Here is an 88,331-nt window from a genome sequence, read left to right on the forward strand (position 1 = left end):
CGGCCGCCGCCACCGTTGATTGCCTGGTGGTCGGCGCGTATGCCGACCATACCCTGACCCCGGCCGCACAGGCACTGGATGCCGCCAGCGGTGGCCGCCTGGCCGCCCTGGCCCAGCGCGGCGACCTGTCCGGCAAGACCGGCGCCACCACCCTGCTGCACGACCTGCCGGGCGTGACCGCCCCGCGCGTGCTGGTGGTCGGCCTCGGCGAAGCCGCCCGCTTCGGCGTGCCGCAGTACCTGAAGGCGGTCGGCGACGCCGTGCGCGCGCTCAAGGCCGGCGCCACCCGCAGCGCGCTGTTCACCCTGTCCGAAGTGGCGGTCAAGGACCGCGACGCGGCCTGGGCGATCCGCCAGGCGGTGATCGCCGCCGATCATGCCGCCTACCGCTACACCGCCACCCTGGGCAAGAAGAAGGCCGACGATGCCGGCCTGGCCCAGCTGGCCATCGCCGGTGACGACGCGCAGGCCCTGGCCCAGGGCCAGGCCATTGCCGCCGGTGTCGAGTTCGCCCGCGAACTGGGCAACCTGCCGCCGAACTACTGCACCCCGGCCTACCTCGCCGAGGTCGGCGTGAAGTTCGCCGCCGGGCACGACGGTGCCGAAGCCGAGATCCTCGACGAGACCCAGATGGAAGCCCTCGGCATGGGCTCGCTGCTGGCCGTGGCCCGCGGTTCGGCCAACCGCCCGCGCCTGGTCGTGCTGAAGTGGACCGGCGCCGGCGACGCCAAGCCGTACGTGCTGGTCGGCAAGGGCATCACCTTCGATACCGGTGGCGTCAACCTGAAGACCCAGGGCGGCATCGAAGAGATGAAGTACGACATGTGCGGTGGCGCCAACGTCATCGGCACCTTCGTCGCCGCGGTCACCGCCAAGCTGCCGCTGAACCTGGTGGTGGTGGTGCCGGCGGTGGAGAACGCCATCGACGGCAATGCCTACCGCCCGTCCGACGTGATCACCTCGATGTCGGGCAAGACCATCGAAGTCGGCAACACCGACGCCGAAGGCCGCCTGATCCTGTGCGACGCGCTGACCTACGCGCAGCGCTTCGAGCCGGCCGCACTGGTCGACGTCGCCACCCTGACCGGTGCCTGCATGGTCGCCCTCGGCCACCAGACCGCCGGCCTGATGAGCAAGCACGACGACCTGGCCAACGAGCTGCTGGCCGCTGGCGAGCACGTGTTCGACCGCGCCTGGCGCCTGCCGCTGTGGGACGAATACCAGCCGATGCTGGATTCGACCTTCGCCGATGTCTACAACATCGGCGGCCGCTGGGCCGGCGCCATCACCGCCGGCTGCTTCCTGTCGCGCTTTGCCGAAGGCCAGCGCTGGGCCCACCTCGACATCGCCGGCGTGGCCAGCGATGAAGGCAAGCGTGGCATGGCCACCGGCCGCCCGGTCGGCCTGCTGAGCCAGTGGCTGCTGGACCAGGTCGCCCGCGCCTGATGCCGTACCCGACCCTGGCCGGCCACCGCCGGCCAGGGCCTCGCCCGGCCGCGCCGGGCCCCTGCCTGACCCGGATCCTGCCATGCCCCGTGCCGACTTCTACCTGATCGCCAAGCCCCGCTTCCTGACCGAGCCGTTGCGCCTGGTCTGCGAGCTGGCGCGCAAGGCCAACGACGCCGGGTTGTTCACCCTGGTGCTGGCCCGCGACCAGGCCCAGGCCGAGGAACTGGACGAACTGCTGTGGGCGTTCGACGACGATGCCTACATCCCGCACCAGATCGCCGGCGAGGACATGGATGAGGAAGAGGCCCTGGTGCTGATTGCGGTGCCGGGCACCGAGGCGCCGGCCCGCCCGCTGGTCATCAACCTGCGCGATGATCCCTGGCTGGGCCAGTGCGAGCGCGTGCTGGAGGTGGTCCCGGCCGATCCGGAAGCGCGCGAACCGCTGCGCGAGCGTTGGCGCCAGTACAAGGCCGCCGGCTACGACCTGAACAAGCACGACATGTAAGCGCGCCCCGGCCCTCTTGATGGGCCGCCGCCGCGCCCTGATCCTTCAACGATTACCTCCTGGTTCCCCCGCATGACCCAACTCGCCTCCAGCTACGACCCGAAGTCCTTCGAGACCGACCTCTACGAGGCCTGGGAGAAGGCCGGCCACTTCAAGCCGTCCGGCACGGGCGAGCCGTACACCATCCTGCTGCCGCCGCCGAACGTGACCGGCACCCTGCACATGGGCCATGCCTTCCAGCAGACCCTGATGGACGCCCTGGTGCGCTACCACCGCATGCGCGGCTACGACACGCTGTGGCAGGTCGGCACCGACCATGCCGGCATCGCCACCGAAATGGTGGTCAGCCGCAACCTGGCACTGGAAGGCAAGGGTGAAACCCGCGACTCGCTGGGCCGCGAAGGCTTCATCGGCAAGGTCTGGGAGTGGAAGCAGCAGTCCGGCGACACCATCGAGCGCCAGATGCGCCGCCTCGGCACGTCGGCCGATTGGTCGCGCAGCACCTTCACCATGGATCCGCAGCCGTCGGCGGCGGTCAACGAAGCCTTCGTGCGCTGGTACGAACAGGGCCTGATCTACCGCGGCCAGCGCCTGGTCAACTGGGATCCGGTGCTGAAGACCGCCATTTCCGACCTGGAAGTGGAAAGCGCCGAGGAAGACGGCTTCCTGTGGTCGATCGCCTACACGCTGGATGAAGGGCTCAGCTACGAGCACGTCGAGCGCGATGCCGATGGCGTGGAGACCCTGCGCGAAACCCGCGATTACCTGGTGGTGGCCACCACCCGCCCGGAAACCCTGCTGGGTGATACCGCGGTGATGGTGCACCCGGAAGACGAGCGCTATGCGCACCTGATCGGCAGCAGCGTGGTGCTGCCGCTGACCGGCCGCCGCGTGCCGGTGATCGCCGACGACTATGTCGACCGTGCGTTCGGCACCGGCGTGGTCAAGGTCACCCCGGCGCACGATTTCAACGACTACGAAGTCGGCGTGCGCCACAGCCTGCCGATGATCAACCTGTTCACCCCGGTGGCCGCGCTGAATGAGAACGCGCCGGAACGCTTCCAGGGCCTGGACCGCTACGAAGCCCGCAAGGCCGTGCTGGCCGAGCTGGAAGACCTCGGCATCCTGGTCGAGACCAAGGCGCACAAGCTGCAGGTGCCGCGCGGCGACCGTACCGGCCAGGTGATCGAGCCGTACCTGACCGACCAGTGGTTCGTGAAGATGGACGACCTGGCCAAGCGCGGCCTGGAACTGGTCGAGGACGGAAGCATTTCCTTCGTGCCGCCGAACTGGATCAACACCTACCGCCACTGGATGAACAACATCCAGGACTGGTGCATCAGCCGCCAGCTGTGGTGGGGCCACCGCATTCCGGCGTGGTTCGATGCCGCCACCGGCACCTGCTACGTGGGCCGCAGCGAAGACGAAGTGCGGGCCAACAACAACCTGGGCGGCGACGTGGTGCTGAACCAGGAGAGTGACGTGCTGGAGACCTGGTTCTCCTCGCAGCTGTGGCCGTTCTCGACTCTGGGCTGGCCGAACGCGCAGGCCATGGCCGAGCGTGGCTTCGACCGCTACCTGCCGTCGTCGGTGCTGATCACCGGTTTCGACATCATCTTCTTCTGGGTGGCGCGCATGATCATGGCCACCGACAACCTGGTCGGCAGCATTCCGTTCAAGGACGTCTACTTCACCGGCCTGATCCGCGACGGCCAGGGCCAGAAGATGTCCAAGAGCAAGGGCAATGTGCTCGACCCGCTCGACATCATCGACGGCATCACCATCGACGACCTGGTCGCCAAGCGCACCGGTGGCCTGATGCAGCCGAAGATGATCGAGAAGATCGAGAAGGCCACCCGCAAGGAATTCCCGGACGGCATCGCCGCGCACGGTGCCGATGCGCTGCGCTTCACCATCGCCGCGCTGGCCACCCACGGCCGCGACATCAAGTTCGACATGAACCGCGCCGAGGGCTACAAGAACTTCTGCAACAAGCTGTGGAACGCCAGCCGCTTTGCCCTGATGAACACCGAGGGCGCCGCGTTCACCGGCGTGCCGGCGCCGCGTACCGACGCCGAGCGCTGGATCCTCTCGCGCCTGGCAGCCACCACCGCCGAGGCGCAGGGCCATTTCGCCGCGTACCGCTTCGACCTGCTGGCACAGTGCCTGTACGAGTTCGCCTGGAACGAGTTCTGCGACTGGTTCCTGGAACTGAGCAAGCCGGCGCTGAACGGTGCCAATGCTGCTGACGCCGAAAGCACCCGCCACACCCTGCTGTACGTGCTGGAAGCGCTGCTGCGCCTGCTGCACCCGCTCACCCCGTTCATCACCGAGCAGCTGTGGCAGCAGCTGGCACCGCGCCTGGGCCTGGCCGAGACCACGCTGTCGCTGCGCCCGTACCCGTCCGCAGCCGAGTTCGAAGGCGATTTCGCCCAGGCCGAGGCCGACGTGGAATGGCTGAAGGCAGTGATCAGTGCAGTGCGCCGCGTGCGCAGCGAACTGAATGTTGCCCCGTCCAAGCTGGTGCCGCTGCGCCTGCAGGCCGGCCTCGAGCAGGATCGCGTGCGCATCGCGCGCTTCAGTGCCTCGCTGTCGTTCCTGCTGAAGCTGGACAGCATCCAGTGGCTGGCGGAAGGCGAAAGCGCGCCGCCGGCGGCCGCTGCGATCGTCGGCGAGCTGAAGCTGCTGGTGCCGCTGGAAGGGCTGGTCGATCTCGATGCCGAGCGCGCGCGCCTGGACAAGGAGATCAAGCGCGTGGAAGGCGAAAAGGAAAAGAGCGAGGCCAAGCTGGCCAAGTTCACCGACAAGGTGCCGCCGGCGGTGGTCGAGCAGGAGCGTGTCCGCCTGGTCGACTGGAACACCCAGCTGAGCGGCCTGCGCGAGCAGCGCGCGAAGCTGTAACCGCAGGAAAAGCGCCGGGTTCGCCCGGCGCTTTTCTGTTGCAGAGTCGAGCCATGCTCGACTCTACATTTCCCGCGCATGGCATCATGGCCGGATGCCGCTTTCCATCTTCCTGCTGGTACTCGCCGCTGCAGCACTGCATGCCAGCTGGAATGCGATCGTCAAACGCGGGCCGGACAAGTTCCTCGGCACCGTGCTGGTCACCGGCAGCGCCGCATTGCTGTCGGCCGCCGCCCTGCCTTTCCTGCCCTTCCCCGCGGCGCACAGCTGGCCGTGGCTGGGCGCGTCGGTACTGCTGCAGGTGACGTACTACGGCCTGGTCGCACGCTGCTACCAGCAGGTCGACATGAGCCTGGCCTATCCCCTGATGCGTGGCAGCGCGCCGATCCTGGTCGCGCTGGCCGGCACCCTGCTGGGCGAGCAGCTGCCGCCTGCGGCGTGGCTCGGCGTGGTGCTGGTAAGCACCGGCATCCTGTGCATGGCGCTGGGGGCCAGGGGCGGCCAGCTTCGCCTGCCCCTGCTGACCGCAGCGATGATCGCGACATACACCCTGGTCGATGCGCAGGGCGCGCGCCAGTCCGGCAGCGCGCTCAGCTACACGTTGTGGCTGTTCCTGCTGTCGGGCGTTCCACTGCCGCTGTGGGCGCTGTACAAGCGGCGCGGCGCGGTGCTGGCCTATGCACGCCAGCACTGGCCACTGGGCCTGGCCGGCGGTGCCGGCACCACCGCCTCCTATGCGATGGCCCTGTGGGCGATGACCCAGGCACCGGTGGCGATGGTCTCGGCGTTGCGCGAATCGTCGATCGTGTTCGCGCTGCTGATCTCGGTGTTCCTGCTGCGCGAGCGGATTCCGCGTGGGCGCTGGCTGGCGGCGAGCCTGATCGTGGGCGGCGTGCTGGCACTGCGGCTGGCGTAACCCGCGCATGCCTGCTACCGGTAGTAGTGCCGGCCGCTGGCCGGCAACCCATCCGCTACAGCGGCGGCATCGCCTGCAGGTCGTCGTCGACCAGCTCGATCGCCATCACCACCGCATCCTCGCGGCCCTGCGCGGCCGGGTAGTAGCGCGGGCGGCGGCCGATCTCGTTGAAGCCTTCGCTGTGATACAGGGCCAGCGCCGGTGCATTGGACGGCCGCACTTCCAGGAACACGCGCTGCGCGCCGCGATCGGCGGCCAGCTGTACCAGCGCGCGCAGCAGCTGGCGACCCAGCCCGCGCGACTGCGTCAGCGGGTCGATGCAGATGTTCAGCACATGCGCCTCGTCGGCGGCGATGCTGAGCACGCCATAGCCGATCAGCTGGCCATCGCGTTCCATCGCCAGGCCCGGATAACCGGCGCGAAGGCAGTCGACGAAGATGCCGCGGGTCCACGGAAACGGATAGCCGCGCACTTCGATGGCCATCACCGCAGTCAGGTCGGTCTCGCGCAGCGCGCGCAGGCTGACCGGGCCCGGCTGGCTGACCGCGCTCACGGCGCGCCCCGCTTGCGCAGGGCACGCAGCTGCGGCCACAGCGCGCGCTTGGCGGCCGGATCGTGCCTCAGCTGGTCCAACGGCCAGCTGTCCATCAGCGCCTGCGTGGCCGGATCATTGGGGTTGCAGCCGGAGGCCCGCAGCAACGCGATCTGCAGGCGGTCCGGGAGGCGTACCACCGGCTGCCGGGCATTGCCGCTCGGCGCCGGGCGGGCCGCCGCCGGCACGGTATCCGGAGCGCTGACCGGGGTCTCGCGGCGCGGAGGCGCCGGACGTTCCTGGCGGCTCGGCGGTGCGGTGTCGGCACGGGGTCCGCGCGCGGGTGCGGCACCCGCCCGGGTCGGCTCCGCCAGCGGTGCGGCGGCGGCCTCGGCTTCGGCCACGCTCAGCTGCAGCGCGGCATCCAGCTCCGCAGCCAGCTGGCCGTCGTGGTAGACGGTGTAGCCCATGGCCTGCAGCCAGGCCTGCTGGGCCGGTGACCACAGCACGGGCAGCTGCTCGCTCACGCGGCCTCGGGCTTCTTGCGCAGGCGCTGCACGGCCCACATCACCGGGCCGGACAGGGCGTACAGGATGCCCACCGCGAACAGCACGCGCGGCAGGTCGATGACCGCGATGGCGATCGCCACCGGCACCAGCGCCAGCACCAGGAAGGGCACGCGATCGGAACGGGTGCCCTTGGCGGCACCGCCCTTGAAGCTCCAGAAGCGGATGCGGCTGACCATCAGCAGCGCGGCCACGATCGTCACGGCCAGTGCCACATAGCGCAGCTGGTTGCCGTCCCAGCCGAGGTTGCCATCGGCGAAGGCCCAGACGAAGGACATCATCAGGCCGGCCGCCGCCGGGCTGGCCAGGCCGACGAACCAGCGCTTGTCGACCACCGCCACCTGGGTGTTGAAGCGGGCCAGGCGCAGCGCCGCGCAGGCCGCATACAGGAAGGCCACGGCCCAGCCGACACGGCCCAGCAGCGGGTCATCGAATTTCAGCCACGACAGCGACCAGTGGTACATCACCAGCGCCGGCGCCATGCCGAAGCTGACCAGGTCGGCCAGCGAGTCGTACTGCACGCCGAATTCGCTGCTGGTACCGGTCAGGCGCGCCACGCGCCCGTCCAGGCCGTCCATCACCGCGGCCACGAACACAGCGATGCTGGCATTGACGAAATCCCCGTTGGCGGCGGCGATGATCGCGTAGAAGCCGGCGAACAGGCCGGCGGTGGTGAACAGGTTGGGCAGCAGGTAAATCGTGCGCGAACGCGGCGGCGGTGTGATCGGGTCCATGGAATCCAGTTTAATCGACTTGCCAGTGCTCGGCGCCAATGCTGCAATCGGCGTTCTACGCCCATTCCGCGGAGTTTGCCATGCGTGCCCTGTCCTGCCTTGGATGCCTGCTGCTGTTGGCCAGTGCCAACGCCATCGCCGGCCCGGTCTACAAATGGAAGGACGCTCAGGGCGTGACCCAGTATTCGGAGACCCCGCCGGCGGGCAAGAAGTATGAAACCCGCGAACAGGCCCGCACCCCGCAGGCCGCGGCCAGCGCCGAGACCCCGGCCGCGGCGGTTCCCGAGCAGTGCAGCACCGCCCGCGCCAACCTGGCCCTGCTCGAGGGCAGCGGCCAGGTCATGCAGGACACCGATGGCGACGGCAAGGCCGACACGGCATTGAGCCCGGAGCAGCGCAGCGCGCAGAAGGGACTGGCTGAAGCGGCCATCAAGGCCTACTGCCCGGCCCAGTGAGGGGATCGGCAGGGCTTGCAGCCCTACACCCTGCGGTAGTGCCGGCCGCTGGCCGGCAACAACAGCAAGAGCGGCTTTCCTGTGGGATGGCGGGGCCGCCGCAAGCCCACCGTGCCCCGCCTTCGGCAGTTGGCCGGTGGCTGGTAGATCCACGCCATGCGTGGATGAAATCTGTCAGATCCCGAATGGAATCTGGGGTCAGATCCGTTTTCCGCGGGAAAACGGATCTGACCCCAGGCGTCCCCCGCAACCGGACCCACCCCGCCATCCCACGGGAAACCCGCTGTTGCTGTTGCAGTTGACGTTGCTTGAGGCGGGCGCAGGGCGCAGCCCTGCCAGTACCCCCCACCCCGGCCGGGCTGGCAGAATAGGCCCCTCTGCCGTTATCCGAAGCCGACGATGCGCCTCTCCCAGTTCCACCTGCACACCACCAAGGAAACCCCCAGCGACGCCGAGCTCACCAGCCACCGGCTGATGCTGCGCGCGGGCATGATCCGCAAGCTCGCATCCGGCCTGTACACCTGGTCCCCGCTGGGCCTGCGCGTGCTGCGCAAGGTTGAACGCATCGTCCGCGAGGAAATGGACCGTGCCGGTGCCGTGGAATTCCAGATCCCGACCATCCAGCCGAAGGAACTGTGGGAGCAGACCGGGCGCTGGCAGAAGTTCGGTCCGCAGCTGCTGAAGATCAAGGACCGCAAGGACCAGGTGTTCTGCTACAGCCCGACCGCCGAAGAAGCCGCCTGCGACTTCGCGCGCAGCGAGCTGTCGAGCTACAAGCAGCTGCCGGTGAACTTCTACCAGGTGCAGACCAAGTTCCGCGATGAGATCCGCCCGCGTTTCGGCGTGATGCGTTCGCGCGAGTTCCTGATGAAGGACGCCTACTCGTTCCACCTGCATGATGATTGCCTGGTGCGCGAGTACGAGAACATGAAGTCGGCCTACAGCCGCATCTTCACCCGCCTCGGCCTCGACTTCCGCATGGTGCAGGCCGACTCCGGCGCGATCGGTGGCGATGCCTCGCAGGAATTCCACGTGATCGCCGACTCCGGCGAGGACGCGCTGGTGTTCTCCACCGGCTCGGACTATGCGGCCAACATGGAGGCGGCGATCGCTGCCGATCCGGCGCCGCGTGCCGCGGCCGCCGAAGCCATGCGCAAGGTCGACACGCCGACCCAGAAGACCTGTGAAGAGGTCGCCGCCCTGCTCGGCATCGACCTGCAGCGCACCGTGAAGTCGGTGGCGCTGATCGCCGGCGAGGGCAAGGCGCAGCAGTTCGTGCTGGTGCTGGTACGCGGCGACCATGAAGTCAACGAGATCAAGCTGGCCAAGGTCGCCGGCCTGGACGAACAGCGCTTCGCCAGCGAAGCGGAAATCGCCGACCACCTGGGCAGCGTGCCGGGCTTCCTCGGCCCGGTCGCCCCGGCCAAGGCCATCCGCGTGGTCGCCGACCGCGAAGTGGCTGCCCTGTCCGACTTCGTGGTCGGTGCCAACCAGGCCGGTTTCCACCTGGCCGGGGTCAACTGGGGCCGCGACCTGCCGGAACCGGAAGTGGCCGACATCCGCAACGTGCGTGCCGGTGACCGTGCGCTGGACGGCGGCGAACTGAAGATCGCCCGTGGCATCGAAGTAGGCCACGTGTTCCAGCTCGGCCGCAAGTACGCCGAAGCGCTGGACGCAACCGTGCTGGACGAAAACGGCAAGGCCGCCGTGATGGCGATGGGCTGCTATGGCATCGGCATCTCGCGGGTGGTGGCTGCCGCGATCGAACAGAACCATGACGAAGCCGGCATCATCTGGCCGGACGCGATGGCGCCGTGGCAGGTGGTGGTGTGCGTGATCAATCCGAAGGGCGACGCCGCCGTGGCCGACGCCGCGGCCAACCTGCTGCAGGAGCTGCGCGAGGCGGGCCTGGACGCGGCACTCGATGACCGTGGCCTGCGCCCCGGCGCGATGTTCGCCGACATGGAACTGATCGGCATCCCGCACCGCGTGGTGGTGAGCGAGCGCGGCCTGGCCGCCGGAACCTACGAGTACCGCTCGCGCCGCGCCAGCGAAGCGGAGAGCCTGGACAAGGCCACCCTGCTGCAGCGCCTGCAGGGTTGATCAGGAAAAGACCGGGGCATGCCCCGGTCTTTTTTTGGCATCGAACCCCATCGCCCGATTTTGCGGCGGACATAATCCGGTCAAAATCGACGCAATCCAGCCGGCACGCCGCCAAGCCATGACCCGCCTGTATTTGTGCTCGGAATAATTCATCTTTATTCTGTCTTGCGACGCCATGGACTGGCTCGTCCCGTCCACATTTTAGTTTCCGGAGTAACCGTAAATGAGCATTGACCTGACCGGCCTGTCGGCACGCGAGCTGGGCGCCCTGATCCGCACCGCCAAGAAGCAGCAGACCATCGTCGCCAAGCGCCGGCCGATCACCAAGGTCCGGGCCCAGCTGACCAAGCTGGCCAAGACCGAGGGTTACACCATCGAGGAACTGTTCGGCGGCGCCCCCGCCCCGCGCACCCGCAAGGCTGCCCCCGCAGCCAAGGCACCGTCCAAGACGGCCGGTCGCAAGCTCGGCAAGGTGGCGCCGAAGTACCGCAACCCGGCCAACCCGAAGGAAACCTGGACCGGTCGTGGCAAGCAGCCGCGCTGGATGGCCGAGCTGACCGCCAAGGGCAACAAGAAGCCGGAAGATTTCCTGATCAAGAAGGCCTGAGGCCGGATCGGGATGGAATGAAAAACGCCGGCGCAAGCCGGCGTTTCTTGTTTGTAGAGCCGAGCCCACGCTCGGCTACATAGGCAAGGCCGAGCATGGGCCCGGCGCTACAGAGTCTTGCGCGCCGGCATCAGCAGGTTGCCGAACAGCAGGCCGGCGACCAGCGCCATCACCACGTTGAGCACGGTGAGAAACACGCTCTGCCCAGCGCCCACATCCTGCTGCTGGACCAGGGTCAGCACACCGCGCAGGCTGGTGCTGCCGGGCACCATCATGATGATGCCGGGCAGACGGATGATCGCGCCGGGGCGTCCTACCAGGCGGCCGAACAGGTTGCCGCCGGCGGTCAGCAGCATCGCCGACAGGAAGATGCCGGCCGGAGCGCCCCAGGCATGACCACCGAACTTGGAAATCGCATAGCCGGCCACCGAAGCGGCGATCACCCACGGGTAGTCGCGGCGGTTGGCCTTGAACAGCATCGCGAAGGCGAACGCCGCCGTCAGCAGCGAGCCCCACTCCACCCATGGCCCCTGCGGCCGCGTGGCGCGGATCACCGGGTCCAGGCCAAGCACGTCGGCCAGGGTCACCGCGATCATCGCGCCGACACTGAGCTTCATGATGGTGGTCAGTGCACCGGCAAAGCGTGCCGTACCCGACACCCAGTGCTGGCTGGCCAGCTCGTTGACCGCATTGGTCAGCGACATGCCCGGCAGCAGCACCACCAGCGAAGCGATGATGACGGTGTTGAGGTTGAGTGCACCGATGAATGACGCAACCAGCGTGGCGACCAGGCCGGCCAGCAGCGCCGCCAGTGCCTCGGCCGCTTCGCGGGTGGCCGGGCGGCGGTCGGTGACCATGCCGAGCAGGCCGATCATCAGGCCGATGACGCCGGCGGTGGCGATGTCCAGCCACGGCAGTTTCCACATTCCGGCCACGCCGGCCGCGCCAAGGGTGAACGAGAGGATGGTGCGCAGCTTGCCGCGCCGGCCCGGATCCTTGTCCAGCTGGCGCAACGCGGTGTGGCCCTGGGCGATGCTCATCCGCCCGTTGGCCACTTCCTCGGCGATATGGTCGGCAACGCTGAGCTTGTGCAGGTCGTTTTCGCCCGGCGCCAGGCGGATCACGCGGGTGATGTCGCTGGAACCGATGGCCTGCGCCGGGTCGCTGAAGCTGAGGATGATACCGGTGGGATTCGACCACGGTTCACAATCCAGATCGAGCTGGCGTGCCAGTGCCACCACCGCCGTTTCCAGGCGCTGGGCCGTGGTGCCGTAGCTGTGCAGGCGTCCGGCGATCTCGGAAACGAAGGCCACGCGCTGTGCGTAGGTGGCCTGGGGCGTGGGGATCGTGTGAGCGTCTGCGGACATGCGCCGTAGTATTACCTAGGCCGGGGCCCACCGGAGAAATTCATCCAAGTTCGACGCGATGCACAAGACAGAACGGTTATGCTGCGACCCGAATGGCCCAAGTGACCCCGAACCTCGCCCCCCAGCTCGAACAGGACGCCCATGACCCGGGCCTGATCCACCTGTCCGGCACCTGGACCTTGAAGACCGCGCTGGCCGCGGCCGAAGTCCTGCGTGGCGTTCCCGAAAAGCTGACCGGCATCGATGCCACCGGCATCGAGCAGATGGATTCGGCCGGCGTGCTGCAGGTGCTGCGCGTGGCGCACCGCGCCGATCTGGGCGAGGACGCGCTGCAGTTCCGCGCGGACCACCAGGCGCTGGTGTGCACCATCGAGGAAGTGGCCGACGACCGGCCCAAGCCGAAGCGCGATTTCGGCGTACTCGCGGCACTGGAGCGGCTGGGTGTCAGCGTCCACGCCACCGGCCACAACATCAAGGCGCTGTGCAGTTTCCTCGGCGAAAACCTGGTCAAGGCGGCCCGCCTGGTCAAGGAGCCGCGCCGCTTCCGGCTGACCGCGACCGTGCACCAGATGGAACAGGTCGGGCTGGACGCGGTGCCGCTGGTGGCGCTGCTGTCCTATCTGGTCGGTGCGGTGATCGCCTTCCTCGGCTCGACCATCCTGCGCGACTTCGGCGCCGAGATCTACGTGGTCGAACTGGTCAATATCGCCTTCCTGCGCGAGTTCGCCGTGCTGCTGACGGCGATCGTGCTGGCCGGCCGCACCGCCAGTGCGTTCACCGCGCAGATCGGCGCGATGAAGGCGCGCGAGGAAATCGATGCGATGCGCACGCTGGGCCTGGACCCGATCGATCTGCTGGTGCTGCCGCGGCTGCTGGCCCTGCTGGTTACCCTGCCGCTGCTGACCTTCATCGCGATGGTCGCCGGCCTGGCCGGCGGCATCACCGTCGGTGCGTTCGACCTCGATATTCCGCCGCAGATGTACATCGCGCGCATGCACGACACGATGGAAGTGCGGCACATGCTGGTCGGCCTGTCGAAGGCACCGGTGTTCGCCCTGGTGATCGGCCTGATCGGCTGCCTGGAGGGCCTGAAGGTCGAAGGCACCGCGCAGTCGGTCGGCGAGCGCACCACCTCCAGCGTGGTGCAGACGATCTCGCTGGTGATCATCATCGACGCCTTCGCGGCGTTGTGGTTCATGCACATGGACTGGTGACATGAGCACATCCACCCGCCCCGAAACCCTGGACATGCGCGACGACGACGGCCGCGAACTGGCCATCCGCGTACGCGGGCTGGTCAACCGCTTCGGCAGCCAGACCGTGCACGAGGACCTGGACCTGGACGTACGCCGCGGCGAGATCCTCGGCGTGGTCGGCGGCTCGGGTACCGGCAAGTCGGTGCTGATGCGCTCGATCCTCGGCCTGCGCGTGCCGGATGCCGGGCAGATCGAGGTGCTCGGCCGCGATGCGCGCGCCGACGATGCCGAAAGCCGCCTGCACATCGAACGCAATACCGGCGTGCTGTTCCAGGACGGCGCCCTGTTCTCTTCGCTGACCGTGGGCGAGAACGTGCAGGTGCCGCTGAAGGAACATCACCGCGAGCTGCCCGAGCGCTGGCACTACGAGCTGGCCCTGCTGAAGGTGAAGCTGGCCGGCCTGCCTGCCGACGCGATCAACAAGCTGCCCTCGCAGCTGTCCGGCGGCATGCGCAAGCGTGCGGGCCTGGCCCGCGCATTGGCGCTGGATCCGCCGCTGCTGTTCCTGGATGAACCCACTGCCGGCCTCGATCCGATCGGTGCGGCCGCGTTCGACCGCCTGATCAAGACCCTGCAGGAAGCGCTGGGGTTGACCGTGTTCCTGATCACCCACGACCTGGACACGCTGTATGCCATCTGCGACCGCGTCGCCGTGCTGGCCGACCGCCGGGTGGTCGCCAACGCCCCACTGCCGGAAATCGAGAAACTGGATCATCCGTGGATCCAGGAATACTTCCACGGACCCCGCGCGCGTGCCGCGCGTGGCGAACAGATCGAGAGTGCCTGAGCCATGGAAACCAAAGCCAACTACGTGCTGATCGGCGCGTTCACCCTGATCACCGGCCTGGCCCTGCTGGCCTTCGGCCTGTGGGCCGCCAAGTACTCCTCCGACCGCACCTGGCAGGAGTACCGCGTGGTGTTCCGCGAAGCGGTGACCGGCCTCTCGGTGGGCAGCCCGGTGCAGTACAACGGCATCGCGGTCGGCTCGATCGTCGAGCTGAACCTGGTGCCGGACGACCCGCGCCAGGTGGTCGCGCGCATCCGCCTGAACTCGACCACCCCGGTCAAGACCGATACCCGCGCCAAGCTGGCGATCACCAGCCTCACCGGCCCGTCGATCATCCAGCTCAGCGGTGGCACCCCGCAGTCGCCGGCGCTGACCACGGTCAACAAGGACCCGGCGCCGATCATCCCGACCACCCCGTCGGCGCTGCAGAACATCACCGATGTCGCCAACCGCATCGTCGAGCGCATGGACCAGATCCTCAGCGACCGCAACGTGGCCTCGATCAATGCGACGCTGGCCAACCTGGAAACCATCAGCGGTGGCCTGGCCGACCGCGACCAGGGCACCCAGGCGCTGCTGCTCAGCGCACGCGATGCCGCGCGCAGCCTGGACACCACCCTCAAGACCACCAACGGCACCATCGAGCGCCTGGACAAGAACCTGGTGCAGCAGCTGCCCGCCATCATCGACAAGCTCGACGGCACCCTGGCCAAGCTCGATTCGGCCGCCGGCAATGCCGATTCGATCCTTGGCGAGAACCGCGCCGCGATCAACAGCTTCGCCAACGATGGCCTCGGCCAGCTGGGCCCGACACTGACCGAACTGCGCGGGTTGATCCGTGACCTGCGCCGGGTCAGCGACCGCCTCGAGAACAACCCCGCGCGCTACCTGCTGGGCCGCGACGCACCGAAGGAGTTCGAACCCAAATGAGCCCGACCACCCTTCCGCGCCTGCTGCTGGCCGCTTCGATGGTCACCCTGCTGGGCGGCTGCTCCATCCTCGGCAGCAGCGAGAAAACCGCAGTGACGCTGTATTCGCCCGCAGTGCAGGTGAAGGCCGACCCGGCGTGGCCGCAGGCCAGCTGGCAGCTGGTGCTGGCCAAGCCCAGCGCCGCGCGCATGGTCGACAGCCCGCGCATCAACGTGCGGCCGACACCGTCGCAGATGGAGATCTACAAGGGTGCCAGCTGGGCACAGCCGGCCACCGACATGATCGAGGACACGCTGCTTCGCGGTTTCGAGGACTCCGGCCGCATCCGTGGCGTGGCCCGCAGTACCGCCGGCATCCGTGCCGACTACAAGCTGTCCACCGACGTGCGCCGCTTCGAATCGGACTACCAGGGCCAGGCCACGCCGACCGTGGTGATCGAGGTCAACGCCAAGCTGATCCACGTCGCCGACCAGCGGGTGGTGGCCGACCGCACCTTCCGCCAGGCACAGCCGGTCGGCAGCACCGACGTACCGGCGGTTGCCGCGGCCTTCGAGCGTGGCCTGCAGCAGCTGGCGCAGGACATGGTGGGCTGGACGCTGACAAGCGGCCAGAACGATGCAGGCACCAAGCGCTGATCGGCACCGCGTGGCAACGGGTCAGATCCCTTTCCGGAAGGAAAGGAACCGACCCCGTCCTTCATCCGCGCGGCGTGATCCAGCGGAAGGTGAGGTTGATGCGTTCGCCCTGCACGCGCGCCATCTTCGGTAGTGCGTGCTGGTAGAAGCGCTGGGTCTGCCCCGCCATCACCAGCAGGTCACCGTGGCCGAGCAGGTACTCGGCCTTCCGCGTCGGGTCGTCACGCCGGCGCAGCAGGAAGCGCCGCGCCGCGCCCAGGCTCAACGAAGCGATCACCGGTTGCGGGCCCAGTTCGGGTTCGTCATCGCTGTGCCAGCCCATCGAATCGGCGCCGCCCCGATAGCGGTTCAGCAGCACGCTGTTGAAGGCATGCCCGCAGAATGCCTGCAGCCGTTCACGGAGCGGCAGCAGCACCGGCTGCCACGGCTCGGGCAGGAAATCGGTACCCGAATAGCGATAGCGCGCCTCGGCATCCCCCATCCAGCAGCTCAGGCGGGGTGAATCGACGATACGGCCGAACATGCGGATGCGATGCACCTGCCAGGGGATGTGGTGCTCCAGCTGCCGCTGCATCCGGTCCGACTGGTCCGCGGCCAGCCAGCCCCGATGCCAGTGGATGTCGGCGTCGTCCAATGGGAAATGCATGCCAGCACGCTAGCACACCCCCTCCGCGGCCAGCGACTATGATGGTCGCCCGCATTCCTGCGCGCCGCCTGACGATGATGACGATGAAGCACTCCTGGTACAGCCTCAAATGGCGGATTCGCCAGGCCTCGCGCCGGCTGGCCTCGGTGGTTCACAACCTGCGCCAGGTGGGCCCGGCCGCTACGCTGCGCAAGGTCAAGGCGGTGCTTCGCCCACATCCGCCGGCCGCGGCATCGGTGCCCGATCAACCGGCGCGTTGTTCCGGCGAAGCACGCAGCACGGCCCCTGCCGGTGCCGGGTACGTGCTGGTGCTGGATGCCAGCGCGCCCGATCCGACCCGCGATTCCGGCTCGGTCCGGATGTGCAAGATCCTCCAGTCGATCCGCGAGCTGGGATGGCAACCGGTGTTCATGCCGGACAATGGTGTCATCAGTGCCGACAGTCGCGGCTTCCTCGACGCGCTGGGCGTGGACCTGATCGGCATCGCAGGCCGTCCCCGCCTCGACCAGTGGCTGCGCGTGCACGGCCAGCAGCTGCGTGCGACCCTGCTCAGCCGCCACCATGTGGCGGCAGCCCACATCGGGCTGATCCGCGATTACGCCGTGGGCAAGGTGATCTTCGACACCGTGGACCTGCACCATGTGCGTGAGCAGCGCGCTGCGGACCTGCGCCAGGACCCGGACCTGCAGCGGCAGGCCGAACGTACGCGGCAAAGCGAGTTCGCCCTGATCAACGCCAGCGACACGACGCTGGTGGTCAGCCAGACCGAGCTGGAGATGCTGCAGGCGCAACTGCCCGGCAGCGACATCCGGCTGCTCTCCAACATCCATGACGTGCAGGGCGGCACACGCCGCTTCGAGGACACCGCTGACCTGTACTTCGTGGGGGGCTATGCCCATCAGCCCAACCAGGAAGCGCTGGAATGGCTGGTCGGCGAGATCCATCCGCGCATCCGTGCGCAGCGCCCGGAGATCGTCCTGCACCTGATCGGAGAGATTCCGGAGGACGTGGCGGCGCGCTACGCCGGCAACGGTGTCATCGTCCACGGCCACGTGGCATCACTGCAGCCCTTCCTGTCGCGCTGCAGGATCGCGCTCGCCCCCCTGCTCTCCGGCGCAGGCGTGAAAGGCAAGGTCAATGAAGCGATGAGCCACGGCATCCCGGTGGTGGCCACGCCGATCGCCGCCGAAGGCATGTTCCTGATCGACGGGCAGAACGCCCTGGTCGCCTCGGGCACCGAGGCGTTCAGCGCGGCCATCCTGCGCCTGTACTCGGACCCGGCGCTGTGGTCCCGCATCTCCGAGCAGGGTTACGACAACATCCGCGAGCATTTCTCCAGCGATGCGGCGCGCAGGAGCCTGCAAGCACTCCTGCGCGACTGATCGCTGCAGCGGCAACGCCGCCTCAGGCGCGCGCGAACGCCACGCCGGTCTTTTCCTTCAGTTCGTCATCACTGACACCCGGCGCTGCTTCCACCAGCCGCAGGCCTGCATCGGTCACGTCGAACACAGCCAGGTCGGTGATGATGCGGTCGACCACGCCCACGCCGGTCAGCGGCAGCGTGCATTCGGCCAGGATCTTGTGCTCGCCGTTCCTGGCGGTGTGCTCCATCAGCACCACCACGCGCTGCACGCCGGCCACCAGGTCCATCGCGCCGCCCATGCCCTTGACCATCTTGCCGGGCACCATCCAGTTCGCCAGATCGCCCTTGTCGGTCACCTGCATGGCGCCGAGGATGGCCAGGTTGACGTGGCCGCCGCGGATCATCGCGAAGCTGTCGTGGCTGCCGAAGTAGCTGGCACCGGCACGCGCGGTGACGGTCTGCTTGCCGGCATTGATCAGGTCCGCGTCGACTTCGTCCTCGGTCGGGAACGGGCCGATGCCGAGCAGGCCGTTCTCCGACTGCAGCCACACATCCACGCCCTCGGGAATATGGTTGGCGACCAGGGTCGGCAGGCCGATGCCCAGGTTCACGTAGGCGCCATCGGTCAGTTCACGGGCGGCGCGTGCCGCCATCTCATCGCGGGTCCACGCCATGTCAGTTGCCCTCCGCGCGGATGGTGCGCTGTTCAATGCGTTTTTCAGGATGCGGGTTGTGCACGATGCGATGCACGTAGATGCCGGGCAGGTGCACCTGGTCAGGGTCGATCGCACCCACCGGTACCACTTCCTCGACCTCGGCGATGCAGAGCTTGCCGGCCATCGCACAGGCCGGATTGAAGTTGCGCGCGGTCTTGCGGAACACCAGGTTGCCGGCCTCGTCGGCCTTCCACGCCTTGACCAGCGCCACGTCGGCGCGCAGCGCGGTTTCCATTACATAGTGCTTGCCGTCGAACTCGCGGGTTTCCTTGCCCTCGGCCACCACCGTACCGTAGCCGGTTGCGGTGAAGAACGCCGGAATGCCCGCACCGCCGGCGCGCAGGCGCTCGGCCAGGGTGCCCTGCGGATTGAACTCCAGTTCCAGCTCGCCAGCCAGGAACTGCCGCTCGAACTCCTTGTTCTCGCCCACGTAGGACGAAATCATCTTGCTGATCTGGCGTGTTTCCAGCAGCTGGCCCAGACCGAAGCCATCGACCCCCGCGTTGTTGGAGATCACGGTCAGGCCCTTGGCACCGCTGTCACGCAGCGCGGCGATCAGCGCCTCGGGAATGCCGCACAGGCCGAAGCCGCCAACAGCCAGGGTCTGGCCATCGGCGACCACGCCCTCCAGCGCCTGCGCTGCGGTGGCGAAGCGCTTGCCGCGCTTGCCGGTGGAAGTCACGTGTTCCATTTCTACAGCCCCACACGGGAAGAATGAGCGCATTCTAGCGCCACACCCGCATACGGCTGGGATGCGCCGCAGCATGAAGCCACGGCACATTGCGGCTCAGCGCGTGCGCGGGATCTTCGCGGTGGCGCGATGTTCCAGTGCCAGCAGCACCGCAAACCCCAGCAGCAGTGTCACCGGCATGCGGACGCGGTCGACGCTGGTGCGCAGGTGCCAGTCCAGGTCATGCGGTGTGCCCAGGTAGACCAGGAACAGGACGGCCGCGTACGCCAGCGCCGCCAGCACCGCCGCCGATGCCGCCGGAATGCGCAGCAGCGGGCGCCAGAGCACGGCCAGTACCAGCAGCGGCACCAGCACCCAGGCATCCAGCAGCAGACGTTGGACGATCGCCAGGGTTCCGCCTTCGCGGCCAAGGCGCGCCAGCAGCTGCGCCTTCATGTCGCTTCCGGCCAGGTCATTGCCGACCCCTGCCTGCCCGATGGCCAGCTTCCATGCCAGCAGCGGCAGCAGCGCCACAACCGCGGCCAGCAGGATGCGCCAGCCCAGGCGACGCTCGCGCAGCAGGCCTTCGCCCAGGACCACGGCGGTCAACAAGGACGCGAGCACGGCACCTTCGTTCTTCAGCATCGACAGCACGGCGATCAGCAAGGTGAATGCGACCAGCTCACGGCGCTCACCCGCGTTCCCGCACACGCGGTAGCGCATGGCGGTCGCCACGGCAGCGACCGCGTAGACGGCCACCAGCGCATCCATGTAGCCGTTGATCAGCATGTCGCGGCCCAGGCGCATCAGCAGCAGCGCGAACAGCACGCCCCACCAGCGCCAGCGGAAACTCGGGGCGATCAGCAGCAGCGCCGGCAGCAGCAGCAACGGTGCCACCGCCTTCGGCAGCAGCTCGTTCCAGTGCCCGGCCAGGCCTGCGGCGGAGGCCATCAGCCAGGGCACCAGCGCGGGATAGTCGTTGTGGCTCCAGGGCGCGTAATCGTCCAGCTGCGCGTACAGCGTGCCCTCCAGGAAGATCCGCTTGGCATGGAACAACCAGATCGAACGCGGGTCCCAGCCATCGCTGGGGCTGCCCAGTGCGATCAGCACCAGCACCAGCACCATCAGCACCAGCGGTGCGGTGCGCAGGTCACGCAGCGCCGGCAGCGCAAGCAGGGCACTGAGCACGAATGCCGCGAACACCACCAGGACCGGCCAGCCGACCAGCCCGATGGCCGCCAGGCCATAGCCCAGCAGGGCAAAGACCAGCATGGCCAGCGCCGCGCGGCGCCCCCATTCAACCGCAGTTGGCAAGGACGACATCGCCACGCCTCCCCAGTACCTGGCACTGCCCCAGCAGCGGATCGTTGGACTTCAGCAGGCGGTGCGCCGCGTCGGTGTCGCTGAAGCGCACCGGATAGAGTGCCTCCCACATGCGCTGCTGGATCAGCGGATCGTCCTTCAGCCCTTGCCCCAGCGACAGCGGCGAGAGATCGCCCGGCTGCGCCCGCAGCAGGTCGCGCGCATCGACCACTTCGCGCGGTACGGCCGCGCTGAAGCCGGCATCGTCCGCCAGCGCCTGGCGCAGCAACGACGCCTGGAACTCCGATCGCTTGGCGACCGAAACGAGCATGACACCCCATAGCAGCGCAAGGATCCCGGCAATCGCCAGATCCCAGCCCGCAAGGCGTGGCAGAGAGGAGGTAGGAGTGGAGGTCATGTCTTCCATGAAACGTTCAAGGAGCGGGCAGCGGGAATCAATGCGATACAGCGATGGAGCTAGCGGCAACGGTAGTCGGACGGCATCCGGCTGTCGCGGAAGGGATCTGTGAGTGCATCGGTGTACTGCCCCATCAGCAGGCGATGGGTGGGCAGCAGGTTCTGCCGGTAGAAGCGGCCGAACGATGCCAGGCGCTCGCCGCGGGCGGTCAAGCGGACGCAGCCATCATGGATCTGCACCGTTCCGGACTGCAGCTGCTCGGTCAGGCGCACTTCCACCAGGTGATGCTCGCGCACGTACTCTTCGGTGAACACCTGGCGGAACGCATCCTCGCGTATGCCGCCGCCGCGCTGCTGCAGCTTCTCCAGGATGTAGAAGGACAGCGAGCGGTCGATGACGGTCGGGACCGAGATCGCGAACACATAGCCTCCCAGCAGCCAGATGGCAGCCAGCTGGATCAACTCGAGGCGGCTGAAATCCCTGAACCATTTCAGCGCGTACAGGCCGGCAAACACCACCACCAGCGCGATCACCGCATCGAGGATGCTGGCGTACAGCACCACGTTCACCCGGAACTGGCGCATGTGGACGTAGTAGACCAGCAGCAGCACCACGATGAAGACCAGGGTTGCCAGTGCGGCACGGAAGTACTTGTTCACTTGAACACCACCCATCGGTTGGCAATGAAGCTGATGGCCATCTGCATCCCGGTGGCGAGCACGAAGCCGATGCGGTAATCCAGGCCCAGCCGATCGGCCCAGAGGTACATCACCAGCGCGTGCAGCACAGCGATCGAGGCGTACACCAGCAGGAACAACGAGCCCTGCCGTGCCAGGCTGCCCTGGCGGCCACGGAACACGAAGTAGCGGCTGCCCAGGAACGAGGCGGTGATGCCGAACACGGCGGCCAGCGCATTGGCCGCTGCCGCCAGCGGGATATGCAGCACTTCGATGTTGAAGCGCAGCACGCCGTAGTGCACGGCAGTGGCGGCCAGGCCGTTGATCACGTAACGGACGGCCTGCCCGCCGAGCGCATCCTTAGCCATTGCGGCGGCCGGCATGCAGGACCTCGTCGACGAACTCACGGTAGCTGCCGACGCTCATCACGCCGCCACCGCGCATCATTCCCGACAGCATCAGGATGATCAGCGTCAGCGCCGCGGTCTGCAGGAACACCAGCACCAGGATGCCGAACGCCAGCGAGAACCAGCCCTGCGAGGCAAACCCCAGCATCTTCAGCCCGGTGGCGACGATGCCACCGATGATCGACAGTGCCGCCACCATGGTGCAGGCGATGCCCACGCGCACCAGCACGTCCTCGGCAAACACCATCAGGGCACGGAATCCGTGCAGGGCCAGGCCAACGAAATTCATCTTGCTGCGACCGGCGTAACGCGGGCCGCGATCCAGGGCACAGGTCTGCACGCGCAGCTTCGAACCCAGCACGCAGGCCGCGACATGGATCCACAGCTCCTGCATCGAGGCCAGGCGGCGCACCGCCGGCATCTTCGCCGCCATGAAGTTGCCGAAACTGATCTGGCGCCCGCTGAGCAGCGAGAACAGCAGCTTGTAGACGACATAGAACGACTTGAACTTCAGCGATTCGACCCGGCTGCGGCGGCTGGCCACGACCACGTCGACATCGTCCGACGCCAGCCCCGCCACCAGCTCGGTGATGCTCTCGGGCGTGTCCTCGCCATCGGAGTCCATCACCACGACGATGTCGCTGCCCTCGAAGTGCTCGGCCACATAGCCCAGGCCGATGGCGATCGCACGCTGATGGCCGACATTGCGGCGCAGGCGGATCACCACGCCCTCCAGCCCGGAGGCTTCAATGGCGCTGATCGGCAGCGGCTGGCGCACCGAACCATCGTCCACGGCCACCACATAGGTATCAGGGCCCTGGGTGCGGGCCAGCTCCACGAACAGCTTCGACGAGGCTTCCAGGTCCTCGTAGACCGGCATCACCACGATCTTGCGCATCGTTGCCACCTCAGGCCTGCAGGCGATGGCGGAAATAGGCGATGGTCTCCTTCAGGCCGTCCTCCAGGCCGACCCTGGGCTCCCAGCCCAGGTCCGCCCTGGCCAGGCTGATATCCGGCTGGCGTTGGCGCGGATCATCCGAAGGCAACGGCCGGAACTCGATTTTCGAGGTGCCGCCGACCAGGCGCAGCACGGTCTCGGCCAGCTCCAGCATGGTGTACTCGGACGGATTGCCGATGTTGATCGGGCCGGTCAGGTCGGCCGGCGAATCCATCAGCCGCAGCATGCCCTCGATCAGGTCATCGACATAGCAGAAGCTGCGCGTCTGGCTGCCGTCACCATAGATGGTGATCGGCTCGCCCTGCAGCGCCTGCACGATGAAATTGCTGACCACCCGGCCATCATTGGGGTGCATGCGCGGGCCATACGTGTTGAAGATGCGCATGACCTTGATCTCCAGCTGGTGCTGGCGCCAGTAGTCGAAGAACAGCGTCTCCGCACAGCGCTTGCCTTCGTCATAGCAGCTGCGGATGCCGATCGGATTGACCCGGCCCCAGTAGCCCTCCACCTGCGGATGGATCTCCGGATCGCCGTAGACCTCGCTGGTGCTGGCCTGCAGGATGCGCGCGCGCAGGCGCTTGGCCAGGCCAAGCATGTTGATCGCGCCATGCACGCTGGTCTTGGTGGTCTGCACCGGATCCTGCTGGTAGTGGATCGGCGACGCCGGGCAGGCCAGGTTGAAGATCCGGTCGACCTCCACGTACAGCGGGAAGGTCACGTCATGGCGCATCAGCTCGAAGCGCGGATGGCCGAGCAGCCCATCCACGTTGGCCTTGCTGCCGGTATAGAAATTGTCCACGCAGAGGACATCGTGGCCAGCCGAAATGAGTCGATCACACAGGTGCGACCCCAGGAAGCCTGCGCCGCCGGTCACCAGCACGCGCTTCTGATCGTGAGTGAATTTCAAAGCAATCCTCGAACCTTCTGGAGCAGCAGGCCAATCGGCGGTGGCCACGACAGGCCACATCCCCGGTATTCAGCGCGCAATTGTAAGCGAACTGCCGGCGGGCCATGTTCGGCCCGGCCGCGACCGCCCCATCCCGTCTGCGCCCCGCCACCGCTGGATCCGTCCGCCGGCTCACCCGCCGTTTGCGGACCCTCCCGCTATAATCGGCACTCACTTCCGGATGGACTGGTTCGATGCCCCTGCCCGCCTTCAAGGCCTACGACATCCGTGGCCGCGTGCCCGAGGAACTGAATGAAGTGCTGGCCCGCCGTATCGGCGTGGCGCTGGCCGCTCAGCTCGCTCCCGGCCCGGTGGTGCTTGGCCATGATGTGCGCCTGACCAGCCCGGGGTTGCAGGAGGCACTGGCCGCCGGCCTGCGCGGCAGCGGCCGCGAGGTGATCGACATCGGCCTGTGTGGCACCGAAGAGGTCTATTTCCAGACCGATCACCGCGGTGCCGCGGGTGGCGTGATGGTCACCGCCAGCCACAACCCGATGGACTACAACGGCATGAAGCTGGTCAAGCAGAACGCTCGGCCGATCAGCTCCGATACCGGCCTGTTCGCGATTTCCGATGCAGTCGCCGCCGACACCTCCGAGCAGGCCCCACCGCCGCGCGCGGGCCAGGTCGCCGAGCATGACAAGAGCGCCTACATCCAGCATCTGCTGGGCTATGTCGATGGCGGTCGGCTCAAGCCGCTGAAGCTGGTGGTCAATGCCGGCAACGGCGGCGCCGGTGCCATCGTCGACCTGCTGGCGCCGCACCTGCCGTTTGAATTCATCCGCATCTGCCACGAACCCGACGGCAGCTTCCCCAACGGCATTCCCAACCCGCTGCTGCCGGAAAACCGCGCCGCCACCGCCGATGCGGTGCGCGAGCATGGCGCCGACTTCGGCATCGCCTGGGATGGCGACTTCGACCGCTGCTTCTTCTTCGATCATTCCGGCCGCTTCATCGAGGGCTACTACCTGGTCGGCCTGCTGGCCAAGGCGATCCTGGCGCGCAATCCGGGCGGCAGGATCGTGCACGACCCGCGCCTGGTCTGGAACACGGTGGACATGGTCGAACAGGCCGGCGGCGTGGCGGTGCAGTGCAAGAGCGGCCATGCGTTCATCAAGGAAAAGATGCGCGCCGAGGATGCCGTGTATGGCGGCGAAATGAGCGCCCACCACTATTTCCGCGAGTTCGCCTACGCCGACTCGGGGATGATTCCGTGGCTGCTGATCGCCCAGCTGGTCTCCGAAAGTGGCCGTTCGCTGGCCGACTGGGTGGAAGACCGCATGGCGGCCTATCCCTGCAGCGGCGAGATCAATTTCAAGGTGGACGATGCCAAGGCGGCGGTCGCGCGGGTGATGGAGCACTTCGCCGCACAGTCGCCGGCACTGGACCATACCGACGGCATCAGCGCGGACTTCGGCAACTGGCGCTTCAACCTGCGCAGCTCCAACACCGAGCCGCTGTTGCGTCTGAACGTCGAATCGCGCGGTGATGCTGCACTGATGCAGGCACGCACCGACGAAATCTCCCGCCTGATCCAGCTGTAACCGAGGTCCGCATGAGCAGCATCCAGCCCGTCATCCTGTCCGGTGGATCCGGCACGCGCCTGTGGCCGCTGTCGCGCGAAGCGTATCCAAAGCAGTTCCTGCCGCTGGCCGGTGAACTGACCATGCTGCAGGCCACCTGGCAGCGCATCGCGCCGCTTGCGGCGCGGGGACCGCTGGTGATCGCCAACGAGGAACACCGTTTCGTCGCGGCCGAACAGCTGCAGCAGGTCGGCGCCGAACCGGCCGCGATCATCCTCGAGCCGGTGGGTCGCAACACCGCCCCGGCCATCGCCGTGGCCGCACTGGAAGCCACCCGTGACGGTGCCGACGCGCTGCTGCTGGTGCTGCCTTCGGACCATGTAATCACCGACGAGGCGGCGTTCCGCAGTGCGGTACAGGCCGCCGCCGGTGCCGCCGAGGCCGGCAAGCTGGTGACCTTCGGCATCGTCCCGACCGGCCCGGAAACCGGCTACGGCTACATCAAGGCGGCCGATGGGCAGGGCCTGCGCGCCGTCGAGCGCTTCGTCGAGAAGCCCGACCTGGACACGGCCACCGGCTACGTCGCCAGCGGGCAGTACTACTGGAACAGTGGCATGTTCCTGTTCAAGGCCTCGCGCTACCTGCAGGAGCTGGAGCGCTTCCAGCCGGCGATGCTGGCCGGCAGCCGCCAGGCCTGGCAGCAGGCCCGCCGCGATGCCGACTTCACCCGCCTGGACAAGGACGCCTTCACCGCGGTGCCGTCCGATTCGATCGACTACGCCGTGATGGAAAAGACCGCCGATGCGGTGGTGATCCCGCTGGACGCAGGCTGGAACGACGTCGGTTCGTGGACCGCACTGCGCGATGTCTCGCAGCAGGATGGCGATGGCAATGCCCACCAGGGCGACGTGATCGCCATCGACTGCCGCAACACCTATGCCTATGCGCAGCGCCTGGTGGCACTGGTCGGCCTGGACGACGTGATCGTGGTCGAAACCGATGACGCGGTGCTGGTCGGCAAGGCCGACCGCATGCAGGAGGTCAAGACCGTGGTGGCGCAGCTGAAGGCCGAAGGCCGCAGCGAGGCGACCTGGCATCGCAAGGTGTACCGCCCGTGGGGCGCCTACGACTCGATCGACAACGGCGAACGCTTCCAGGTCAAGCGGATCACGGTCAAGCCTGGTGGCACGCTCAGCCTGCAGATGCATCATCACCGCGCCGAGCACTGGATCGTGGTCAGCGGCACGGCTGAAGTGACCCGCGGCAACGAGGTGATCCTGCTCAGCGAGAACCAGAGCACCTATATCCCGCTGGGCGTGACCCATCGCCTGCGCAACCCGGGCAAGCTGCCGCTGGAACTGATCGAAGTGCAGTCGGGCAGCTACCTCGGCGAAGACGACATCGTGCGTTTCGAAGACACCTACGGGCGGAGCTGAGCCCCCGCGGGTGGATACCCACTGCTGCTCGGAGTGGGTGCCGGCTCCTGCTCGGAGTGGGTGCCGACTGCTGCTCGGGGTGGGTGCCGACCGTTGGTCGGCACTTCGCCTACCAGGTCATGCCATCTCGGCCATCACCCGCTGCAGGCCGTCCTGCCATGCCGGCAGCACGATGCCGAAATCCCGCTGCAGCTTGTGGTTGTCCAGTACCGACCAGGCCGGGCGGCGGGCCGGTGTCGGATACGCCGAGGCGGGAATCGCCTCGACGATCGGCGCCTTCGACAGCACGCCGGTGGCAAGCGCTTCGGCGAAGATCGCCTCGGCGAAGCCATGCCAGCTGGTCTGGCCGCTGGCAGTCAGGTGCCAGGTTCCCGACAAGCGACCGGGGTGCTGCAACGCCCGCGCAGTGACGTCGGCGATCAGTGCCGCCGGCGTGGGCGTCCCGACCTGGTCGGCCACCACCCGCAGCTGATCCCGTTCGGCGCCGACGCGCAGCATGGTGCGCAGGAAGTTCGTGCCGTGCGCGGCATACACCCACGCCGTACGGAAGATCAGGTGGCGGCCTCCCGCGGCACGCACCGCGTCCTCGCCGTCGCGCTTGCTGGTGCCGTAGACGCCCAGCGGAGCGGTCGGCGCGTCCTCACGATAGGGTGCGGTGGCCTGGCCATCGAACACGTAATCGGTGGAGTAATGCACCAACGGCACGCCGTTCGCCGCGCACCAGCGCGCGATCACGCCCGGTGCCTGCGCGTTGACGGCAAAGGCCGCGTCGCTCTCCTGTTCGGCACGGTCCACTGCCGTGTAGGCGGCGGCGTTGACCACGATCGAGGGCTGCACGCGCTCGAGCAGCGCAGCAAGGCTGCCAGGCTGGGTGAAATCAGCGGCTTCACAGGCACGGCCGTCGGGCAGAACGCCACTGCGGGTGGTTGCGACCACGCTGCCCAGCGGAGCCAGCGCGCGCAACAACTCCTGGCCGAGCTGGCCGTTGCCGCCGAACAGCAGAATGCTCATGGCAGGTAGACCGGCAGGCGGTCTTCGGCGATCTCGCCCAGGAACGGAGCATGCTCGTCCTTGGCCGACAGGGTCGGCGTGCCCAGCGGCCAGTCCACGCCGATGTCGGCATCATTCCAGCGCACGCCGGCATCGAAGTCCTTCAGGTACACCTCGGTGCACAGGTAGCTGAACACCGCGCGCTCGGACAACACGGCGAAGCCATGCGCGAAACCTTCCGGAATCCAGAACTGCCGCCGGTTCTCCGCGCTCAGCACCACCGCCTCCCAGCGCCCGAAGGTCGGCGAGCCGCGGCGGATGTCCACGGCGACGTCATATACCTCGCCCTCGAGCACGCTCACCAGCTTGCCCTGCGGACGCGGCCACTGGTAATGCAGGCCGCGCAGCACACCCTGTGTCGAGGTCGATACATTGCTCTGCACGAAGCGGTCCGGCAGGCCCTGCGCGGCGAAGCGCTCGGCATTCCAGGTCTCGAAGAAGCAGCCACGGGCATCGCCGAACACCGCCGGCTCGATCACCACGCAGCCGGGCAGATCGGTTTCAATCACTTTCACGGAACCACTCCACGCAGGGCGAGCTTGTGCAGGTACTGGCCATAGCCGTTCTTGATCAGCGGTGCCGCCAACGCTTCCAGCTGCGCGGCGTCGATCCAGCCCTTGCCGAAGGCGATTTCCTCCGGGCAGCACACCTGCAGGCCCTGCCGGGTCTGGATGGTTTCGATGAAGTTGGAGGCCTCCAGCAGTGACTGGTGGGTGCCGGTATCGAGCCAGGCATAACCGCGGCCCAGTGGCTCGAGGTGCAGCAGGCCCTGCTCCAGGTACCTGCGGTTGAGATCGGTGATCTCCAGCTCGCCGCGGGCCGAGGGCTTCAGCTCGGCGGCGTAGTCACAGGCATGCGCATCGTAGAAGTACAGGCCGGTCACCGCGTAGTTCGAGCGCGGGTTGAGCGGCTTCTCGACAAGCCCGACCACCTTGCCACTGGCGTCGAACTCGGCCACGCCATAGCGCTCGGGGTCGTTGACCCAGTAGCCAAACACCGTGGCACCCTGGTCACGTGCGTCGGCGCGGCGCAGCATTTCGCTCAGCCCATGGCCGTGGAAGATGTTGTCCCCCAGCACCAGGCAGCTCGGCTTGCCGGCAACGAAATCGCGACCGATCAGATAGGCCTGGGCCAGGCCATCGGGGCTGGGCTGCACGGCGTACTGGATGTCCATGCCCCACTGCGAACCGTCGCCCAGCAGTTGCCGGAACAGCGCCTGTTCGTGCGGGGTGTTGATGATCAACACCTCGCGGATGCCCGCCAGCATCAGCACGCTGAGCGGGTAGTAGATCATCGGCTTGTCATACACCGGCAGCAGCTGCTTGCTGACACCTTGGGTGATCGGATACAGCCGGGTGCCGGAGCCACCGGCGAGGATGATGCCCTTGCGCTGGGTCATGTCGTCTCCTGGCCTCAGGCGGCGGTGCCGATGCGCTGCAGGCGATAGCTGCCATCGAGCACGCTGTTGACCCACGCCTGGTTGTCCAGGTACCAGTCCACGGTGCGGCTGATGCCCTGCTCGAAGGTATAGGCCGGCTCCCAGCCCAGTTCGTTCTTCAGCTTGGAGGCATCGATCGCATAGCGGCGGTCATGTCCGGGGCGGTCGGCCACATGGGTGATCTGGCGGCTGCGCGGCTGGCCGTCCGCACGCGGGCGACGCTGGTCCAGCAGCGCGCAGATCGCGTGCACCACCTCGATGTTCTGCTTCTCCGAATTGCCGCCCACGTTGTAGTTTTCGCCGACCTTGCCGTTGGCCAGCACGGTGCGGATCGCTTCGCAGTGATCGGACACGAACAGCCAGTCGCGTACCTGCCTGCCATCGCCGTACACCGGCAACGGCTCGCCGGCCAGCGCCTTGGCGATCACCAGCGGGATCAGCTTCTCGGGGAAGTGGTACGGGCCGTAGTTGTTGGAGCAATGGGTGGTCAGCACCGGCAGCCCGTAGGTGTGGTGGAAGGCGCGGACCAGGTGGTCCGAAGCCGCCTTCGACGCCGAGTACGGCGAATTCGGGGCGTACTGGGTGGTTTCGCTGAACGAGCCGCTCTCACCCAGGCTGCCATACACCTCATCGGTGGACACGTGCAGGAAGCGGAACGCCGCTGCCTGCGCGGGCGGCAGCGCCTTCCAGTGGTCGCGCACCGCTTCCAGCAGGCCCAGCGTGCCGACCACGTTGGTCTGGATGAAGGCGCCCGGACCGTCGATGGAACGGTCGACATGGCTCTCCGCAGCGAAGTTCAGCACGGCGTCCGGCTGGTGCTCGGCCAGCAGCCGGGCGACCAGCGCGCGGTCACCGATATCCCCCTGCACGAACACATGGCCGGGATCACCGTCCAGGCTGGACAGGGTCTTCAGGTTGCCGGCGTAGGACAGGATATCGAGGTTGACGATCTTCACACCTCGGGCAACCGCCTCAAGGACGAAATTGCCGCCAATGAAACCGGCACCGCCGGTGACGAGCCAGGTAGGCACCATCCACTCTCCAGTTCAGGGGACGCGCGCGTCCGGACCCGGCAGCGCTCTCAGGAGGTAGAGGATACCTTTCCTGTGTCAACGGAAGGATGACCTGTCGCTGTCCGGCAGACATCCCTGTAATCGCGGTACGGTGCCGCAAGCAGCCAGAGCATTGCTGGCAGCATGGGAATCAGGTATCGACCCTGCCCCTCGAACACGGCGATCGACAGCCATCCCAGCCCCAGCATGCCAAGCGCCAACAGCGTCGCCAAAGACAGCTGCCGCAGGTGAAGCCCGGCCCTGACCGCTCCCATGGCGGCTAGCAGGACAAGCAGTACATCAAGCAACCCAACGACCCATCCGAGCCAGGCGGGAGCTCCCTCGACGTCGATGAACGGCCAGTACAGGAGGGTGGCCGGATCCATGCTGGCCTTTATCCTCATCGCGGCCAAGCGCAGGACCGATTGCGGATGCTCACTCATCCAGTCCAGAGCAATCGACCTGGCTACGCCATCGGCAGCGGGAGTCCACTGAAGGAACTTGGCATCCTCATCCCCTCCGGCGAGGAAGGCGGGGGCCAGATCAGCTTCCTGCTGGAAGCGCTTCAGGTCCTGAGCCGACAACGGCACTCGACTCAACGGCATCCAACCGCCTGTCTGGTTGTCAGCATTGTTGTTGACCAACAGGGTATAGCCGCTATTGGCACTGACAGGAATCGCATGATCAAACAGTGCTTCGTTGCGCAGCGTCCAAGGCAACAAAGCTGCGCCAAATGCGAGCAAGATCACCAGGCAACTGCGCACCCGGGGCAGATCGAACCTGCCCAGCAGCAAGCAGAAGACAACGCCAATGGGCAACGGCAGCAGTTGCGGCCGGTTCAATGCGGCCAGAGCCAGCACAACGCCCAGAATGCCGGACACAGGCATCCACATCGGCAGGCAAGCCAGGGCAAAGGCCAATACTGCAAGGAACACGGCCAGCGTTTCCGTGCCCAGCACCCCGGTATAGGCAATCAAGGCCGGATGAAAGGCGAGCAGTGCAAGACTGGCAAATTGCCAGGATCGGCGCATGCCACTTCGCGAACTGGCGAAGGCCCACAGCAGCAGCGTCGCCGATCCGAGCAGGAGATTCAGCGCCTTGCCAGCCGCCACATGGGCACCAAAAGCCGAGAACCAGGCACCCAGCAACGCCGGATAGAGCGGCGGCTGGCCAATGAAGGGAGTGCCAGCGACCTGGAGGCCCTGCCCGTTCGCCAGGTTGGTTGCCACTTCGACGTAGCGCGCAAAGTCGGAAACAGGGGGAATCGGCACCGAGGCTACGAATGCGACCCGCAGCAGGATGCCTGCGACGCAGATCAACAGCAGGCCGGTAAGCGCAGACGAACGGGGGTGCAAGGGCATCTGGGAATCGGGTCAAAGACCGCAACGTGGCAATGAAAAGGCAGGGCTGACCAGCACTCGCCGTAGCGCGATCATGCCGAATACGACACCAGCGGCTATACTTCGCTCCGGATTCAGGTAGACCTCACCAAGCCTGAAGCATACACGGAACCCGGCAGGCAACGAATGCAAGAAACTGATCACGCGCTCTGCGTAGACCTGGATGGCACCCTGCTGCGATCGGATCTGCTGTACGAATCCCTGCTGACCCTGCTGGCCAGCAACCCCCTGTACGTCTTCCTGCTGCCGCTGTGGCTGCTGCGCGGCAAGGCCGCACTGAAGCGGGAGATTGCCTCGCGGGTCACGCTGCCGGTTGAGTTCCTGCCCTACGACGAACGCGTGCTGGAGCTGCTGAAGACGACAGAACAGAGGCCCCGCGTGCTCTGCTCAGCGTCGGACAGCGGCCTGGTCAACGCCATCGCAGCCCATCTGGGCGTATTCGATGAAGTCATGGCCAGCGATGGCCAGCGCAACCTTGCCGGCCATCACAAGGCCGACGCGCTCAATGCGCGCTTCGGCGCGGGCCATTACGACTACATGGGCAATGCCAGCGTGGACCTGCAGGTCTGGAAGCATGCCGGAGGCGCCTACGTGGTCAACGCCGGCACCGGGCTCGCCGCCAGCGCAGCCCGGCAGACGGCCGTGCATGCCCATTGGCCGGCCCGTGGCGGTGGCCTGCGCACCTGGATCAAGGCGCTGCGCATCTACCAGTGGGCCAAGAACCTGCTGGTCCTGGTGCCACTGCTGACCGCCCACCGCTTCTTCGACCTGCCTGCCGTGCTGGATGCCGCCGCCGCATTCATTGCGTTCGGGCTGTGCGCGTCCGGCGTCTACCTGCTCAATGATCTGCTCGACCTGGCCCCGGACCGGCAACACGCCCGCAAGCGCAAGCGTCCATTTGCGGCCGGCAATCTTCCCCTGTTGCAGGGTCTGCTGGCGGCACCGCTGCTGACCCTGGTCGGGTTCGGCCTTGCGCTGTGGACCAGCCCGGCCTTCGCGCTGGTGCTGGTCGGCTACTACGTCATGACCCTGGCCTATTCGTTCGTACTCAAGCGCATGGTCATGATCGACGTTGTCGTGCTTGCGGCCCTGTACACGGTGCGCATCATCGGTGGTGCTGTCGCGATCGATGTGGAACTGTCGTTCTGGCTGCTCGCCTTCTCGATGTTCATCTTCCTGAGTCTGGCCCTGCTCAAGCGCTATACCGAGCTGGAGGCAGTGATATCGGCCGGCAAGACCAAGGCCAGCGGCCGTGGCTACGCCGTCGGCGATCTGCCGCTGATCCAGTCGTTCGGCGCCGCCGCCGGCTACATCGGCGTGCTGGTGTTCGCGCTGTACATCAACAGCCCGGAGAGCCTGGCCCTCTATCAGCAGCCGAAGATCCTGTGGCTGCTGTGCCCGGTCCTGCTGTACTGGATCAGCCGTGCCTGGATCATCGCCCACCGCGGAAACATGCACGACGATCCGATCGTGTTCGCTGCGCGCGACCGCGTGAGCCAGGCAATCGCCCTGCTCGCGCTGGCCATCGTCGGCTGCGCAACATTCCAGTGGTAGCCGTCGGCTACCCCCTTCCTGCCAGAGTCCCTGGAATCACATGTATACCGCCTTCATTCCGCTGATCCTGTTTTCCGTCGCGCTGAACGCCAGTGCCCAGCTGTTCCTGCGCCAGGGCATGCCCCAGGTCGCGCTGGTGACCTCGGACGGCTTCCTGCCGCTGCTCGCCAGTGGCCTTCGCGTGGTCTTCAATCCCTGGGTGTTCGCAGGCCTGTCCTGCTACGCGGTCAGCATCGTGCTGTGGATGTACGTGCTGTCCAAGGTCCAGGTGAGTTTCGCCTACCCGTTCCTGAGCGTCGGCTATGTCATCGTCGTCGCGGCCGCTTATTTCTGGTTCCGCGAACCGGTAAGCATCATGAAGCTCGCTGGCGTCGCCCTGATCTGCGTCGGTGTCGTTCTCGTCGCGAAGGGAGGTTGAGCAATGGCCCGTCATATCATCATCGGTGGCAGTGGCTTCACCGGCACCTACCTGGCGCGTTCGCTGCTGGCGCAGAACCAGCAGGTCACGATCATCGACATCGCCGCCCTTCCCACCGAGTTCGCGGGACGGGTGGACTATCACTGCATCGACATCGTGGTCCCCGGTGCGCTGCAGCAGGTGGCCCTGGCCGAGGGCGATATCGTCTATCACCTGGCGGCGCGCCAGTTCCACAACGACGTGCCGCACCACAACCAGGATGCGTGGTTCGCCGAAGTCAACGTCGGCGGTACGTCCAACGTGCTGGAATGGATGGCGCAGCTGGCTACGCCGCGGCTGGTCTACACCAGTACCGACATGGTCTACGGCCTGCCGCAGAAGCTGCCGGTTCCGCCGGACCATGCCAAGAATCCGCTGGGTCCGTATGGCCGCAGCAAGGCCGCGTCCGAGCAGCTGTGCGAACAGGCACGGGGCCGCGGGTACCGGATCACCATCCTGCGCCCGAGAATGATCGTCGGCCCGGGTCGATTCGGCATCCTGACCAAGCTGTTCAAGCTGATGGACCTGAATCTCCCCATCCCGACCATCGGCAGCGGCCGCAACCGCTACCAGATGATCGCCGTGGAAGATGTGGTCAACGCCATCCAGCTGTCGGTGGCGCACGACCTGCCCGCCGTCGCTCTGAGCCTGGGCTCCGGCCCGGCGCCGGTGGTGCGCGAGCTGCTGCGCAACACGATCCGGCGCATCGGTTCGCACTCGATGGTCATTCCGGTGCCTGCCGGTCCGCTCAAGTTGACGCTCTCGCTGCTGGAGAAGCTGGGCAAGCCGCTGCTGCACCGCGAGCAGTACCAGATTGCCGACATCAACTACGTGGTCGATATCGCACCGACCGAATCCACGCTGCAGTGGGCGCCGACCAAGAATGACGAAGACATGCTGGTGGCGGCCTACGAGCACTACAGCAAGTCCCGCTGATCCCGAAAATACTTCGGCCCCGGCCATGGATTCTTCGACATGACCTGTCTTGCCCGGTGTCGCTGACCTACTGAATCAACCCATATCCAATGCACATGGAAAGTCGTCCCTCTTCTTCCGATGCCCTCCTGCCCGACGGCCAGGCTGCGCGCAGGTTCGTCGTCTGTGCTGTTGGACTGGTTGTCCTGCTGGCCGTTTCGAAAGCGCTCGCCGCCTACAGCGGCGTAAAGGCAGCTACCTACATACTGCCCATCCTGGCGGTCCTTGTTCTTGCACCCCGCATTGGTCTGGCCTGGGCCGCCCCTGCGGTCAAGGCATTGCTGGTCCTTTCCCTGTCCGCACTGCTGTTGAACATCGTGCCGGACTCGACATGGGACGGCAACATGTACCACAAGGTCGCCATTGTCGCGCTGCACGATGGCTGGAATCCGTGGCTTTTCCCTGAGTTTTCCGACTGGGCCGCTACGCGAAGCGAGATCTACTATTCGTCCGGCGTATGGGACGGCAATCCGAACGCCATGTGGGTCAGCCACTACCCGAACCTGTCCTGGCTGTTCAGTGCAGCCTTGATGGACTACGGATTTGGATGGGAGTCCGGCAAGGCATTGAACCTGCTTCTTGCGATCGCCCTGTTCGTATATGCGCGCACTGTCTTCAAGCAGTACCTGCCGAACCGCTGGCAGGTGGAAGTGCTCGCGCTGCTTGCGGTGGCGTGCCAGCCAATCGTCGGCCAACTGCCCACAAACTATGTGGATGGCTGCACGTATTCGGTCATTGCGCTCACAACGCTTTGCATCCTTGACCGCGATCGTAGTCCTGCCGTCAACGTGATCGTCTGGTGCAGCCTGATCATTCTTGCCGGCGTGAAGTTCACCGGTGCCCTGTACGCGGCGATGCTTGCGCTTCCATTCCTGGTGGTACGCCGCCCTGGCCTGAAAGAGATTGCGACCTGGTCCCTGCTGGGAGCCATTGCCCTGTCCCACCCCTACCTCAACCATATCGCCTCGGACCTGGATATCGGCTACCCGGTTACCGGTACGGATATGGTTCTGCGCGGACAGGCCGAGGCATCGGTGCTTGAGAAGCCGCGGATCCGGACACTTGCAGAGTCACTGCTTGCCCACACGTCAAACGCCACTACGTTCCCGGGCATGAAGATTCCAGGCACCTTCGCCATGGACGAGATCAAATCATCGGGTGCACCGGATCCGCGATTCGCCGGATTCGGCCCCTTGTTCTCACTTGCCCTGGTGATCGCCGCAGTGGCAATTGTTCTTGCACTGGTGCTGGAACGGCGCAATCGCCGCCAGGGCATCAATCACTGGTACCTGCTGGCCGCCGTAGCGTATCTGGTGGTCATGGCCATCGCGCATGCAGCGCCCTGGTGGGCTCGCTATGTCCCGTTCCTGTACCTCGCCCTGATACTTGTACTGCTCGTCTGTTCAGGATCTACGATCAAGGGAGTCCGCGTTGCATCTTCGCTTGCCAGCCTGGTGATGCTGGTCAACGCCGTCCTGGTCTTTGCCGGCGTGGCGCAGTACACCCGTGATTTCGCCCTTCGTCCCGCAATGCAGGCCAACCGGGCCATCAGCGCGCAATACCAGCAGGGCGAGCACGTCATTGTCGCGGCTCCGCAGTTCTTTGGTTTCTCCACCCTTTATCACACGCAGCACGTCCTCGGCATCAAGGATGTCGAGTATCAGGTCTCTGGAATGGACAACACGGCATGTGAAGGTCCGCAGCAGATCGGCGACTGGATCGGCTTCTCCAAGCTCTGCAGATAAACAGCGGTCTGGACGACCCGGCGCCAGGTACATGGAACCCTGGCGCTGATCGAATCGAACACCTGCCGGACGGGCGCCACCATACGCATTCGCATGGTCACCCCAAGCCAGCTAGAATCGGGGTCCCACCCCCGAACCGGTTGCTATTCCAGGACCGGATGTTCTCCCTGTTTAGTGAAGGACCCCGTACCAGATGAAAATCCTCGTCGCGTACAAGCGCGTGGTGGACTACAACGTCCGCATTCAGGTCAAGCCGGACGGTTCCGGCGTGGTCACCGATGGCGTCAAGCTGTCGCCCAATCCCTTCGATGAAATCGCCCTGGAAGAAGCCCTGCGCCTGCGCGACAAGGGCATCGCCAGCGAAGTGGTGGTTGCCACCATCGCTCCGGCCGACGCCCAGGCGCACCTGCGCAACGGCTTGGCCATGGGCGCCAACCGTGCCATCCACGTCGTCACCGACCAGGCCATCCAGCCGCTGACCGCCTCGCGCACCCTGCTCAAGCTGATCGAGAAGGAACAGCCGGACCTGGTGATCCTCGGCAAGCAGGCCATCGACGACGACGCCAACCAGACGGGCCAGATGCTGGCCACGCTGTGGGGCCGACCGCAGGCGACTTTCGCCAGCAAGCTCGAGATCGCCGACGGCAAGGCCACGGTGACCCGTGAAGTCGACGCCGGCCTGGAAACGCTGGAAGTGGACCTGCCGGCCGTGGTCACCACCGACCTGCGCCTGAACGAGCCGCGCTTCATCAAGCTACCGGACATCATGAAGGCCAAGGCCAAGCCGCTGGAAACGCTGCAGCTGGCCGACCTCGGCGTTGAAGCCGCCGATACCTTCAAGACCACCCACTACGCCGCGCCGTCCAAGCGCAGCAAGGGCGTGATGGTCAAGGACGCGGCCGAACTGGTTGCCGCACTCAAGCAGAAGGGGCTGCTGTAATGAGCAAGATTCTCGTCATCGCCGAGCACCACGACGGCAAGCTCAACGCCGCCACCGCCAAGACCGTCAGCGCCGCCGCCGCCATCAGCGGTGCCAGCATCGACGTGCTGGTACTGGCCGCCGATCCGGCCACCGTCGCCGCCGAAGCGGCAAAGATCAGTGGCGTTGCCAAGGTCCTGACCGTGGCCAACGCGGCCAACGCCCAGGCCATCGCCCAGGTGTTGGCGCCGCAGATCGCCCAGCTGGCCAAGGGCTACACCCACGTATTCGGCCCGTCCACCACCTTCGGCAAGGACCTGATGCCGTGCGTGGCCGCCCTGCTCGGCGTCAACCAGGTCTCCGACCTGATGAGCGTCGAAGGCAGCCACACCTTCAAGCGTCCGATCTACGCCGGCAACGCGATCATCACCGTGGAAGCGCCCGCCGACCAGATCGTGGTCGCCACCGTGCGTGCCGCATCGTGGCCGGAAGCCGCCCAGGGCGGCAGTGCCGCGATTGAAGCCGCCAGTGTCGATGCCGCGCTGCCGGACCACACCCGCTTCGTCGGCCTGGCCGCCGGTGCCAGCGACCGCCCGGACCTGCAGAGCGCCAAGCGCGTGGTCTCCGGCGGCCGCGGCGTCGGCTCGGAAGAGAACTTCAAGGTCATCTTCCAGCTAGCCGACAAGCTCGGCGCCGCTGTCGGTGCTTCGCGCGCCGCGGTCGATGCCGGTTACGTGCCCAGCGACCTGCAGGTCGGCCAGACCGGCAAGATCATCGCGCCGGAGCTGTACGTCGCGGTCGGCATCAGTGGCGCAATCCAGCATCTGACCGGCATCAAGGATGCCGGCACCATCGTCGCGATCAACAAGGACGGCGACGCGCCGATCTTCGAGATCGCCGACATCGGCCTGGTGGGGGATCTGTTCGCGATCCTGCCGGAGCTGGAAAAGGCACTTTGACGTGCACCTGCCGCTGGCTCCGGCCAGCGGCACTGTCCCTCTGAATTCAAGCAGGTAATCGTGAGTACTCCCTACAAGAAGGTAATGGTTGTTTTCGGTACCCGCCCGGAAGCCATCAAGATGGCCCCGGTAGTGGAAGCGCTGAAGGCCCGGCCTGAGATCGAGACGATCGTTGCGGTTACCGCGCAGCATCGGCAGATGCTCGATCAGGTCATGGACCTGTTCGGTATCACGCCGGACGTCGACCTCAACGTGATGGAACCTGGCCAGACCCTGGCGGGCCTGTTCGCCAAGATCCTGACCGGCATGACCGCGGTGATCGCCGAGCACAAGCCGGATCTGGTGCTGGTGCATGGTGATACCAGCACCACGCTGGCCAGTGCGCTGGCCGCCTTCTACAACCGCGTGGCCGTGGGCCATGTGGAAGCAGGGCTGCGCACCGGCGACATCTATGCACCGTGGCCCGAAGAGGCCAATCGCCGGCTGACCGGGCCGCTGACCCGCCTGCATTTTGCACCGACCACCCGCTCGCGTGACAACCTGCTGGCCGAAGGCACCGCGAGCAAGGACGTCCACGTCACCGGCAACACCGTGATCGATGCCCTGCTCACCGTCGCCGACAAGCTGAAGCACGACACCGCGCTGATTGAATCGATGCGGGCCCGCTTCCCGTTCCTCGACGCCTCCAAGCGCCTGGTGCTGGTGACCGGCCATCGCCGCGAAAACTTCGGCAGCGGCTTCGAGAGCATCTGCGAGGCGCTGAAGGCGCTGGCCGCTCGCGGCGATACGCAGATCGTCTACCCGGTCCACCTCAATCCCAACGTGCAGGGGCCGGTCAACCGGATCCTCGCCGATGCCCCGGGCGTGTTCCTGATCGAGCCGCAGGATTACCTGCCGTTCGTCTACCTGATGACCCAGTCGACGCTGATCATCACCGACTCCGGTGGCGTGCAGGAGGAAGCCCCGTCGCTGGGCAAGCCGGTGCTGGTGATGCGCGATACCACCGAGCGCCCTGAAGCGGTGGACGCAGGCACCGTACTGCTGGTTGGCACCGATGCTGGCAGGATCGTGGCTGAGGCCACCCGCCTGCTCGACGACGAAGCCGCCTACCAGTCAATGGCACATGCCCATAATCCGTACGGTGATGGCAAGGCCGCTGCACGCATTGCTGCCTTGATCCAAGGCGAGGCGATGCCGGCCTGACCCGATGCGCGAGGCAACGGCAAGCTAGGCGTGTCGTTGCCCCGCCATCGCCGCATCACGACAGACCGCGGCCAGGCGCTCAGCCAGGCGATCCCAACGATACTCGGCGAAAGCATCCGGCCCCAGGCGCAGGCCTTCATCCAGCCGCCCTTGCTGCTTGCGCTGCAGCAGCTCGTGCAGAAGCGCGCTGATCGCAGCAACCTCATTGGCGGCCAGAAACCCGCAACGCTCCCTGCCGATGATGGCGGCCGCCGGATCGGCGGCATCCGGCTGCAGATGCAGTACCGGCCGGCCCGAACCCAGGTATTCCAGCAGCTTGCCCGGGATCTGGGTCATGCCTGCGTTGCCGATGTTGACCAGGACATCCGCACCGCGCTGCAGTTCGATGGCCTGGGAATGATCCAGGCTTCCGGCAAACCGCAGGACCTGCGGATGCTCCGCGCACGCTTTCGCCAGTTCTGGTGGCAGGCCAGGGCCTGCGATGGTAAGCGTGCAGCCGGGCGATGCCAGCACCGCGCGGACCAGCGGCATGGGGTCGCGGAACGGATAGAAGCGCCCCGTGTAGACCAGCTGCAACCCGCCGGCCGACCTGGCAACCTCGGGCAACGGCGGTTCCACCCTGGCGAATCCCTGCGGAATCACGCTGAGCGGCGCGATCCCGGGACCATGCCGCTCCTGCATCAGGGCCGCGGTGGCCTCGGAGGTAACGACAATGGCGCCAGCCTCGTGGCAAACCCGCCGTTCAAGCTCGAGCGACGCCGCCCTCCAGCGTTCGGGGGTGTAGGACGTCAGCACGGGATCACCAAGCTCGGCAACGAAAGGAATGCCGGACTCGCGCGAGAGCGCAGACGCCAACAGCAGTCCTGCCGCAGGCTCATGTGATCCGATGATCACCTGCGGCGACCACTGGCTGATCAGTTGCCGGCCATGACGCAGGGCACCACCGATCCAACGCGAGCGGCCATCCGGGAAAACCCGCGCATCCAGGAACGAGCGCAGCCATGCGATCGCGCGCCCCTTCCGGTTCAACGCCCCCGTCCCTGTTGACGGCGCGGTCGGTGAAGCCACCTGTGGGAGCGGGCGTGTTCCCGCAGCCGGGGCCCGGCGCCGCAAACGGCGCAGGTGGGCCAGCATGCGCGACGTCGCATCAATCACGGCCTCGACGCCCTGCGGCGAGGTCCGATGCACCTTCAGCCCGGCCGGGTCCTCCATTTGTCGCATGCCGGCACCACGTGTCCGGGTCAGGACATGGACATCATGGCCAAGACTGGCCAGCCCGCTGGCCAGCTGGGTCACCCGCAGTGATTGCGGTGACGGGTTGGGCTGGAAGTCATGCGCGCAGATCAGGATGCGCATGGCCTGCATGCCACCGTTCGTCACGGTTTGACCGACGCTACCCATGCGATCGCAGCCCTTGTTCCTGCTCCAACCCGTAACCCGCTCAGGACGCCCGCGTAACGACATCCAGCATCGCATCGCCCGCCTGCTGCAGCGTGCTGAAGGGAGGCGCTTCGATCATCGCCAATCCCGCTTCCATCAGCTCCGGATAGTTCCGCATGACATGCGACAACTCACCGTACAGCGCCGCCACATCCTTCTCGGCCGGCGCACGGCTGCGTTCCGCGACTTCCTTGTGGCTGAGCTTGTCGTGCGTGACCGCGATGGGGGCAACCCGGCAAGCCGGCGTTCCCGCAGACAGTTCGGCTGCGCAGCCGGTATTGGACAGTACCATCGGCAGGCCGAAGTGGGCTGCCTCCAGGTTCACCAACCCATAGCCTTCGAACAGGGAGGGGAGCACGAACAGGTGTGCATGGGAATACTCACGGCTCAGTTCGCGGCGCTTGAGCGAGCCCAGCAGTTCAACCGAACCGGCAAGGCCCAGCCGGCGGATGGTCTCTTCCACCTTGGTGGCGTTCCCCGATTCAGCCAGCGCACCTGCGATGCGCAGCGTCGCCTGCGGCGCCTCCTGCCTGAGCCTGGCAAATGCCTCCAACAGGCAAATCACGTTCTTCTGCGGGTAGAGATTGCCCACGAACAGGATCCTGAACGCATCGCGCTTCCCGCGCGCCCTGCGCAGGTAGTCCGCCGGCGGACGATACAGGTCAACGATGTTCAGGCCGTGCGGCACGGTTGTCACCTTCGAACGCGCCAGCTTCTGGTACACGCACGCGTAGTCGGCCACTTCGCTCGAAACGGCAATGTACTCGTCGACGCGAGCACGCTCGCGCTCAAGCGCCGGATCCTGCAGCTGCCAGAAATAGATGTTGTGCAGCACCTCGACGACCTTGCAACCGGGTTCGATCGTGTGCAGGCCATCATAGGCATGGCTGACCACCAGCGACTCGAAGCGCCCGCGCGCGACCGTCTCGCCCAGCAACGCCGACTGCCCATCCAGGTACACCAGTTCGCCGGGGAACTGCTGCGCGATGCGGCTGTTGAGCGAAGGCGATCCCAGCACGATCAGGTAAGGCACGAAATTCTTGGTACGCAGGTGCCGTGCGAAATCACAGACCCATTGTTCAAGCCCACCGAAGGTATGGTCCTCGGCAACAAGCAATGCGCATCGGGTGCGCACCGCGCTTACCGCCAGCGACTGCAGCACGCTGCTGTCGGCATGCGCGTTGGCCTGGATCATGCCTGCATTCTTGAGCAGGCGGCCGGCAGCACTGCGGAAGTAACCCTCGCGCGGCGTAACCACCGGTCGTTCCAGCTTGCGGAATCGATGCTCCAGCACTTCCTGGCGCAGATTGCGGGCGATGCGCCACAGCGAATGCCGGTCGCGGGTGCGCTCGACTGCCAACGTCGAGATTTCGTTGACCATTTCATCGGCAAGCAGGGCGGCGTGTTTCAGGCCGGCCGAGGCCGACTGCAGCTTGCGCGACATGTCGGAAAGCTTGAACGAGCCGAAGGTGTTGAGTGCGTCTGCGAACTCCCACCAGGATTCCGCGGACGGCACCGCACGCGACGAGGTGATCACTGCCAGCACCATCGCGGCACTTTCAGGTGCCTCCAGGCAGGTCGCCGCAACCATCTCGGCCTTGAACAACTGCGAGTAGCCAGCCAGCAGCTCGTCCGACTTGTGGCCCGACATGCCCGGGAAGGCAAAGAACACATGCAGGCGGTTTTCGGCAGCAGGCGTTGCGCCGTTGTCCTGCGAGGCCCCCGGCTCGGTACCGTCGATCAGCGCGATATCCAGGCGACCCGGCTCACGGGAAGGGGCCCAACCGATACGGCGCGCCGAATGCGCAGCCAGGCGGGTCAGGTCACTGCCGAGCAGATCCGTGCTGTAGCCCTCAACCGGGTCGCCCAGCTTGTCGGACGCCCAGCCGAGCACGGCATCGAGCATTGCGGAAATGTCGATCAGATGCGCTGCCTGATTGTTGCCGATGATTGGATTCATACCGTTTCCACCAGATCCTTGACTGCCGTGATTCCCTTCTTGAAATCTGAATACATCGTCTCCAGGCATCCAAGGTTCCTGTCGATCATCCAGTCCTGCGTCTGCAGGTCGGGAATGTAGCCCTCCCGGAAATCGGCATGATCGACATAGGCGTAACCATAGGCGTCGAAATCGCCGATCAGGTGGAAATCAACCACCGGAAGCACGCCATGCGCGAAGTAGTCACACAGCTTTGTCGGCGACGCCACCCGATTCACCGTACAGGCTTCACGCAGGGCGAATCCAAAGTTCGAATACCGATAGACCTGCTCCAGCTTTTCCTTGCTCGCGTAGCCCTTGAAGACCTCCACCGGGATGCCGCGGCTGGAGAGCTTCGGGGCAAATGCTTCCACATCGTGGGAGTAGATCTCGTAATTGCAGAACGGTGCGGCGGCCATGATGTCGGCCATCTCGTCCACCCGCTGCCAGACCTGGGCACCACCGGCATAGACAGCGGTCGGCCGCGCGTTCTGCCGCCGCGCGATGCGCGACGCAGCCACGCGCTGCACCGACTGGCCAAGCGAGCCGAAGTCGAAGACCGGAACGTGGATGAAATCGACGTTTGCAGCGTCCGGGTACTTGGCCAGGAAGTGCTCCTTCATGGCCAGCGTCACAACCGAAGCATGCTTGAGCTTGGAGATGATCTGCCGTTCGACCTCGGCGAAGATCCGCGAGCGCTCGGGTGAACCGAGCATCAGTTCTTCCTCCGGAACCACGCCGTGGATGTCCACGTACATCTTGGACGCGTCAAAGTGCGGAAGCATGTACTCGCACTGATGCATCGTGTGGATGTAGACGAAATCCGCCGCATCGAAGATGCGTGCCACGAAATCGGAATGGGCCTTGGAATGGGGATTGACGCGATACGCCTTGATCAGCTCGTCCGCGTACACCACTTCCGGCTCCTGCGCAGCCGGGTACCATTCCTGGAAGTCAATGTAGGTGCGCGGATAGTCTTCGAACACGCCGTCAATGGTCTTGATACGGCTCATCCAGCCGTCCATGTAACGATCATTCGCGGGATACGGCGAGACTATGGTCAATTGGCGCTTCTTGGCCATCTACTGAAATTCCTTTGATTTACTGCTTATCGACGTCAGAAAAGGCGACGGATTGAACGGAAGGGGGCGGTAAGGCGCCAGGAGTGTGAGGCATACACCTGCTCCAGGCGACGAGCAATCTCCTCGTTCTCCTTCTGCAGGTTCTGCAGTGCCTTCTCTGCCTCGGTGTGCCGGCGCTCAGCCTCGGAATGCCGGCGTTCACCCGCCTCCGCGCGCAATGTGGCCTGATGCTCCGCGGTCTGTGCGTTGCTCAGCTGCGTCTCCACCTCAAGCACCCGATCGCGCAGTTCACTGCGCCCCTGCTCCAGGCCCGCGATGAGGTTCAGCTGGCGCGCCTGCTCGGCCGCGAGGCGCTCCACATCCGCCCGGATCGCGTCACCTTGCAGCAGCGCATCATCCAGCTTCGCGCCCAACTCGTTGCGCTGCCGGATGGTGGCCTCCAGCTCCATCGCAACAGACGCAAGACGATCATGCACATGGCCATAGCGCCCCAGCAGATCCAGCCCCTGCTCCACCAGCCCAGGCATGACACGCTGCGCCGCCGATTCGGATGCATAGATCGCCAGCAGCTGTTTGCCACTGTACTGCGGATCCGGCAGCAGCCCGACATCGATGACGCCCACGTGGACCAGGCGGAAGCCATTGGGAAGATCGCGCTGCAGGTTGTGCCAGTGGAAACTGTAGAAGTGTTCCTCGTGGCGCTCTTCAAGCGACTCCTGGAACGGAACCAGCATGACGAAATACTCGCGGGCATGAGCGGTCAGCTTGGCTGCCGCGTCCCACGGTTCGTGGAAATGCTCGAGCGTATTGGAGGAAAAGATCACGTCGTAGTCGAGGTCCACCCCTTCCGCCAGGAGATCGTCAGTGGCGAACGCGATCTGCGGATAGTTGCGGCGTGCCTGCTCGATGGCGGACGCTGAGAAATCCAGGCCGGCCACCTGATCAAGTCCCAACTCGGACTTGATCACCTGCGTGCCGTCACCCATCGCACAGCCCCAGTCGCACAGACCCAGGCCATTGCGCTTCACGTCATCCACGAACCAGGCCGGCAACAGGCGGCAGGCAACCATCCCGAAGAACTGGCTCTGCTTCTGGCCTTCGTTCTGGATCCAGTCCTGCTGGAAACGCGACTCCCAGTAGTCCTGCCCGTTGATGTCGATGCTCGTCATAGCGGATTTCCCGTGATCTTCATGAAATCAAAGCACCTTCTTCTCGATGGGCACAATGAAGGTACCGTAGCGGAACTCCTTCATGAATATCTTCAAATACTGCGCACCTTCGATGTACTCGAAGTACTGGATGCTGTCGGAGGAACGGTCTTCCAGCGCTGCAACCAGCACGTAGTCACCTTCGCGCAGGTTGCAGTCAAGCGTGAATGCAACTTCCACGGTATCGCCCTGCGCATCGAGACGCAGCCGCGGCGAATCCCATGTGGTACCCACCACCAGGTCGCTGCCGGCCATGTCCTTCAGCGAGAACGCCATGCTGAGGCACTCCCGATTCGCCGATGGCGGAATCCTGGCCTTGATGCGGATGCACAGCTTCTCACCGGTGAAGAACATGTTGCGACGCTGGCCATCGGCCGCTTCGGTTTCCACCGCAAGGATGGAGCCGACATGGCTGCCCCAGTGGTTGACCGGCTTGCGCGCGCGCAGCTGTTCCTGCGCCTTGTCATCGGCGATTTCCTGGGTCGCGTTGGCCACCGCCTCTTCGCGCTCGTGTTCCAGGCGTGCCGAATCCTCCTCGAACAGGTTCTGCATGTACTGCGCGGTGACCGCGAACACCGAGCCGGACATGCGCGGGCGCCCCTTGTCCAGCCAGATGCTGCGATCACACAGCGAGCGCACCGCGCCAACATCGTGGGAGACGAACAGGATCGAAAGACCGGACTCGCGGAGTTTCTTGATGCGTGCCATGCACTTGGCATTGAACTTCGCATCACCCACGGCAAGTGCTTCGTCGATGATCAACAGCTCAGGGCTGGTATGGATGGCAACCGAGAAGCCCAGGCGGACGTACATGCCGCTGGAGTACGTCTTGACCGGCTGGTCAAGGAACTCCCCGATGTCGGCGAATCCGACGATCTCGTCGAATCGCTGATCGATCTCACTCCGGGTCAAGCCCAGCACCTGCCCATTCAGCAACAGGTTCTCGCGCCCGGTGAACTCGGGATTGAAACCTGCGCCCAGCTCCAGCAGCGCGGCAACCCGCCCCTTGGTCCGCACCGAGCCCTCGGTGGGCTGCAGGGTGCCGCAGATGAGCTGGAGCAGGGTCGACTTGCCCGAACCATTACGGCCGATGATGCCAACGGTCTCGCCCTTGCCGACCTCGAAGGAAAGGCCACGCAGCGCCCAGAACTCGCGGTGATAAGCCACCTCATTCATGCCCAGCACGCGCCTGAGCGGCGGCATGAACATTTCCTTCAGGCGATCCGAGGGCTTGGCGTACATCGCGTAGGCCTTGCCCAGATCGTGCGCGGCAATGACCACCTCTTCCGGCGGGATGATGCGCTTGATCTCGTGCGCGGGATCGTGCTCGAAGACGCTGTCAAAGGACATCGGCAAACCCCTTTCTGGTGGCCTGGAACAAGGTGTATCCCAGATGCGCCACGACCAGCCCGACCAGGCTCATGATGCCCAGGATCAACAGGTCGGGAGTCTGCCCTTGCAGCGCGGCTGCCCGGCCCGCCTCGATCGGGAAGGTCATCGGATTGGCCAGCATCCACGACTTGAATTTCTCCGGGAAAGCGCTGCCCGGGAAGAAGATCGGCGACATGAACATCGTGCTGATGACCACGAAGCCGACGATATGGGTTACGTCACGCACATACACGCCAATGGCCGCCAAGAACCAGGACAGCCCCAGTACCAGCAGCACTACCGGAATCAGCAGGACGGGAAGCCAGACGATCTGCCAGTGGATGTGTGCGCCGAGCACGAACGCCAGGCACGCCAGTACCACCACACCCACCATGAAGTTGAACAGCGCGGCCCCCATGTTGACGACCGGCAGCACTTCCAGCGGGAACACCACCCGCTTTACATAGTTCGCATTGCCGGTGATCGAGATCGGCGCCCGCGAAATGCACTCGGCAAACACGTTGAACATGATCATGCCCAGGAACAGCGGCACCGAGAAATTGCCCTCCGCGCCGGGGATGTTCCAGCGTGCCTTGAAGATCGTCCCGAACACGAAGCTGTAGATGGTCAGCAACATCAGGTTATTGATGATGTACCACAGCAGGCCACCATAAGCCCCGCGGTAACGCCCTTCAATTTCGCGCCTTACCAGCGAAAGGGTGAACGTCTTGTTCCGCCACAGCTGGGCCCACGGCCCCAGCACAAGCGTATGCAGCAGCTTTCCAATACGCCCACTCATCAGCGGCACCCGATCTGCATAGTCAAGGAGATATCGTGCATCAACCCAGCGCCCTCTCCAGGTCCACCTGCAGGTCACCCAGATCCTCGACGCCTACGCTCAGGCGTACCAGCGCATCGCTGATGCCCAGCTGCTCGCGGCGCGCGACCGGAATCGAGGCATGGGTCATCACTGCCGGGTGGTTGACCAGGCTTTCCACGCCGCCCAGCGACTCGGCCAGGGTGAACAGCTCGGTCTTTTCGCAGAAGCGCTTGGCCGCGTCGAAACCACCCTTCAGCACGATCGAGACGATGCCGCCATAGCCGGCCATCTGCGTGCCGGCCAGCTCATGCTGCGGATGCGACGGCAGGCCCGGATAGATCACCTTGTCCACCGCCGGGTGCTTCTCCAGCCACTGGGCAAGGGCCAGCGCATTGGCGCAGTGGGCCTTCATGCGCAGCGGCAGGGTCTTCAGGCCGCGCAGGGCCAGGAAACTGTCGAACGGGCCCTGCACGCCGCCCACCGAGTTCTGCAGGAAGGCCATCTGCTCGGCCAGTTCGGCGTTGTCGCCGACCACGACCATGCCACCGACCATGTCCGAGTGGCCATTGAGGTACTTGGTGGCCGAATGCAGGACCAGGTCCGCGCCGAGTTCCAGCGGGCGCTGCAGCATCGGCGAGGCGAAGGTGTTGTCGACCACCACGATCAGGCCATGGCGCTTGGCGATGGCGGCAACCGCAGCAATATCGACGATCTTCAGCATCGGGTTGGTCGGGGTCTCGATCCACACCATGCGCGTGGCCGGGGTGATCGACGCTTCGAACGCGGCCAGGTCGGTCAGGTCGACGAAGCTGAAGTCCAGCCCGGCGGTGCGGCGACGCACGCGCTCGAACAGGCGGAAGCTGCCGCCGTAGATGTCATCCATCGCCACCACGTGGCTGCCGGCGTCAAGCAGCTCGATCACGGTCGAGCTGGCCGCCATGCCGGAGGCGAAGGCGAAGCCGCGGGTGCCGCCTTCCAGCGATGCCACGCAACGCTCGTAGGCGAAGCGGGTCGGGTTGTGGGTACGCGAGTACTCGAACCCCTGGTGCTCGCCCGGGCTGGACTGCGCGTAGGTCGAGGTGGCGTAGATCGGCGGCATCACCGCGCCGGTGCTGGGATCCGGCGACTGGCCGCCGTGGATGGCCAGCGTGGCCAGGGCCAGGGCGCGATCCTGCGAAGTAGGGTTGGACATGTTCTTTCCTGAGGGGCGCCGAAGCTCGGCGCCATCGAAGGTGCGGAAGTCTATCAGCGCGGCCTTAACGACCTTTGACGCGGATAAACCGGAATTCAGCGGCGAACGTCTGCGATCAGCGGCTTACTGAACGCGACGGCGCAGGTAGTTCAGCAGGTCGATGCGGGTGATCAGACCCAGGAAGCTGTCGCCGTCCATCACGATCGCCACCTGGCCGCGGTCGAACACCGGCAGCAGCGCCTCGATCGGCGACTTCACGTCCAGCCGGTCCAGCTTGCTGACCATCGCAGTGGCGACGGTGTCGCGGAAGCGTGCCTCGTCACCGTAGACATGCAGCAGCACGTCGCTTTCGTCGACGATGCCGACCAGCTGCTCGCCGTCCATCACCGGCAACTGCGACACGTCATACAGCTTCATGCGCTGGTAGGCGGTGGTCAGCAGGTCATTCGGGCCGATCACCACGGTGTCGCGCTGGCCGTACGGGCGCAGGATCAGGTCGCGCAGGTCGCCGTGCTGCGGGCGCTGCAGGAAGCCGTTGTCCAGCATCCAGTAGTCGTTGTACATCTTCGACAGGTACTTGTTGCCGGTATCCGGCACCAGTACCAGCACCTTCTTCGGCGTGGTCTGCTCACGGCAGTACTTCAGGCCGGCTGCCAGCAGCGTGCCGGTGGACGAGCCGCCGAGGATGCCCTCCTTGCCCAGCAGCTCGCGCGCGGTGTGGAAGCTCTCGGCGTCGCTGATCGCGTAGGCCTTGCCGACGCGGCTGAAGTCGGAGATCGACGGCAGGAAATCCTCGCCGATGCCTTCCACCAGCCAGCTGCCGGACTTGTCGTTGAGCACGCCATCATTGATGTACTCGGCCAGGATCGAGCCGACCGGATCGGCCAGCACCAGCTCGGTCTTCGGCGACAGCTTGGCAAAGGCGCGCGACAGGCCGGTCATGGTGCCGGAGCTGCCGCAGCCGAACACGATGGCGTCGAGGTCGCCGCCCATCTGCTCAAGGATTTCCGGGCCGGTGCCGAATTCGTGCGCGGCCGGGTTGTCCGGATTGCCGAACTGGTTGATGAAGTAGGCGCCCGGGGTCTGCTCGGCAATGGTCTTGGCCAGGTCCTGGTAGTACTCCGGATGGCCCTTGGCCACGTCCGAGCGGGTCAGGCGCACTTCGGCGCCCATTGCCTTCAGGTTGAAGATCTTCTCGCGGCTCATCTTGTCGGGCACGACCAGGATCAGCTTGTAGCCCTTCTGCTGGGCCACCAGCGCCAGGCCAAGGCCGGTATTGCCGGCGGTGCCTTCAACCAGGGTCGCGCCCGGCTTCAGGTCACCGCGCTGCTCCGCCGCCTCGATCATCGACAGGCCGATGCGATCCTTGATCGATCCGCCCGGGTTGGCGCTCTCCAGCTTCAGGTAGAGCTCGCAGACGCCGGTGTCCAGGCGCTGGGCCTTGACGATCGGGGTCTGGCCGATGAGTTCGAGGACGGAAGAATGGATGGGCATTCGGAGGACTTTCGGTTCGCGCCACACAGGGCCGGACCGATGATTATCCGATGGTTGGTGCTGAATGTCAGGTCGGCAGGGCAACCGCCCATCCGCCTGCAAAAAGAGATGCGGACGGCCCCGGATCGACGAGGAGACCGGTACCGCCCGCATCGGTGAGTTGTGCCTGCAGGCCAAGGCACCACCGCTTGTGGTGCCTTGGCGCGGCCGCCTCATCGGCGGTGCCGCGGTGCCAGGGCAGGAGCGCCCGGCGGGGCCATCGATGGCCGGATCACGCCGTTCCGGACGTGACGGGGTGCGTCAAAGCGTGGGGGACGTCGTTGGGAGCGGTGTTTCGTACATTCGCAGAAGTCGTTGCTTGGCCAGCAGCTTCTCACGCTTCATGCGACCCAGGGTGACATCATCGATCGGGAGTACACCCAACTCCGCGTCCATGCACTTCTTGTTCAACTTGCGGTGCTGGTCATGGAGTGCCCTGAACTCCGGATCACGCGCGCGACGTGCGTCGATCTCGCTCTGGGGCTGATCTTCAAACATGATGGACCTCCTTCGACAGATACACGAACGCCCCGGCCGCAAGGCACGGGGCGTTGTTCATGGAGGAGCGCCGGTCGATGGCCACCTGGACGCCTGCAACGACCTGCGGCACTGGCCTGCGCACGTCGATCTGCTGCGGTTCGCGCCCTGTTTGCATCGGCCCGGCCCTCCCATCGTCCGGTCCGCGGCATTGCGTCCCGGACGATTGACCCTACGCCTGCTCAGGGCGGGGTACAAGACCCCTGCGGCAAAAAGACCGAACCCCGCCATGGCGGGGTTCAGGCTGAATGCTCAGTGCAACGAAAAACAAACAATATCAATGAATTACGGAGCGATGATGACCTCGGCCGAACGCGCCCGGGTGGACGCGGCCTTCTTGCCGCTGAGCTGGATCCGGTTGCTGGCGACACCGGCCGCGACCAGGGCATCACGCAGGGCTTCGGCCCGCTTCTGGCCGACACCGTTGGCACTGTCATAGGCCTCGATGCGCAGGCGGCCCTTCTTGCCGATGTTCAGGTACTCGGCCAGGGCCTTGGCCTGGTTGCGGGCGCCGCCGGAGAGGCTGGCAGCACCTGCGGCAAAGGCGTCACCGTTGAAGGTGAAGACCTCGCCACGGCCGTCGAACTTCGACCCCGGCAGCTTTTGCCCGGACACCAGCTCGGCCTCCTCACGGGCCAGCTTGGCGGCGTTCTGCTGCGCGGCGCTGAGGCGCTGCTGCTGCTTGCCGGCCACGCTGGTCAGCGCGTTCTCGGCGTCCTGGCGGGCCAGGGTCTCGGCCTCGGCAGCCTGGCGCAGGCGCTCGGCCTCCTCGGCCTGCATCTGCGCCTGCATGCGCAGCTGCTCGGCTTCCTGGCGGGCACGGGCGGCGTCGCGGCGGCTGGCCTCGATCAGCAGGTCGCTGCGGGTGCGCTCGAGGCGGTCAACCTCACGCGCCGCCAGCGCGGTGCGCACCGCGGTCTCGGCGATCTCGACCCGGCGCTCGGCCAGGTAGGTGGCCAGTTCCTGGTCGCGGCGCTTGGCCTTGTCCAGGGTGGCGATCGCCTGCTGGGCCTGCATGCGCTCGAAGGCACCCAGTTCAGCCGTGTCGGGGTTGGCCTGGATGGCCATCAGGCGCTGGCTCAGCTGCGCCACCATCGGGTTGTCGGCGGCCATGGCCAGGGTCGGCAGCGCCAGCAGCGCGGCCAGGGTTGCGGCGGTCATCGGCTTCACCGGCGATCCTCCCCGGTCGAGAGCTGGCGTTGCAGCTGGTTGACCTCGTTGCGGCGCAGCTGCAGCTGCGCGGTGACCGTGGCTTCCTCGCTGCGGACGCGGGCCAGGTCGGCATCGGCGGCGGCGCGCAGGGCCATCGCCGGGGCGTTCTTGCGCTCGCGGCGGTCGCCGGCGGCGCGCTGGGCCTGCTCCAGGCCCTGACGGGCCAGGCCGATCAGGTCGGGGGCGTACTGGTCGGCATCGGCCTGGGTGGCCTTGTCGACCGCCTGTCGGGCCTGTGCCAGTTCCAGGGCGGCGTCCTGCGCCCAGGCGGGGGCAGACAGTGCGAATGCAAACGCCATCACATACAGGCCATGGCGCATTCGTGCGAAGCTAGGTCGTTTCATTGGGGAGGCCGTACCGGTTGTCGGTTCACGGCCATTGTCGTCAAGCCGACACCGTGCTGGCAACGGGCGTCGGCCGTTTCGTTGGGGAAAATTTGCAATGGATATCGGCTACTTCCTGAAGCTGATGACCGAAAAGAACGCTTCGGACATGTTTCTGACCACCGGAGCACCGGTCTACATCAAGATCGAGGGGAAGCTTTATCCGCTGGGCAACACCGGCCTGCCGCCCGGCATGGTCAAGAAGATCGCCTACTCGCTGATGGACGAGGGCCAGGTGCCGCAGTTCGAGCGCGAGCTGGAGCTCAACATGGCCATCGCCCTGCCCGATGCCGGCCGCTTCCGCGTCAACGTGTTCAAGCAGCGCGGCGAGGTCGGCATGGTCATCCGTGCCATCCGCAGCCGCATTCCGAGCATTGAAGAGCTGAACCTGCCGCAGGTGCTGAAGGACGTCATCATGACCCCGCGCGGGCTGGTGCTGGTGGTGGGGTCCACCGGTTCCGGCAAGTCCACCTCGCTGGCGTCGATGATCGACCACCGCAACAGCACCACCACCGGGCACATCCTCACCATCGAGGACCCGATCGAATACCTGCACAAGCACAAGATGTCGATCGTCAACCAGCGCGAGGTCGGGCTGGATACCCACGCTTTCCACAACGCGCTGAAGAACGCGATGCGTGAAGCGCCGGACGTGATCCTGATCGGCGAGATCCTGGACGCGGAAACGATGGAGGCCGCGATCGCCTTTGCCGAGACCGGCCACCTGTGCCTGGCCACCCTGCACTCCAACAACGCCGACCAGACCATCGAGCGCATTCTCAATTTCTTCCCGGAAAGCGCGCACAAGAACGTGCTGATGAACCTGGCACTGAACCTGCGGGCAGTGATCAGCCAGCGCCTGGTGAAGAACAAGGAAGGGCGTCGCCTGCCGGCCACCGAGGTGCTGATCAACACACCGATGATCCGCGACCTGCTGCGCCGCGGCCAGGTGCACGAGATCAAGGCGGCGATGGAGGGCTCGCTGGAGGAAGGCATGGAGAGTTTCGACCAGTGCCTGTTCCGGCTGGCCAAGGCCGGCATCATCGAGCAGGAGGAAGCGCTGCGCGCCGCCGACTCGCGCGACGGGCTGGCCCTGAAGTTCCGCCTGTCCGAAGGCAGCAGCGGCGAGCACGACCCCTACGCCGATTTCTCCGCCGGCGCCCCCAGCATCACCCACGGCTTCTAAGAAAAGGGGACGGAGGGAATTAAGTCGTAAATGCACTTACGACTTAATTCCCTCCGTCCCCTTTTTCTGAAGAATTCAGGAGGTGTCTCATCCAATGAGACCTCCTGTCCGTAGGTTTCCTCAATGGAAACCATCCGCAAGCTGGCCATCCTGGCCGACGCCGCCAAGTACGATGCATCCTGCGCCTCCAGCGGCTCGGGCAAGCGCGACTCGCGCGCCAGCGGCGGCATCGGCAGCACCGAGGGCATGGGCATCTGTCACAGCTATACGCCGGATGGCCGCTGCGTATCGTTGTTGAAGATCCTGCTGACCAACTTCTGCGTCTACGACTGCGCCTATTGCGTGAACCGGGTCTCCAGCAACGTGCCCCGCGCCCGATTCAGCGTGGACGAGGTGGTCACGCTCACCCTGGACTTCTACAAACGCAACTATATCGAGGGCCTGTTCCTTTCCAGCGGCATCATCCGCACTGCGGACTACACCATGGAGCAGATGGTGGAGGTGGCGCGGCGCCTGCGCGAGGAACACCGCTTTGCCGGGTACATCCACCTCAAGACCATTCCGGAGGCTTCGCCGGAACTGCTGGCCAGCGCCGGCCGCCACGCCGACCGGCTGTCGATCAATGTGGAGCTTCCCACCGAAGCAGGGCTGAACGCGCTGGCCCCGGAGAAGACGATCCACTCGATCCGCGGCGCGATGGGTGAGCTGCGCTGGCGCATCGAGGAGGCCAGGGAAGCGCGCAGGGCACCGCCACCGGTCGCACCGACGGCCAGCCGCAGTGGGCGGGCACGCGCCCCCCGCTTCGCTCCTGCGGGCCAGAGTACACAGATGATCGTCGGTGCCGATGGCGCCAGTGACCAGCAGATCCTGGTAAGTGCCGACAGCCTGTACGGCACCTACCGCATGCGCCGGGTGTACTACTCCGCGTTCAGTCCGATTCCGGATGCCAGCCGCCACCTGCCGCTGCAACCGCCTCCGCTGCAGCGCGAGCACCGCCTGTACCAGGCCGACTGGCTGCTGCGTTTCTACGGCTACGGCGTGGACGAGATCACCGGCAACACGCAGGACGGCATGCTCGACCTGGACATCGATCCCAAGCTGGCGTGGGCGATCCGCCACCCGGAACGCTTCCCGGTGGATCTGAACCGTGCATCGAAGGAAATGCTGCTGCGGGTGCCCGGACTCGGCGTGCGCAACGTCAAGCGCGTGCTGATGGCGCGTCGCCACGGACGCTTGCGCGTGGCCGACCTCGCCCGACTGAAGGCGCCGATGAGCAAGCTGCTGCCCTTCGTTGTGCTGGCTGACCATCATCCGCGCAAGGCACTGGATGATCCGGCCGCGTTGCGCGCGCAACTGGCGCCACCGCCCCGCCAGGGATCACTGTTCGATGCCCCATCCGCCCACTGATCCGCAGCGCTGGTCGCTGCGGGTGGACCCCGCGTGGTCGCTGCAGGCCTGGCGTGATAGTGCGCGCGAGGCATTGTGGCGTGGCATCGCGCCCGAGCACCTTGACTGGCTGGAAGGCGCCGAGTCATCGCTGCTGGATGCTCCGCCGGTGCAGCAGGCACCTGCGCCGGAGCACCTGATCGCGCCCAGCGTTCCGCGTGATTTCCTGGAACTGGCCTCTACCTGCCTGTGCCACGGCGAACCGCAGCGCCTGCCCCTGCTGTACCGGCTGCTGTTGCGCATCACGCAGGGCGAGCGCGCGCTACTGACCAATCCTGCCGACGCCGATGTCCTGCGCGCAATGGCGATGGCCCAGGCAGTTCGTCGCGACACCCACAAGATGAAGGCATTCGTGCGTTTCCGTGAAGTCCCCGGCCAGCCCGACACGTTCATTGCGTGGTTCGAGCCACAGCATCACATCGTTGACCGGGTGGCGCCCTTCTTCGCGCGCCGCTTCACCGGGATGCGCTGGGCCATCCTGACGCCCTCGCGCAGCGTTGCATGGGACGGGCAGGTGCTGGCCTTCGGCGCAGGGGCGCGGCGCGAAGACGCGCCCTCCGAGGACGCACGCGAATCGCTGTGGCAGACCTACTACGCCAGCATCTTCAATCCGGCACGGCTCAACACGCGGATGATGCAGCAGGAAATGCCGGCAAAGTACTGGCGCCATCTGCCGGAAGCGCAACTGCTGCCACGCCTGGTGCGCGACGCAGCTGATCGCGTGCAGCAGATGCATGAGCGGCCGGCGCAGGCGCCGCAGCGAAGGATTCCCGTGCACGCCGAGGCGGCGGCAGCGGTGAGCGCTGCCGACAGCCTGGAGAGGCTGCGCAGGCAGGCCAATGGCTGCCGCCAATGCCCGCTATGGGAGGCTGCCACGCAGACGGTGTTCGGCCAGGGCCCCGCGGATGCCAGCGTGATACTGGTGGGAGAACAGCCCGGCGATAGCGAGGACCTGCGTGGACAGCCGTTCGCGGGTCCGGCCGGCCAGCTGCTGGACCGTGCCCTGGCCGAGCTCGGCATCGATCGTGCCACGCTGTACCTGACCAATGCGGTGAAACACTTCCACCATGAACGCCGCGGCAAGATCCGGCTGCACAAGCGTCCGCACAACCGCCACATCCAGGCCTGCCGCCCCTGGTTGATGGGCGAGATCGCGCGGGTGAGGCCACGGGTGATTGTCTGCCTCGGTGCGACCGCCGCGACCTCGGTCCTGGGCAGCGGTTTCGACCTGTCACGCGAGCGGGGGCGCTGGCACACGCTGGAGGACGGCACCCGCGCCTACGCCACCGTGCACCCTGCATGGGTATTGCGGCAGCGCGACGACACCCGGCGCGAGGACGCCTATCGGCTGTTCCGCGATGACCTGGCCCGCCTCAACGAAAAAGGGGACGGAGGGAATTAAGTCGTAAGTGCATTTACGACTTAATTCCCTCCGTCCCCTTTTTATTAGGTGGCGTCGGGCTGGTTTTCCGGGCGTGCGCGGTCGAACGCGTCCAGTGCTTGGCAGGCCGCTTCGATGCGGCGCAGGGTCGGGTACGGAGCCAGGTCGAGGCCGAAACGGTGCGCGTTGTACAGCTGCGGCAGCAGGCAGATGTCGGCCAGGCCCGGGCGGTCGCCGTGGCAGAAGGTGCCGGTGTCGCGGCTGCCGGCCAGCATCGCTTCCATGGCCGCGAAGCCTTCGGCGATCCAGTGCAGGGTCCACTGCGTGCGGGCGTCCGCCGGCAGCTGCAGGTTGCGCTCCAGATACTGCATCACCCGCAGGTTGTTGATCGGATGGATGTCGCAGGCCACCAGCTGGGCCAGCGCACGTACCCGCGCACGGCCGGCCGCATCGGCTGGCAGCAGCGGTACCTGCGGGAAGCGCTCATCCAGATACTCCAGGATCGCCAGCGACTGGGTCAGGGTATGCCCATCGTGCAGCAGGGTCGGCACCAGCTGCTGCGGATTGAGCGTGCGATAGGCATCGAAGTGCTGCTCGCCGCCTTCGCGGACCAGGTGCACCGGCCGTGCTTCCCAGGCCAGGCCCTTCAGCTCCAGGCCGATGCGCACGCGGTAGGCGGCGCTGGATCGCCAGTAGGTGTACAGCACGATGCCGTCGTCGACCGGGATCTCCATCGCCGCCTCCATGCTCAGGGCTTGGCCGCCTGCTCGATGCGCTGCTCGATCGCACCGAAGATGCTGTTGCCGGCCGCATCAAGCATCTCGATGCGGACCACATCACCGAACGACATGAACGGCGTGCTCGGCTTGCCATCGCGCAGGGTCTCCACCACGCGCTGCTCGGCGAAGCAGGAGGCCCCCTTGCTGGTGTCTTCGTTGGCAATCGTGCCCGAACCGACGATGGTGCCAGCCCCCAGCGGACGGGTCTTGGCGGCATGCGCGACCAGCTGGGCGAAGTTGAACTGCATGTCCACGCCGGCCTCCGGCGCACCGAACCACTGGCCGTTGATATGGGTCAGCAGCGGCAGGTGCACCTTGCTGTCCTGCCATGCAGCGCCCAGCTCATCGGGGGTGACGAACACCGGCGACAGCGCCGAACGCGGCTTGGACTGCAGGAAACCGAAGCCCTTGGCCAGTTCGCCCGGAATCAGGTTGCGCAGCGAAACGTCATTGACCAGGCCGACCAGCTGGATGTGGCCCGCAGCCTGCTCCGGGGTGGCCGCCATCGGCACGTCGTCGGTGATCACCACGATCTCCGCCTCCAGGTCGATGCCGTAGTCCTCGCTAACCACCTTGACCGCATCACGCGGGCCGTAGAAGCCGGCGCTGGTGGCCTGGTACATCAGCGGATCGGTGTAGAAGCTTTCCGGTACCTCGGCACCGCGCGCGCGGCGCACGCGCTCGACATGCGGCAGGTAGGCGCTGCCATCAACGAACTCATAGGCGCGCGGCATCGGCGCCGCCAGCGCCTGCGGATCGAGGTCGAACACGCCATCGGCGTCGCCGGCGTTGAGCGATTCGTACAGGGCGTTCAGCCGCGGTGCGATGTGGCTCCAGTCCTCCAGGGCCTGCTGCAGGGTGGCAGCAATGCCGGTGGCGCGCACGCCGTGGCGCAGGTCACGCGAGACGACGATCAGGGTGCCGTCGCGGCCGCCTTCCTTCAAAGAACCAAGCTTCATGGGTGGGTGTCCGGAGTCGTAGGCAAACAAGTTTCAAGTGTAATCAAATATGCGGCGACGCCAAGCTGCAGCGCGGCATCGCCCCACCCTACCGTAGTGGGAGGTTCGGCAGGGCTTGCGGCCCTGCACCTGCTTCAAGCCAGGGCAACGTCAAATGCCAGAGCGGCTCTGGTTTGCTGTGAGTTGGGCGGGGCGGTGTGGGTCCGGTGGCGGGAGTGTTCGCGGCATGGATGCCGCGGCCAAGCCCCCATGGACGGGTTCACGGCGTCTCCCGCCACCGGACCCACCCCGCTATCCCTCAGGAAACCAGCTTTGGGCGTTGCTTCGGCCTCTGCGGGTGCAGGGCTGCAGGCCCTGCAGGCAGATCCCCTACCTGAACAGGCCTTTTTGCGTGAAGTCTCAAACATCGTTTAGACTTGCCGGGTCTGCAGCGGCCGTCCGTTTCCCTCCGGGACCGCCGGCGACCAGGGTCCGCCCTCTTCGCCCGCCCCCACTCCGACGCCGTTCGTCACGCATTCCAGCCTGCGCTTCGTGCCGGCTGCACCCAATTCTCGCAGCGCGGTTCACGGGAACGCTCCGAGTCAGCCGATCAGTTTGATCTGCCCCCGTCTGTCCGTTCGGACAGGCGTTTCTTGTACTTGGAGCAATCTCGATGTCTTTTGAATCGCTGGGCCTGGCGCCCTTCCTGCTGCGTGCGCTTGCCGAGCAGGGCTATGAAAACCCGACCCCGATCCAGCAGCAGGCGATCCCGCTGGCGCTGGCCGGTCGCGACCTGCTGGCCGGTGCACAGACCGGTACCGGCAAGACCGCCGCCTTCGGCCTGCCGCTGCTGCAGCACCTGGGCACCGCCTCGCAGGAAGTGCGCAGTGGCCCGCGCAAGCCGCGCGCGCTGATCCTGGCCCCGACCCGCGAACTGGCCACCCAGGTGCATGACAGCCTGCGTGGCTACAGCAAGTACCTGCGCATCCCCAGCGCCTGCATCTACGGCGGCGTCGGCATGGGCAACCAGCTGGACATCCTGCGCCGTGGCGTGGACCTGCTGGTGGCCTGCCCGGGTCGCCTGATCGACCACCTGGAGCGTCGCAGCATCGACCTGTCCGGCATTGAACTGCTGGTGCTGGACGAAGCCGACCGCATGCTCGACATGGGCTTCCTGCCGTCGATCAAGCGCATCCTGGCCAAGCTGCCGAAGCAGAACCGCCAGACCCTGCTGTTCTCGGCCACGTTCGAGGACAACATCCGCCAGCTGGCGCTGGAGTTCATGCGCAACCCGGAACAGATCCAGGTGACGCCGAAGAACACCGTGGCCGAGACCATCACCCACCGCGTGCACCCGGTCGATGCCGGCCGCAAGCGCGACCTGCTGCTGCACCTGCTGGCGCAGGACAGCCGCGAGCAGACCCTGGTGTTCGCCCGTACCAAGCACGGCAGCGACAAGCTGGCCACGTTCCTGGAAAAGTCGGGCATCAAGACCGCGGCGATCCACGGCAACAAGAGCCAGGGCCAGCGCCTGCGTGCGCTGGGTGACTTCAAGGCCGGCCGCGTGACCGTGCTGGTCGCCACCGATATCGCCGCGCGTGGCATCGACATCAACGAGCTGCCGAAGGTGATCAACTTCGACCTGCCGATGGTGGCCGAAGACTACGTGCACCGCATCGGCCGTACCGGCCGCAACGGTGCCACCGGCCAGGCGATCTCGCTGGTGGCCCAGGATGAAGTGAAGCTGCTGCGCGCGATCGTGCGCCTGCTCGGCCGCGACATGGACATCCGCGATGTGCCGGGCTTCGAGCTGCAGGTGCCGATCCGCTGGGGCAACAGTGCACCGGGCAAGGCCGAGCACGATACCGGCGAACGCGCCCCGCGCAAGAGCCACGCGCGCCGTCCGCACGGTGATGCACCGCGCCACGCACATGCCGGCCCGAAGAAGGCCGGTGGCGGCCGTCGCGAAGGCGGTGGCAATGGCCAGCAGCGCGCTGGGCAGGGCCAGGGGCAGCGTCGCGGCGGCGGCGGCAATGGTGGCGGCCGTGGCCGCGGCCAGGGCGGCGGTGGCGGTCGCGCCAGCTGATCCGGGCTGACATGGAGAGCGCTTCCCGCTGCGCGGGGAGCGTATCGAGGGACGGCGCTGATGCGCCGTCCCTTTTTTGTTGCTGATGGTCCTGGCGGAGGCCGCTGCCTTCCGGGCTCAATGACGACCCGGCGGCAAACGCCTTACTCCCGCACTTTCGCCGGATTCACCAGGTTCCCGAAGAAGATCGCGTTGGTCAGCAGCCGATCGGTCCCATGCCAGTATTTGCGGTGCGCCGGATCATCGGCAAACAACACCACATTGCCCTGCCCCTGCGCCGACACCAGCAGCCACGCGCTGCCCGCCACCCGTGCGCGGTTGCGCTCCGAGAGGTAGCCATTGACCCGCGGCGGTGTGTCGATGCGCACCACCGTCGAGAACGGGTTGGTGCTGGGCTGCAGCGTCACCGTGCTTTCCTTGTTGATCGCCAGCTGCCGGCGCGGCACGCCGAACGCCAGCGGGTGGCTGGTGTCGGCATCGGCGCTGAGGATGTTGCCGCTGACCCGCTCGATCGCGGCGATGTCACGCTGGTCACCGAAGGCGCGGCGTCCCTCGTCGGCGGCCTCTTCGTCCTTGCCCAGCGCCGCGCCGTCGGCCAGCTTCTGTTCGATCGCCCATTTCGAGGCACTGCCGTAGGTCAGCAGCGAGCCGCCGGCCTGCACCCAGCGTTTCAATGCGGCCACTGCCGTGGCGTCGACACCGGCGTAGCTGCCTCCGGAGAGCACGATCGTGGTGTAGCGCTGCAGCGGCACCTTGCCCAGCTGCAACGGATCCAGCTTGCTGGCCGGCAGGCGCAGCTGCTGGTCGAGCAGGAACCAGGCCGAGCCGATCTCGGTGGCCGCCACGCCCTCGCCCATCACCAGTGCAACGGCCGGCCGGCGCAGCGCCTTGACGCCGTCGCTGCCGAGGTCGATGCCCTCGCGGCTGCGGCCGCTGGCTACCGCATGCACCTGCACGCCGGCATCGCGTGCCACCGATGCCACCCCCTCAAGCAACGCTGCACCCTGCAGCGGCTGCCCGGCCACGGGAATGACCAGGCTGCCTGCGGCGAAGCTGACCTCGCCCTGTGCGGTGGCGACGGTGAACGGCTGGAAGGCGGCCCGCGTGCTCAGGCCCTTGCCCTGCAACGCGGCCAGTGCGCGTGCGGCGTTGTAGTCGCGCCAGTCGATGACATAGGCGAATCCGGCCTGCCCGCCCTGCACCGCGCCCTGCTCTGCGGGCAGCGAGGCCACCCGCGCGCCGCCTTCGATGCGGTTGCGGCTGCCGGCGAAGGCCACGCCATAGGCCGGTGCGATCGCATAGCTGGTGCTGCCATAGAACACATCGCCCTTGATCGGCGGCGTCTCGGCGAAGATCGAATGCACCAGGCGGAACTGCGCCTGCTGCACCGGCACCACATAGGCGCTACCGGCCTCGAAGCGCTGGCCCTCGACGCTGACGGCACGATCCAGCGCGCGTACCTCGATGCGATGCAGCAGCAACAGCTCCAGCAGGCGGCGGGTCAATGCGGGGTCGTGCGCATCGCCGAACACGAAGCTCTTCACCGGCTGCTGCGCCGCCTGGGTCAGTGCGCTCTGGAAGAACTGCTTCTGCAGGTCCAGCAGGCCGCTGCGCTCGCTCACCGCACCGCGCACCGTCCCCAGCCCGGTGGCGACCTGGTTGCGGATGGTGAACGGGAAGGCCAGCAGGCCATTGACCGATTCCTGCACGCGGCCCCGTGAGCTGGCCTGCTCGACAGTGACACCGACCGCACCGTGGAAATCCGGATAGGTGGAACCGTACACCGGCGAGAAATTGTCGAAGTTCTCACCGGTGTAGTACAGCGAACCCAGTACATCCAGTGCCTGCGCGTGGTACTTGGCCAGGGTCTTGTTGAACGCGTAGGACGCGGCGGGAATCAGCGGGCTGTGCATGCTCTTCGGCGACGGCTCGAAGTAGTAGGTGCTGTCCTTGCCCATCTCGTGGAAGTCGATCTGCACGTTCGGGTACCACTGGTGGAACACTTCCACCTTCGGCCGCGAATCCTGCTGGGTCAGCGCCAGCCAGTCGCGGTTGAGATCGGTGAAGTAGTGATTGGTGCGGCCCTGCGGGAACGGCTCGACATGCTCCTTGTCGGCCGGGTCGGCAGACGCAGGATCGGATGCCCATGCGTTGTGCCAGTTCGCCGCACGGTCACGGCCGTCGGGGTTCTGCGCCGGATCGAACAGCACCACGGCCTGCTGCAGCCAGCGCTCGGTCTCGGCACTGCGGTTGGCCACCAGGTAATAGGCGGTCAGCATCGCGGCTTCGGCACTGGAGGTCTCGTTGCCGTGCACGCTGTAGCCCAGCCACACCACCACCGGGCTGTCGCCGGCGGCACTGCGCGGCTGCGCCGGATCGACCAGGGTCGCGTGCTGCTGGCGGATCTGTTCCAGCCGCGCGTGATTGCCGGCCGCAGTGACCGTGGCGATCAGCAGTGGGCGCCCTTCGTAGCTGCGGCCGATCTCGCGCACGCTGATCCTGTCCGATCGCCTGGCCAGCGCCTGGAAATAGGCCACCAGCTGGTCATGCCGGGTGTAGCGGCTGCCGATCGGATAGCCGAGGAACTGTTCCGGGCTGGGAATGGCCGCATCGAACGTGGCCGCGTCGGCAGCCTGCGGGAAGAAGTAGGCGTTCTGCGCCTGCACCGCCTGCGCTGAGGACAGTGCGGCGGCCACGGCGATCAACAGCGGAAAGACGGCACGACGATGCAAGGACACGATGACTCCCCGGGAATGCAACGGCAGGCAAGCGCGCGGCCGGCCCCTGTGGGGAACCGGCCGCGGCGGGCGGATCAGAAGCGGTAGTCGAAGCCGAGCGTGAAATAGCGGCCGCGCAGGTCGTACTGGCTGAAGTCGTACGGTGCGCGGATGCCCGGGAACGACGCGTCGTACGGCGGCGTCTTGTCGGCCAGGTTCTGCACCTTGGCGTACACGGTCAGCTTGTCGACGCCGGTGTAGGCCAGGTACAGGTCGTACTGGCTGTAGCTGCCGACGCGCTGCTGCACGGCCTTGGCGGCGGTGCTGGCTTCCTGGCGGTAACCGCTGGTGTAGTACCAGGTCACGGCCGCGTTGAAGTCACCGTACTTCCAGTCCAGCGTGGTGGTGGCCTTGTCCTTGGGCAGGGTGGCACCCAGGTTGCTGCCGGCATAGTCCACCAGCGGGCCACCGACCACGGTCGGGCGACGGTAATCGCGCACGTGGGTGTAGGCCGAAGACACGGTGAAGTCACCCAGTGCAGCCGTCGGGATGCGCTGGCGCAGCTCGACGTCGATGCCGGAGGTCTTCAGCTCGCTCAGGTTCTGGTAGCGGTTGTAGACCGCCTGCAGCTTGCCGCGTTCGTCGCGCTGCACGGCACCGGCCGCGTTGTCGTTGACCAGGGTCTGGGTGTTGTTGGTGCCGACCAGGTTGTCCAGCTGGATGCGGTAGTAGTCCACGCTCAGGTTGGTGTTGGCCCACGGCGAAAGCACCACGCCGAAGTTCACGCTCTTGGTGCGCTCGGGCTTCAGTTCGTTGTTGCCGACGGTGAAGAAGGTCGGGTTCTGGCGCGAGCCCGGCACGTCCGGATCGCGCGGATCGACCACGCTGCCGTAGGCGATGCTGGTGCTGTTGGAGTTCTCCGACAGCGACGGCGCGCGGAAGCCCTTCGAGGCCGAGGCACGCACCAGCAGGACGTCCAGCGGTTGCCAGCGCAGGCCGATCTTCGGCGAGAAAGCATCGCCGAAGTCATCGTAGTGGTCGGCGCGTGCGGCGGCGGACAGTTCCAGCGTCGAGGCCAGCGGTACATTCACCTCGGCATAGGCGGCACTGACCTGGCGCTTGCCGTGGACTTCGGCGATCGCCGGGCGCACCTGCAGGCCGGCATCGATCTGCCACGGATTGTTCGAATCCAGCTTCTCGCGGCGCCATTCGGCACCGGCGGCGAATCCGATGTCACCAGCCCAGGTGTGGCCCAGGCTGCCGGACACCTTGGCATCGATGCCCTGCAGCTTGGACTCGGCCGGGCGCAGCGTGGCAATGTTGATCGAGTCACGCACCGACTGCGGCGTCGCCGCCGGGTTGAGCAGGTTGTAGCTGCCGCTGGCCAGCGCGTTGGCCAGCGCCCAGCGGTTGGCGAAGCCGCCCGACACGCTCTCGCGCTCACTGCTGCGCGCGCCGAACGCAGCGACTTCCCAATCCCACGACGCGGTGGTGCCGCGCAGGCCGAACACACCGCGGTAAGCGGTGGAGCGGTTGGTCTTGAGGGTGCCGCCGAGGTCGAAGAAGGTGTATTCGATCGGAATCGCGCGGCCGTAGGGGTTGTACGGATTGTTGGCCGGCAGCAGCGACGACACCGGCTCGGCCAGGCCACTGTTCGCGTTCAGTGCGAAGCGGCCGCTCTCCAGGGTGAAGAACGGGCTGCTGCCGAACCACGCGGTGCTCTTGATCTGGCTGTACAGCACCTCGCCGAAGGCCTCGACCGTGTCGTTCAGGCGGAAGGTGCCGTTGGCATAGGCCTGGTAGCGCCGGGTCGAGGGAATCAGGGTGGTGAACGGTGCCTGGTTGAAGCCGCAGGTGTCGCCGGCCAGGCCATCGATCGGCGCGCTGGCGACACGGGTGGTGCCGGTCGGGCAGTTGCCGCTGGCATCAAGCATCGGCACCGACACGCCGTTGACCAGGTAGCGCGCGCCCTTGGCCGACCAGCCGTTCCAGCGGCCACCGGGCTTGTCGGTGTAGATGCCGCTCCTGGTCAGGTTGCGTTCGTCCTGGTCCAGGCGCTCGCGGTTGTAGCCCTGCAGGCTGAAGAGGATGTTGTAGCCATCGCGGTCGAGATCGCCGAGGCCGCCGACGAACTTCAGGTTCTGCTCGTGCAGGCCACCCTGGTCGGCACCGCCGAAGCTGCCGCCGATCTCGGCACCTTCGAAGTTCTGCCGGGTGATGATGTTGACCACGCCGGCCACGGCGTCCGAGCCGTACACCGCCGAGGCGCCGTCCTTGAGCACTTCGATGCGCTCTACCGCGACCAGCGGCAGTGCGTTGAGATCCACGAAGGTGTCGGACAGGCCACCGGCCGGGAAACCGTAGTTGGCCAGGCGACGACCGTTGAGCAGTACCAGCGTGTTCTTCTGCGACAGGCCGCGCAGGCCGATGCCGGCCGAACCGGACGCCCAGCCGTTGTTGGTGGTTTCGTTGCTGGCGTTGCCGGTGTTGGCCGAGATCGAGCGCAGCACGTCGGCCACGGTTGCCTTGCCGGTCTGTTCCAGCTGCTGGCGGCCGATCACCTGCACCGGGTTGGAGGCCTCGGTATCGGTGCGCTTGATGTTGGAACCGGTGACACGCACGGCAGCCAGGGTGCTGGCTTCGCCACTGGCGTCGGTGGAGGTTTCGGCGGCGGCGGACAAAGGCGCGGCCAGAGCGACGGCCAGGGCCGCCACGAGCAGGGTGTGCTTGGGCATGACGATGTGGGGGAGGTGGTAAGGGCGACGAAGTTCCGCAGTAGTCCATGCCTGGCCGGGGTCCGGCCAATAACATCTCTTCATACGGATATAAGAGAAGCTATCATCTCTTCATCCGGATGGAAAGCATTTCTTCACGAAAGTCCAACATCCGCTCAGGCTCCCCGCGCGGCTGCGGCGTACAATCGCGGCATGGAAATCTTCAAAGTCTTCATGCTCGAGGCGGCGCACCGCCTCCCCAACGTGCCGCCGGGGCACAAGTGCGCGCGCCTGCACGGCCATTCGTTCCGGGTGGAACTGAAGGTCGAGGGCGAGCCCGGCGCGCAGACCGGCTGGATCATGGATTTCGGCGACGTGAAGGCGGCCTTCCAGCCGATCTACGACCGCCTGGACCATCACTACCTCAATGACATCCCCGGCCTGGAAAACCCGACCAGCGAGAACCTGGCGATGTGGATCTGGAACGAGCTCAAGCCCAGCCTGCCGGCGCTGAGCGAGATCACCGTGCACGAAACCTGCACCTCCGGCTGCCGCTACCGCGGCCCGGCCACCTGATCAACACATTGATCTGAAAGGTTTTTCAAAGGCGCCTCGAGCGCCTTTGTTATTTTTGTTGCATTGCCGCATCAAGGGCGTATGCTGCATTGCATCAAGCCACTCCCTGATGCCCCATGGCCGCCGCCTTCAGCGATCGCTTCAGTGATGCCACCCGCCAGCTCGCCGCCGCGGCAACGCGCGCGAACCGGTTGGCGTTGGAGAACGCGGAAAGCATGTTCGGGGTGCAGCTGAAGGCAATGGAGCGCAGCCTGACTGCGACCGGCGGCTGGCTCGGCGAGCTGGCCCGCGGCGAGGATGCGGTGGGCACCCTGTCGCGCGGGGCACAGCTGTGGCAGGACAACCTGCAGCGGTTGGGCCAGGCCCAGCAGGACATGCTCGGGCTCGGCCTGCAGGCCAGCAGGGCCTGGTCCGAACTGGTGCAGGGCTGCAACGAATCAACGGCGGACGCGAACGGCAACAGCCACTGACGCGACGCAACGCTCATTGCATGGGTCCCTCCCCCCATGCAATCCGGACCCGGCAGATCCCTCCCTCTGCCGGGTCTTTTTTTGCCTGGCGTCTGGATGGCGGAGCGCCTCTCTGCCGGCACGCTGCGCGTACCGATGGGCCACGCAGCCGCGGATCAGCGCTGTGGGCAAATGTCCCCCGCCGCCGGCCGCTGGCCGTCATTCCCTTTACGTTGCCCAAAGGGCCATGGGGTGGTTTTGGAGAACGAGCAGGCATTGCTGATGCCACCACGGTTCATCGTGAAACCCAGGGCAGGCGGCTTCCCGCCACTGTGCGAGATTCCGCGTCTGGTCTATCACCCGCATGAGGGTGTGCTCCCCCAAGACCTTGAAGGTGGGATGAGCGGCTACTGGCTGGTCGCAGAGCGGCTTCGCCAAGCGCGTCGAACAACTACGTGATTGAACCGCCCCACCATGACGGGCGCCGAACGGCCTTGGCCACGTTCTCGATCCATCGGAAGTCGCAATTGCCACGCTGACGCATCCCAATGCTGCAAGGGCTTGCCTAGTCGATCCACCCGCTTCGCCCGGAACTATGTGCTTGTTCCGGACGACACCCGCTGTCAGCTGCAGGGTCTTGCATGAGAAGCGCTCGCGCTCCTTTCCACACCGGCAGTAAGCTCATCCCTGCGTGAAAACTCCCTGGATGGACGCGAGGCGTGGCCCGATAGCACAAAACAGCCCGAAGCGCGGGGAGTTCTTTCTCCTCATCCCCGACACGACGAGAAGAGGGAGAGGGCATGGCGTTGTTTTTGACAACGTCAAGCGGCTACGCACCCCACCGCGACTGATCCTGCGGCCGGAGGCCCGGGGATTCCCTCATCTGGTCGAACCACCGCGCTTGGTCTATTCACCCCAAAAGGGAGATCAGCCCGAGGATCTGGAAAGCAGAATGAGTGGCTACTGGCTGGATGGGATGCAGGCATTGGCGGGAAAAAGCGCTCCCGCGGTCTGTGGTTCACGGACGCAGCTGATATCTGAAGCGACAACCTGACTCCAAGGACGAAGAGACCGCATGCCGCGTAAGGGCCCCATCTTTCAGGACCATCACATCCTTGAGCAACAGGTCTTCTACAACAACGAGCTACTGCAGGCGCAGGTAGAAGTTGACCTCATCGGTACGAAACGCCAACCAATTGGACACCAAGCGCCAAACAAACTGGACAGCAGCGCCAAATGAACTGGACACCGGCACCAGACTGGACACTACCAGCGTGGCTGTAATTTGAGACGAATCTCACATGAGCGCGACTTGTCCAGCGGTTGATGTCGGGATCGGCCTATTCTCGCCCTGCCTACCGAACCTTCTGCTAATACCTCTGTTGGGTCTGAACGCCTATCCTGAGCGCTGAATTGATGTGCCAGTCTCAATCGTTACCTCGCTCGCGAAGGTACGGATTGGTCTGTCAGCGGGAGGGCGAGTACGCTATCTGGGACCATTCCGAAGACGCAGCCGCATGAAATCGACTACGCCCAACCACCCCATGCTTGGGGAATTTTTCATCCTTGAAGCTGGAGCGATCAATGGCCCATCCTGCGGGGTTGTCTTTGAGAACCTCGGCAAGTTGCTGTCACCTCCGCGCCTGATTCTACGGCCGGAGGGTGGGGGCTTCCCTGTGCTGAATGAAGTTCCACGCCTGGTCTACGTACCCAGTAAAGGGCCCGCACCGAGGGATCTGGAGCCAGGATTCAGCGGCTACTGGCTCGTGTCAGAGCGGTTGCACAACGTCATGGCTGTGGTGGATCCCAGTGCTTTCGCCTTCGCGGAGGTTGATTACCGGCTCCCAGATGGCAGTAAGGGGCCGCGCCACTTTCTGTGCACTGTGGTGCAAGAGATCGACGCGTTGGACGAGGAGGCCTCCAAGCTCTTCATCGATACGACCGAAGAGTTCATCAATGGCAAATTCTATGACTTGACGGGTGGTGCCAGCGTAACCTTCAAACGAGACGTACTGGGTTCGGCACACGTGTTTAAGACGCCTTACACAAGCACGATCTTCTGCGACCAAGCCTTTAAAGATGCCGCGGCTTCGGCAGGTATTGCGACTGATAGTGATGCCAATGGCATGTGGTTCATTGACGCCGCGGATATCTGATAGCCCAGTAGTTGGTGACCAGGAAGGAGCCTGATCCATGTCCCGTAAAGGACCTGTTTTTCAAGATCACCACGCTATCGAGCAGCAGACGCTGGACCGCAGCCCCTTGCTCAAAGCTATTTCGGAAGCCGGGCATTTCAACATCCATGCCCCGGAGAACCGCATCTTTCTCCCAGCCGATCCAGTGTTTGCGCAGACTCTGGGTATCACGCCTCATGGTGGCGGCCCTATCGCGGACTACCAGATCGGGCTTCAGCAGCGTTTGCGGCGCCTCGAACAAAGCCCCGATGGCGCCAGAGCGCTGCAGGCGATCCCGACGCACTGGCTCGAGTTGCAGGTCGTGTGGAGACTTTCCGAGACATCGTTCGGGCCGGCTTGATCAACGGTGACCTATACACCAACGCGCCCTATGGCCTTCGCGCAGACGATATCCGGCCCAACGTTCAGAGCTTCTTCCAGAACGAATCCGGCTATGGGCGAGCCCATGCAGCCCAACTTCAACAGTTGAAGCGCTTCGCTCCGATCGACAATGGTTGGGCGGGAGTCACCCACACCGAAGGTCGCGTGGTGAGCGCGCTCCAGCATATCCAAACCGTTCCGAACCCTCTGACGCGCGGTGGTGCGACGGAGCTGCAGCGCCATGGTCTTTCCCTGGCGATCTCCAACGCACACCACGACGGCCGTTTGAGCATGTCACCAGGTAGCATCCTGGTGGTAGAGAACACCTTGGGCGCTGAAGCTGCCTCCCCCCTTCGCGCTCCGCGTGCTCAACAAGGGGGGGTTTCCATGGAACTGCTCATGGGCGAGGCGTCAGCCCGGACTCTGGTCCGCTCCGGTGGCCTGCTGACCACCGGCGCCGATGCGATCTTGACTGCCCGGCGCACTGCCGAACTACTGGAGCAAGGCAATACAACCGCAGCGCAATCGGAGTTCAACCATGCCATCGCCCGCAATGTCGGCGGATGGGGAGGCGGTGCCGCCACCGCCATGGCGTTGGGTGGCAGTGGGTTCCTGCCTGCCGCCGTGGTGGCGGCCGATGCCCTGCTGCTAAGCAAGGCATTCGAGAAAGGCGCGGACCTGCGGGACAACTGGGCCACCTACCACCAGACCGACAAGGCGGATGTGGACTGGAAGTTCAACGGCCGCAATTGGGAGCGCCAAACCGCCTTTGCCAGCACGTCCGATGGGCGCAGCAGCTCCGTCGAACGAGATGTGGTGGCGAGTTATCAAAAGTCCCAGGAACTGGGTGCGATGGCCAGCGCAAAAGCAGTGGAGTTGGCGCTGGGCAGGGTGCCACCACCGCGAGACCCGTTCGTGATTCCCGCCCAGCCAAGCGACCAACGCGGGCTGGACAACCAGGACTGGCGCCGCAACGCCGATACCTTGGCGTGGGAACGCCAGGTCAGAACGGGGGTGTCCGGCGCGAACGACCGCGGCATCTACGCAACCCAGACCGCAACGCCTCAGCGTGCCCGGCAGCTCAACCAGGAAGCACTGGCCCGTATCGAGGGCAATATCAGCAACGGCCGCGAAGCCATTGCGGCCACTTACCTGGAAAGCCATGCCGCGCAACGGGCGCAGGACTACCACGTGGACGTGCCGGCAGCGGTGGAGTTGGCGCGGGCGAAAGCCAATAGGGTCCTGGGCTCAGACAGCCGGGTCTACCAGCGCAATGACGCCGGGGAGTGGGCCAGCCCTTCCCGGGTCGCCCATGGCAATCTGGCCACGGAACTGGAGCTGACCAACCTGATGCGCCAGCCTTCGCTGGAACGTTCGCAGCAGGCGTTGGCCGACATCCTGGCCATGCCAGCGCCGACGGCAGCCCAAGCCGAGAAGAACGAACTGCTGCACCGATACCGCAGCGCGGGCATCGATCTGAACGTAAATCCGGATACCCAGCACGCCATCGCGCTGGCGGTGCAGCGGACACTGGAGGCCAACGACGTTACCGGCCGGACGATGCAGCAACTGCAACCCGATGGGGCGGACAAGCGCGGCTTCGACAGCCCGATCCTCCACTTCCAGACCGGGCCGGACGGAGTAGCTCACCAAGTCGCCACTACCAGCAGCAAAGAGCTGCGGCAGGCATTGCATGATGTGCGAGCCCAGCGCCATGAGCAGATGCCCATCCCCGATACCCCGGAGCTGCGCATCGCGACGCTGTCACCGGACCAGCGGCACGCGTATGAGCAGACACTGCGCGAAGCCAACCGGCAGGGCGTATCCACCCAACAGGCGCAGCGGGTGGCAACCTTGGCGGCAGTCAACCTGCACGCTCCGCAAATGGAGGAAACCCGGGCGCCGCAAGCGGTGGTCGAGGTACAGCGGCAACCTGATGCAAAGCCGTCACCTGATGCAGTGACGATGGCCGCCGCGTCCGCGCCCGTTGCTGCTTCGCCGCTGATCGCGCCGGGACGCCTTGAACAAACCCGGCCGCCCATTCACCGCGATGCGCGACGGACTGAACCGGATCTGCAGCCGGCCCCAGCCGTGGTGGATGCTTCGACCCGGCCGGGCAATGTTGGCCAACCCGTTCCCATGCAGCCCGCGCCATCGGCGCAGCATGAGCACCAGGTTGCGCTGACGGGCGCCCGGGCCCAGGACGCCTCGCAGCAGCATGCCGCACCTCGCTTGCCCGATCAGCTCACACCGAGTGCGCCGCTGAACGGACAGCCCGACACTGGGCAGCGCCAACTCATCGAAAATCATCCGCCTCGCAATCAGGCGATGCCTGCTCAGCCGGCAGAGAACCTGCGGGCCGAACCAGCAACGCCGGCGCCGTCCTACCAGCAAGACACGCCGCTGGTGGCAATGACGCCACTACAGGCCGATCATCCCGACCATGCGCTCTATCAGCAGATCCGCGAGCAGGTGACGGCGCTGGATGCCAGGCACGGGCGCAGCTTCGATGCGACCAGCGAGCGGATGACGGTCAGTCTGCTGGTCCTGGCCAAGGACAATGGATTGGATCGGGTGGACCATGTGGTGCTGAGCAATGCTACTGCCGACAAGGCTGCGGGGCATAACGTGTTCGTTGTCCAGGGTGAACTGAACAACCCCGCGCACCAGCGTGCGTACATGCCTACCGAGCAGGCAGTACAGACCCCGGTGCACGATTCATTGCAGCGGTTCGAGGTGATCAGCCAGCAACAGCAGCAGATTCAGGCGCAGCAGTTGGAGCAGCAACTGCAGACGGAGCGCGAGCAGCAGGGGCAGGTGCGCGGCATGAGCATGAGCTGAGATCCGGGGTGGGCGTGCTGGTTTCGGCTTTGGTTTGAGTCCCAACACGCCCCAAACCGTACTCAGCCACGTGCCACGCCCATGCGCTCGGCCACTTCATCGGGTATCAGGCGCTCGCGCCTGCCGGCAAAGAGCATCGTTACACCCCAGTGTTGGGCATCTTCGCTGGCCTTCTCGCTCGGGACGATCAATTTTCCGCAGTTGCCCTCAGCGCCCGCGGCCACCATGCCAGTGCTGGTGCCAGGCCTGGAACATCAGCACGTTCCACAGGTGCGTGTGCCATTTGCGCTCACCGCGCAGGAAGGCTTCCCAGATACCGCGCACGCGTACCGCATCGAAACAACCCTGGTTGCGCAGCAGCTGCGGGGCCAGCAGCGCCTCGGCCCAGTCGCGCAGGGGACCGGCCAGCCAGCGCGCCATCGGCGGACCGAAGCCGCGCTTGGGCCGGTACACCAGCGGTTCCGGCAGATAGCGCGCCAGCAGGTGCTTGAGGATCCGCTTGTGCTCGCCATCGTGGTACTTCAGGTGCTGCGGCAGGCGCCAGGCCAGGCGCACCACCTCCATGTCCAGCAGCGGTGCGCGGGTTTCCACGCCCGCCGCCATGCCGGCCCGGTCAACCTTGGCGAGGATGCCCTCGGCCAGATCCATGCGGAAGTCGAGCAGCTGGATGCGCGCCTCGGCCGGCAACGCGGTGTCCTGCTGCTGGAAGATCGTCATCGGTTCACGCGCGCCCAGTACCACCTGCGCCGGCTGCCGCCAGCGGGTGACGCGTTGCAGGTAGTGCCCCTCTACATCGTTGGCGGCGACCTCGGCCACCAGTGCACGCCAGCCACCGAGGCGGCCGCGTTCGACGTTCATGCGGTTGCCGCTGCGCCGCGCCAGGTCACGCACCCAGTCCGGCAGGCCGCCACACAGCCGCGCATTGCGCAGCGCGCGACCATAGCTGGGATGGCCGAAGAACAGCTCATCGCCGCCGTCGCCGGTCAGCGCCACCGGCTTGCGTGCGCCCAGCAGTTCACTGGCCAGCAGGGTCGGCAGCTGCGAAGCATCGGCGAACGGCTCGCACCAGACCTGTGGCAGGCGCTGCAGCAGATCCAGGCCCTGGCGCGCGTCCATCCGGTGCAGGTGGTGCTGCACGCCCAGATGCCGCGCGACCTGCGAGGCCCAGTCGCTCTCGTCATGGCCGGGATCGTCGAAGCCGACCGTCCACGCTTCGATCGGCAGGGTCGACTGTGCCTGCATCATCGCCGTCACCAGCGAGGAATCGGTGCCGCCGGACAGGAACGCGCCGCAGGCCAGCGGCGAATGCATGCGGGCAGCGATGGCTTTCTGCAGTACCGCTTCCAGCTGGTCGGTGGCCTGCTCCAGGCTGGGTGCCGGCTGCAACGGCTCCTGCAGTGCGGTCTGCATCGCATCACGTGCGCACCAGTAGCGCGAACCGCCCTGCGCGGCCTGGCTGGAGCCGCCCGCGGCGTGATCGCTGAGGTCGATGCGCAGCATCGCGCCCGCCACCAGCTTGTGGATGCCGCGATAGATGGTGTGCGGCGCCGGCACATAGTCGTGCCGCAGCAGCAGGCTCAATGCATCCTGGTCGATGCTCGGCGAGAATCCGGCAAATGCTTGCAGTGCTTTCAGTTCGGAAGCGAACAGGAACCTGCCCTGGTACCAACCGTAGTAGAGCGGCCGCTCGCCCACCGGGTCACGCGCCAGCCACAGCTCGCGCGACTCGCGGTCCCATACGCTGAAACCGAATGCGCCCTCGATGCGCGACAGCGCCCGCTGCACGCCCCACTCGACGATGGCCTGCAGCAACAGGCGCGCATCGCTGCAGCTGCGCGGCAGATCGCGCAGCTGCGCCTGCAGGTCGGCGCGGTTGTACAGGCGGCCGTCCAGGCACAGCACGTAACGGCCACACTCCGAGCTCAGCGGTTGCAGGGGCGTATCGGTCGGCGCCCGGCAATGGCCCAGTGCCAGGCCGGCATCGGCGTCGGTCCAGTAACCGATGCGGCCGCGGCCACGCTGCTGCAGGGCGCGCAGCATCGGCGCCAGCTGTTGCAGCAGGTGCTCGTCATCGGCCGGCGGCAGCCAGGCCCCGACCACGCCACTCATCGGGCACCTCCACGGCGGCGACGGCGGCAGGACAGACTCGGCAAGCGGGGAGCGGCGGGCGACATGGGGACGGCACGCGGAACGGAGGAGACTCCATGCTCAGCCCGCCCCCGGCCCGGCGTCAGTCGCTTTGCTGTCAGCGATGGTCACCGGATGTATCACGAAGGTAACGTTTTGTAACGGCAACCGGCTATGCTGGGCGCCAAGTTGTTGCCGGGACTGAGGCCCGGCCCGTGCGCCAGCAACCCCGGCTGAATGGCGCCCGCCCCCTGGACCCGGGCGGCCCGAAGGCTGGGATAGCATCGCCGCGCTCGTGCCGTGGCGGTACGTTTGCGCCCACGGAGGCCTTGAAAATGCTGGATATCGTACTGGTCGAAGACGATGCCCGCCTGGGTACGATGGTCAGCGACTATCTGCAGCGGCATGGCTACCAGGTGGCCCATGAGCGCAGCGGCGAGCGCGCGGTGACCCGGATCCTGGCCGAGAAGCCCGCGCTGGTGCTGCTGGATGTCGGCCTGCCGGACCAGGATGGTTTCGAAGTGTGTCGGCAGATCAGGCCCCACTATGACGGCATCATCTGCGTGCTGACCGCCCGAACCGACAACATCGACCAGGTGCTGGGGCTGGAGCTGGGCGCCGACGACTACATCGGCAAGCCGATCGAACCGCGGGTGCTGCTGGCCCGGCTGCGCGCCCACCTGCGTCGCCACCGCCGGGTCGAGCCGCGCGATGGCAGCCTGCGCTTCGGCGAGCTGAACATCGACCCGTCCACCCGCAACGTGCACCTGCAGGGCGCCCTGCTGGAGCTCACCACCGCCGAGTTCGACCTGCTGTTCCTGCTGGCCAGCAATGCCGGCCAGATCCTCGACCGTGACGCGCTGTTGCGCGGCCTGCGCGGGATCGCCTTCGACGGGCTGGACCGCTCGATCGATGCCCGCATCTCGCGCCTGCGCCGCAAGCTGGGCGACAACCCGGAACAACCGGAACGGATCAAGACCGTGCGTGGCCGCGGCTACCTGTTCAGCCGCTCGGCATGGGGATGAAGCGCACGCCGTCGGCGATGCGCGGGCACGCCTTCCACTTCCTGCGCTACGGCATCGGCTTCCTGGTCGCCCACCTGCTGCTGATCGTGCTCGGCCTGTGGGCCTGGGACGCCCTGCTCGAGGACCGTACCGAAGCCGGCCTGCAGGCCGAGATGCGCGGTACCCATGCCCTGCTGCAGCACCGCTTCGCCGAAACGCCGCGCGACCAGTGGCCGGCGCTGGCGCGCGAGCTCGACGCCGATTTCGCCTATGCGCTGCGCATGCTGCCGCTGGCCGATGCGGTCAAGGAGCTGCCGGCCAGCCAGCGCCCGCCGTTCAACAACGGTCGCGTGCAGATCGACCTTGAGCACATGCGCAGCCTGCAGCGCATCGGCGACAGCGACTACGCGGTGATGCTGGGCCCGCTGGACGAAGCACTGCCCGATGAGGGCTGGCAGGACAGCGAAGTTTCCGGCGTGGCGATCCTGCTGCTGATCCTGATGGTGGCGGTGGCGCTGCCGATGTACGTGATGGTCTACCGCCTGTGGCGCGACGTCTCGCAACTGGCCCAGGCCGCCCGGCAGATGCGCGATGGCCAGCTGGACACGCGGGCGCCGCGTGCGGGCACCGCGCTGGTGAGGCCGCTGGCCAACGCCTTCAACCATATGGCCGAGCAGCTGCAGCAGCTGCTGGAAAGCCAGCGCGTACTGGCACAGGCCGTGGCACACGAAGTGCGCACGCCGCTGGCGCGGATGCGCTTCGGCCTGGCCGACCTGGAGGACACCGCGCTCGATGACGTGCAGCGCGATGCCCTGGGGGGCCTGCGCACCGACGTTGATCGCCTGCAGCACCTGACCGATGCCGGCGTCGAGTACGCCGCGCTGGGGCGCTGCCATCAGCTGACCCGCCAGCGCCTGCAGTTGGCCGCGCTGGTGCGCGGCGTGGTGGCCCAGTTCGCGCCGCTGCCGATGCCGGTACAGCAGGCGCTGTCACCGACCGGCCTGGTCAACGTCAACCGGCACATGCTGGAGCTGGCGCTGCGCAACCTGCTGGGCAATGCACTGCGCTATGCGCGGCGGCAGATCCGCATCGCCAGCACGGTCAACGACGGTTGGCTGTGCCTGCAGGTGGAGGACGACGGCCCCGGCATCGCGCCGGAACTGCGCGGCCAGGTTCTGCAACCCTACGTCCGCCTGGACCCGGGCAGCCCTGGATTCGGGCTCGGCCTGGCGCTGGTACAGGTGGTGGCCGACAAGCATGGCGGTCACGTCGAGGTGACCGATTCGGAGCTGGGTGGCGCCTGCATCCGCCTGCACCTGCCGCTGGAAACCGGCGCCGTGGTGGAGTGCGAACAGGACTGCTAGGCCGCGGGCTCGGCACGCGGCAACGCAAACACGAACAGCGCGCCACGCGCGCTGTCGCGCAGTTCGATGCGGCGTCCATGCAGCTGCACGATGCGCTGCACGATCAACAGGCCCAGCCCGCCATTGTCGCCACGCCGTGCGCCCAGCGCGGCCGGCGCCTGGAACAGCTGCGTGCGCAGCGCAGGCGCGACACCGGGGCCATCATCGGCCACGCTCACTTCCACGCTGTCGGGCGTCGCCCGCAGGCTCACCTCGATCCGGCCACCTTCCGGCGCATGCCGCAGGGCGTTGTCGAGCAGATTGGTCAGCACCCGCTCGACCAGGCCGAGATCGGCACGCACCAGCGGCAGGCCCGGGGGAAACGCTGCATGCAGGCGCTGGTTGCGGGCCTGCGCTGCAAGCTCGAACTTCTGCAGCACGTCCTGCAGCAGCTCGGGCAGCGCGAACACTTCCCACTCCAGCCGGACCTCACCGTGCTCCAGCCGTGCCAGCTCGAACAGCGCGCGTGCCAGCCGGCCAACCTTGGCACTCTGCGCCAGCGCGATGCCGAGATAGCGGCGCCGCTCGTCTGCCGGCAGCGTTGCATCCTTCAGCGCCATCGTTTCCAGGTAGCCGTGCAGCGACGACAGCGGCGTACGCAGGTCGTGGGAAATGTTGGCCACCAGCTCGCGCCGCTGCAGGTCCTGCTGGCGCAGCTGCTGCCATTGCTCGCCCAGCCGCTGCGCCATCTGCGCATGGGCGTGTTCAAGGATCACCAGTTCGTCGCGCTCACCGGGACGCAGCGGCTGCGGCGGTGGCAGCGCTGTTGGCGCATCGATGTCGAACGCCTGGATGCGCCGGGTCAGCCGCCGCAGCGGACGCGTCACCCAGTAGAACGCCACCAGCCCAGCCAGCAGGCCCAGGCCGCCGACCAGCATCACCGACCAAAGCGTGGTGTTCCACTGGCTGCCCGCGGCCAGGTCGTCGGCAAGCATCTGCCGATGCTCGCCGACCAGCACCACGTACACGTAGCCGGCCTGGCGGCCCTGCACGATCAACGGCGCGGCACTGAACACCTTGCGGCCATCCGCGCTGCGCGGGTCATCGCCCAGGATCGGCAACGGCGCACCGGCCAGCAGGCGCCGCAGCGGTGCCACGTCCACCCGGTTGCGCACCAGGTGGCCGCTGGGCGCATCGTGGCCGAGGATGCGGCCCTGGTCATCCAGCAGATACACCTCGACGCTGGGATTGACCGCCATCAGCTGCCCGAACAGCGCGCGCACGGCAGCGTCGCGCATGCCGCTGGTGTCCATCAGTTCACTGCGCTGGGCAATGTGCTCGGCCAGGCCCAGCGACAGCCGCTGCACCACTTCCTGCTCGTGGCGGGTGTTGGCGCGCATCTGCAGCGCCAGCAGCGCCATGCAGCACATCAGCATCAGCGCCGCGATCACCGCCGCCAGCTTCTGCCACAGGTTCGGCCTGATCATGCCGCCGCCCCGGCCGGATCAACCAGCTTGTAGCCACGGCCCCACACCGTCAGCAGCCGCCGCGGGTTGGCCGGATCGGCTTCGATCTTGCTGCGCAGGCGGTTGATGTGGGTGTTGACGGTGTGCTCGTAGCCATCGTGCTGGTAGCCCCAGACCTGGTTGAGCAGTTCCATGCGCGCGAACACCTGGTCCGGGTGGCGGGCGAAGAACAGCAGCAGGTCGAATTCACGGGGAGTCAGCTCCAGCGCGCTGCCCTCCACCGAGGCGGTACGCGCGACCGGATCCAGCTGCAGCCCGCCCAGCTCGATCGCACCGGCATCGATGCGCGCGCTCTGCGCCATCGCCTCGGCCCGGCGCAGCAGCGCACGCACCCGTGCCACCAGTTCCGGCATCGAGAACGGCTTGGCCAGGTAGTCGTCCGCGCCCAGTTCCAGGCCGACGATGCGCTGGGTTTCACTGCCCCGTGCGCTGATGATGATGATCGGCACGTAGCGCGCCATCGCACGCGCGCGCTGGCACACCTGCAGGCCATCCACGCCGGGCAGCATCACGTCCAGCACCAGTGCATCCCACGGCCCCTCCTGCTCGAGCAGGCGCAGGCCGGCGTCGCCGCTGGCGGCGTGGGCAACGTCGTAGCCTTCATCGCCCAGGTGCATGCGCAGCAGGTCGGCAATGTGGGCATCGTCTTCGACGATCAGGACGCGTTTGGCAGACATCGGCAGCTCGGCGGCAGCGGGGAGGCTGTCCGCATTGTGGCGCGGGACGGCTGCCGATACCTCACGAAAAATTGAATCCTGCGTGAGGATTCGTTGACCCGGGCGGGCGCAGCATGGCCCCGTCGCCCCTTCCCGGAGTCCGCCATGTCCCTCACCCGCCGCCATCTGCTGGGCCTGGGCGGTGTTGCCACTGCCGCCGGGCTGTTCGGGCTCGGCGCCTGCAGCCGCGCCGCGCCGGCCGCCGCCGAAGCACGCCCGCCACGGCAGTTCGAGGTCATGCACAGCGATGCGCAGTGGCGCCAACAGCTGACCCCGGCGCAGTACGCGGTGCTGCGCCAGCAGGCCACCGAGCGCCCGTGGAGCAGCCCGCTCAACAAGGAACACCGGCAGGGCACCTTTGCCTGCGCCGGGTGCGCCCTGCCGCTGTTCTCCTCATCCACCAAGTTCGAAAGCGGAACCGGTTGGCCCAGCTTCTGGGCACCGCTGCACAACGCCATCGGCGAGGACCGCGACGTCACCTTCGGGATGCTGCGGGTGGAAGTCCACTGCCGCCGCTGCGGCGGCCACCTCGGCCATGTGTTCAACGATGGCCCGCGCCCGACCGGGCTGCGCTACTGCATGAACGGCGCGGCACTGGTGTTCATGGCCGGTGCCGCCGATGGCGGCACGGCCGACGGCTGGCGCGTGCCGGTCGGTTCGTCCCCTGCTTCCGGAGCCTGACCATGCTGCTGTTGCTGCTTGCCTATCTCGGGGGCGCGCTGACCCTGCTCAGCCCCTGCATCCTGCCGGTACTGCCGTTCGTATTCGCGCGCGCCGATCGTCCGTTCCTGCGCAGTACGCTGCCGCTGCTGCTGGGCATGGCGCTCACCTTCACCGTGGTCGCCAGCCTGGCCGCGGTGGGCAGCCAATGGGTGGCGCAGGCCAACCAGATCGGACGCTGGATCGCCCTGCTGCTGATGGCGCTGTTTGCGCTGGCTCTGCTGTGGCCGCGACTGGCCGACCATCTGCTGGCACCGTTCCAGCGCGTCGGCGCCCGCCTGAGCGCACGCGCCGATGCCGCCGATGCCGCAGGACGAGGCGGCGCCTGGACCTCGCTGCTGATCGGCATCGCCACCGGCCTGCTGTGGGCACCGTGCGCCGGTCCGATTCTTGGCCTGGTGCTGACCGGCGCCGCCCTGCATGGCGCCAGCGCCGGTACCAGCACGCTGCTGCTGGCCTATGCACTGGGTGCGATCACCGCGCTGGCGCTGGCGGTATGGGTCGGCGGCCGGGTGTTCCGCGCCCTGCAGGCCCGGCTCGGCGTCGGTGACATGCTGCGCAAGGTGCTGGGCGTGGCCGCGCTGCTGGCGGTGGTGGCGATCGGCCTGGGCTGGGATACCGGCCTGCTGACCCGGCTGTCCTCGGTCAGCACCGCGCGCATCGAGCAGGGCCTGCTCGACGCAGTACCCGGCGCACAGCCCGCAGCGCCGCCGATGATGATGGCCGCCGCCACCGGCGGCGCCGAAGCAGCGCTGCCGATGGAAGGCACCCTGCCCGCTCTGGACGGTGCCAGCGGCTGGCTCAACAGCCCGCCACTGAGCGCGCGGCAGTTGCGTGGCAAGGTGGTGCTGGTCGATTTCTGGACCTATTCCTGCATCAACTGCCTGCGTGCGATGCCGTTCGTGCACGAATGGGAGCGCCGCTACCGCGACCACGGCCTGGTGGTGATCGGCGTGCACACGCCGGAGTTCGCCTTCGAACGCGACCCGCGCAACGTGATGAAGGCGGTGCAGCAGCTGAAGGTTGAATATCCGGTGGCGCTCGACAACCAGTACACCATCTGGCGTGCGTTCAACAATCGCTACTGGCCGGCACAGTACTTCGTCGATGCGCAGGGCAACATCCGCGGCCATCAGTTCGGCGAAGGCAACTACGCACGCTCGGAACAGGTGATCCGGCGCCTGCTGGCCGAGGCTGGCCAGACCCATCTGCCGCCGCCGGCCGATCCGGCCGCCGCCGACCTGCAGGGCGTCGCCGCACAGGCCGACATGGGCAACCTGCGCTCGCCGGAAACCTACCTGGGGCACGCCCGCGCCGAACAGTTTGCCTCGCCCGGTGGCCAGCGCAGCGGCAGTGCATTCGACTACACGCTGCCGGCCCGCCTCGCACTCAACCAATGGGGCCTGTCCGGACGCTGGACGGTGACCGACGAGGCCGCGCAGCTGCAGCAGGCCGGTGGCCGCATCGCCTTCCAGTTCCATGCGCGCGACCTGCACCTGGTGCTGGCCCCGGCGGCGGACGGCAAGCCGGTGCGCTTCCGCATCTGGCTGGATGGCAAGCCTCTGCCCGCCGCCGATGCCGGCAGTGATGCCGGTGCCGATGGCAGCGGCGTGGTTGACGAACACCGCCTGTACCAGCTGGTGCGCCAGCGCGGCACGGTCGGCCCGCACCGCTTCGAGATCGAATTCCTCGATGCGGGCGCGCGGGCCTACGCCTTCACCTTTGGTTGAACCGGGAGGACACGATGAAACTCTCCTTTGAACAGGGCATCGCCGCCGGCGTCGCCGGCCTGGTGGCCGCAGCACTCATCGCCGGCGTGCTGCTGGTCGATCATGGTGCGCTTGCGGCACCGGTAGATGCCGCTGCGCAGGCCAGGGCACTGCCGGCGCCCAGCGGCGACGCCGCGTTCCGCGACGAGGCCAGCCACGCCAGCGTGGTGTTCGCCGGCGGATGCTTCTGGGGCGTGCAGGGCGTGTTCCAGCACGTCAAGGGCGTAAGCAATGCGGTCTCCGGGTACATCGGCGGCAGCGCGGCCGACGCACGCTATGAGCGGGTCAGCAGCGGCCACACCGGCCATGCCGAGGCGGTGAAGATCGACTACGACCCGCGCCAGGTCAGCTATGGCCAGCTGCTGCAGGTGTTCTTCTCGGTGGTGCACGATCCCACCCAGCTCAACCGCCAGGGGCCCGACCAGGGCAGCCAGTACCGGTCGGCGATCTTCAGCGACGACAGCCGCCAGCAGGCCGCCAGCCGCGCCTACATCGCCCAGCTCGGCCAGGCCGGCAGCTACCGCGCGCCGATCGTCACCCAGCTGGCCAGCGGACAGCGCTTCTATCCGGCCGAGAGCTATCACCAGAACTACATGACCAACTATCCGCAGGCGGCCTACATCCGCTACTACGACGCACCGAAGCTGGCCGCGCTGGGCAAGCAGTTCCCGGCGCTGTACCGGCGCAATGCGGTGCTGGTGCCGATGCGTTGACGACCTGGGTAGTGCCGGCCGCTGGCCGGCAACCGCACCGTTCCGGATCCAGGGATTGCCGGCCAGCGGCCGGCACTACCTGCACAAAAAAAGACGCACGGCCATCCAGCCGTGCGCTTGGGAAGTATCGGCCAGGCTCCGATCAGGCCTGGCCGACGACGACATGCTAGGCTCGCCATCATCATGGGTACAGCACCAGATGGCGGGAACTTCGATGGATACAGATGACCAGGCTTCGATGATTCCTCCCCGCTACCAGCGGCTGTCCGATGAACTGGCCGAGGCCATCCACGGCGGTCGTCTTCCCGTCGGCAGCCGCCTGCCGTCGCTGCGGCAGATGGCGTTGCAGCGCCGGCTGAGCCTGAACACGGTGATCGCCGCCTACCGCCAGCTGGAAGATGCCGGCCTGGTGATTCCGCGGCCGAAGGCGGGGTTCGAGGTAGCGCCGCGACTGTCCGTGCCGGATCGCTCGCTGCGCGATGTGCCTTCAGCCCCCACCGCGCCGCTGCAGCAGGCGCTGATGAGCCGGGTGCTGGAAGCGCAACGGCGCCCCGGCGTGATCGACCTGGCCTTTGCCGGCCCGCGCGGCCGCCAGTTCTACCCGGGTGCGCAGCTGGCCCGGCATACCGCGCAGGTGCTGCGTCATGGCCAGCAGACGGTGGAGACCTACGCGCGCCCCAACGGTTCGCCACGGCTGCTGGCACAGATCGTGCGCCGCGGCCCGCGCATGGGCCTGCACACCCACAGCGAGCGCCTGCTGCTGACCCACGGCGCAATGGAAGCGCTGCAGCTTGCCCTGCGGGCGGTCACCCAACCCGGCGATGCGGTCGGCATCGAAGCACCTTCCTATTTCAACCTGTATCCGCTGCTGGCCACGCTCGGCCTGCAGGCCATCGAGCTGCCCACCCATCCGCAGCACGGGCTGGATGTCGACGCACTGGCGGCGATGCTGGAGCACACCCCGCTGGCGGCGCTGGTGGTGATGCCGACCGTGCACAACCCGCTGGGCTGCACCATGCCGACGGCAGCCAAGCAGCGCCTGGCTGAACTGGTCAACGCGCGGCAGCTGCCGCTGATCGAGGATGCGGTCTACGCCGAGCTGCAGTTCTGCGAACCGCCGGCGCCCCTGCTGAAGGCCTTCGATCGCGACGGTTGGGTGATGGTGGTCGGTGGTTTCTCGAAGACGCTGGCACCGGACTATCGCATCGGCTGGCTGGAGGGTGGTCGCTTCGCCGAGCGCATCGCGCTGCTGAAATTCCAGTCCACCGGCGGCGAACCGCAGCTGCTCGGCGACGCGGTGGCGGCGTATCTGGAAGCCGGCAGCTATGAGCACCATCTGCATCGGATGCGTCGCCTGTACCGCGAACAGGTCGGGCGGCTGCGCCAGCTGGTGGCCGAGCACTTCCCGCCCGGCACCCGCGCCACCGAGCCGCAGGGCGGTTTCCTGCTGTGGCTGGAACTGCCGGGCGTGGATACACGCGAACTGTTCGAGCGGGCGCTGCAGGAGGACATCGTGTTCATGCCCGGGCAGGTGTATTCGCGGGGCGCGCGCTATCGCCATTGCCTGCGGCTGTCATGCTGCCAGACGCTGGATGCGCGTTTCACCGGCGCGGTGGAGCGGCTGGGCGCGATCGCGCGCGAGCTGGCCGCTGCAGCACGGTAGTGCCGGCCGCTGGCCGGCAACCCCGGGATCGCCGGGTGGATGCAGTTGCCGGCCAGCGGCCGGCACTACCCCAGGTCGTCGAGCAGGTGCGCCGCCAGCGCTTCGCCCTCCGCGCCTGGCAGATGCGGTAGCCGCCCCCAGCAGGGCATCGGCAGGCGCTGCAGCAGGGTGGCGATGTTCTCGTCCTGGCGCTGCATCGCCGGGTCGATGTGGTTGCCGATCCAGCCGAGGCAGTCGACGCCACTGGCCTGCAACGATTGCGCGGTCAGTCGCGCGTGGTTGACGCAGCCCAGGCGCATGCCCACCACCAGCAGCACCGGCAGCCGCAGCGCGCGCACCAGATCAAACTGGTCCAGGCCGGCCGAGAGCGGCGCCAGCCAACCCCCGACCCCCTCCACCACCACGATGTCGGCCTGTGCACGCAGCCGCTCGAACGCGGCCACGATCGGTGCCAGCTCCACCTGCACGCCGTCTTCGGCGGCGGCCAGTTCCGGCGCCAGTGGCTGCCGCAGCGCATACGGGTTCAGGTCGGCATAGTCCGGCACCGGCCAGCTGGCGGCCTGCAGCGCCAGTGCGTCTTCGTTGCGCAGGCCTTGCCCCAGGTCCTGGCTGCCGCTGGCGACCGGCTTCATGCCGACCGCGCGCAGGCCACGCCGGCGCAGCGCATGCAGCAGCGCCGTACTGGCCGCGGTCTTGCCGATCTCGGTGTCGGTGCCGGTAACGAACAGGGCAGGCGGCAGCGTGGCGGGCAACGGCATCAATCGGCTCCAGCAGGGCAACAGGGCCTGCATTATCACCGGCACGGACGGCTTGCTAGACTGCGGGCATGTTCGCCAATGCCTCGCTTACCGGCAGCAAGCCGGAACAATACGCCCAGCTGCTGGAACAGGCCCGTGGCCTGGTCTACGGCGAGTCCGACCGTATCGCCAATGCGGCCAACCTCTCCGCGCTGGTCTATCACGCCCTGCCCGACCTGAACTGGGTGGGTTTCTACCTGTACGACGGCAACGAGCTGGTGGTCGGCCCGTTCCAGGGCCTGCCGGCCTGCGTGCGCATCCCGCTCGACAAGGGCGTGTGCGGTGCCGCCGCCCGCCAGCGCGTGACCCAGCGCGTGGACGACGTCGATGCCTTCCCCGGCCACATCGCCTGTGATTCCGCCTCGCGTTCGGAACTGGTGGTGCCACTGCTGCGCGGTGATGAGCTGATCGGTGTGTTCGACATCGACAGCCCGAAGGTCGGCCGCTTCGATGGCGACGACCAGGCCGGCCTGGAAGCCATTGCCCGCGTGTTCGTCGAGGCCCTGGGATGAGCGCACCGAAGCTGCGCAACATCGGCCCCAAGAGTGCAGCATGGCTGCGCCAGGTCGGCCTGCGCAGCCGCGAAGACCTGGTCGCGATCGGTGCGGTCGGCGCCTTCGTCAAGGTCAAGCGTGCCGGCTTCAAGCCCAGCCTGAACCTGCTGTACTCGCTGGAAGGCGCGCTGCTGGACTGCCACTGGCAGGAACTGAGCGAACCACAACGCGATGCGCTGGTGCAGGATTACGAAGCACGCATCGCCGCGCACCCGCTGAAGGCGGCCGGCCCGGCATCGGGCCCGGTGCATGAGCAGCGCTTCGACGCCGATGATGACGCCGAAGACAGCGTGGCCGAGCACGCCGACGAGGATTGAGGCCTTCGCGTACCTGGCAATGCCGGCCGCCAGCGGCCGGCGCCACCCGGGTGATGCGCGATCGAGCACGCTCAGGGCTGCTGCAGTTCCAGCAGTTCTCCCACCAGGCCCGTTTCGCCACGCTCCAGCCACACCCGCAGGCGCGTGCCGTGGTCGATGCGCAATGCCCAGCACAGCGACATCGGCAGGCCGCAGACCTGCGACAGCACCATGCGCAGCGGGCCGCCGTGGCTGACCACCAGCGTCGGTACCGGATCGTCGTCATCCAGCAGGCGATCCAGCGCGCGCGCGATACGCCGTTCGAAGTGGCCCCAGCTTTCGCCGTTCGGCGGAGGGAACGCATGCGGATCGGCATGGAACGCCGCCAGCGCGTCCTCTGGAAGGTCGAACAGTGACTGTCCGTCCCAATCGCCGAAGTCCAGTTCTTCCCACTCCTCGTCCGCTTCCACGTCCAGCCCGCGCGGGGTCGCCAGCGCCATCGCGGTGTGCAGCGAGCGCAGCCGCGGCGAACTGATCACCCGCTCCCAGGGCTGCGCGGCATAGGCATCGACCAGCTCCTGCGGCAACCGGGCCAGCTGCGGTGGATCGCTGCGGCCATCGAGGAACTCATCGCGACCGTTGCCGGCATGGCGGACCAGGTCGAGGATCATGCGTGCGTCCTGTACAGGCAACGCGGGAACAGCGGAAAACGGGCGGACATCGGCAACGGCACCACGGGATCAAGACGCCATTCTAAAGGCAGTGGAGCATGCCCGACTCGATCCGGCGCCGCGCCTGCCCACCGCAACGGCCGCGATGCCGTAGACTGCGCGCACTTCCAGGTGACCTGCGGCCATGGCCGGCAGGTTGAAACGGGAAGCCGGTGACGCGTGATTCCACGCCATGCCGGCGCTGCCCCCGCAACGGTAAGCACGTCAGTTCCAGGCAACAACGCCACTGTGCCGCGCGCATGGGAAGGCGCCTGGACGGTGGCCTCGCGCCACCCGGCGGCGAGCCCGGAGACCGGCCCGGAAGCCTCAGGTCGCGATGCGGTGGGCATGGCGCTGGATGACCGTGGCCCGCGCTGCGGCATCGGCGCGTGCCTGCCTCCGCGGCTCCTCCCCTTCGCCACGCGGGCGTGCGTGGCACCTGGAGTCCCCCATGAAGCTGCAGTCCCGAATGCTGTCCCTGGCCGTACTGGCGACCCTGCCCGCGCTGGCCCAGGCCGCCGACGACACCACCGCACTCGACCAGATCCTGGTCACCGCCACCCGTACCCCGATCGCCCTGCAGGACAGCATCGCACCGGCCCAGGTGATCGACCGCGCACAGATCGAAGCCAGCCAGGCCACCTCGCTGCAGGAACTGCTGCGCGGCCGCGCCGGCATCAACCTGACCAATGCGGGCGGCCTCGGCAAGCAGAGCTCGCTGTTCCTGCGCGGCACCAACTCCAGCCACACCGTGGTGCTGGTCGATGGCGTACGCATCAACAGTGCCGACCTTGGCCTGGCCATGTACCAGGACCTGCCGCTGGCGCAGATCGAGCGCGTGGAAATCGTGCGCGGCCCCCAGTCGAGCCTGTATGGCGCCGATGCCATCGGCGGCGTGATCCAGATCTTCACCCGCCGCAACACGGGGAATTTCACTCCGCACTTCCAGCTCGGTGGCGGTAGCAATGGCCTGCGTGAGGCCAGCGGTGGCATCGGTGGCGGCACCGAACGTGGCTGGTTCGGCGCCGACATCGCCTACCAGCACTCCGACGGCATCGATGCCTGCCGCGGCTCGGCAACACGCTTCGCCGGCTGCTTCGCCGACGAGCCCGACCGCGACGGCTACCGCAACCTGTCCAAGAGCCTGCGCGGCGGTTACACCTTCAACGACCAGTGGAACGTGGAAGGCAGTGCCCTGCGCACCGACGGCAAGAACCACTACGACGGCTACTACAACTACTCCGAGACCCGCCAGCAGGTGCTGGCCGGCAAGCTGCGCTATACCCCTTCCGAGCGTGTGGCCCTCACTGCCAATGTCGGTCGCAGCGACAACGAATCGGACAACTTCGGCGACTTCGGTGCGCGTGGCAGCGCGCAGACGCACCGTGACAGCGCCTCGCTGCAGGGAGACTTCGGCGTTGCCGAAGGCCAGCTGCTGAGTGCCGGCGTGGACTGGAGCGAAGACAACCTGGATGGCAGCAGCGCTGGCTACCTCGTCGACAGCCGCCGCAATACCGGCGTGTTCGTGCAGTACCAGGGCCGTTTCGGCCGCCACCAGCTGCAGGCCAGCGCGCGCAACGACGACAACCAGCAGTTCGGCAACCATGCCACCGGCAGCGTCGGCTGGGCGCTGCAGCTGGACCACGGCCTGCGCGTCAACGCCAGCTACGGCACCGCCTTCAAGGCACCGACCTTCAGCGACCTGTATGACCCGTGGAGCGGCGTGCCGACGTTGAGCCCGGAAACGTCCAGGAGCGCCAATCTCGGCGTGTCGCAGCAGGGCCAGGGCTGGCATTGGGGACTGGACGTGTATGAAACCCGCATCGATGACCTGATCACCTACGATGCGTCCACCATGAAGATGCAGCAGGTGGAGAAGGCCCGCATCCGCGGTGCCGAACTGACCGGCGGCGTGCTGCTGGCCGGTTTCGACATCAATGCGCAGCTGAGCCATACCGACCCGCGCAACCGTACCCAGGGCAGCAACCCGTTCGACAACTGGCTGCCGCGCCGTGCGCAGCAGACCGCGAGACTGGACATCGACCGCCGTTTCGGCGCTGTCCGCGCCGGCCTGACCGTGCAGGGTGCTGGCAAGCGCTATGACGATGCCGCCAACACGGTCGTCGTTGCCGGCTACGGAACGCTGGACCTGCGTGCCGAGTACGCATTGACGCCGGAGTGGTCGCTGCTGGCGCGTGCCGCCAACGTGTTCGACCGCCGCTACGAGACCGTGGCGTGGTTCAACCAGCCCGGCCGCGAGTACCAGCTGAGCGTGCGCTACCAGCCGAAATGAAGGAACGCGCCGGGCATTGCCTGGCGCCTCCGGATGCCATCGACGCATGGCGTCGATCTACTGTGGTTAGGGAAGTGCCGGTCGCTGGCCGGCAACATCATCCTCATCGGCAACGCATCC

77 protein-coding genes, 3 pseudogenes and 1 riboswitch (1 of these 81 only partly in view) are annotated in these 88,331 nt (G+C 66.5%); of the genes and pseudogenes, 42 read left to right on the plus strand and 38 right to left on the minus strand.

Going from position 1 to position 88,331, the window contains the following annotated elements:
* From Q0P60_RS04865 to Q0P60_RS04880, 4 genes are all read left to right on the plus strand, one after another.
* Nucleotides 1-1,445, plus strand: partial view of a leucyl aminopeptidase gene (locus tag Q0P60_RS04865; protein WP_294989037.1) — the 3' portion only. Its footprint begins 34 nt before the window's first position; the window shows 1,445 of its 1,479 coding nt (coding positions 35-1,479); its start codon lies off the left edge, out of view; it ends in the stop codon at nt 1,443-1,445.
* A gap of 82 nt (nt 1,446-1,527) precedes the next feature.
* Complete coding sequence (locus tag Q0P60_RS04870; protein WP_004154132.1) at nt 1,528-1,953, plus strand: DNA polymerase III subunit chi; 426 nt, start codon at nt 1,528-1,530, stop codon at nt 1,951-1,953.
* A 72-nt stretch (nt 1,954-2,025) separates the two neighbouring features.
* Nucleotides 2,026-4,854, plus strand: a complete 2,829-nt coding sequence (locus Q0P60_RS04875) for a valine--tRNA ligase (protein WP_294989041.1) — start codon at nt 2,026-2,028, stop codon at nt 4,852-4,854.
* A 94-nt stretch (nt 4,855-4,948) separates the two neighbouring features.
* Nucleotides 4,949-5,770 (plus strand): EamA family transporter, encoded by an 822-nt coding sequence (locus Q0P60_RS04880; RefSeq protein ID WP_294989044.1) that lies wholly within the window; start codon nt 4,949-4,951, stop codon nt 5,768-5,770.
* Nucleotides 5,771-5,825: 55 nt separating this feature from the next.
* On the opposite strand, the gene rimI is transcribed toward Q0P60_RS04880, so the two are convergent.
* Genes rimI through pssA form a run of 3 tightly spaced genes read right to left on the minus strand, consistent with a single transcriptional unit; the run spans nt 5,826 to nt 7,602 of the window.
* A complete protein-coding gene (rimI, locus tag Q0P60_RS04885; protein ID WP_294989047.1) occupies nt 5,826-6,323 on the minus strand; it encodes a ribosomal protein S18-alanine N-acetyltransferase in 498 nt (165 codons plus the stop codon).
* Entirely contained in the window at nt 6,320-6,829 is a 510-nt protein-coding gene (locus tag Q0P60_RS04890) for a hypothetical protein (protein ID WP_294989050.1), read from the minus strand. The genes rimI and Q0P60_RS04890 overlap by 4 nt, the downstream gene beginning before the upstream one ends.
* Complete coding sequence (gene pssA, locus Q0P60_RS04895; RefSeq protein ID WP_088024094.1) at nt 6,826-7,602, minus strand: CDP-diacylglycerol--serine O-phosphatidyltransferase; 777 nt, start codon at nt 7,600-7,602, stop codon at nt 6,826-6,828. Before pssA ends, Q0P60_RS04890 begins: the two co-directional genes overlap by 4 nt.
* Before the next feature lie 80 nt (nt 7,603-7,682).
* Here pssA and Q0P60_RS04900 point away from each other — a divergent pair, with 80 nt between their 5' ends.
* The 3 genes from Q0P60_RS04900 (at nt 7,683) to Q0P60_RS04910 (ending at nt 10,767) form a co-directional block, all read left to right on the plus strand.
* A complete protein-coding gene (locus tag Q0P60_RS04900) occupies nt 7,683-8,057 on the plus strand; it encodes a DUF4124 domain-containing protein (RefSeq protein ID WP_294989056.1) in 375 nt (124 codons plus the stop codon).
* Between the two features lie 399 nt (nt 8,058-8,456).
* Nucleotides 8,457-10,160: a proline--tRNA ligase gene (locus Q0P60_RS04905; protein WP_294989059.1), complete on the plus strand. Its 1,704-nt coding sequence runs from the start codon at nt 8,457-8,459 to the stop codon at nt 10,158-10,160.
* Nucleotides 10,161-10,383: 223 nt separating this feature from the next.
* On the plus strand, nt 10,384-10,767 hold the full coding sequence (locus tag Q0P60_RS04910) for an H-NS histone family protein (RefSeq protein WP_294989062.1): 384 nt from the start codon (nt 10,384-10,386) through the stop codon (nt 10,765-10,767).
* Nucleotides 10,768-10,874: 107 nt separating this feature from the next.
* On the opposite strand, the gene Q0P60_RS04915 is transcribed toward Q0P60_RS04910, so the two are convergent.
* On the minus strand, nt 10,875-12,134 hold the full coding sequence (locus Q0P60_RS04915) for a threonine/serine exporter family protein (protein WP_049398420.1): 1,260 nt from the start codon (nt 12,132-12,134) through the stop codon (nt 10,875-10,877).
* 92 nt (nt 12,135-12,226) lie between these two features.
* On the opposite strand from Q0P60_RS04915, the gene Q0P60_RS04920 reads away from it, so the two are divergent.
* The 4 genes from Q0P60_RS04920 to Q0P60_RS04935 are packed head-to-tail and all read left to right on the plus strand — an operon-like array spanning nt 12,227 to nt 15,742.
* Complete coding sequence (locus tag Q0P60_RS04920; protein ID WP_294989066.1) at nt 12,227-13,348, plus strand: ABC transporter permease; 1,122 nt, start codon at nt 12,227-12,229, stop codon at nt 13,346-13,348.
* Nucleotide 13,349: 1 nt separating this feature from the next.
* Complete coding sequence (locus tag Q0P60_RS04925) at nt 13,350-14,177, plus strand: ABC transporter ATP-binding protein (RefSeq protein WP_294989069.1); 828 nt, start codon at nt 13,350-13,352, stop codon at nt 14,175-14,177.
* A gap of 3 nt (nt 14,178-14,180) precedes the next feature.
* Nucleotides 14,181-15,107: an MlaD family protein gene (locus tag Q0P60_RS04930; protein ID WP_294989072.1), complete on the plus strand. Its 927-nt coding sequence runs from the start codon at nt 14,181-14,183 to the stop codon at nt 15,105-15,107.
* Complete coding sequence (locus tag Q0P60_RS04935; protein WP_294989074.1) at nt 15,104-15,742, plus strand: ABC-type transport auxiliary lipoprotein family protein; 639 nt, start codon at nt 15,104-15,106, stop codon at nt 15,740-15,742. The genes Q0P60_RS04930 and Q0P60_RS04935 overlap by 4 nt, the downstream gene beginning before the upstream one ends.
* Before the next feature lie 61 nt (nt 15,743-15,803).
* Here the strand turns inward: Q0P60_RS04935 and Q0P60_RS04940 are convergent, their stop codons facing one another.
* Nucleotides 15,804-16,388 carry an alpha-ketoglutarate-dependent dioxygenase AlkB gene (locus tag Q0P60_RS04940; protein WP_294989077.1) on the minus strand — a complete coding sequence of 195 codons (585 nt, stop codon included), beginning with the start codon at nt 16,386-16,388 and terminating at the stop codon, nt 15,804-15,806.
* Nucleotides 16,389-16,471: 83 nt separating this feature from the next.
* Between Q0P60_RS04940 and Q0P60_RS04945 the strand changes: the two genes are divergently transcribed.
* On the plus strand, nt 16,472-17,770 hold the full coding sequence (locus Q0P60_RS04945; protein WP_294989079.1) for a glycosyltransferase: 1,299 nt from the start codon (nt 16,472-16,474) through the stop codon (nt 17,768-17,770).
* A gap of 22 nt (nt 17,771-17,792) precedes the next feature.
* Here the strand turns inward: Q0P60_RS04945 and Q0P60_RS04950 are convergent, their stop codons facing one another.
* From Q0P60_RS04950 to Q0P60_RS04985, 8 genes are all read right to left on the minus strand, one after another.
* Nucleotides 17,793-18,425, minus strand: a complete 633-nt coding sequence (locus tag Q0P60_RS04950) for a CoA transferase subunit B (RefSeq protein WP_294989081.1) — start codon at nt 18,423-18,425, stop codon at nt 17,793-17,795.
* A 1-nt stretch (nt 18,426) separates the two neighbouring features.
* The gene (locus Q0P60_RS04955) at nt 18,427-19,158 is read right to left on the minus strand and encodes a CoA transferase subunit A (protein WP_294989082.1); all 732 of its coding nucleotides are present in this window, start codon (nt 19,156-19,158) and stop codon (nt 18,427-18,429) included.
* A gap of 96 nt (nt 19,159-19,254) precedes the next feature.
* Nucleotides 19,255-20,460 (minus strand): hypothetical protein, encoded by a 1,206-nt coding sequence (locus tag Q0P60_RS04960; protein WP_294989084.1) that lies wholly within the window; start codon nt 20,458-20,460, stop codon nt 19,255-19,257.
* Nucleotides 20,435-20,857 (minus strand): hypothetical protein, encoded by a 423-nt coding sequence (locus Q0P60_RS04965; RefSeq protein ID WP_294989086.1) that lies wholly within the window; start codon nt 20,855-20,857, stop codon nt 20,435-20,437. Before Q0P60_RS04965 ends, Q0P60_RS04960 begins: the two co-directional genes overlap by 26 nt.
* Before the next feature lie 59 nt (nt 20,858-20,916).
* Nucleotides 20,917-21,516, minus strand: coding sequence for a hypothetical protein (locus Q0P60_RS04970; protein ID WP_294989089.1), 600 nt, complete (start codon nt 21,514-21,516; stop codon nt 20,917-20,919).
* The gene (locus tag Q0P60_RS04975; protein WP_345780310.1) at nt 21,513-21,917 is read right to left on the minus strand and encodes a GtrA family protein; all 405 of its coding nucleotides are present in this window, start codon (nt 21,915-21,917) and stop codon (nt 21,513-21,515) included. Before Q0P60_RS04975 ends, Q0P60_RS04970 begins: the two co-directional genes overlap by 4 nt.
* Complete coding sequence (locus Q0P60_RS04980; RefSeq protein ID WP_294989095.1) at nt 21,895-22,839, minus strand: glycosyltransferase; 945 nt, start codon at nt 22,837-22,839, stop codon at nt 21,895-21,897. Before Q0P60_RS04980 ends, Q0P60_RS04975 begins: the two co-directional genes overlap by 23 nt.
* 10 nt (nt 22,840-22,849) lie before the next feature.
* Complete coding sequence (locus Q0P60_RS04985; RefSeq protein ID WP_294989098.1) at nt 22,850-23,806, minus strand: UDP-glucuronic acid decarboxylase family protein; 957 nt, start codon at nt 23,804-23,806, stop codon at nt 22,850-22,852.
* 233 nt (nt 23,807-24,039) lie between these two features.
* On the opposite strand from Q0P60_RS04985, the gene Q0P60_RS04990 reads away from it, so the two are divergent.
* Together Q0P60_RS04990 and Q0P60_RS04995 are read left to right on the plus strand one after the other, a co-directional pair.
* A complete protein-coding gene (locus Q0P60_RS04990) occupies nt 24,040-25,389 on the plus strand; it encodes a phosphomannomutase (RefSeq protein WP_294989101.1) in 1,350 nt (449 codons plus the stop codon).
* Between the two features lie 11 nt (nt 25,390-25,400).
* Nucleotides 25,401-26,804: a mannose-1-phosphate guanylyltransferase/mannose-6-phosphate isomerase gene (locus tag Q0P60_RS04995; RefSeq protein WP_294989104.1), complete on the plus strand. Its 1,404-nt coding sequence runs from the start codon at nt 25,401-25,403 to the stop codon at nt 26,802-26,804.
* Nucleotides 26,805-26,921: 117 nt separating this feature from the next.
* On the opposite strand, the gene rfbD is transcribed toward Q0P60_RS04995, so the two are convergent.
* Genes rfbD through Q0P60_RS05020 form a run of 5 tightly spaced genes read right to left on the minus strand, consistent with a single transcriptional unit; the run spans nt 26,922 to nt 31,705 of the window.
* Complete coding sequence (rfbD, locus tag Q0P60_RS05000) at nt 26,922-27,815, minus strand: dTDP-4-dehydrorhamnose reductase (RefSeq protein ID WP_294989107.1); 894 nt, start codon at nt 27,813-27,815, stop codon at nt 26,922-26,924.
* Nucleotides 27,812-28,369 carry a dTDP-4-dehydrorhamnose 3,5-epimerase gene (rfbC, locus tag Q0P60_RS05005; protein ID WP_294989110.1) on the minus strand — a complete coding sequence of 186 codons (558 nt, stop codon included), beginning with the start codon at nt 28,367-28,369 and terminating at the stop codon, nt 27,812-27,814. Before rfbC ends, rfbD begins: the two co-directional genes overlap by 4 nt.
* On the minus strand, nt 28,366-29,253 hold the full coding sequence (rfbA, locus tag Q0P60_RS05010) for a glucose-1-phosphate thymidylyltransferase RfbA (protein ID WP_180851361.1): 888 nt from the start codon (nt 29,251-29,253) through the stop codon (nt 28,366-28,368). The genes rfbC and rfbA overlap by 4 nt, the downstream gene beginning before the upstream one ends.
* Before the next feature lie 14 nt (nt 29,254-29,267).
* The gene (gene rfbB, locus Q0P60_RS05015; protein WP_294989115.1) at nt 29,268-30,323 is read right to left on the minus strand and encodes a dTDP-glucose 4,6-dehydratase; all 1,056 of its coding nucleotides are present in this window, start codon (nt 30,321-30,323) and stop codon (nt 29,268-29,270) included.
* A 50-nt stretch (nt 30,324-30,373) separates the two neighbouring features.
* Nucleotides 30,374-31,705, minus strand: a complete 1,332-nt coding sequence (locus Q0P60_RS05020) for a hypothetical protein (RefSeq protein ID WP_294989118.1) — start codon at nt 31,703-31,705, stop codon at nt 30,374-30,376.
* A gap of 165 nt (nt 31,706-31,870) precedes the next feature.
* Between Q0P60_RS05020 and Q0P60_RS05025 the strand changes: the two genes are divergently transcribed.
* The 7 genes from Q0P60_RS05025 to wecB all read left to right on the plus strand — a co-directional run bounded on the left by Q0P60_RS05025 (nt 31,871) and on the right by wecB (nt 39,556).
* Nucleotides 31,871-33,298, plus strand: a complete 1,428-nt coding sequence (locus Q0P60_RS05025; RefSeq protein ID WP_294989121.1) for a UbiA family prenyltransferase — start codon at nt 31,871-31,873, stop codon at nt 33,296-33,298.
* Between the two features lie 40 nt (nt 33,299-33,338).
* The gene (locus Q0P60_RS05030) at nt 33,339-33,716 is read left to right on the plus strand and encodes an SMR family transporter (RefSeq protein WP_197584810.1); all 378 of its coding nucleotides are present in this window, start codon (nt 33,339-33,341) and stop codon (nt 33,714-33,716) included.
* Nucleotides 33,717-33,719: 3 nt separating this feature from the next.
* Nucleotides 33,720-34,691, plus strand: coding sequence for an NAD(P)-dependent oxidoreductase (locus tag Q0P60_RS05035; protein WP_294989128.1), 972 nt, complete (start codon nt 33,720-33,722; stop codon nt 34,689-34,691).
* A 95-nt stretch (nt 34,692-34,786) separates the two neighbouring features.
* Entirely contained in the window at nt 34,787-36,475 is a 1,689-nt protein-coding gene (locus Q0P60_RS05040; RefSeq protein WP_294989131.1) for a hypothetical protein, read from the plus strand.
* 193 nt (nt 36,476-36,668) lie between these two features.
* Complete coding sequence (locus Q0P60_RS05045; RefSeq protein ID WP_057496707.1) at nt 36,669-37,415, plus strand: electron transfer flavoprotein subunit beta/FixA family protein; 747 nt, start codon at nt 36,669-36,671, stop codon at nt 37,413-37,415.
* The gene (locus tag Q0P60_RS05050) at nt 37,415-38,353 is read left to right on the plus strand and encodes an electron transfer flavoprotein subunit alpha/FixB family protein (RefSeq protein ID WP_294989138.1); all 939 of its coding nucleotides are present in this window, start codon (nt 37,415-37,417) and stop codon (nt 38,351-38,353) included. Before Q0P60_RS05045 ends, Q0P60_RS05050 begins: the two co-directional genes overlap by 1 nt.
* A gap of 60 nt (nt 38,354-38,413) precedes the next feature.
* Nucleotides 38,414-39,556, plus strand: a complete 1,143-nt coding sequence (gene wecB / locus Q0P60_RS05055; RefSeq protein WP_345780311.1) for a UDP-N-acetylglucosamine 2-epimerase (non-hydrolyzing) — start codon at nt 38,414-38,416, stop codon at nt 39,554-39,556.
* A 24-nt stretch (nt 39,557-39,580) separates the two neighbouring features.
* Here the strand turns inward: wecB and Q0P60_RS05060 are convergent, their stop codons facing one another.
* From Q0P60_RS05060 to Q0P60_RS05110, 11 genes are all read right to left on the minus strand, one after another.
* Entirely contained in the window at nt 39,581-40,912 is a 1,332-nt protein-coding gene (locus Q0P60_RS05060) for a glycosyltransferase (RefSeq protein WP_294989141.1), read from the minus strand.
* Nucleotides 40,913-40,997: 85 nt separating this feature from the next.
* Nucleotides 40,998-42,956 (minus strand): glycosyltransferase family 4 protein, encoded by a 1,959-nt coding sequence (locus Q0P60_RS05065; protein ID WP_294989144.1) that lies wholly within the window; start codon nt 42,954-42,956, stop codon nt 40,998-41,000.
* A complete protein-coding gene (locus Q0P60_RS05070) occupies nt 42,953-44,056 on the minus strand; it encodes a glycosyltransferase family 4 protein (protein WP_146268060.1) in 1,104 nt (367 codons plus the stop codon). The genes Q0P60_RS05065 and Q0P60_RS05070 overlap by 4 nt, the downstream gene beginning before the upstream one ends.
* A gap of 35 nt (nt 44,057-44,091) precedes the next feature.
* A complete protein-coding gene (locus Q0P60_RS05075; RefSeq protein ID WP_294989149.1) occupies nt 44,092-45,225 on the minus strand; it encodes a methyltransferase domain-containing protein in 1,134 nt (377 codons plus the stop codon).
* Between the two features lie 27 nt (nt 45,226-45,252).
* Nucleotides 45,253-46,614: an ABC transporter ATP-binding protein gene (locus Q0P60_RS05080; RefSeq protein WP_180851351.1), complete on the minus strand. Its 1,362-nt coding sequence runs from the start codon at nt 46,612-46,614 to the stop codon at nt 45,253-45,255.
* On the minus strand, nt 46,604-47,434 hold the full coding sequence (locus Q0P60_RS05085) for an ABC transporter permease (RefSeq protein ID WP_146268062.1): 831 nt from the start codon (nt 47,432-47,434) through the stop codon (nt 46,604-46,606). The genes Q0P60_RS05080 and Q0P60_RS05085 overlap by 11 nt, the downstream gene beginning before the upstream one ends.
* Before the next feature lie 40 nt (nt 47,435-47,474).
* Entirely contained in the window at nt 47,475-48,647 is a 1,173-nt protein-coding gene (locus tag Q0P60_RS05090; protein ID WP_294989154.1) for a cystathionine gamma-synthase, read from the minus strand.
* A 123-nt stretch (nt 48,648-48,770) separates the two neighbouring features.
* Nucleotides 48,771-50,141 (minus strand): pyridoxal-phosphate dependent enzyme, encoded by a 1,371-nt coding sequence (locus Q0P60_RS05095; protein ID WP_294989157.1) that lies wholly within the window; start codon nt 50,139-50,141, stop codon nt 48,771-48,773.
* Nucleotides 50,142-50,441: 300 nt separating this feature from the next.
* Nucleotides 50,442-50,678, minus strand: a complete 237-nt coding sequence (locus Q0P60_RS05100) for a YdcH family protein (protein ID WP_005407964.1) — start codon at nt 50,676-50,678, stop codon at nt 50,442-50,444.
* 324 nt (nt 50,679-51,002) lie between these two features.
* A complete protein-coding gene (locus tag Q0P60_RS05105; RefSeq protein ID WP_294989162.1) occupies nt 51,003-51,887 on the minus strand; it encodes a hypothetical protein in 885 nt (294 codons plus the stop codon).
* A complete protein-coding gene (locus tag Q0P60_RS05110) occupies nt 51,884-52,249 on the minus strand; it encodes a DUF4398 domain-containing protein (protein WP_005415160.1) in 366 nt (121 codons plus the stop codon). The genes Q0P60_RS05105 and Q0P60_RS05110 overlap by 4 nt, the downstream gene beginning before the upstream one ends.
* 121 nt (nt 52,250-52,370) lie before the next feature.
* On the opposite strand from Q0P60_RS05110, the gene Q0P60_RS05115 reads away from it, so the two are divergent.
* From Q0P60_RS05115 to Q0P60_RS05125, 3 genes are all read left to right on the plus strand, one after another.
* The gene (locus tag Q0P60_RS05115; protein ID WP_014645840.1) at nt 52,371-53,498 is read left to right on the plus strand and encodes a PilT/PilU family type 4a pilus ATPase; all 1,128 of its coding nucleotides are present in this window, start codon (nt 52,371-52,373) and stop codon (nt 53,496-53,498) included.
* A 123-nt stretch (nt 53,499-53,621) separates the two neighbouring features.
* Nucleotides 53,622-54,905: a putative DNA modification/repair radical SAM protein gene (locus Q0P60_RS05120; RefSeq protein WP_294989167.1), complete on the plus strand. Its 1,284-nt coding sequence runs from the start codon at nt 53,622-53,624 to the stop codon at nt 54,903-54,905.
* Complete coding sequence (locus Q0P60_RS05125; RefSeq protein ID WP_294989169.1) at nt 54,886-56,346, plus strand: UdgX family uracil-DNA binding protein; 1,461 nt, start codon at nt 54,886-54,888, stop codon at nt 56,344-56,346. Before Q0P60_RS05120 ends, Q0P60_RS05125 begins: the two co-directional genes overlap by 20 nt.
* A gap of 44 nt (nt 56,347-56,390) precedes the next feature.
* Here Q0P60_RS05125 and maiA read toward each other — a convergent pair whose 3' ends face one another.
* Both maiA and Q0P60_RS05135 read right to left on the minus strand, forming a co-directional pair.
* Entirely contained in the window at nt 56,391-57,059 is a 669-nt protein-coding gene (gene maiA / locus Q0P60_RS05130) for a maleylacetoacetate isomerase (RefSeq protein WP_294989172.1), read from the minus strand.
* Between the two features lie 14 nt (nt 57,060-57,073).
* Nucleotides 57,074-58,063, minus strand: coding sequence for a fumarylacetoacetate hydrolase family protein (locus Q0P60_RS05135; RefSeq protein ID WP_065179110.1), 990 nt, complete (start codon nt 58,061-58,063; stop codon nt 57,074-57,076).
* A gap of 652 nt (nt 58,064-58,715) precedes the next feature.
* On the opposite strand from Q0P60_RS05135, the gene Q0P60_RS05140 reads away from it, so the two are divergent.
* Nucleotides 58,716-60,128, plus strand: coding sequence for a DEAD/DEAH box helicase (locus tag Q0P60_RS05140; protein ID WP_294989177.1), 1,413 nt, complete (start codon nt 58,716-58,718; stop codon nt 60,126-60,128).
* Nucleotides 60,129-60,271: 143 nt separating this feature from the next.
* Here the strand turns inward: Q0P60_RS05140 and Q0P60_RS05145 are convergent, their stop codons facing one another.
* Together Q0P60_RS05145 and Q0P60_RS05150 are read right to left on the minus strand one after the other, a co-directional pair.
* Entirely contained in the window at nt 60,272-62,866 is a 2,595-nt protein-coding gene (locus tag Q0P60_RS05145) for a M14 family zinc carboxypeptidase (protein WP_294989180.1), read from the minus strand.
* Between the two features lie 74 nt (nt 62,867-62,940).
* Nucleotides 62,941-65,580 carry a TonB-dependent receptor gene (locus tag Q0P60_RS05150; RefSeq protein ID WP_294989183.1) on the minus strand — a complete coding sequence of 880 codons (2,640 nt, stop codon included), beginning with the start codon at nt 65,578-65,580 and terminating at the stop codon, nt 62,941-62,943.
* Nucleotides 65,581-65,772: 192 nt separating this feature from the next.
* Between Q0P60_RS05150 and queD the strand changes: the two genes are divergently transcribed.
* From queD to Q0P60_RS20620, 8 genes and pseudogenes are all read left to right on the plus strand, one after another.
* Nucleotides 65,773-66,135: a 6-carboxytetrahydropterin synthase QueD gene (gene queD, locus Q0P60_RS05155; RefSeq protein WP_294989186.1), complete on the plus strand. Its 363-nt coding sequence runs from the start codon at nt 65,773-65,775 to the stop codon at nt 66,133-66,135.
* A 116-nt stretch (nt 66,136-66,251) separates the two neighbouring features.
* Nucleotides 66,252-66,605, plus strand: coding sequence for a phasin family protein (locus tag Q0P60_RS05160; RefSeq protein ID WP_294989189.1), 354 nt, complete (start codon nt 66,252-66,254; stop codon nt 66,603-66,605).
* Between the two features lie 219 nt (nt 66,606-66,824).
* A pseudogene (locus Q0P60_RS05165) lies at nt 66,825-67,022 on the plus strand (DUF1629 domain-containing protein); the annotation flags it as partial.
* Nucleotides 67,023-67,290: 268 nt separating this feature from the next.
* Nucleotides 67,291-67,554: pseudogene (locus tag Q0P60_RS05170) on the plus strand (DUF1629 domain-containing protein); the annotation flags it as partial.
* Between the two features lie 105 nt (nt 67,555-67,659).
* The gene (locus tag Q0P60_RS05175; RefSeq protein WP_294989192.1) at nt 67,660-67,824 is read left to right on the plus strand and encodes a hypothetical protein; all 165 of its coding nucleotides are present in this window, start codon (nt 67,660-67,662) and stop codon (nt 67,822-67,824) included.
* Between the two features lie 277 nt (nt 67,825-68,101).
* Nucleotides 68,102-68,740 carry a DUF1629 domain-containing protein gene (locus Q0P60_RS05180; RefSeq protein ID WP_294989195.1) on the plus strand — a complete coding sequence of 213 codons (639 nt, stop codon included), beginning with the start codon at nt 68,102-68,104 and terminating at the stop codon, nt 68,738-68,740.
* 37 nt (nt 68,741-68,777) lie between these two features.
* Nucleotides 68,778-70,843, plus strand: a pseudogene (locus Q0P60_RS05185) (hypothetical protein); the annotation flags it as partial.
* Nucleotides 70,844-71,551: 708 nt separating this feature from the next.
* The gene (locus tag Q0P60_RS20620) at nt 71,552-71,980 is read left to right on the plus strand and encodes an XVIPCD domain-containing protein (protein WP_345780314.1); all 429 of its coding nucleotides are present in this window, start codon (nt 71,552-71,554) and stop codon (nt 71,978-71,980) included.
* Between the two features lie 207 nt (nt 71,981-72,187).
* Here Q0P60_RS20620 and asnB read toward each other — a convergent pair whose 3' ends face one another.
* Nucleotides 72,188-74,089, minus strand: a complete 1,902-nt coding sequence (gene asnB / locus Q0P60_RS05190) for an asparagine synthase (glutamine-hydrolyzing) (protein WP_294989199.1) — start codon at nt 74,087-74,089, stop codon at nt 72,188-72,190.
* Nucleotides 74,090-74,442: 353 nt separating this feature from the next.
* Here asnB and Q0P60_RS05195 point away from each other — a divergent pair, with 353 nt between their 5' ends.
* Nucleotides 74,443-75,132, plus strand: coding sequence for a winged helix-turn-helix domain-containing protein (locus Q0P60_RS05195; protein WP_004154050.1), 690 nt, complete (start codon nt 74,443-74,445; stop codon nt 75,130-75,132).
* Nucleotides 75,129-76,475 carry an ATP-binding protein gene (locus Q0P60_RS05200; RefSeq protein ID WP_294989203.1) on the plus strand — a complete coding sequence of 449 codons (1,347 nt, stop codon included), beginning with the start codon at nt 75,129-75,131 and terminating at the stop codon, nt 76,473-76,475. Before Q0P60_RS05195 ends, Q0P60_RS05200 begins: the two co-directional genes overlap by 4 nt.
* Here Q0P60_RS05200 and Q0P60_RS05205 read toward each other — a convergent pair.
* Nucleotides 76,472-77,941: a HAMP domain-containing sensor histidine kinase gene (locus Q0P60_RS05205; RefSeq protein WP_294989206.1), complete on the minus strand. Its 1,470-nt coding sequence runs from the start codon at nt 77,939-77,941 to the stop codon at nt 76,472-76,474. The genes Q0P60_RS05200 and Q0P60_RS05205 overlap by 4 nt on opposite strands.
* Nucleotides 77,938-78,657 carry a response regulator transcription factor gene (locus tag Q0P60_RS05210; protein WP_294989209.1) on the minus strand — a complete coding sequence of 240 codons (720 nt, stop codon included), beginning with the start codon at nt 78,655-78,657 and terminating at the stop codon, nt 77,938-77,940. The genes Q0P60_RS05205 and Q0P60_RS05210 overlap by 4 nt, the downstream gene beginning before the upstream one ends.
* Before the next feature lie 144 nt (nt 78,658-78,801).
* Between Q0P60_RS05210 and msrB the strand changes: the two genes are divergently transcribed.
* The 4 genes from msrB (at nt 78,802) to Q0P60_RS05230 (ending at nt 83,561) form a co-directional block, all read left to right on the plus strand.
* On the plus strand, nt 78,802-79,377 hold the full coding sequence (gene msrB / locus Q0P60_RS05215; protein WP_294989212.1) for a peptide-methionine (R)-S-oxide reductase MsrB: 576 nt from the start codon (nt 78,802-78,804) through the stop codon (nt 79,375-79,377).
* A 2-nt stretch (nt 79,378-79,379) separates the two neighbouring features.
* Nucleotides 79,380-81,146, plus strand: coding sequence for a cytochrome c biogenesis protein DipZ (locus Q0P60_RS05220; RefSeq protein ID WP_294989215.1), 1,767 nt, complete (start codon nt 79,380-79,382; stop codon nt 81,144-81,146).
* 14 nt (nt 81,147-81,160) lie between these two features.
* A complete protein-coding gene (gene msrA, locus Q0P60_RS05225; RefSeq protein WP_294989218.1) occupies nt 81,161-81,898 on the plus strand; it encodes a peptide-methionine (S)-S-oxide reductase MsrA in 738 nt (245 codons plus the stop codon).
* Nucleotides 81,899-82,112: 214 nt separating this feature from the next.
* Entirely contained in the window at nt 82,113-83,561 is a 1,449-nt protein-coding gene (locus Q0P60_RS05230) for a PLP-dependent aminotransferase family protein (RefSeq protein WP_294989221.1), read from the plus strand.
* A gap of 65 nt (nt 83,562-83,626) precedes the next feature.
* Here the strand turns inward: Q0P60_RS05230 and bioD are convergent, their stop codons facing one another.
* Nucleotides 83,627-84,319 (minus strand): dethiobiotin synthase, encoded by a 693-nt coding sequence (gene bioD, locus Q0P60_RS05235; RefSeq protein WP_294989224.1) that lies wholly within the window; start codon nt 84,317-84,319, stop codon nt 83,627-83,629.
* A gap of 68 nt (nt 84,320-84,387) precedes the next feature.
* Here bioD and Q0P60_RS05240 point away from each other — a divergent pair, with 68 nt between their 5' ends.
* Together Q0P60_RS05240 and Q0P60_RS05245 are read left to right on the plus strand one after the other, a co-directional pair.
* Complete coding sequence (locus Q0P60_RS05240) at nt 84,388-84,870, plus strand: GAF domain-containing protein (RefSeq protein ID WP_294989226.1); 483 nt, start codon at nt 84,388-84,390, stop codon at nt 84,868-84,870.
* The gene (locus Q0P60_RS05245; RefSeq protein WP_294989228.1) at nt 84,867-85,229 is read left to right on the plus strand and encodes a TfoX/Sxy family protein; all 363 of its coding nucleotides are present in this window, start codon (nt 84,867-84,869) and stop codon (nt 85,227-85,229) included. The genes Q0P60_RS05240 and Q0P60_RS05245 overlap by 4 nt, the downstream gene beginning before the upstream one ends.
* Nucleotides 85,230-85,300: 71 nt before the next feature.
* Here the strand turns inward: Q0P60_RS05245 and Q0P60_RS05250 are convergent, their stop codons facing one another.
* Nucleotides 85,301-85,879 carry a histidine phosphatase family protein gene (locus tag Q0P60_RS05250; protein ID WP_294989231.1) on the minus strand — a complete coding sequence of 193 codons (579 nt, stop codon included), beginning with the start codon at nt 85,877-85,879 and terminating at the stop codon, nt 85,301-85,303.
* Nucleotides 85,880-86,031: 152 nt separating this feature from the next.
* Nucleotides 86,032-86,255, plus strand: a riboswitch (cobalamin riboswitch).
* 114 nt (nt 86,256-86,369) lie between these two features.
* On the opposite strand from Q0P60_RS05250, the gene btuB reads away from it, so the two are divergent.
* The gene (gene btuB / locus Q0P60_RS05255; RefSeq protein ID WP_294989234.1) at nt 86,370-88,211 is read left to right on the plus strand and encodes a TonB-dependent vitamin B12 receptor; all 1,842 of its coding nucleotides are present in this window, start codon (nt 86,370-86,372) and stop codon (nt 88,209-88,211) included.
* Nucleotides 88,212-88,331: the final 120 nt, after the last annotated feature.

It is taken from the genome of uncultured Stenotrophomonas sp. (genome assembly GCF_945952405.1).
Taxonomy (GTDB): Bacteria; Pseudomonadota; Gammaproteobacteria; order Xanthomonadales; family Xanthomonadaceae; genus Stenotrophomonas.

Excerpts from the sequence above, each read along its gene's own strand:
- Q0P60_RS05205 (WP_294989206.1), bottom strand. The coding sequence starts at position 77,941 with ATGATCAGGCCGAACCTGTGGCAGAAGCTGGCGGCGGTGATCGCGGCG.
- Q0P60_RS20620 (WP_345780314.1), top strand. The coding sequence starts at position 71,552 with ATGACGCCACTACAGGCCGATCATCCCGACCATGCGCTCTATCAGCAG.
- Q0P60_RS04920 (WP_294989066.1), top strand. The coding sequence starts at position 12,227 with ATGGCCCAAGTGACCCCGAACCTCGCCCCCCAGCTCGAACAGGACGCC.
- Q0P60_RS05070 (WP_146268060.1), bottom strand. The coding sequence starts at position 44,056 with ATGGCCAAGAAGCGCCAATTGACCATAGTCTCGCCGTATCCCGCGAAT.
- Q0P60_RS05025 (WP_294989121.1), top strand. The coding sequence starts at position 31,871 with ATGCAAGAAACTGATCACGCGCTCTGCGTAGACCTGGATGGCACCCTG.
- bioD (WP_294989224.1), bottom strand. The coding sequence starts at position 84,319 with ATGCCGTTGCCCGCCACGCTGCCGCCTGCCCTGTTCGTTACCGGCACC.
- pssA (WP_088024094.1), bottom strand. The coding sequence starts at position 7,602 with ATGGACCCGATCACACCGCCGCCGCGTTCGCGCACGATTTACCTGCTG.
- Q0P60_RS05030 (WP_197584810.1), top strand. The coding sequence starts at position 33,339 with ATGTATACCGCCTTCATTCCGCTGATCCTGTTTTCCGTCGCGCTGAAC.
- btuB (WP_294989234.1), top strand. The coding sequence starts at position 86,370 with ATGAAGCTGCAGTCCCGAATGCTGTCCCTGGCCGTACTGGCGACCCTG.
- Q0P60_RS05135 (WP_065179110.1), bottom strand. The coding sequence starts at position 58,063 with ATGAAGCTTGGTTCTTTGAAGGAAGGCGGCCGCGACGGCACCCTGATC.
- Q0P60_RS05045 (WP_057496707.1), top strand. The coding sequence starts at position 36,669 with ATGAAAATCCTCGTCGCGTACAAGCGCGTGGTGGACTACAACGTCCGC.
- Q0P60_RS04965 (WP_294989086.1), bottom strand. The coding sequence starts at position 20,857 with ATGACCTCCACTCCTACCTCCTCTCTGCCACGCCTTGCGGGCTGGGAT.
- Q0P60_RS05150 (WP_294989183.1), bottom strand. The coding sequence starts at position 65,580 with ATGCCCAAGCACACCCTGCTCGTGGCGGCCCTGGCCGTCGCTCTGGCC.
- maiA (WP_294989172.1), bottom strand. The coding sequence starts at position 57,059 with ATGGAGATCCCGGTCGACGACGGCATCGTGCTGTACACCTACTGGCGA.
- Q0P60_RS04940 (WP_294989077.1), bottom strand. The coding sequence starts at position 16,388 with ATGCATTTCCCATTGGACGACGCCGACATCCACTGGCATCGGGGCTGG.
- Q0P60_RS05200 (WP_294989203.1), top strand. The coding sequence starts at position 75,129 with ATGAAGCGCACGCCGTCGGCGATGCGCGGGCACGCCTTCCACTTCCTG.
- rfbA (WP_180851361.1), bottom strand. The coding sequence starts at position 29,253 with ATGACCCAGCGCAAGGGCATCATCCTCGCCGGTGGCTCCGGCACCCGG.
- Q0P60_RS04875 (WP_294989041.1), top strand. The coding sequence starts at position 2,026 with ATGACCCAACTCGCCTCCAGCTACGACCCGAAGTCCTTCGAGACCGAC.
- Q0P60_RS05065 (WP_294989144.1), bottom strand. The coding sequence starts at position 42,956 with ATGAATCCAATCATCGGCAACAATCAGGCAGCGCATCTGATCGACATT.
- Q0P60_RS05080 (WP_180851351.1), bottom strand. The coding sequence starts at position 46,614 with ATGTCCTTTGACAGCGTCTTCGAGCACGATCCCGCGCACGAGATCAAG.
- Q0P60_RS05095 (WP_294989157.1), bottom strand. The coding sequence starts at position 50,141 with ATGCCCATCCATTCTTCCGTCCTCGAACTCATCGGCCAGACCCCGATC.
- Q0P60_RS05040 (WP_294989131.1), top strand. The coding sequence starts at position 34,787 with ATGGAAAGTCGTCCCTCTTCTTCCGATGCCCTCCTGCCCGACGGCCAG.
- Q0P60_RS04870 (WP_004154132.1), top strand. The coding sequence starts at position 1,528 with ATGCCCCGTGCCGACTTCTACCTGATCGCCAAGCCCCGCTTCCTGACC.
- Q0P60_RS05060 (WP_294989141.1), bottom strand. The coding sequence starts at position 40,912 with ATGCGCATCCTGATCTGCGCGCATGACTTCCAGCCCAACCCGTCACCG.
- Q0P60_RS04945 (WP_294989079.1), top strand. The coding sequence starts at position 16,472 with ATGAAGCACTCCTGGTACAGCCTCAAATGGCGGATTCGCCAGGCCTCG.
- Q0P60_RS04930 (WP_294989072.1), top strand. The coding sequence starts at position 14,181 with ATGGAAACCAAAGCCAACTACGTGCTGATCGGCGCGTTCACCCTGATC.
- Q0P60_RS05120 (WP_294989167.1), top strand. The coding sequence starts at position 53,622 with ATGGAAACCATCCGCAAGCTGGCCATCCTGGCCGACGCCGCCAAGTAC.
- Q0P60_RS05160 (WP_294989189.1), top strand. The coding sequence starts at position 66,252 with ATGGCCGCCGCCTTCAGCGATCGCTTCAGTGATGCCACCCGCCAGCTC.
- Q0P60_RS05210 (WP_294989209.1), bottom strand. The coding sequence starts at position 78,657 with ATGTCTGCCAAACGCGTCCTGATCGTCGAAGACGATGCCCACATTGCC.
- Q0P60_RS05115 (WP_014645840.1), top strand. The coding sequence starts at position 52,371 with ATGGATATCGGCTACTTCCTGAAGCTGATGACCGAAAAGAACGCTTCG.
- Q0P60_RS05085 (WP_146268062.1), bottom strand. The coding sequence starts at position 47,434 with ATGAGTGGGCGTATTGGAAAGCTGCTGCATACGCTTGTGCTGGGGCCG.
- Q0P60_RS04950 (WP_294989081.1), bottom strand. The coding sequence starts at position 18,425 with ATGGCGTGGACCCGCGATGAGATGGCGGCACGCGCCGCCCGTGAACTG.
- Q0P60_RS05090 (WP_294989154.1), bottom strand. The coding sequence starts at position 48,647 with ATGTCCAACCCTACTTCGCAGGATCGCGCCCTGGCCCTGGCCACGCTG.
- Q0P60_RS04960 (WP_294989084.1), bottom strand. The coding sequence starts at position 20,460 with ATGTCGTCCTTGCCAACTGCGGTTGAATGGGGGCGCCGCGCGGCGCTG.
- Q0P60_RS05140 (WP_294989177.1), top strand. The coding sequence starts at position 58,716 with ATGTCTTTTGAATCGCTGGGCCTGGCGCCCTTCCTGCTGCGTGCGCTT.
- Q0P60_RS04935 (WP_294989074.1), top strand. The coding sequence starts at position 15,104 with ATGAGCCCGACCACCCTTCCGCGCCTGCTGCTGGCCGCTTCGATGGTC.
- asnB (WP_294989199.1), bottom strand. The coding sequence starts at position 74,089 with ATGAGTGGCGTGGTCGGGGCCTGGCTGCCGCCGGCCGATGACGAGCAC.
- Q0P60_RS05175 (WP_294989192.1), top strand. The coding sequence starts at position 67,660 with ATGCCGCGTAAGGGCCCCATCTTTCAGGACCATCACATCCTTGAGCAA.
- Q0P60_RS04905 (WP_294989059.1), top strand. The coding sequence starts at position 8,457 with ATGCGCCTCTCCCAGTTCCACCTGCACACCACCAAGGAAACCCCCAGC.
- Q0P60_RS05110 (WP_005415160.1), bottom strand. The coding sequence starts at position 52,249 with ATGCGCCATGGCCTGTATGTGATGGCGTTTGCATTCGCACTGTCTGCC.
- Q0P60_RS05230 (WP_294989221.1), top strand. The coding sequence starts at position 82,113 with ATGGATACAGATGACCAGGCTTCGATGATTCCTCCCCGCTACCAGCGG.
- Q0P60_RS05250 (WP_294989231.1), bottom strand. The coding sequence starts at position 85,879 with ATGATCCTCGACCTGGTCCGCCATGCCGGCAACGGTCGCGATGAGTTC.
- Q0P60_RS05050 (WP_294989138.1), top strand. The coding sequence starts at position 37,415 with ATGAGCAAGATTCTCGTCATCGCCGAGCACCACGACGGCAAGCTCAAC.
- Q0P60_RS04980 (WP_294989095.1), bottom strand. The coding sequence starts at position 22,839 with ATGCGCAAGATCGTGGTGATGCCGGTCTACGAGGACCTGGAAGCCTCG.
- Q0P60_RS04915 (WP_049398420.1), bottom strand. The coding sequence starts at position 12,134 with ATGTCCGCAGACGCTCACACGATCCCCACGCCCCAGGCCACCTACGCA.
- Q0P60_RS05180 (WP_294989195.1), top strand. The coding sequence starts at position 68,102 with ATGAAATCGACTACGCCCAACCACCCCATGCTTGGGGAATTTTTCATC.
- msrB (WP_294989212.1), top strand. The coding sequence starts at position 78,802 with ATGTCCCTCACCCGCCGCCATCTGCTGGGCCTGGGCGGTGTTGCCACT.
- Q0P60_RS05020 (WP_294989118.1), bottom strand. The coding sequence starts at position 31,705 with ATGCCCTTGCACCCCCGTTCGTCTGCGCTTACCGGCCTGCTGTTGATC.
- Q0P60_RS05035 (WP_294989128.1), top strand. The coding sequence starts at position 33,720 with ATGGCCCGTCATATCATCATCGGTGGCAGTGGCTTCACCGGCACCTAC.
- Q0P60_RS05195 (WP_004154050.1), top strand. The coding sequence starts at position 74,443 with ATGCTGGATATCGTACTGGTCGAAGACGATGCCCGCCTGGGTACGATG.
- rfbD (WP_294989107.1), bottom strand. The coding sequence starts at position 27,815 with ATGAGCATTCTGCTGTTCGGCGGCAACGGCCAGCTCGGCCAGGAGTTG.
- Q0P60_RS05100 (WP_005407964.1), bottom strand. The coding sequence starts at position 50,678 with ATGTTTGAAGATCAGCCCCAGAGCGAGATCGACGCACGTCGCGCGCGT.
- Q0P60_RS04990 (WP_294989101.1), top strand. The coding sequence starts at position 24,040 with ATGCCCCTGCCCGCCTTCAAGGCCTACGACATCCGTGGCCGCGTGCCC.
- Q0P60_RS04925 (WP_294989069.1), top strand. The coding sequence starts at position 13,350 with ATGAGCACATCCACCCGCCCCGAAACCCTGGACATGCGCGACGACGAC.
- Q0P60_RS05220 (WP_294989215.1), top strand. The coding sequence starts at position 79,380 with ATGCTGCTGTTGCTGCTTGCCTATCTCGGGGGCGCGCTGACCCTGCTC.
- msrA (WP_294989218.1), top strand. The coding sequence starts at position 81,161 with ATGAAACTCTCCTTTGAACAGGGCATCGCCGCCGGCGTCGCCGGCCTG.
- Q0P60_RS04975 (WP_345780310.1), bottom strand. The coding sequence starts at position 21,917 with ATGCCGGCCGCCGCAATGGCTAAGGATGCGCTCGGCGGGCAGGCCGTC.
- queD (WP_294989186.1), top strand. The coding sequence starts at position 65,773 with ATGGAAATCTTCAAAGTCTTCATGCTCGAGGCGGCGCACCGCCTCCCC.
- Q0P60_RS04995 (WP_294989104.1), top strand. The coding sequence starts at position 25,401 with ATGAGCAGCATCCAGCCCGTCATCCTGTCCGGTGGATCCGGCACGCGC.
- Q0P60_RS05075 (WP_294989149.1), bottom strand. The coding sequence starts at position 45,225 with ATGACGAGCATCGACATCAACGGGCAGGACTACTGGGAGTCGCGTTTC.
- Q0P60_RS05245 (WP_294989228.1), top strand. The coding sequence starts at position 84,867 with ATGAGCGCACCGAAGCTGCGCAACATCGGCCCCAAGAGTGCAGCATGG.
- Q0P60_RS05240 (WP_294989226.1), top strand. The coding sequence starts at position 84,388 with ATGTTCGCCAATGCCTCGCTTACCGGCAGCAAGCCGGAACAATACGCC.
- Q0P60_RS04900 (WP_294989056.1), top strand. The coding sequence starts at position 7,683 with ATGCGTGCCCTGTCCTGCCTTGGATGCCTGCTGCTGTTGGCCAGTGCC.
- Q0P60_RS04880 (WP_294989044.1), top strand. The coding sequence starts at position 4,949 with ATGCCGCTTTCCATCTTCCTGCTGGTACTCGCCGCTGCAGCACTGCAT.
- Q0P60_RS05125 (WP_294989169.1), top strand. The coding sequence starts at position 54,886 with ATGCCCCATCCGCCCACTGATCCGCAGCGCTGGTCGCTGCGGGTGGAC.
- Q0P60_RS04955 (WP_294989082.1), bottom strand. The coding sequence starts at position 19,158 with ATGGAACACGTGACTTCCACCGGCAAGCGCGGCAAGCGCTTCGCCACC.
- Q0P60_RS04910 (WP_294989062.1), top strand. The coding sequence starts at position 10,384 with ATGAGCATTGACCTGACCGGCCTGTCGGCACGCGAGCTGGGCGCCCTG.